At 71.8% G+C, this 113609-nt stretch carries 102 protein-coding genes, 2 tRNA genes and 1 riboswitch (1 of these 105 running past the window's edge); of the genes, 57 read left to right on the plus strand and 47 right to left on the minus strand.

The features are described from left to right. Positions 1-9: 9 nt before the first annotated feature. Together AAW13_RS03965 and AAW13_RS03970 are read left to right on the plus strand one after the other, a co-directional pair. On the plus strand, positions 10-1755 hold the full coding sequence (locus AAW13_RS03965) for an outer membrane protein assembly factor BamB family protein (RefSeq protein WP_071659417.1): 1746 nt from the start codon (positions 10-12) through the stop codon (positions 1753-1755). Positions 1756-1989: 234 nt separating this feature from the next. Beyond that, entirely contained in the window at positions 1990-2682 is a 693-nt protein-coding gene (locus AAW13_RS03970) for a helix-turn-helix transcriptional regulator (protein WP_071659418.1), read from the plus strand. 81 nt (positions 2683-2763) lie between these two features. Here AAW13_RS03970 and AAW13_RS03975 read toward each other — a convergent pair whose 3' ends face one another. Further along, positions 2764-3096, minus strand: coding sequence for a hypothetical protein (locus tag AAW13_RS03975; RefSeq protein WP_046731739.1), 333 nt, complete (start codon positions 3094-3096; stop codon positions 2764-2766). 27 nt (positions 3097-3123) lie between these two features. Then, positions 3124-4824 (minus strand): sodium:solute symporter family protein, encoded by a 1701-nt coding sequence (locus AAW13_RS03980; RefSeq protein ID WP_046731738.1) that lies wholly within the window; start codon positions 4822-4824, stop codon positions 3124-3126. 125 nt (positions 4825-4949) lie between these two features. On the opposite strand from AAW13_RS03980, the gene galT reads away from it, so the two are divergent. The 3 genes from galT to galK are packed head-to-tail and all read left to right on the plus strand — an operon-like array spanning position 4950 to position 8133. Further along, a complete protein-coding gene (gene galT, locus AAW13_RS03985) occupies positions 4950-6008 on the plus strand; it encodes a galactose-1-phosphate uridylyltransferase (protein ID WP_046731737.1) in 1059 nt (352 codons plus the stop codon). Beyond that, positions 6008-6979 (plus strand): UDP-glucose 4-epimerase GalE, encoded by a 972-nt coding sequence (gene galE, locus AAW13_RS03990; RefSeq protein ID WP_046731736.1) that lies wholly within the window; start codon positions 6008-6010, stop codon positions 6977-6979. Before galT ends, galE begins: the two co-directional genes overlap by 1 nt. Further along, complete coding sequence (galK, locus tag AAW13_RS03995; protein WP_046731735.1) at positions 6979-8133, plus strand: galactokinase; 1155 nt, start codon at positions 6979-6981, stop codon at positions 8131-8133. Before galE ends, galK begins: the two co-directional genes overlap by 1 nt. A 4-nt stretch (positions 8134-8137) precedes the next feature. Here the strand turns inward: galK and AAW13_RS04000 are convergent, their stop codons facing one another. Next, positions 8138-8596 (minus strand): GNAT family N-acetyltransferase, encoded by a 459-nt coding sequence (locus tag AAW13_RS04000; RefSeq protein WP_206306145.1) that lies wholly within the window; start codon positions 8594-8596, stop codon positions 8138-8140. Positions 8597-8856: 260 nt separating this feature from the next. On the opposite strand from AAW13_RS04000, the gene AAW13_RS04005 reads away from it, so the two are divergent. Then, entirely contained in the window at positions 8857-9630 is a 774-nt protein-coding gene (locus AAW13_RS04005; RefSeq protein WP_046731733.1) for a LuxR C-terminal-related transcriptional regulator, read from the plus strand. Between the two features lie 128 nt (positions 9631-9758). Here the strand turns inward: AAW13_RS04005 and tamR are convergent, their stop codons facing one another. Next, positions 9759-10256 (minus strand): MarR family transcriptional regulator TamR, encoded by a 498-nt coding sequence (gene tamR / locus AAW13_RS04010; RefSeq protein WP_046731732.1) that lies wholly within the window; start codon positions 10254-10256, stop codon positions 9759-9761. A gap of 89 nt (positions 10257-10345) precedes the next feature. Here tamR and AAW13_RS04015 point away from each other — a divergent pair, with 89 nt between their 5' ends. The 3 genes from AAW13_RS04015 (at position 10346) to AAW13_RS04025 (ending at position 11785) form a co-directional block, all read left to right on the plus strand. Then, entirely contained in the window at positions 10346-11170 is an 825-nt protein-coding gene (locus AAW13_RS04015) for a trans-aconitate 2-methyltransferase (protein WP_046731731.1), read from the plus strand. Continuing rightward, the gene (locus tag AAW13_RS04020) at positions 11170-11532 is read left to right on the plus strand and encodes a VOC family protein (RefSeq protein WP_046731730.1); all 363 of its coding nucleotides are present in this window, start codon (positions 11170-11172) and stop codon (positions 11530-11532) included. Before AAW13_RS04015 ends, AAW13_RS04020 begins: the two co-directional genes overlap by 1 nt. Before the next feature lie 79 nt (positions 11533-11611). Continuing rightward, positions 11612-11785 carry a CsbD family protein gene (locus AAW13_RS04025; protein ID WP_069751536.1) on the plus strand — a complete coding sequence of 58 codons (174 nt, stop codon included), beginning with the start codon at positions 11612-11614 and terminating at the stop codon, positions 11783-11785. Positions 11786-11878: 93 nt separating this feature from the next. Here AAW13_RS04025 and AAW13_RS04030 read toward each other — a convergent pair whose 3' ends face one another. Both AAW13_RS04030 and AAW13_RS04035 read right to left on the minus strand, forming a co-directional pair. Then, positions 11879-12556: a TetR/AcrR family transcriptional regulator gene (locus AAW13_RS04030; protein ID WP_046731729.1), complete on the minus strand. Its 678-nt coding sequence runs from the start codon at positions 12554-12556 to the stop codon at positions 11879-11881. Continuing rightward, positions 12553-13563, minus strand: coding sequence for an acyl-CoA desaturase (locus AAW13_RS04035; protein WP_046731728.1), 1011 nt, complete (start codon positions 13561-13563; stop codon positions 12553-12555). Before AAW13_RS04035 ends, AAW13_RS04030 begins: the two co-directional genes overlap by 4 nt. Before the next feature lie 303 nt (positions 13564-13866). Between AAW13_RS04035 and ppc the strand changes: the two genes are divergently transcribed. Then, a complete protein-coding gene (gene ppc / locus AAW13_RS04040; protein WP_046731727.1) occupies positions 13867-16608 on the plus strand; it encodes a phosphoenolpyruvate carboxylase in 2742 nt (913 codons plus the stop codon). A gap of 63 nt (positions 16609-16671) precedes the next feature. Here ppc and AAW13_RS04045 read toward each other — a convergent pair whose 3' ends face one another. From AAW13_RS04045 to AAW13_RS04075, 7 genes are all read right to left on the minus strand, one after another. Continuing rightward, positions 16672-17172 (minus strand): hypothetical protein, encoded by a 501-nt coding sequence (locus AAW13_RS04045; protein WP_046731726.1) that lies wholly within the window; start codon positions 17170-17172, stop codon positions 16672-16674. Positions 17173-17214: 42 nt separating this feature from the next. Next, on the minus strand, positions 17215-17817 hold the full coding sequence (gene pth / locus AAW13_RS04050) for an aminoacyl-tRNA hydrolase (RefSeq protein WP_046731725.1): 603 nt from the start codon (positions 17815-17817) through the stop codon (positions 17215-17217). A 74-nt stretch (positions 17818-17891) separates the two neighbouring features. Further along, positions 17892-18488, minus strand: a complete 597-nt coding sequence (locus tag AAW13_RS04055) for a 50S ribosomal protein L25/general stress protein Ctc (protein WP_046731724.1) — start codon at positions 18486-18488, stop codon at positions 17892-17894. 206 nt (positions 18489-18694) lie between these two features. Beyond that, a complete protein-coding gene (locus AAW13_RS04060; protein ID WP_046731723.1) occupies positions 18695-19675 on the minus strand; it encodes a ribose-phosphate diphosphokinase in 981 nt (326 codons plus the stop codon). 140 nt (positions 19676-19815) lie between these two features. Continuing rightward, on the minus strand, positions 19816-21264 hold the full coding sequence (gene glmU, locus AAW13_RS04065; protein ID WP_071659419.1) for a bifunctional UDP-N-acetylglucosamine diphosphorylase/glucosamine-1-phosphate N-acetyltransferase GlmU: 1449 nt from the start codon (positions 21262-21264) through the stop codon (positions 19816-19818). Positions 21265-21382: 118 nt separating this feature from the next. After that, positions 21383-21453, minus strand: a tRNA-Gln gene (locus tag AAW13_RS04070). An 11-nt stretch (positions 21454-21464) separates the two neighbouring features. Beyond that, positions 21465-22337 carry a hypothetical protein gene (locus tag AAW13_RS04075; RefSeq protein ID WP_046731721.1) on the minus strand — a complete coding sequence of 291 codons (873 nt, stop codon included), beginning with the start codon at positions 22335-22337 and terminating at the stop codon, positions 21465-21467. Positions 22338-22503: 166 nt separating this feature from the next. Between AAW13_RS04075 and AAW13_RS04080 the strand changes: the two genes are divergently transcribed. Further along, positions 22504-23880: a sensor histidine kinase gene (locus AAW13_RS04080; RefSeq protein WP_046731720.1), complete on the plus strand. Its 1377-nt coding sequence runs from the start codon at positions 22504-22506 to the stop codon at positions 23878-23880. A gap of 37 nt (positions 23881-23917) precedes the next feature. Here the strand turns inward: AAW13_RS04080 and AAW13_RS04085 are convergent, their stop codons facing one another. Together AAW13_RS04085 and AAW13_RS04090 are read right to left on the minus strand one after the other, a co-directional pair. Further along, positions 23918-24451, minus strand: coding sequence for an SUKH-3 domain-containing protein (locus AAW13_RS04085; protein WP_046731719.1), 534 nt, complete (start codon positions 24449-24451; stop codon positions 23918-23920). Positions 24452-24560: 109 nt separating this feature from the next. Further along, the gene (locus AAW13_RS04090) at positions 24561-25097 is read right to left on the minus strand and encodes a YwqJ-related putative deaminase (protein WP_046731718.1); all 537 of its coding nucleotides are present in this window, start codon (positions 25095-25097) and stop codon (positions 24561-24563) included. Positions 25098-25395: 298 nt separating this feature from the next. Between AAW13_RS04090 and AAW13_RS04095 the strand changes: the two genes are divergently transcribed. From AAW13_RS04095 to AAW13_RS04105, 3 genes are all read left to right on the plus strand, one after another. Further along, positions 25396-26382 (plus strand): SMI1/KNR4 family protein, encoded by a 987-nt coding sequence (locus tag AAW13_RS04095; protein WP_071659420.1) that lies wholly within the window; start codon positions 25396-25398, stop codon positions 26380-26382. Positions 26383-26390: 8 nt separating this feature from the next. Beyond that, positions 26391-29297, plus strand: a complete 2907-nt coding sequence (locus AAW13_RS04100; RefSeq protein ID WP_046731717.1) for an SUKH-4 family immunity protein — start codon at positions 26391-26393, stop codon at positions 29295-29297. A gap of 272 nt (positions 29298-29569) precedes the next feature. Beyond that, the gene (locus tag AAW13_RS04105; protein ID WP_420855431.1) at positions 29570-30457 is read left to right on the plus strand and encodes a coiled-coil domain-containing protein; all 888 of its coding nucleotides are present in this window, start codon (positions 29570-29572) and stop codon (positions 30455-30457) included. Between the two features lie 70 nt (positions 30458-30527). On the opposite strand, the gene AAW13_RS04110 is transcribed toward AAW13_RS04105, so the two are convergent. The 3 genes from AAW13_RS04110 to AAW13_RS04120 form a co-directional block, all read right to left on the minus strand. Beyond that, entirely contained in the window at positions 30528-32138 is a 1611-nt protein-coding gene (locus tag AAW13_RS04110) for a sodium/solute symporter (protein WP_240528529.1), read from the minus strand. After that, positions 32135-32545 (minus strand): DUF485 domain-containing protein, encoded by a 411-nt coding sequence (locus tag AAW13_RS04115; protein WP_046731715.1) that lies wholly within the window; start codon positions 32543-32545, stop codon positions 32135-32137. Before AAW13_RS04115 ends, AAW13_RS04110 begins: the two co-directional genes overlap by 4 nt. A 189-nt stretch (positions 32546-32734) precedes the next feature. Beyond that, positions 32735-34228, minus strand: coding sequence for an MFS transporter (locus AAW13_RS04120; protein ID WP_046731714.1), 1494 nt, complete (start codon positions 34226-34228; stop codon positions 32735-32737). A gap of 521 nt (positions 34229-34749) precedes the next feature. Here AAW13_RS04120 and AAW13_RS04125 point away from each other — a divergent pair. The 4 genes from AAW13_RS04125 (at position 34750) to AAW13_RS04140 (ending at position 43047) form a co-directional block, all read left to right on the plus strand. Beyond that, positions 34750-35538 (plus strand): ABC transporter ATP-binding protein, encoded by a 789-nt coding sequence (locus AAW13_RS04125; RefSeq protein ID WP_046731713.1) that lies wholly within the window; start codon positions 34750-34752, stop codon positions 35536-35538. Further along, complete coding sequence (locus AAW13_RS04130) at positions 35535-38114, plus strand: ABC transporter permease (RefSeq protein ID WP_046731712.1); 2580 nt, start codon at positions 35535-35537, stop codon at positions 38112-38114. The genes AAW13_RS04125 and AAW13_RS04130 overlap by 4 nt, the downstream gene beginning before the upstream one ends. 438 nt (positions 38115-38552) lie before the next feature. Continuing rightward, entirely contained in the window at positions 38553-42086 is a 3534-nt protein-coding gene (gene mfd / locus AAW13_RS04135) for a transcription-repair coupling factor (protein WP_046731711.1), read from the plus strand. Positions 42087-42318: 232 nt separating this feature from the next. Continuing rightward, complete coding sequence (locus tag AAW13_RS04140; RefSeq protein WP_046731749.1) at positions 42319-43047, plus strand: HNH endonuclease family protein; 729 nt, start codon at positions 42319-42321, stop codon at positions 43045-43047. A gap of 6 nt (positions 43048-43053) precedes the next feature. Here AAW13_RS04140 and AAW13_RS04145 read toward each other — a convergent pair whose 3' ends face one another. The 3 genes from AAW13_RS04145 to AAW13_RS04155 all read right to left on the minus strand — a co-directional run bounded on the left by AAW13_RS04145 (position 43054) and on the right by AAW13_RS04155 (position 46972). Continuing rightward, positions 43054-44172, minus strand: coding sequence for a hypothetical protein (locus AAW13_RS04145; RefSeq protein ID WP_052768653.1), 1119 nt, complete (start codon positions 44170-44172; stop codon positions 43054-43056). Positions 44173-44368: 196 nt separating this feature from the next. Then, positions 44369-46204 (minus strand): M48 family metallopeptidase, encoded by a 1836-nt coding sequence (locus AAW13_RS04150; protein WP_052768652.1) that lies wholly within the window; start codon positions 46202-46204, stop codon positions 44369-44371. Positions 46205-46255: 51 nt separating this feature from the next. Further along, positions 46256-46972, minus strand: a complete 717-nt coding sequence (locus AAW13_RS04155) for a hypothetical protein (protein ID WP_046731710.1) — start codon at positions 46970-46972, stop codon at positions 46256-46258. A 709-nt stretch (positions 46973-47681) separates the two neighbouring features. Between AAW13_RS04155 and AAW13_RS04160 the strand changes: the two genes are divergently transcribed. From AAW13_RS04160 to AAW13_RS04230, 15 genes are all read left to right on the plus strand, one after another. Further along, entirely contained in the window at positions 47682-49970 is a 2289-nt protein-coding gene (locus tag AAW13_RS04160) for an N-6 DNA methylase (protein WP_046731709.1), read from the plus strand. Positions 49971-50151: 181 nt separating this feature from the next. Continuing rightward, the gene (locus tag AAW13_RS04165; protein WP_046731708.1) at positions 50152-50775 is read left to right on the plus strand and encodes a hypothetical protein; all 624 of its coding nucleotides are present in this window, start codon (positions 50152-50154) and stop codon (positions 50773-50775) included. Between the two features lie 38 nt (positions 50776-50813). Then, positions 50814-52301 carry a serine/threonine-protein kinase gene (locus AAW13_RS04170; RefSeq protein ID WP_276207584.1) on the plus strand — a complete coding sequence of 496 codons (1488 nt, stop codon included), beginning with the start codon at positions 50814-50816 and terminating at the stop codon, positions 52299-52301. Positions 52302-52381: 80 nt separating this feature from the next. Further along, positions 52382-53206, plus strand: a complete 825-nt coding sequence (locus tag AAW13_RS04175; protein WP_046731706.1) for a glycoside hydrolase domain-containing protein — start codon at positions 52382-52384, stop codon at positions 53204-53206. A 170-nt stretch (positions 53207-53376) separates the two neighbouring features. Next, complete coding sequence (locus tag AAW13_RS04180; RefSeq protein WP_046731705.1) at positions 53377-54024, plus strand: SurA N-terminal domain-containing protein; 648 nt, start codon at positions 53377-53379, stop codon at positions 54022-54024. A 103-nt stretch (positions 54025-54127) separates the two neighbouring features. Then, on the plus strand, positions 54128-55123 hold the full coding sequence (locus tag AAW13_RS04185; RefSeq protein WP_046731704.1) for a nucleoside triphosphate pyrophosphohydrolase: 996 nt from the start codon (positions 54128-54130) through the stop codon (positions 55121-55123). Between the two features lie 3 nt (positions 55124-55126). Further along, on the plus strand, positions 55127-56407 hold the full coding sequence (locus AAW13_RS04190; RefSeq protein ID WP_046731703.1) for a cytochrome P450 family protein: 1281 nt from the start codon (positions 55127-55129) through the stop codon (positions 56405-56407). Between the two features lie 204 nt (positions 56408-56611). Then, the gene (locus AAW13_RS04195) at positions 56612-57616 is read left to right on the plus strand and encodes a LysM peptidoglycan-binding domain-containing protein (protein ID WP_046731702.1); all 1005 of its coding nucleotides are present in this window, start codon (positions 56612-56614) and stop codon (positions 57614-57616) included. Positions 57617-57797: 181 nt separating this feature from the next. Beyond that, positions 57798-58001: riboswitch (cyclic di-AMP (ydaO/yuaA leader) on the plus strand. Positions 58002-58004: 3 nt separating this feature from the next. Continuing rightward, the gene (locus tag AAW13_RS04200; RefSeq protein ID WP_046731701.1) at positions 58005-58715 is read left to right on the plus strand and encodes a LysM peptidoglycan-binding domain-containing protein; all 711 of its coding nucleotides are present in this window, start codon (positions 58005-58007) and stop codon (positions 58713-58715) included. A 366-nt stretch (positions 58716-59081) separates the two neighbouring features. Further along, entirely contained in the window at positions 59082-60368 is a 1287-nt protein-coding gene (gene eno / locus AAW13_RS04205; protein WP_046731700.1) for a phosphopyruvate hydratase, read from the plus strand. Between the two features lie 107 nt (positions 60369-60475). Next, positions 60476-60952, plus strand: coding sequence for an FtsB family cell division protein (locus tag AAW13_RS04210; protein WP_046731699.1), 477 nt, complete (start codon positions 60476-60478; stop codon positions 60950-60952). A 29-nt stretch (positions 60953-60981) separates the two neighbouring features. Then, on the plus strand, positions 60982-61536 hold the full coding sequence (locus tag AAW13_RS04215; RefSeq protein WP_046731698.1) for a DUF501 domain-containing protein: 555 nt from the start codon (positions 60982-60984) through the stop codon (positions 61534-61536). After that, positions 61533-62474: a Ppx/GppA phosphatase family protein gene (locus AAW13_RS04220; protein ID WP_046731697.1), complete on the plus strand. Its 942-nt coding sequence runs from the start codon at positions 61533-61535 to the stop codon at positions 62472-62474. The genes AAW13_RS04215 and AAW13_RS04220 overlap by 4 nt, the downstream gene beginning before the upstream one ends. A gap of 497 nt (positions 62475-62971) precedes the next feature. Further along, positions 62972-64351, plus strand: a complete 1380-nt coding sequence (locus AAW13_RS04225; protein ID WP_071659421.1) for an NAD(P)/FAD-dependent oxidoreductase — start codon at positions 62972-62974, stop codon at positions 64349-64351. Positions 64352-64555: 204 nt separating this feature from the next. Then, complete coding sequence (locus tag AAW13_RS04230) at positions 64556-65854, plus strand: SAM-dependent methyltransferase (RefSeq protein ID WP_046731695.1); 1299 nt, start codon at positions 64556-64558, stop codon at positions 65852-65854. A 69-nt stretch (positions 65855-65923) separates the two neighbouring features. Here the strand turns inward: AAW13_RS04230 and AAW13_RS04235 are convergent, their stop codons facing one another. Continuing rightward, on the minus strand, positions 65924-68452 hold the full coding sequence (locus AAW13_RS04235) for an ABC transporter permease (protein ID WP_046731694.1): 2529 nt from the start codon (positions 68450-68452) through the stop codon (positions 65924-65926). Then, positions 68452-69216 (minus strand): ABC transporter ATP-binding protein, encoded by a 765-nt coding sequence (locus tag AAW13_RS04240; protein WP_046731746.1) that lies wholly within the window; start codon positions 69214-69216, stop codon positions 68452-68454. The genes AAW13_RS04235 and AAW13_RS04240 overlap by 1 nt, the downstream gene beginning before the upstream one ends. Positions 69217-69667: 451 nt before the next feature. Here AAW13_RS04240 and AAW13_RS04245 point away from each other — a divergent pair. After that, positions 69668-69750 (plus strand) — tRNA-Leu (locus tag AAW13_RS04245). A gap of 28 nt (positions 69751-69778) precedes the next feature. Here AAW13_RS04245 and AAW13_RS04250 read toward each other — a convergent pair. Together AAW13_RS04250 and AAW13_RS04255 are read right to left on the minus strand one after the other, a co-directional pair. Further along, on the minus strand, positions 69779-70030 hold the full coding sequence (locus AAW13_RS04250; RefSeq protein ID WP_240528530.1) for a hypothetical protein: 252 nt from the start codon (positions 70028-70030) through the stop codon (positions 69779-69781). A 152-nt stretch (positions 70031-70182) separates the two neighbouring features. After that, positions 70183-70572 carry a helix-turn-helix domain-containing protein gene (locus AAW13_RS04255; protein ID WP_046731692.1) on the minus strand — a complete coding sequence of 130 codons (390 nt, stop codon included), beginning with the start codon at positions 70570-70572 and terminating at the stop codon, positions 70183-70185. Between the two features lie 231 nt (positions 70573-70803). Between AAW13_RS04255 and AAW13_RS04260 the strand changes: the two genes are divergently transcribed. The 6 genes from AAW13_RS04260 (at position 70804) to AAW13_RS04285 (ending at position 76532) form a co-directional block, all read left to right on the plus strand. Further along, complete coding sequence (locus AAW13_RS04260) at positions 70804-71019, plus strand: hypothetical protein (RefSeq protein ID WP_185149294.1); 216 nt, start codon at positions 70804-70806, stop codon at positions 71017-71019. Positions 71020-71097: 78 nt separating this feature from the next. Further along, positions 71098-71316, plus strand: coding sequence for a hypothetical protein (locus tag AAW13_RS04265; RefSeq protein WP_046731690.1), 219 nt, complete (start codon positions 71098-71100; stop codon positions 71314-71316). A gap of 89 nt (positions 71317-71405) precedes the next feature. Continuing rightward, complete coding sequence (locus AAW13_RS04270; RefSeq protein ID WP_052768651.1) at positions 71406-73313, plus strand: zinc metalloprotease; 1908 nt, start codon at positions 71406-71408, stop codon at positions 73311-73313. A 95-nt stretch (positions 73314-73408) separates the two neighbouring features. Further along, positions 73409-74086, plus strand: coding sequence for a hypothetical protein (locus AAW13_RS04275; protein ID WP_046731689.1), 678 nt, complete (start codon positions 73409-73411; stop codon positions 74084-74086). Between the two features lie 211 nt (positions 74087-74297). Then, entirely contained in the window at positions 74298-75476 is a 1179-nt protein-coding gene (locus AAW13_RS04280) for a 4-hydroxybenzoate 3-monooxygenase (protein WP_046731688.1), read from the plus strand. 195 nt (positions 75477-75671) lie between these two features. Further along, complete coding sequence (locus AAW13_RS04285) at positions 75672-76532, plus strand: Bax inhibitor-1/YccA family protein (RefSeq protein ID WP_046731687.1); 861 nt, start codon at positions 75672-75674, stop codon at positions 76530-76532. An 86-nt stretch (positions 76533-76618) separates the two neighbouring features. On the opposite strand, the gene AAW13_RS04290 is transcribed toward AAW13_RS04285, so the two are convergent. After that, the gene (locus AAW13_RS04290) at positions 76619-76849 is read right to left on the minus strand and encodes a DUF4287 domain-containing protein (RefSeq protein WP_046731686.1); all 231 of its coding nucleotides are present in this window, start codon (positions 76847-76849) and stop codon (positions 76619-76621) included. Between the two features lie 128 nt (positions 76850-76977). Here AAW13_RS04290 and AAW13_RS04295 point away from each other — a divergent pair, with 128 nt between their 5' ends. Further along, positions 76978-77289: a hypothetical protein gene (locus AAW13_RS04295; RefSeq protein ID WP_079178706.1), complete on the plus strand. Its 312-nt coding sequence runs from the start codon at positions 76978-76980 to the stop codon at positions 77287-77289. A gap of 287 nt (positions 77290-77576) precedes the next feature. Here AAW13_RS04295 and AAW13_RS04300 read toward each other — a convergent pair whose 3' ends face one another. The 3 genes from AAW13_RS04300 to AAW13_RS04310 form a co-directional block, all read right to left on the minus strand. Further along, the gene (locus AAW13_RS04300) at positions 77577-78350 is read right to left on the minus strand and encodes a hypothetical protein (protein WP_206306146.1); all 774 of its coding nucleotides are present in this window, start codon (positions 78348-78350) and stop codon (positions 77577-77579) included. Between the two features lie 280 nt (positions 78351-78630). After that, positions 78631-79851, minus strand: coding sequence for an acetyl-CoA C-acetyltransferase (locus AAW13_RS04305; RefSeq protein WP_046731684.1), 1221 nt, complete (start codon positions 79849-79851; stop codon positions 78631-78633). Positions 79852-80069: 218 nt separating this feature from the next. Further along, positions 80070-81137, minus strand: a complete 1068-nt coding sequence (locus AAW13_RS04310; protein WP_071659422.1) for an SGNH/GDSL hydrolase family protein — start codon at positions 81135-81137, stop codon at positions 80070-80072. 148 nt (positions 81138-81285) lie between these two features. Here AAW13_RS04310 and AAW13_RS04315 point away from each other — a divergent pair, with 148 nt between their 5' ends. Further along, the gene (locus tag AAW13_RS04315) at positions 81286-82677 is read left to right on the plus strand and encodes a cystathionine beta-synthase (RefSeq protein ID WP_046731682.1); all 1392 of its coding nucleotides are present in this window, start codon (positions 81286-81288) and stop codon (positions 82675-82677) included. 332 nt (positions 82678-83009) lie between these two features. Here AAW13_RS04315 and AAW13_RS04320 read toward each other — a convergent pair whose 3' ends face one another. Continuing rightward, the gene (locus tag AAW13_RS04320; RefSeq protein ID WP_046731681.1) at positions 83010-83837 is read right to left on the minus strand and encodes a helix-turn-helix transcriptional regulator; all 828 of its coding nucleotides are present in this window, start codon (positions 83835-83837) and stop codon (positions 83010-83012) included. 146 nt (positions 83838-83983) lie between these two features. Here AAW13_RS04320 and AAW13_RS04325 point away from each other — a divergent pair, with 146 nt between their 5' ends. Continuing rightward, the gene (locus AAW13_RS04325) at positions 83984-84745 is read left to right on the plus strand and encodes an SDR family oxidoreductase (RefSeq protein WP_046731680.1); all 762 of its coding nucleotides are present in this window, start codon (positions 83984-83986) and stop codon (positions 84743-84745) included. 14 nt (positions 84746-84759) lie between these two features. Here AAW13_RS04325 and AAW13_RS47365 read toward each other — a convergent pair whose 3' ends face one another. Both AAW13_RS47365 and AAW13_RS04330 read right to left on the minus strand, forming a co-directional pair. Continuing rightward, on the minus strand, positions 84760-84885 hold the full coding sequence (locus tag AAW13_RS47365) for a hypothetical protein (protein WP_276207583.1): 126 nt from the start codon (positions 84883-84885) through the stop codon (positions 84760-84762). 86 nt (positions 84886-84971) lie between these two features. After that, on the minus strand, positions 84972-85961 hold the full coding sequence (locus tag AAW13_RS04330) for a helix-turn-helix transcriptional regulator (RefSeq protein WP_046731679.1): 990 nt from the start codon (positions 85959-85961) through the stop codon (positions 84972-84974). A 93-nt stretch (positions 85962-86054) separates the two neighbouring features. Between AAW13_RS04330 and AAW13_RS04335 the strand changes: the two genes are divergently transcribed. Continuing rightward, positions 86055-86453, plus strand: coding sequence for a VOC family protein (locus tag AAW13_RS04335; RefSeq protein WP_046731678.1), 399 nt, complete (start codon positions 86055-86057; stop codon positions 86451-86453). 25 nt (positions 86454-86478) lie between these two features. On the opposite strand, the gene AAW13_RS04340 is transcribed toward AAW13_RS04335, so the two are convergent. The 6 genes from AAW13_RS04340 to AAW13_RS04365 form a co-directional block, all read right to left on the minus strand. After that, positions 86479-86892 (minus strand): hypothetical protein, encoded by a 414-nt coding sequence (locus tag AAW13_RS04340; RefSeq protein ID WP_046731743.1) that lies wholly within the window; start codon positions 86890-86892, stop codon positions 86479-86481. 72 nt (positions 86893-86964) lie between these two features. Then, positions 86965-87567 carry a carbonic anhydrase gene (locus tag AAW13_RS04345; protein WP_046731677.1) on the minus strand — a complete coding sequence of 201 codons (603 nt, stop codon included), beginning with the start codon at positions 87565-87567 and terminating at the stop codon, positions 86965-86967. Between the two features lie 130 nt (positions 87568-87697). Beyond that, positions 87698-88627 carry an ABC transporter substrate-binding protein gene (locus AAW13_RS04350; RefSeq protein WP_046731676.1) on the minus strand — a complete coding sequence of 310 codons (930 nt, stop codon included), beginning with the start codon at positions 88625-88627 and terminating at the stop codon, positions 87698-87700. Positions 88628-88638: 11 nt separating this feature from the next. Next, entirely contained in the window at positions 88639-89337 is a 699-nt protein-coding gene (locus AAW13_RS04355) for an ABC transporter permease (RefSeq protein ID WP_046731675.1), read from the minus strand. A gap of 1 nt (position 89338) precedes the next feature. Further along, the gene (locus tag AAW13_RS04360; RefSeq protein ID WP_046731674.1) at positions 89339-89980 is read right to left on the minus strand and encodes an ABC transporter permease; all 642 of its coding nucleotides are present in this window, start codon (positions 89978-89980) and stop codon (positions 89339-89341) included. Then, on the minus strand, positions 89977-91020 hold the full coding sequence (locus tag AAW13_RS04365; RefSeq protein WP_046731673.1) for an ABC transporter ATP-binding protein: 1044 nt from the start codon (positions 91018-91020) through the stop codon (positions 89977-89979). Before AAW13_RS04365 ends, AAW13_RS04360 begins: the two co-directional genes overlap by 4 nt. A gap of 141 nt (positions 91021-91161) precedes the next feature. Between AAW13_RS04365 and AAW13_RS04370 the strand changes: the two genes are divergently transcribed. The 3 genes from AAW13_RS04370 (at position 91162) to AAW13_RS04380 (ending at position 94206) form a co-directional block, all read left to right on the plus strand. Then, a complete protein-coding gene (locus AAW13_RS04370; protein ID WP_046731672.1) occupies positions 91162-92670 on the plus strand; it encodes an aromatic amino acid ammonia-lyase in 1509 nt (502 codons plus the stop codon). Further along, positions 92667-93509, plus strand: a complete 843-nt coding sequence (locus AAW13_RS04375) for a MurR/RpiR family transcriptional regulator (protein WP_046731671.1) — start codon at positions 92667-92669, stop codon at positions 93507-93509. The genes AAW13_RS04370 and AAW13_RS04375 overlap by 4 nt, the downstream gene beginning before the upstream one ends. 94 nt (positions 93510-93603) lie before the next feature. Further along, entirely contained in the window at positions 93604-94206 is a 603-nt protein-coding gene (locus tag AAW13_RS04380; protein ID WP_046731670.1) for a hypothetical protein, read from the plus strand. Between the two features lie 7 nt (positions 94207-94213). On the opposite strand, the gene AAW13_RS04385 is transcribed toward AAW13_RS04380, so the two are convergent. The 5 genes from AAW13_RS04385 to AAW13_RS04405 form a co-directional block, all read right to left on the minus strand. Then, positions 94214-94588, minus strand: coding sequence for a roadblock/LC7 domain-containing protein (locus AAW13_RS04385; protein WP_046731669.1), 375 nt, complete (start codon positions 94586-94588; stop codon positions 94214-94216). Between the two features lie 16 nt (positions 94589-94604). Beyond that, positions 94605-95105, minus strand: coding sequence for a roadblock/LC7 domain-containing protein (locus AAW13_RS04390; protein ID WP_046731668.1), 501 nt, complete (start codon positions 95103-95105; stop codon positions 94605-94607). A gap of 31 nt (positions 95106-95136) precedes the next feature. Then, positions 95137-95931: a hypothetical protein gene (locus AAW13_RS04395; protein ID WP_046731667.1), complete on the minus strand. Its 795-nt coding sequence runs from the start codon at positions 95929-95931 to the stop codon at positions 95137-95139. After that, the gene (locus AAW13_RS04400) at positions 95928-96317 is read right to left on the minus strand and encodes a hypothetical protein (RefSeq protein ID WP_046731666.1); all 390 of its coding nucleotides are present in this window, start codon (positions 96315-96317) and stop codon (positions 95928-95930) included. The genes AAW13_RS04395 and AAW13_RS04400 overlap by 4 nt, the downstream gene beginning before the upstream one ends. A gap of 171 nt (positions 96318-96488) precedes the next feature. Further along, complete coding sequence (locus AAW13_RS04405) at positions 96489-97940, minus strand: type III PLP-dependent enzyme domain-containing protein (protein WP_079178708.1); 1452 nt, start codon at positions 97938-97940, stop codon at positions 96489-96491. Between the two features lie 152 nt (positions 97941-98092). On the opposite strand from AAW13_RS04405, the gene hutU reads away from it, so the two are divergent. Beyond that, positions 98093-99757, plus strand: coding sequence for a urocanate hydratase (gene hutU, locus AAW13_RS04410; protein ID WP_046731665.1), 1665 nt, complete (start codon positions 98093-98095; stop codon positions 99755-99757). 236 nt (positions 99758-99993) lie between these two features. Here the strand turns inward: hutU and AAW13_RS45755 are convergent, their stop codons facing one another. Next, complete coding sequence (locus AAW13_RS45755) at positions 99994-100194, minus strand: hypothetical protein (protein ID WP_167391677.1); 201 nt, start codon at positions 100192-100194, stop codon at positions 99994-99996. 3 nt (positions 100195-100197) lie between these two features. Between AAW13_RS45755 and AAW13_RS04415 the strand changes: the two genes are divergently transcribed. From AAW13_RS04415 to hutI, 3 genes are read left to right on the plus strand one after another with little or no spacing between them, the layout of a single operon-like run. Further along, the gene (locus AAW13_RS04415; protein ID WP_206306147.1) at positions 100198-101400 is read left to right on the plus strand and encodes an allantoate amidohydrolase; all 1203 of its coding nucleotides are present in this window, start codon (positions 100198-100200) and stop codon (positions 101398-101400) included. After that, positions 101397-102752 (plus strand): formimidoylglutamate deiminase, encoded by a 1356-nt coding sequence (locus AAW13_RS04420; protein ID WP_046730324.1) that lies wholly within the window; start codon positions 101397-101399, stop codon positions 102750-102752. Before AAW13_RS04415 ends, AAW13_RS04420 begins: the two co-directional genes overlap by 4 nt. A 20-nt stretch (positions 102753-102772) precedes the next feature. Then, positions 102773-103951 (plus strand): imidazolonepropionase, encoded by a 1179-nt coding sequence (gene hutI / locus AAW13_RS04425; RefSeq protein ID WP_046730323.1) that lies wholly within the window; start codon positions 102773-102775, stop codon positions 103949-103951. A gap of 1 nt (position 103952) precedes the next feature. On the opposite strand, the gene AAW13_RS04430 is transcribed toward hutI, so the two are convergent. After that, a complete protein-coding gene (locus AAW13_RS04430) occupies positions 103953-105458 on the minus strand; it encodes an RICIN domain-containing protein (protein ID WP_046730322.1) in 1506 nt (501 codons plus the stop codon). 226 nt (positions 105459-105684) lie between these two features. Then, positions 105685-106572, minus strand: coding sequence for an RNA polymerase sigma factor SigF (locus tag AAW13_RS04435; RefSeq protein WP_046730321.1), 888 nt, complete (start codon positions 106570-106572; stop codon positions 105685-105687). Between the two features lie 303 nt (positions 106573-106875). On the opposite strand from AAW13_RS04435, the gene AAW13_RS04440 reads away from it, so the two are divergent. The 6 genes from AAW13_RS04440 (at position 106876) to AAW13_RS04465 (ending at position 112276) form a co-directional block, all read left to right on the plus strand. Then, a complete protein-coding gene (locus AAW13_RS04440; RefSeq protein ID WP_046730320.1) occupies positions 106876-107262 on the plus strand; it encodes an STAS domain-containing protein in 387 nt (128 codons plus the stop codon). Between the two features lie 181 nt (positions 107263-107443). Next, positions 107444-107962: an ATP-binding protein gene (locus AAW13_RS04445; RefSeq protein WP_046730319.1), complete on the plus strand. Its 519-nt coding sequence runs from the start codon at positions 107444-107446 to the stop codon at positions 107960-107962. A gap of 165 nt (positions 107963-108127) precedes the next feature. Then, positions 108128-108856 carry an LPXTG cell wall anchor domain-containing protein gene (locus tag AAW13_RS04450; protein ID WP_046730318.1) on the plus strand — a complete coding sequence of 243 codons (729 nt, stop codon included), beginning with the start codon at positions 108128-108130 and terminating at the stop codon, positions 108854-108856. Between the two features lie 29 nt (positions 108857-108885). Beyond that, positions 108886-109887 (plus strand): COG1470 family protein, encoded by a 1002-nt coding sequence (locus AAW13_RS04455; protein WP_240528531.1) that lies wholly within the window; start codon positions 108886-108888, stop codon positions 109885-109887. A 32-nt stretch (positions 109888-109919) separates the two neighbouring features. Beyond that, positions 109920-110954 carry a neocarzinostatin apoprotein domain-containing protein gene (locus AAW13_RS04460; protein WP_046730328.1) on the plus strand — a complete coding sequence of 345 codons (1035 nt, stop codon included), beginning with the start codon at positions 109920-109922 and terminating at the stop codon, positions 110952-110954. Positions 110955-110956: 2 nt separating this feature from the next. Beyond that, the gene (locus AAW13_RS04465) at positions 110957-112276 is read left to right on the plus strand and encodes a hypothetical protein (protein ID WP_046730317.1); all 1320 of its coding nucleotides are present in this window, start codon (positions 110957-110959) and stop codon (positions 112274-112276) included. A 70-nt stretch (positions 112277-112346) separates the two neighbouring features. Here the strand turns inward: AAW13_RS04465 and AAW13_RS04470 are convergent, their stop codons facing one another. Further along, positions 112347-113609, minus strand: the 3' portion of a protein-coding gene (locus tag AAW13_RS04470) for an oligopeptide:H+ symporter (protein ID WP_046730316.1). Its footprint extends 234 nt past the window's final position; only the last 1263 of its 1497 coding nucleotides appear in the window; its start codon lies beyond the right edge, outside the window; its stop codon occupies positions 112347-112349.

Below are 113609 nucleotides of genomic sequence, written 5' to 3' on the forward strand. Positions count from 1 at the left end.
AGCCCCGCCATGACGCAACCGCCCCCGCCGCCGCCCAACGAGCCCCCGCAGCAGCCCGGTTTCGGCGCGCCCGCGACCCCGCCGCAGCCGCCGCCCGGCCCACCGGCCCCACAACCGGGCTACGGCTACCCGCAGCAGCCGGCCGCCCCCCAGCCCGGCTACGGCTACCCCCAGCAGCCACCCCCGCCCACGCCCCCCGGCTACGGCTACCCCGCCCAGCCCCCCACGGCCGGCAACCCCTACGCCCAGCAGCCCGGTTACGGCTACCCCGGCGGTCCGAACCCCGGCGGTCCGAACCCCGGCGCCTCCGGCCCCGGCCGGAACAACGCCGTGCTGCTCATCGTCACCGCCGCGGTCGTCGCCATCGCGCTGATCGTCGGCGGCGGCATCTGGTACGCGAAGTCCTCCGGCGGCGACGGCAAGAAGGACGACACCGCGAGTTCCAGCGGCGGCACCGGCGGCCAGGGCAAGGACGGCGACAAGGGCGGCACGGGCACCGAGAAGGTCCCCGCCGACCCCACTTCCAAGGTCCTCTTCCAGGTCCCGCTGCCCGCCGCGAAGGACACCACGGTGACCGCCGGTTCCTGGCTCACCGACACGGTGTACGCGAAGAGCGGCGTCGCCCAGATCAACGGCTACGACCCCGACTCGGGCGCCAGGCTCTGGACGGTCCCGCTGCCCGGACCGGTCTGCTACGCCACCGGGCACGTCAGCGCGGACGGCAGGACGGCGGTCGTCTTCCAGCCGAAGATGCCCCCCAAGGGCTCGTCCACGGGGTGCAGCCAGGTCGCCGCGATCGATCTGAAAGCCGGTAAGAAGCTGTGGACGAAGTCCATCAAGTCCGGTGACGTGCCGATCAACTTCAATAACGTGACGGTCGCCCAGCAGACCGTCGCGGTCGGCGGCACCAGCGGCGGCGCCGCCTTCGACCTCGCCTCCGGCAAGGTCCGCTGGCAGCCGAAGTCGACCGACACCTGCTACGACGCCGGTTACGGCGGCGGCGCCAAGCTGGTCGCGGTCCGCCGGTGCGGCAGCGGCGACAGCGGCCAGCTGCACATCCAGACCATCGACCCGGTCTCCGGCAAGGTGATCTCCGAGTACGAGATGACCTCGGGCATCGAGTACGCCAGCGTCGTGTCGACCGACCCGCTCGTGGTGGCCGCCGACGTCAACGACAGCGCGGGCGACGGCAGCGGTTTCTCCGACGTCTTCTCCATCGACAACAGGACCGGGAAGCTGCGCACCCGGATCTCCACCCCGGGCAGCTCGTACGCGGTCCGCTGCGACGGGATCTACGAGGTGGAGAAGTGCAGGGGCGTGGTGGTCGGCAACGACCGGCTGTACCTGGCGACCGAGGAACACGACGGCAGCGGGGCCTACGCCAAGACCAACGAGATCGTCGCCTTCGACCTCGCCACCGGTGAGCAGACCGGCCAGCGTGCCGACGCCGGGAACAACTACACGATCACACCGCTGCGCATGGACGGCACCGACGTGATCGCGTACAAGAACGCGCCGTACAACAAGGGTGCTCAGGTCGTCAGTGTCGACGGCGGCTCGTTCAAGGAGACCAGGCTGCTGGAGAATCCGGTGAGCGCGGCCGTCAAGGCGGTGGAGACCAGCATGTCGCCGCAGTACTCCGAGGTCCTCTACTCCCAGGGCCACCTGTACCTGTCCGCCGTGTACGCGCGCTCCGCCGGTTCGTCGACGTCGGGCAAGGCGTACCTGGTGACCGCGTTCGGTGCGGGAGGCTGACGCCCGGTCAAGTGGGCGCTTACCGCACCACACCCGCTCTTCACCCGCGAATACCAGAAAAACCTGAGATTCCTCCGATCCGGGGCACTTCTCATCAGTAGGGGCAGCGCAACGTCGAACAAGCGTGTAGCTTCCGGGGGCATGAAAGGACGGGGTGCCGGGGGGCCCTCTGTCCATGCGGACCAGTGGGCATCCATAGTGGGGCATCCATTGGGGGGACTGGGGGGTTGCTCTATGGGAGTGCGGCTCATGGTGGTCGACGACCACCGGTTGCTCGCCGAGGCGCTGGCCTCTGCGCTGAAACTGCGGGGCCACCGGGTGCTCGCGGCGGCGGCGCCGGCGGCGGGCGCGGCCGAGCTGGTGATCACCCGGGCGCCCGAGGTGTGCCTGCTGGGCACGGCCGCACCGGCCGAGCCGGGGATCTTCGACCCGGTGGTGCGGATCAAGAAGGAGCGGCCGCAGGTGGCGGTGCTGGTGCTGGGTCCGGTGCCGTCCCCGCGGGGCATCGCGGCGGCCTTCGCCGCGGGCGCCTCCGGGTACGTACGGCACGACGAGCGGATAGAGGGCGTCGAGCGCGCCATCATGAAGGCCCGGTCCGGCGAGGCCGCCGTGGCGCCCGCCCTCCTCCAGGGCGCGTTCAGCGAACTCCTCAACCCCGCCGCCCAGCCCGACGACGAGGGCCAGCGCCTCCTCCAGATGCTCACCCCGAGGGAGGTCGAGGTCCTGGTGCGGGTGGCCGACGGCGAGGACACCCGCCTGATCGCCGCCGGCATGGGCATCGCCCCCAGCACGGCCCGCACCCACGTCCAGCGGGTCCTGATGAAACTGGGCGTGGGGTCAAGGCTGGAGGCGGCCGCGCTGGCGGCACGGACAGGCCTCCTTGACAGGGCGGGCCCTCTCAACAGCAGCACTGAAGGGCCCCGCTAGGGGCGCTGGGGGTACCCCCGGCCGAAGGCCGGGGGAGGAACTGCGCGAGCAGCCCCCACGCACCCGCACCCGAAACGCGACCTACTCGGCCTCCTCCGCCGGAGGCACCGGCGGAGGAGTCGGCCGCAACCACAGCCACACCAGGAAGAACACCCCGAGCAACAGCATCCCGATGCCCGTCCACAGGTTGATGTTGATCCCCTGTGCCTTGTCGATCTCGGCCTGCGAGTCCGTGATCCCGGTGATCGTCACGATGATCCCGTACACCACGAACAGCCCGCCGATGATCCGCCGCAGGTCGAAGATCCGCGCGGCGGTCGCGGAGCGTCCCTCCAGCTCGGTGACCTCGCGCTGGACGTCCTGCTCGGAGTAGTGGAACCCGGTGCGCTCCGGGCGCCCGAAGTCGTCGGTCATGGTCTCTCCATCCTCCCGCGACCGGGACTAGAACGAGAACGGGATGTAGCAGAGGGCGGCGAGGACCACCGCACCCCAGCCCAGCAGTGCCGGCCTGCGGTACCAGGCCTCGTCGCCGGGCGCGGGCGCCTCGGCCATGCCGGGCGAGCTCGTGCCGTAGACGAGCCCGGCCAGCTCCGCCTCCGGCTTCGGCGCGGTGAACAGGGACACGATCACCATCACCACCGCACCGGCGACGAAGCCGGCGATCGCGGAGACGAAGTTGGCGCCCTGGTCGGAGGGGATGGCGATGATGTCCTTCTTGTAGAGGACGAAGTAGTTGACCATCGCGGTGACGGTCCCCGCGAGCAGCCCCCAGAACCCGGATTTCGCCGAGGCGCGCTTCCAGAACATGCCGACGATGAAGACGACGAACATCGGCACGTTGAAGAAGGAGAACAGCGTCTGGAGGTAGCTCATGATGTTCGAGAACGACGACGCGAGGAACGCCGTCCCGACGGACGCGCAGACGCCGATCGCGGTGATGAGCCGTCCGAACCGCACGTAGTAGCCGTCCTCGCGGCCCTTCACCACGTACTTCGCCCAGATGTCGGTGGTGAACACCGTGTTGAAGGACGACACGTTGGCGGCCATGCCCGCCATGAAGGCCGCCAGCAGACCGGTCACCGCGATGCCGAGCACGCCGTTGGGCAGCAGCTGTGACATGAGGTAGGGGATCGCGTCGTTGTACTGGAGGCCGGACTTCGCGGTCCCGATGTTCGGCACCAGCGCGGCGGCGACCAGCCCCGGGATCATCACCAGGAAGACGATGAAGATCTTCGGGTACGCGGCGATCAGCGGGGTGCGCTGGGCGGCGGAGAGGTTCTTCGCCGACAGGGCGCGCTGCACCTCGGCGAAGTTCGTCGTCCAGTAGCCGAAGGAGAGGACGAACCCGAGGCCGAGGACGATGGTCAGCCAGTTCGCGCCGAGCGGGTTGGCGGAGCCGATGCCGGTGCCGCCCCAGGCGGTGGTGAAGTTGTGGCCGTGGGTTGCGGTGAGCTTGTCGACCAGGCCGTCCCAGCCGCCGACCTTCTTCAGGCCGAGCACGGACAGCGGGATGAGCGCGGCCAGGATCACGAAGAACTGGAGCACCTCGTTGTAGATGGCCGAGGAGAGGCCACCGAGCGTGATGTACGCCAGCACGAACGCGCCGGCGACCACGATCGCCACCCACTGGGGCCAGCCGAGCAGCGCCTCGACGACGATCGCGAGGGCGTACAGGTTGACGCCCGCGATGAGGATGGCCGCGAAGGCGAACAGGATCGAACTCAGCAGATGCGCGGCTCTGTCGAAGCGGAGCAGCAGCATCTCGGGGACCGAGCGGACCTTGCTGCCGTAGTAGAAGGGCATCATCACCAGGCCCAGGAAGACCATGGCCGGGATGGCGCCGATCCAGTACCAGTGCACGGTGTAGGCGCCGTACTGCGCGCTGTTGGCGGCCATGCCGAGGATCTCGGTCGCGGCCAGGTTCGCGGAGATGAACGCGAGACCGGTGATCCAGGCGGGCAGTGACCGGCCGGAGAGGAAGAAGTCGAGGCTGGTCTTCACCGACCGGCGGGCCGCGAAGCCGATGCCCAGGACGACGACGAAGTAGATCGCCAGGATCGTGTAGTCGAGGCCGTTGGTGGGGAGCCGCAGGCCCGCCGCGAGGTATGTGGGGGAGTATGGGGCGTTTGTGGGGTTCTGCACCCAGTAATTCAACACTTTCGTTGTCTCACCTTGATTGATTCCGATGTTGACTGGCGTGGTGAGTTGTGTTTTGGTGTGTTCGGTTCTGTTTGAAGGTTGGATGACTCGATCAACGGGAGTCCGCAGTGAAGAAGACCTCGACCCGGCTGGCCGACGGTCGCGAGCTCATCTACTACGACCTGCGTGACGACACCGTGCGGGACGCGGTGGACCGCCGGCCGCTGGAGCGGACGCACACCACCTCCGAGATCCGCCGGGACCCGCTGCTCGGCGACCAGGTCGCCATCGCCTCGCACCGGCAGGGCCGCACCTACCACCCGCCGGCCGACCAGTGCCCGCTGTGCCCGACACAGGGCGACCGGCTGAGCGAGATCCCGGACTCGTCGTACGACGTGGTGGTCTTCGAGAACCGTTTCCCCTCGCTGGCCGGCGACTCCGGGCGCTGCGAGGTGGTCTGCTTCACCTCGGACCACGACGCGTCCTTCGCGAGCCTCACCGAGGAGCAGGCGCGCCTCGTCCTCGACGCCTGGACCGACCGGACCTCCGAACTGTCGCATCTCCCCTCCGTCGAGCAGGTGTTCTGCTTCGAGAACCGCGGCGAGGAGATCGGCGTGACGCTCGGTCACCCGCACGGGCAGATCTACGCCTACCCCTTCACCACCCCGCGCACCGCACTGATGTTGCGGTCGCTCGCGGCGCACAAGGAGGCGACGGGCGGCGAGAACCTGTTCGACACCGTCCTGGAGCGTGAACTCGCCGGCGAGCGGGTCGTCCTTGAGGGTGAACACTGGGTCGCCTTCGTGCCGTACGCGGCGCACTGGCCCTACGAGGTCCACCTGTACCCGAAGCGCCGGGTCCCCGACCTGCTCGGTCTCGACGAGGCGGCGCGCTCAGAGTTCCCCAAGGTTTATCTGGAACTCTTGAGGCGCTTCGACCGTATCTTCGGTGAGGGTGAGCCTCCCACGCCCTACATCGCCGCCTGGCACCAGGCGCCGTTCGGGACGCTGGAGGAGTTCGACGGTGTCACGCGCGACGACTTCGCGCTCCACCTCGAGCTTTTCACCATCCGCCGAACGTCCGGCAAGCTGAAGTTTCTCGCGGGTTCCGAGTCCGGCATGAGCGTGTTCATCAACGACGTGCCGCCGGAGCGCGCGGCCGAGCGACTGCGAGAGGTAGCGAGTTGATGAAGTACCTGGTGACGGGCGGGGCGGGTTACGTCGGCAGCGTGGTCGCCCAGCACCTGCTGGAGGCGGGCCACGAGGTCACCGTCCTCGACAACCTCTCCACGGGCTTCCGCGAGGGCGTCCCCGCGGGCGCCGCCTTCGTCGAGGGCGACATCCGCGACGCCGCCAAGTGGCTGGACTCCTCCTACGAGGCGGTGCTGCACTTCGCCGCGTTCTCCCAGGTCGGCGAGTCGGTCGTGAAGCCCGAGAAGTACTGGGACAACAACGTCGGCGGCACCATGGCGCTGCTCGGCGCGATGCGCGAGGCCGGCGTGCGCAAGCTGGTCTTCTCCTCCACGGCGGCCACCTACGGCGAGCCGGAGCAGGTCCCGATCGTCGAGACCGCCCCGACGCAGCCGACGAACCCGTACGGCGCCACCAAGCTCGCCGTCGACCACATGATCACCGGTGAGGCCGCCGCCCACGGCCTGGGCGCGGTCTCCCTGCGCTACTTCAACGTGGCCGGCGCCTACGGCGCGCAGGGCGAGCGCCACGACCCCGAGTCGCACCTGATCCCCCTGGTCCTCCAGGTGGCCCAGGGCCGCCGCGAGGCCATCTCCGTCTTCGGCGACGACTACCCGACGCCCGACGGGACCTGCGTCCGCGACTACATCCACGTCGCCGACCTCGCCGACGCCCACCTGCTGGCCGTGGCGGCCGCGCGGCCCGGCGAGCACCTGATCTGCAACCTCGGCAACGGCGAGGGCTTCTCCGTCCGCCAGGTCATCGAGACGGTCCGGCAGGTCACCGGCCACCCGATCCCCGAGGTCGTGGCCCCGCGCCGGGGCGGCGACCCGGCGGTCCTGGTCGCCTCGGCGGCCGCCGCCCGCGAGCAGCTCGGCTGGAATCCGACCCGCGCGGACCTCGCGGGGATCGTCGCGGACGCCTGGGAGTTCGCCCAGACCATCGCAAGCGCAGCAAGGGAGCAGTAGTGGGGGCACAGCAGGTCCGCGAGGGCTTCACCGAGCTGTACGGCACCGAGCCGGACGGCGTCTGGTCGGCGCCCGGCCGGGTCAACCTGATCGGCGAGCACACCGACTACAACGACGGCTTCGTGATGCCGTTCGCGCTGCCGCACGTGACGACGGCCGCGGTCGCCCGCCGTACCGACGGCGTACTGCGCCTGCACTCCTCGGACATCGGGGGCGGTGTCGTCGAACTCGCCCTCGACACCCTGGAACCCGGCACCGACCAGGAGTGGACGGCGTACCCGGCGGGCGTGGTCTGGGCGCTGCGCGAGGCCGGCCACCCGGTCACCGGCGCCGACGTCCACCTCGCCTCCACCGTCCCGACCGGCGCGGGCCTGTCCTCCTCCGCGGCCCTGGAGGTGGTGATCGCCCTCGCGCTGAACGACCTGTACGAACTCGGCCTCCAGCGCTGGCAGCTGGCCCGCCTGTGCCAGCGCGCGGAGAACGTCTACGTCGGTGCGCCGACCGGCATCATGGACCAGACGGCGTCCGCCTGCTGCGAGGCCGGGCACGCCCTGTTCCTGGACACCCGCGACCTCTCGCAGCGGCAGATCCCCTTCGACCTCGCGGCCGAGGGCATGCGGCTGCTCGTCGTCGACACCCAGGTCAAGCACGCGCACAGCGGCGGCGAGTACGGCAAGCGCCGCGCGGGCTGTGAGAAGGGCGCCGCCCTGCTCGGCGTGGACGCCCTGCGGGACGTTCCCTACGGCGAACTGGACTCCGCGCTCGACCGCCTCGGCGACGAGGAGGAGGTACGGCGGCTGGTCCGTCACGTCGTCACCGAGGACCACCGCGTCGAGCGTGTCGTCGCCCTCCTGGAGGCCGGTGACACCCGCGCGATCGGCCCGGTCCTCACCGAGGGCCACGCCTCGCTGCGCGACGACTTCCAGGTCTCCTGCCCCGAGCTGGACCTGGTCGTGGAGGCGGCGAACGCCGCCGGCGCGCTGGGCGCCCGGATGACCGGCGGCGGCTTCGGAGGCTCGGCGATCGTCCTCGCCGAAACGGCCGACGTCGACACGATCACCAAGGCGGTCGAGGAGGCCTTCGCGGCGGCCGGGTTCAAGGCGCCGCGGACCTTCGAGGCGGTGCCGTCGGCGGGCGCCCGCAAGGCGGACTGAGCGCTCAGCCCAGCCGCTTGGTCAGCGTGTACTCCGTGATCCCCGGCGGATAGTCGGGGATCACGCACACCACGTCGTAGCCCTGCTTCCGGTAGAAGTCCGGGGCCTGGAAGTCCCAGGTCTCCAGGCGGACGGCGGTGCAGTCGCGGTCCTTGCGGGCGATGCGCTCCGCCGCGGCGAGCAGCCGGCCGCCCAGCCCGGCGCCGCGGCTGCGGGCGTCCACCCACAGGTAGGTGACGTGCAGCCAGGACGCCCAGGTGTGCCCGACCAGGCCGCCGCCCAGGGCGCCCGAACCCTCGTCCACCGCCCAGACGTGCAGGGGTACTTCGCGTCCGGCGGGGGTGCCGCGCAGCGCGGCCAGCACGGGAGAGGCCGCGGTGTTGGTGGCCAGCAGCCGCGCGCGGAGCAGATCACGTCGTTCCTTGTCGACTTCCGCCTCAATACGAAACATGCGGCACACCATAAACGCGTCCGCCGGGCAGTTCTGCAAATTGCCTTCCGCTTCCGGCGCCCGGCCGTACTCTGATGAGCGGTACCGGTGGGGGCCGGTGCTGATCAGGGGGCGAGACAAGTCGGATACGACGCTCGTGGTGGGGTAGCTGTTCAGGCACGGCGGCGGCCGTGCGGTTGCGTCCTCCCACGGGTGTCGTGTCCGTGTGGGTCGTCGTTCTCCGGACCTTGGGGTATCCCCTGCTCGTGAAGAGCATTGGGGAAGGGGGTTTCGTGGTTCGCATCCGAGTTCTGGTCGTCGACGACCACCGTATCTTCGCCGAGTCGCTGGCCGCCGCACTGGCCGCCGAGCCCGACGTCGACGTGTCCGCGGCCGGCAGTGGTCCGGCGGCGCTGCGCTGCCTGGAGCGCGCGGTCGCCGAGGGCCGTCGCTACGACGTGCTGCTCGTCGACGCCGACCTGGGCGGCCAGCTGCCCGGCGGGCGCGCGGCCGTGCCGGTGCAGGAGGCCAACGAGGAGGGGCTCGTCGACGGCATATCGCTGGTCGCCGGGGTCCGCTCGGCCCAGCCCGCCGTACGGATCGTCGTCCTCGCCGAGCGGGACGACCCGCGGCGCGCGGCGCTGGCGTTGCAGGCCGGTGCCTCGGGCTGGGTCGCCAAGGACTGCTCGCTGTCCAGACTGCTGAACGTCATCCGGGGCGTCCTGCGCGACGAGACCCATCTGCCGCCCGCCCTGCTGACCGGGGTGCTGCGCGAGCTGACGGCCGCCCGCAAGCACCGCACCGAGAGCGAGCGGCTGGTGGAGTCCCTCACGCCCAGGGAGCGGGAAGTGCTCCGGTGCATGGTGGCGGGACTGGGGCGCAAGGCCGTCGCCGAGCGCCTGTTCCTGTCCCCGCACACCGTCCGCACCCACATGCAGAACGTCCTGGGCAAACTGGGCGTCCACAGCACCCTGGCCGCGGTCGCGCTGGCGCGGAGGGCCGGGGTGGGGCCGGCCGAACTGGGTCCCGCCGGCCGGATCATGTCGGAGGAGAGCAGCAGCGCCTGACCGGCGTCCACCGGGGAACGCCCCGTCAGGGGCGCTGGGGGTGCCCCCGGCCGAAGGCTGGGGGAGGAACCGCGCGACCAGCCACGACGGCGCGGCAGTCGGCATAGGGCGGCACCCCGGCGGAGCGCCTAGCCGGGGATGTTGTCGAACGGGGCAGTCAACTGGCGGAGCAGTCCGGCGAGTTCGGATCGCTGGGCGGGGGAGAGTTCGCCGAGGATCGCTCGTTCCTGGGCGAGGAGGCCCGCCAGGGCCTGGTCCGCGCGGTCCTGGCCCTCGCCGGTCAGCCGGACCAGCACACCGCGCCGGTCGCTCGGGTCCGGCAACCGCTCCACCAGCCCCTTCTTGGCCAGCCGGTCGATCCGGTTGGTCATCGTCCCCGAGGTGACCAGGGTCTGCGTCAGCAACTGGCCCGGGGAGAGCTGATACGGGGTGCCCGCGCGCCTGAGCGCGGTCAGCACGTCGAACTCCCAGGGCTCCAGGCTGTGCTCGGCGAAGGCCAGCCGACGTGCCCGGTCCAGGTGCCGGGCCAGCCGGCTCACCCGGCTGAGCACCTCAAGCGGTTCCACGTCGAGGTCCGGGCGCTCCCGGCGCCACGCAGCCACCAGCCGATCGACCTCGTCCTCCATGGCGATCAGTGTAGTGGTTGTGTCGACATGAAGTCTCTTGATATCGAGTCTCTTGACATCGAGATATCTGGGTGGGGAAGGTGGAGCACATGACCACTCCCGCCTGGGACCCCGCCCAGTACCTCCGGCACGCCGGCCACCGCGGCCGCCCCTTCGCCGACCTCCTCGCCCGCGTCCCCGACCTGCCCGCCGCCACCGCGGGCCGCCCCCGCATCGCCGACCTCGGCTGCGGCCCCGGAAACATGACCGCGCTGCTGGCCGAGCGCTGGCCCACCGCGCACATCACCGGCTACGACAACTCGCCCGAGATGCTCGACAAGGCACTCGTGGAGTACGAGGGACCCACGGCCGGCGGCGGCCGCCTGGACTTCTCCCACGCCGACGTCCGCACCTGGGCGCCCGAGGGGACGTACGACCTGATCGTCTCCAACGCCACGCTCCAGTGGGTGCCCGGCCACCCCGAGCGCTTCGCCGGCTGGATCGCCGCCCTCGCCCCCGGCGCCACCTTCGCCTTCCAGGTCCCCGGCAACTTCGCCGCCCCCAGCCACCGGCTGATGCGCGACCTCGCCCGCTCCGCGCGCTGGAGCGGCCGGCTCGCCGAGACCCTCCGCCACGAGGACGCCGTACTGAGCCCCGAGGCCTACCTGGAGCGGCTGACCGCGCTCGGCTGCGCCGCGGACGTCTGGGAGACGACGTACCTCCACCTGCTCACCGGCGAGGACCCGGTCCTCGACTGGGTGAAGGGCACCGGTCTGCGCCCGGTCCTCACCGCCCTCGCCGACGACCCCGAGGCCCGGGAGGCCTTCCTCGCCGACTACCGCACCGCCCTGCGCGAGGCCTACCCGGCCGGCCCGCACGGCACCCCGTTCCCGTTCCGGCGGATCTTCGCCGTCGCCCGCAAGGAGGACGCCTGATGATCACCGCTCTCGACCACGTACAGCTGGCCGTGCCGCCCGGCTCCGAGGACCTGCTGCGCGCCTACTACGTCGGTCTCCTCGGCATGACCGAGATCCCCAAGCCGCCGGTGCTCGCGGCCCGCGGCGGCTGCTGGTTCCGGGCCGGGACCGTGCACCTGCACCTGGGCGTCGAGGCGGACTTCCGGCCCGCCCGGCAGGCCCACCCGGGCCTGCGGGTCACCGGCATCGACGCCTGTGCCGAACGGCTCGAAGCCGGCGGCGCCCCCGTCACCTGGGACGACGACCTTCCCGGACACCGCCGCTTCTACTCCCGGGACCCGGTCGGCAACCGCCTGGAGTTCCTGGAACCGGTGGGCTGAGCCGCCGTTTGCCCCGGCCCGGTCCTGGTTACCCGGGGCAATGACCCCACGCACGTATTCGCGTCAGGAGGGATCGACGGTGTCAGGACACCAGAAGGCCAAGGGCAAGAAGGAACAGATGAAGGGCAAGGCCAAGGAGGTCGGCGGGCGTGCGACGCGCGACGTGCCCCTGGAGGCCGAGGGCCGGCTCGAGCAGTCGAAGGGCGACGCGCGCCAGGCCAAGGAGAAGATGAAGGACGTCTTCAAGCACTGATCCGCCGGAGATCGGCCGGAGATCCGCCGGGGACCCGCCGGAGCTCCGCCGGGGTCCCGCCGGGGATCCGCTGATATCAGGGCACCGGGGCGTTCACGCCTTCCGGTGCCCTATCAGCCGTGGCTTCTGCTCCAGGCCGTCCAGGCCGTGCCAGGCAAGGTTGACCAGGTGTGCGGCGACCTCCGCCTTCTTCGGCCTGCGGACGTCCAGCCACCACTGGCCGGTCAGCGCGACCATCCCGACCAGCGCCTGCGCGTACAGCGGCGCCAGCTTGGGGTCGAAGCCGCGGGACTTGAACTCGCGGCCCAGGATGTCCTCCACCTGGGTCGCGATGTCCGAGATCAGCGACGCGAACGATCCCGTCGACTGCGGGATGGGGGAGTCCCGTACCAGGATCCGGAAACCGTCCGTGTACTCCTCGATGTAGTCGAGGAGCGCGAACGCGGCCTGCTCGCACAGCTCCCGCGGATGGCCGGCCGTCAGCGAGCCGGTCACCATGTCGAGCAGCCGCCGCATCTCCCGGTCGACCACCACGGCGTACAACCCCTCCTTGCCGCCGAAGTGCTCGTACACCACCGGCTTGGAGACCCCGGCCTTCGCCGCGATCTCCTCCACCGAGGTGCCCTCGAACCCCTTCGCCGCGAAGAGGGTGCGACCGATCTCCAACAGCTGCTGGCGGCGCTCCGCCCCGGTCATACGGGTGCGACGCGCCCGCCGCTGCTTGCTGTCGGGACTGGGGGTGCTGGAGTCGGTCGCCACGGCGTCAATCATGCCGCCTTCGCGGCCCGAGCCTCCTGCCGGGAGGCGCCATCCCCGGTGTCACGGCGCGAATCGATACGCGAGCGTGACGGCCAGCGCACGTCGTACGCCCAGCCCAGCTGCTCGCACCAGCGGATGATCCGCGCCGACGAGTCCAGCTGGCCGCGCTCCACACCGTGCCGCGCCGAGGTCGGGTCGGCGTGGTGCAGGTTGTGCCAGGACTCGCCGCAGGACAGCACCGCCAGCCACCACACGTTCCCCGACCGGTCACGGGACTTGAACGGCCGCTTGCCCACCGCGTGGCAGATCGAGTTGATCGACCACGTCACATGGTGGAGCAACGCCACCCGCACGAGTGAACCCCAGAAGAACGCGGTGAACGCGCCCCACCAGGACATCGTCACCAGACCGCCGACCAGCGGCGGCAGCGCCAGCGACAGCATCGTCCAGTAGATGAACTGCCGGGAGATCGTCCGGATGGCCGGGTCCTTGATCAGATCGGGTGCGTACTTCTCCTGGTTGGTCTGCTCCTCGTCGAACATCCAGGCGATGTGCGCCCACCACAGACCCTTGATCAACGCCGGCACGGTCTCCCCGTACCGCCACGGGGAGTGCGGGTCACCCTCCGCGTCGGAGAACTTGTGGTGCTTGCGGTGGTCGGCCACCCAGCGCACCAGGGGCCCCTCCACGGCCATCGAGCCCGCGACCGCCAGCGCGATCCGCAGCGGCCGTTTCGCCTTGAACGACCCGTGCGTGAAGTAGCGGTGGTAACCGATCGTCACGCCGTGACAGCCCAGGTAGTAGAAGAACACCAGCAGACCCAGGTCTAGCCAGCTCACGCCCCAGCCCCAGGCCAGCGGCACCGCCGCCAGCAGCGCCAGGAAGGGCACGACGATGAACAGCAACAGGGTGATCTGCTCGATCGAACCCTTCCGCTCACCGCCCAGGGTGGCGGACGAGGGCGAGGCACCGGCGGGCTTCTGGGCTTCTTCGATCACATCGGAACCAGACGAGGTCATGCGCGTCCCCTGTGGGGTCGAGGGTTGAGACAGGTGCCGATCCGCGGCCACCGCAGGGGACTTTAGAACGCATTCCCTACGGTTCCGTAACCTACGGCGACGTAAGTATGGCAGCGAGGCGTCTCGCAGCAAGAGCCCGACAGCCTGCGCGTCCTCATGGACACCTATCCTTGAGTCGGTCGGACAGCGCGGTCCGCTCTGTTTCCTTCCCGGATGTCCGGCCCGTATGCGGGCACGCGCCCGCCGCGGCCGACGGACGGGTTCCCCTCCAGACGAGCTTCAACACTGCAAGGAGCCGCACCTGTGAGCAGTGCCGACGACCTGACTACCAGCGCCACCACCAGCAGCAGTGAGCTGCGCGCCGACATCCGGCGCCTGGGCGACCTCCTCGGCGAGACCCTCGTCCGGCAGGAGGGCCCCGAGCTGCTGGAGCTCGTCGAAAGGGTCCGCCGCCTGACCCGCGAGGACGGCGAGGCCGCCGCCGACCTGCTGCGCGGCACGGAACTGGAGACCGCCGCCAAGCTGGTCCGCGCCTTCTCCACCTACTTCCACCTCGCCAACGTCACCGAGCAGGTGCACCGCGGCCGCGAGCTGCGGGCCCGCCGCGCCGCCGAGGGCGGACTGCTCGCCCGCACCGCCGACCGGCTCAAGGACGCCGACGCCGGCCACCTGCGCGAGACCGTCCAGAACCTCAACGTCCGCCCGGTCTTCACGGCCCACCCCACCGAGGCCGCCCGCCGGTCGGTCCTCAACAAGCTCCGGCGCATCGCCGCGCTCCTGGACACCCCGGTCATCGAGTCCGACCGCCGCCGGACCGACATCCGCCTCGCCGAGAACATCGACCTCGTCTGGCAGACCGACGAGCTGCGCGTGGTCCGGCCGGAACCGGCCGACGAGGCCCGCAACGCCATCTACTACCTGGACGAACTGCACGCCGACGCGGTCGGCGACGTCCTGGAGGACCTCACCGCCGAGCTGGAACGGGTCGGCGTCAAGCTCCCCGACGACACCCGCCCGCTCACCTTCGGCACCTGGATCGGCGGCGACCGCGACGGCAACCCCAACGTCACCCCCCAGGTCACCTGGGACGTCCTCATCCTCCAGCACGAGCACGGCATCAACGACGCCCTGGAGATGATCGACGAACTCCGCGGCTTCCTCTCCAACTCCATCCGCTACACCGGCGCCACCGAGGAACTCCTGGAGTCCCTCCGGGCGGACCTCGACCGGCTCCCCGAGATCAGCCCCCGCTACAAGCGGCTCAACGCCGAGGAGCCCTACCGGCTCAAGGCCACCTGCATCCGGCAGAAGCTGGAGAACACCAAGCGGCGCCTGGCCACCGGCACCCCGCACGAGCCCGGCCACGACTACCTCGGCACCGCCGAACTCCTCGCCGACCTGCGCCTCGTCCAGACCTCCCTGCGGGCCCACCGCGGCGGCCTGTTCGCCGACGGCCGCCTCGCCCGTACGATCCGCACCCTGGCCGCGTTCGGCCTCCAGCTCGCCACCATGGACGTCCGCGAGCACGCCGACGCCCACCACCACGCCCTCGGCCAGCTCTTCGACCGCCTCGGCGAGGAGTCCTGGCGCTACGCCGACATGCCCCGCGAGTACCGCGCCAAGCTCCTCGCCAAGGAACTGCGCTCCCGCCGGCCCCTCGCACCCACCCCGGCACCCGTGGACGCGGCGGGCGAGAAGACCCTCGGCGTCTTCCAGACCGTGAAGAAGGCCCTGGAGGTCTTCGGACCCGAGGTCGTCGAGTCGTACATCATCTCCATGTGCCAGGGCGCCGACGACGTCTTCGCGGCGGCCGTACTGGCCCGCGAGGCCGGACTCCTCGACCTGCACGCCGGCTGGGCGAAGATCGGCATCGTGCCGCTCCTGGAGACCACGGACGAGCTCAAGGCCGCCGACACCATCCTGGAGGACATGCTCTCCGACCCGTCGTACCGCCGCCTGGTGGCACTGCGCGGAGACGTCCAGGAGGTCATGCTCGGCTACTCCGACTCCTCCAAGTTCGGCGGCATCACCACCTCCCAGTGGGAGATCCACCGCGCCCAGCGCCGACTGCGCGACGTCGCCCACCGCTACGGGGTGCGGCTGCGCCTCTTCCACGGCCGCGGCGGCACCGTCGGCCGCGGCGGCGGCCCCTCGCACGACGCCATCCTCGCCCAGCCCTGGGGCACCCTGGAGGGCGAGATCAAGGTCACCGAGCAGGGCGAGGTCATCTCCGACAAGTACCTGATCCCCTCCCTCGCCAGGGAGAACCTGGAACTGACCGTCGCGGCCACCCTCCAGGCCTCCGCCCTGCACACGGCCCCCCGCCAGTCCGTGGAGGCCCTCGCCCGCTGGGACGCGGCGATGGACGTCGTCTCCGACGCCGCCCACGCCGCCTACCGCCGCCTGGTGGAGGACCCGGACCTGCCGACGTACTTCCTCGCGTCGACGCCGGTGGACCAGCTCGCCGACCTGCACCTGGGCTCCCGCCCCTCCCGCCGCCCCGGCTCCGGCGTCTCGCTCGACGGCCTGCGCGCCATCCCCTGGGTGTTCGGCTGGACCCAGTCCCGGCAGATCGTGCCCGGCTGGTTCGGCGTCGGCTCCGGCCTGAAGGCGCTGCGCGAGGCCGGCCTCGACACCGTCCTGGACGAGATGCACGAACAGTGGCACTTCTTCCGGAACTTCGTCTCCAACGTCGAGATGACCCTCGCCAAGACGGACCTGCGGATCGCCCAGCACTACGTCGACACCCTCGTCCCCGACGAGCTCAAGCACGTGTTCGACACCATCAAGGCCGAGCACGAGCTGACCGTCGCCGAGGTCCTGAAGATCACCGGTGAGTCCGAGCTGCTGGACGCCACCCCGGTCCTGAAGCAGACCTTCACCATCCGCGACGCCTACCTGGACCCGATCTCCTACCTCCAGGTCGCCCTGCTCAAGCGTCAGCGCGACGAGGCCGCCGCGGGCGCCGACCCCGACCCGCTGCTCGCACGCGCCCTGCTCCTCACGGTCAACGGCGTGGCGGCGGGCCTGCGCAACACCGGCTGACCGGCTCCGCCCGACACGGCTGTGCCCCCGGGGTCGTCCCCCCGGGGGCACAGCCGTGTCCGTCTACTGCACAGTGACGAAGGCCGCCGTGAGCAGCGCGAGCCCCGAGACCCCCAGCACCCATGCCACCCGGGTCAGCCGCAGCCCGCCGGCCACCACCACCGACGCCAGCAGCAGCGCACCGCCGAACGGCACCCAGGAGTACAGGAACCCGGCGGGACCGGACCGGACCACCTCGTCGGTACCCGGCTTCACGATCACGTCGTACGTCTGCCCCTTGCGCACCGCGACCGACCTGCCGATGACGACACCGGAGCGCGCCGAGGCGCCGGGCGAGACAGGGGTGAACGGTCCCGTGCAGGTGTCCGCACCGCACGAGGTCACCCTGACCGTGCCCTGCTCCTTGCCCTTCGTCAGCATCACGTGCTGGGCGGTGCCCCAGGACCCCCACACTCCGGCGACCAGGATCAGCACGGCGACCGCGCCCATCGACACGACACGCAGGGCGTCGACCGGAGCCGTACGGGAAGAGGCGGCTGAGGCAGCAGGCATGGCCGGGATCATTGGCCATATCCCTACGGCCGGTCAACTGCCGTAGGGGACAAGTCAGGAGTTGTACGCGCTTTGCGCCCGCTCCAGACCTTCGGTCACCAGCGCCTCCACCGCGTCGGCCGCGCGGTCCACGAAGTAGTCCAGCTCCTTGCGCTCGGCCGAGGAGAAGTCCTTCAGCACGAAGTCCGCCACCTGCATACGGCCCGGAGGACGCCCGATCCCGAACCGCAGCCGGTGGTAGTCCGCCCCCATCGCCTTCGTCATCGACTTCAGCCCGTTGTGGCCGTTGTCGCCACCGCCCAGCTTGAGGCGCAGGGTGCCGTAGTCGATGTCCAGTTCGTCGTGGACCGCCACGATGTTGGCGAGCGGCACCTTGTAGAAGTCGCGCAGGGCGTTCACCGGCCCGCCGGACAGGTTCATGAACGACATCGGCTTGGCCAGGATCACCCGCCGGTTCGCCGGCCCCGGCGCCCCGAGCCGCCCCTCCACGACCTGCGCCTGCGCCTTCCCGGCCCGCTTGAACTTCCCGCCGATCCGGTCGGCGACCAGGTCCACGACCATGAAACCGACGTTGTGCCGGTTGGCGGCGTACTCGGGCCCGGGATTACCGAGCCCGACGATCAGCCAGGGGGCGTTGGCGGGGGTGGTCACGTCCATGTCTCCTTGATACGCGCCAGCCGCCGCTCCCGAGAGGAAGCAGCGGCTGACGAACGATGAAACGAAGGTGAGGATCAGGCCTCGGCGGCCTCTTCGGCCTCGCCCTCGGCGCCCTCGGCCGCCTCCTCCGCCTGCGCGGCCAGCACCTGGAGGACGACCGCGTCCTCCTCGACGGCCAGGCTCACGCCGGACGGCAGCGTGATGTCCTTGGCGAGCACGGAGGCACCGGCCTCCAGGCCCTCGACGGAGACGGTGACGGCCTCGGGGATGTGGGTGGCCTCGGCCTCGACCGGCAGCGCGTTCAGGACGTGCTCCAGCAGGTTGCCGCCCGGGGCCAGCTCGCCCTCGGTGTGCACCGGGATCTCGACCGTGACCTTCTCGCCGCGCTTGACCAGCAGCAGGTCGACGTGCTCCAGGAAGCCCTTGATCGGGTCGCGCTGCACGGACTTCGGGATCGCCAGCTCGTTGCTCTTGCCGTCGATGTCCAGGGAGATCAGGACGTTCGGCGTGCGCAGCGCGAGCAGCAGGTCGTGGCCCGGGAGGGTCAGGTGGATCGGGTCCGAACCGTGGCCGTACAGGACACCGGGGACCTGGGCGTCACGGCGGATACGGCGCGCGGCACCCTTGCCGAACTCGGTACGGGTCTGGGCGGTGAGCTTCACTTCGGCCATGCGGATCACTCCTCGTGGATACAGGTACGGACGTGGTCACCCGGCCACGAACGGCCTGCTACGAAGAGCGCGTCGATAACGGAGGCGTGGCCTCCCTCGCCGAGCAACTGGGGAAGTCTACTCGGCACGGGAGGCCACAGAGAAATCGATCAGCGTCGACCGGCGCCCACCGGACGCCGACGATCATGCAGAAGCGTTTTTACAGCTCACTGCTCGTCGAACAGGCTCGTCACCGAACCGTCCTCGAACACCTCGCGCACCGCACTCGCGATCGTCGGCGCGATCGACAGCACCGTGATCTTGTCCAGATCCCGGCTCAGCTCACCCGGCGTCGGCAGCGTGTTCGTCAGCACGAACTCGCTCACCCGGGAGTTCTTCAGCCGGTCCGCCGCCGGACCCGACAGCACACCGTGCGTCGCCGTCACGATGACGTCCTCCGCACCATGCGCGAACAGCGCGTCCGCGGCCGCACAGATCGTGCCACCGGTGTCGATCATGTCGTCGACCAGAACGCACACCCGGCCCTCGACCTCACCGACGACCTCGTGCACGGTCACCTGGTTCGCCACGTCCTTGTCACGGCGCTTGTGCACGATCGCCAGCGGCGCACCCAGCCGGTCGCACCACCGGTCCGCCACCCGCACCCGGCCGGCGTCCGGCGACACCACCGTCAGCTTGTCCTTGTCCACCTTCCGGCCCACGTAGTCCGCGAGCAGCGGAAGCGCGAACAGGTGGTCCACCGGACCGTCGAAGAAGCCCTGGATCTGGTCCGTGTGCAGATCGACCGTCAGAATCCGGTCCGCACCCGCCGTCTTCATCAGATCCGCGATCAGCCGCGCCGAGATCGGCTCCCGGCCTCGGTGCTTCTTGTCCTGCCGCGCGTAACCGTAGAAGGGCACGATCACCGTGACGGAACGGGCCGACGCCCGCTTCAACGCGTCGATCATGATCAACTGCTCCATGATCCACTGGTTGATCGGAGCCGTGTGGCTCTGGATCACGAAGCAGTCGGCACCGCGCGCCGACTCCTGGTAGCGAACGTAGATCTCACCGTTCGCGAAGTCGAAGGCCTTAGTCGGGACGACCCCGACACCCAGCTGGTGGGCGACCTCCTCGGCAAGCTCGGGGTGGGCGCGGCCGGAGAAGAACATCATCTTCTTCTCGCCGGTCGTCTTGATCCCGGTCACAGCACTGTCTCCTCAGAGGTTCTCAGCCGTACAGCTGGAGGTCCGGCGGCCCCCGCGCCGGACGCGGAGGGCCGAATCAGCTGGTTAGGTGCGGGTGTGCACTTATCACGGTACGACGTCTTCGGCGCACCTGTTTCCGGTCAGTCCTCGCTCGCGCCCTGCCGGGAAGCCGCCTCGGCCGCCTTCGCCGCCGCGCTCCCCGGACGCTTCCGGGCCACCCAACCCTCGATATTCCGCTGCTGGCCGCGGGCCACGGCAAGCGAACCGGGCGGCACATCCTTCGTGATCACGGACCCGGCAGCGGTGTACGCGCCGTCCCCGACCGTGACAGGAGCCACAAACATGTTGTCCGACCCCGTCTTGCAGTGCGACCCGACGGTGGTGTGATGCTTGCTCTCCCCGTCGTAGTTGACGAACACACTCGCCGCACCGATGTTCGAGTACTCCCCGATCGTCGCGTCACCCACATAGGACAGGTGCGGGATCTTGGTCCCCTCGCCGATCGAGGCGTTCTTCGTCTCCACGTACGTACCGATCTTGCCCTTCGCCCCCAGCCGGGTCCCCGGCCGCAGATAGGCGTACGGACCCACCGACGCGTTCGCACCGATGTGCGCCGAGTCCGACACCGTGTTGTCGACGCGCGCCCCCGCGCCGACCCGGGTGTCCCGCAGCCGGCTGTTCGGCCCGACCTCCGCGCCCTCCGCCAGATGCGTACTGCCGTGCAACTGCGTCCCCGGATGCACGACGACGTCCTGCCCGAACGTCACCGTCACGTCCACCCACGTGGTGGCCGGATCGACGACCGTCACCCCGGCGAGCATCGCCCGCTCCAGCAACCGGTCGTTCAGGATCCGCCGCGCCTGGGCCAGCTGCACCCGGTTGTTGATCCCCGCGATCTCCCGGTGGTCCACCGCCACCGAAGCCCCCACCCGGTGCCCGGCCTCCCGCAGGATCCCCAGCACGTCGGTCAGGTACTCCTCACCCTGGCTGTTGTCCGTCCGCACCTTGCCCAGCGCGTCCGCCAGCAACTGCCCGTCGAACGCGAACACCCCGGAGTTGATCTCCCGGATCGCCCGCTGCGCCTCGTCGGCGTCCTTGTGCTCCACGATCGCCGTCACGGCGCCGGAACCGGCGTCCCGCACGATACGGCCGTAACCGGTCGCGTCCGGCACCTCCGCCGTCAGCACGGTCACCGCGTTGCCGTCGGCGTGGTGCGTCCCCGCGAGCGCCGTCAGCGTCTCCCCGGTGAGCAGCGGGGTGTCCCCGCAGACCACGACCACGGTCCCGTCGACGGCCCCGCCCAGCTCCTCCAGCGCCATCCGCACGGCGTGCCCGGTGCCGTTCTGCTGCTCCTGCACGGCGGTACGGACGGTCGCGTCGACCTCACCGAGATGCGCGGCGACCTGCTCGCGCGCGTGCCCGACGACGACGACCAGGTTCTCGGGGTCCAACTCGCGGGAGGCGGCGAGCACATGGCCCACCAGGGAACGGCCGCAGATCTGGTGCAGGACCTTGGGTGTGGCCGACTTCATACGGGTGCCCTCACCCGCTGCGAGAACGACGACGGCTGCCGGGCGAATGGCGCTCACGGATGTGCCCTTCGGCTTTTTGGACGGGTGGGGGTGACATCCGCAGGATACCGGGGCGTTTCATGGACGACATGAGAGCGGGCCCTGACGGTGCTGTCAGGGCCCGCTGCTTGTCATGCTCCCGGAGAAGGATTCGAACCCTCATTCAACGGACCAAAACCGTTTGTCCTGCCCTTAGACGATCCGGGATGGATCTGCCGCTATGTCCGATTCTGATGATCGGTTGCGGTGGCAGCCACTACTATGCCGTACCACCAGCCCTCGATGCGACGGTACAACTCGGTTCCGCGGGACACGCGGACAGTGAGGCAACCTCTGTAGGAGTCGCCGACGTTCTTGCGGACGGTCTTGGGGTTGTGCTTTTTGAGGTTGGTCTTGTAGAAGGCGGAGCGGTCGGCGCCGACAAGGTCGGCCCAGTACTGTTCGGCGCCGGTGATGTCTGCGGTCTCGTGGATCATTACGGTGAATCGAAGGCGCTCGCGCCCAACGCCGAGCAGATCCAGCCAGGCCAGGTAGACCTTGATGACATTGGGGTCGCTGTTCACGAAGATCACGTTCTCGCGGCGGGCGTAGGGCTTGTCCTTGGCCCCCTCGGCCCAGTACAGGGCGATGCCGGTCATGAACAGTTCCCGGTCCGTCAGTTCGCCGATCTCACGCGTCGCGGCTGCCTTCGTCTCCTGGCGTTCCGTGTCGCGGATCGCCGATTCGTGCTCCCACCTCTTCCGAGCCGCCAGTTTTCCCTGCTCACTCGGGTTCCGCCGTTCCGGCGTCGGCAGATCCCGTACCCATAGCGAGATCGAGCTCTTCGAGCAGCCCAGCTCCACTTGGATCCGGTCGTAAGTCCAGCCTTGGCGCCGTAGCTCTCGTGCCCTGTCGCGCAGGTCGTCCTTCGCGTTCGGGCGCTTCGTCCAGTCCGGGGGCGGTTCGCCCTCCAGGAGGCGGTTGAGGATGTCGTTGTTGTCGATGTGCAGGCGGTTGCGGATCTGGCGGCGGCTGAGTCCGGACCGCCGGAGCGCCACCGCCTGTTCCCGCAGGGCCTCGAAGTCCCGGTATTTGCTGGGTGGATGTGCCATATGCATACCGTCCGGGCGGAATGTGGGGTTCCGGGTTCGAACGGGGATGGTTCAGCAGTTCGAGGGTTTCCGGGGGGTTTCGGGGCTGTTCGGTTACGGAGTGTGGTGTAGGGCAGTAGACGAAACTCACCGGAAAAGCCCACCCTCGCGCCCGTAGGCTGGACGCATGACCACGACGGGGGCAGACCACGCGACGGCCTTGACCGGGCCGTGGTGGTGGTCGCGGTGGCGTAGTGCGGTTCTGGACGGGGCGCTCGCCCTGGTGTCGGCGCTGGAGTGCGGCGCGGAGGGCATCCCGTTCGCGCGGGACGCCGGGGTCCCGCTGTCGGCGGGGATCGTGTTCGGTTTGCTGGCCGGTTCGGTCCTGCTGCTCCGCAGGAAGTGGCCGATCGCCGTCGTCCTGGTCGCGATCGCGATCACGCCGGCCCAGATGGGCTTCCTGATGGGCATCGTCGGCCTGTACACGCTGGCCGCGGCGGAGCTGCCGCGCCGGATCATCGTCGCGCTGGCGGGGATGTCGCTGGTCGGCACGATGATCGTGACCTTCGTGCGGGTGAAGCAGGACATGGCGCGGGGGGATCTGACGCTGGGGGACTGGTTCGTCCCGTTCGCGGCGGTCACCACGTCCCTCGGGCTGACGGCGCCGCCGTTGCTGCTCGGGTTGTACGTGGGTGCGCGGCGTCGGCTGATGGAGAGCCTGCGGGAGCGGGCGGACAGCCTGGAGCGGGAGCTGCAACTGCTCGCGGAGCGCGCGGAGGAGCGTGCGGAGTGGGCGCGGGGTGAGGAGCGCACGCGGATCGCACGGGAGATGCACGACGTGGTCGCGCACCGGGTGTCGTTGATGGTGGTGCACGCGGCGGCGTTGCAGGCGGTGGCGCGGAAGGACCCGGAGAAGGCGGTCAGGAACGCGGCGCTGGTGGGGGACATGGGGCGCCAGGCGTTGACGGAGCTGCGGGAGATGCTGGGGGTGCTGCGCTCGGGGGAGTCGGCTCAGCGCCGTACGGCGTCGGCGTCCGCTTCGGCGTCCGCTTCGGTCTCGGTGTCCGTCGTGTCCGCGACGGCGACGGCGTCGGCGTCGGGTTCGGTGCCGTTGGCGGCGGTGGGGGTGGCGGCCGCGGCGGCGGCTTCGCGGGTGGCCGAGGAGGAGGGGCCGTGGCTGGCGGAGCTCGATGTGCTGATCGGGCAGTCGGCGGCGGCGGGGATGGTGGTGGACCTGTCGGTGGAGGGGGATGTCCGGTCGTACGCGGCGGAGATCGAGCAGACGGCGTTCCGGGTGGTGCAGGAGGCGCTGACCAACGTCCACAAGCACGCGGCGGGCGCGAAGACGCATGTGCGGCTGGCGCACCGGGTGGCGGAGATCGCGATGCAGGTGGAGAACGAGCCGCCGCCGGAGCCGGCGTCGGCGGCGTCGGCCGGGCTGCCGTCCGGGGGGAACGGTCTGGTGGGGATGCGGGAGCGGGTGCTCGGGCTGGGCGGGGTGTTCGTGTCGGGGCCGACGGACGCGGGGGGTTTCCGCGTGTCGGCGGTGATTCCGTCGGCCTGACCGGTGGCCGGGCGTCGTGTCGTCCGGGTGCGGGCGGTCAGTTGTGCGTGGTCAGGCGCTGTGGCTCGATGCCCGCGATGAGGGCGGCCAGGGCGTGGTCGATGTCGGGGCCGACGTACCAGTCGCCGGTGTGGTCGAGGGTGTAGACGCGTCCCTCGGTGTCGACGGCCAGCAGGGAGTGGGTGTCGGTCTCCTCGCCGAGCGGGCAGACCTCGGTGTCCAGGGCGCGGCCGAGGTCGCCGAGGGTGCGGGCGAGGTGCAGGCCGTGCAGGGGGTCGAGGTGCAGGGCGGCCGGGGCGACCTGGCGGCCCGCTCCGCCGGGGGTGATGCGCAGGCCGCCGAACTCGGCCCAGGCTTCGACGGCGGCGGGGAAGACGGCGTGCCGGTGTCCGGCGGGTGAGGTGTGTTCGCGCAGGGCGTCGGCCCAGATCTCGGCCTGTTTTATGTCCCAGCGTCCGGGTTGCCAGCCGGCGGCGCGCAGGGCGGCTTCGACGGGCGCGGGGAAGCGCGTGGTGGGTCCTCCGGGGCGGGCGAGGCCGAGGCTGGGGGACGTGGTGCGGTCGGCGTGCATCTGCCCTTCGTTCGTGTCTGTGCGGGTGCGGGTGCGGGTGCGGGTGCGGGTGTGGTGGGTCGGGTGGCGTGTGTCGGGTGGGGCGGGGGGTGCGGGGTGCGGGCGTGTGTCAGTCGTCGGTGGTGGGGTCGACGACGCGGACGCCGAAGTGGGCGGTGAGGGCGGTGCAGGCCCGGCAGGGCGTGGCGAAGCTGCCGTGCAGGGGGTCGCCGTCCTCGCGTATCCGGCGGGCGGTGAGCTTGGCCTGCTTGAGGGCTCTGCGGGCCTCGCCGTTGGTCATGGGTTTGCGCAGGGCGCGTTTGCTGCGGGCGGCGTCGGCGGTGGTGATGTGCCGTGAGATGAGGATGGCCTCGGCGCAGCGGCCGGTGAAGCGGTCGCGCTGTCCGCTGGGGAGGGTGTCGAGGAACTCCTGGACCAACGGGTGCAGCGGGGGCGGCTGGTCGCCGCGCGCGGCGGTGCCGGTGAGGGTGGCGCCGCGTACGGAGAGGGCGGCGGCGACGGTGGGCAGAATGCCGTCACGGCGGTGCTGGAGGGTGGGCACGGAAGGTGTTTCGCTGCTGCTCCAGCCGATGCGCGGGTCGCCGCCGAAGGCGCCGTGGGCCGTGCCGGGCACGGCGTTGTGAGGTCCCGTCTGCGTGGCGTTCATGATCGTCTTCCCCTCCCGGGCATCCCCCCGAAAGTCACAGACTGCCAAATCCCGTGGCGGGTGCGGTAGCTGGGGCGCTGCGACACGCCCGGGTTTGGGCAGGGTGTCACGGCGGGGTGACGGCTGGTCACGGAAGCGGAGGCCCGGTGACCGGGGTTCGCGTACCGCATAGGCTGTCGGCACCGCGATGGGTGCGGTCGACGCGTCTGGGACGTGGGAGAGACAGCCGGATACGGGCCGTGGCGCGCCGCAGGGGTGTGGTCCGGACTCGTACAGAGTGCCGCAGGGGGCAACCGTCATGACGACAGGTCGGCTCGGGCAGCAGGCCGCGCCGCCGAACGCGGCCTATGCCGGGCAGGTCGTGCATTTCCCGGATCCGGTCCGGGCGGCACGTCACCCGAGAGGGGTACGTGTTGACGAGCGTGGCTACCCCGATTTCTCGCCCTACGCGCGCGCGGTGGCGGAGATCGCCGATCCGCCGGAGGGCTTCGGTGTCGACGAACTGCGGCTGACGGACTTCGTGTCCGCGAACGCGGTGCTGGCGGCTTCCGGTCATGAGCTGTGGGACACGGTGCCGGCGGTGGCGACACCGCACGGCTGGACGTGGCATCACGTGGTGGGGTCGCGGCGCCTGGAGCTCGTGCCGGTCGAGGTGAAGGCGCTGCTGCGGCATCACGGCGGGGTGGCGACGGCGAAGGTGGACCAGGGGAAGCGGGGGACGCGGCCGTTGCAGGAGACGCGGCCGGCGCACTTCGGGCTGCCGAAGTCGGGTGTGGCCGTGTCGGAGTCGCAGGTGCAGGGGGTCGAGGAGGACCTGGGGTACCGGCTGCCGGGCGCCTACCGCTCCTTCCTGAAGGCGGCGGGCGGGTGCGCGCCGGTGGGCACGGCCCTGCTCGCCGACCTGGGCCTGCTGTTCGACCAGCCGTTCTTCACGGTGCGGGACGAGGCGGCGGTCAACGACCTCGTCTACGTGAACAAGTGCCTGCGCGACCACCTGACCAAGGACTACCTGGGCGTCTGCTTCGTGCAGGGCGGTCTGGTGGCGGTGAAGGTGAAGGGCGACCGGCTGGGCTCGGTGTGGTTCTGCGCGTACGACGACGTGCGCGACGTGGATCCCGCGTGGCCGCCGGCGGAGCGGGTGGAGCGGCTGTTGCTGCCGTGCGGTGAGGACTTCGACGTGTTCCTGTCGCGGCTGGCGGGGTCACCGCCGGAGCTGGAGACGGTGGCGAACCTGATGGTGGACGGCGGTTTCGCGCGTGCCGTCCCTGCTGACGCGGGGGAGTGAGTTTCGGCATGGTGACGTTCGCGCAGGCGCAGGAGCGCGCGGAGGAGTGGATCAACGGGGACGTGCCCGCGTACCAGCATCGTGAGGTGCGGGTGCGGGAGTTCGGCCTCGGGTTCGTGGTGTGGGGCGAGGACCGCGCGGAGGGCCCGCGTTCGGACGCGGGCGGGCAGCGGCTGGTCATCGCCCGGGACAGCGGGGAGGCCACGCTGTGGCCCGCGCTGCCGGTGGGCGAGGTGATCCGCCGGTACGAGGAGGAGTACGGCCGTGAGGCGGAGGTCGCCGACGCGGTGCCGGCGCCGGCCGCGCGGGTGGACCTGAACCAGACGTCGTTCCTGCTGAGTCCACCGGAGTGGCTCCAGGAGGCGGCCGACAAGCTGGGTATCCCGGATCGGCGGCCGGAGGGCGAGGACGCGTCGGCGGCTCCCCGCGCGGGATCCGACGCCGGGGCGGGTCCCATCGGGCTTGCCGAGACGCAGGCGGGGGTGCCGGCGTCCGGTGCCGGTGCCGGTGCTGGTCCTGGTCCTGGTCCTGGTGCAGGGGCGTCCGTCGGGGCGCGAGAGGCTTCGAGTGCGCCGGGCGTGCACAACGCGTCCGCCGGTGCGACCCCTTGGGCCGGCACCGACACCAACGCCGACGCGGGCGAGGACCGTTCCGTCCCGTTGCCGGCGACGGTGTTCGCGCCGCCGCTGAGCGACGCCGACGACGGCGCCCTGGGGGATGCCGAGACGGCGCTGATGGCCGGCGGCAGCCAACTGCCGCGTACGGCGGTCTCCCCGGCGCTCGACGACCCGAACGCGCCGGGCGCGCGGGCCGGTGCGCCGGGAGCGCCCGGAGTCGCGGGCGGCGCGGCAGGGGCACCTGGCACACCGCAGGGCAACACGCCCCCGCAGGGCCCCCCGTCGTACGGCTACCCGCAGCCTCCGGCCGCTCCGGGCACGCCCCCGCCGGGTGCGCCCGGTGGTCCGCAGGGGCCCGGGGGTTCCTCGTACGGGTATCCGCAGCCTCCGGCCGCTCCGGGCACGCCCCCGCCGGGTGCGCCCGGTGGTCCGCAGGCAGCGGCGGCCTCGTCGTACGGGTATCCGCAGGCGCCCGCCGGTGGTCCCGACGCGGCCTCGTCGCCGCACGCTCCCCAGCCTTCCGCCGGTCCGGCCACCCCGGAGCGGCGGCTCGCGCCGAACGCCGGTGACATAGCGGACGCAGCGACCAGCAGGGCCGCTCCGCCTCCGCGCAGGGGTCGTGGCGGAGCCGGTGCGCCGCCTCCGCCGCCGGGTGTCCCGGGTGCGCCGGGCGTGCGTCTCGGGGGTCCGTCCGAGCCGCCCGCGCCGGGCGGGTACGCGCCCACGCAGATGGTGTCGTCCACCGGTCCCGGCGGGCCCGAGGCTCCGGCCGGTCCGGGGACCCCGCCGGGCGCTCCCAACCCGCCCGGTGCGCCGGGCACTCCGGGCGGTACGCCGCCCGGAGACGTCCATCGGGCGGCCACGATGATGGCCGACCCGAGCGGGATGGGACCGGGCGCGCCGCAGCCGCCGGGCGCCCCTGGCATGCCTGGTGCGCCGGGCGCGCAGGGTGCGGCGGGCGTTCCTGGTGTGCCGAACCCGCCCGGCGCTCCCGGAGTGCCGGGCGCCCCTGGCGTGCCCCCCGCGCCGGGCGGCACCGGCGCACCCCAGCCCCCGCGCGCCCCCGGTGCCCCACAGCAGCCGCCGGGTGCCCCCGGCATGCCTCCCGCGCCCGGTCCGCACGGCTCGGCCGGTGGCGCGCAGGGGGCGGTCCACCATGCGGAGACCGTGCTGGCCGCGCCCCCGGTGGGCGCTCCGGGTGCCCCCGGCATCCCGCCGGGCGCCCCGCAGATGCCGCCGCCCATGCCGCCGGGCGCCATGCCGCCGTCCGGGCAGCCGGGGCCCGGCGGGCAGCCGCCGGCGTACGGCTACCCGCAGCAGGGACAGCCGACGGTCGGTCCGGGCTACCAGGCGGTGCTGCGCTACCGGGCGCAGGACGGCTCGGAGCAGCAGCTGATCCGGCGTTCCGCGCCGGGCACACCGCATCCGGAGTGGCAGATCTACCACGAGCTGCGGGCCATGAACGTGCCGCCGGACCAGGTGCTGGAGCTGCACACGGAGCTGGAGCCGTGCGAGCTGCCGGGGGCCTACTGCGCGCGGATGATCCGGGAGCAGTGGCCGCAGGCCCGGCTGGCGAGCATCGCGCCGTACGGGACGGATCACGCGAGCCGGCAGCAGGGGATGCGTCAGCTGCTGGCGCACCAGGGCGAGCTGCACCAGGTGGCCGCGGGTCCGGCGCGGCCCGCGCCGGTGCGGGCGCCGTTGCCGCAGGTGCAGGCGGCGCCGCCGATCCCGCCTGAGGCGATCGCGCAGGAGCTGGGCGCGGCGTTCGGTCCTGGCGTGTTCCGCTTCGAGCAGGCGGCGGTGGACCGGCAGGGCGTGCCGCCGATCGTGGCGCACATGCTGGTCGCGGCGGGCCTGCCGCTGGACATGGGGCCGTTCTTCTGGGCGCAGGCCCAGCCGGGCCGGCCGGTGCCGACGCTGGCGGAGCTGGCGCAGGAACGCGGCGTGCGGCCGGCGCCGGACGCGGGGTCGTACCTCGTCATGGGCACCGACTTCGGCAAGGCGGTGTGTGTGCAGTACGGCACCGCGAACATCGTGGCCGTTCCGGTGGAGGCCGGGCCGGGCGGTGCGTCCGTGCCCCCGCAGTTCGTCAACACCGGGCTGCCGGAGTTCGCGCGCTGCCTGGCGCTGCTGGGCCGGATGTGGCGTCTCAGGTTCGGCCTGAACCAGGAGCAGGCGGGCCGCTGGACCGTCGACTTCCAGGCCCAGCTGGCCTCCCTGGACCCGGCGGCGCTGGGTTCGCCGGAGAGCTGGTGGTCGGTGCTGCTGGAACAGATGTGGGACGGGCTGCTGTAGGGCGGCAGGAAGACCGGTGGGGCCGGTCCGGTCGGACGACCGGACCGGCCCCACGTGCGTGTGCGCGTCTGCGTGCCGGCCGCTGACCCGCTGCCGGAGGGCGCGCGGCTGTACCCGCGCGCCCCCTGGCGTGTTCGCGTGCCCGGTTCTGCCGTGGGGTGCTTCGGCCGTGACATCTCTGCGGAGTGTCGCGTTATGAACACTTACGTCCCATCCATCAAGATGTGCGCGAAATCATCATTTCGTGCGGTCCGGTGGAGAGGGGTACCAGGGTGAGCAGCGCATCGATGTCGCCGTACGACTTCGCGACCGTCCGGGGGCGTGGCTACCGCCCCGAGCAGGTCGAGTCGTTCCTGGCGGCGCTCTCCGAGGACCGGGACGCGGCGTGGGAGCGGGCCGCGCGGCTCACCGTGCTCGCCAAGGACATGGGCGCGGAGGCGGAGCGGCTGCGCACCGCTGTCGCGGAGCTGCCGCCCCAGTCCTACGAGGCGCTCGGGGACCGGGCCCAGCGGGTGTTCCGGCTGGTGCAGGACGAGGCGGCGGCGCTGCTGGGCAACGCCCGGCGGGAGCTGACGGACGGGGTGGCGCAGTCCGCGGAGCGGGCCGAGAACGCGCGCCGCACGGCTCAGGAGGAGGCCGACGCGCTCCGCGCGGACGCCGAGGAACACGCCCGCCGGCTGCTCCTCGCCGCGCGTGCCGAGGCGGACGACATCCGCATCGGGGCCCGTCTCGAGGTGAAGGAGCTGCGCGGCGAGGCGCTGGCGGCGTTGCGCGAGGTGCGGCAGCGCACCACGGCGATGCTGGCGGACCAGGTCAAGCAGCAGGCGGAGAGCTGGGCGGAGGCGGAGCGCGAGGAGGTCGCGAGCGCCGCCGCGGTCGACGCGCACAACGCCGAGCGCATCGCCCGCGCCGAGGCCGCCCTGGAGGAGGCGGAGCGGGCTCTGGAGGAGGCGAAGGAGTCGGCGCGGCGCTCCGAGGAGGAGGCCCACGTCCGTGCCGCCGAGATCCTCACGGAGGCGCGGCTGCGTGAGGAGCGCATCGCGCGCGAGACCGAACGGGTGCTGCGCGAGCACGGGGAGACCTGGGACGACGTCCAGGCGCACATGGACCACATGCGGGACAGCCTGATGACCCTGACGGGGCGCGCGGCGGCGGAATAGCGCCCCCCGCGGCACCCCGCCTTCGGGCAGCGGGTCCCGCCGCACGGCGCCCCTGCGGAGCGCGGCCCCGTCACGCCCTGCGGCGCCCGGCTCCAGCCAGGATCCAGCCCTCCACGGCCTCGTACTGCCGTCGCTGTTCCGCGGCCCCGCTGCGGCCGGAGGCGACCGTGCCCAGCCAGCCCAGCAGGAAGCCGGCCGGGATGGAGACGATGCCGGTGGTGGTGAACGGGAACCAGTTGAAGTCGGCGTGCGGGAAGGCGGCGCCCGGCGCGCCCGAGACCAGGTTCGTGCCGGGCATCAGGAGCAGCACGGTGAGGCTGCCGCCGAGGAGCGTGCAGAGCAGGCCGGTGCGGGTGTAGCGGCGCCAGAAGAGGCCGTAGACCAGGGCGGGGGCGAGGGCGGAGGCGCCGAGGCAGAAGGAGAGGGTGACCAGGGGTTGCAGGGTGTGGTGCTGCACCAGGACCGCCAGCAGGATCGTGGGGACTCCTATGGCCAGCGCGGAGACGCGGGCCAGGGTCATCTCGCGGCGGGCGGGCAGCTCCCGGCCCCGGGTGGCGAGTACGTCGTGGGCGAGGGAGTTGGCGCAGGCGAGGATCATGCCGGCGACGGAGGCCAGCAGGGTCAGGAAGACCGCCGTGGTGACGGTGGTGAGGAGCAGGGTCTCCGCCGTCGACACGCCGGATCCGAACGCCGCGCGCGAGCCCAGCAGGTAGGCGGTGTTGCCCTGCGGGTCGGCGGCGGTGACGGCGGCCCGGCCGAGCAGGGCGGTGGCGCCGAACCCGACGACGCTGACGATCAGCACGAACAGGGCCACGCACGACACGGCCCAGGACATCGAACGGCGTACCTGGCGGGCGCTGGAGGCGGTGTACATGCGCATGGTGATGTGCGGCAGGCAGGCGCCGCCGAGGACGATGGTCAGCTCCGAGCTGATCATGTCCAGCCGGGGTGCGGGACCGCCGGTGAACTGGAGGCCCGAGTGCAGGAAGGCGGCGCCGGCGCCGCTGCCCTCGGCCGCCGCGGTGAGCAGGGTGCCCGGGTCCCAGTCGAAGCGGTGCAGGACCAGTACGGCGACCACGGTGCCGGAGCCGAGCAGCATGACGATCTTCAGGATCTGGATGAGGGCGGTGCCCTTCATGCCGCCGATGGCCGCGTAACTGATCATCAGGGCGCCGAGGCCGACGACGCAGCCGGTCCCCACCGCCGCGTCGGAGAAGCCGAGGACGAAGGCCATCAGCTGCCCGGCGCCCGCGAGTTGGACCAGCATCAGCGGCAGCAGGGCGGCGATGGTCACCGCGCAGGCCGCGATCCGTACCGAACGGCCGGGCATCCGCCGGGCCAGCGCGTCGCCCATGGTGAACCGGCCCGCGTTGCGCAGCGGTTCGGCCAGCAGGAACATCAGCAGCAGCAGCGAGAGCGCGGTGCTGAGGGCGAGCACCACACCGTCGTAGCCGCACAGGGCGATCACGCCGCCGGTGCCGAGGACGGTGGCCGCGGAGATGTAGTCGCCGGCGATGGCGAGGCCGTTGCGCAGCGGGGAGAGGGAGTTGTAGCCGGTGTAGAACTCGTCGAGGTCGTCACGGTCGGGGCCGGTCATCACGCACAGCAGCAGGGTGAGCGTGGCGACGACGGTGAAGGCGACCAGCGACATGGACTGCGCGGAGTCGCTGAACCCGGTCACCGCACGGCTCCCCGCCTGGCGTCCAGTTCGGTGGTTCTGCGGATGCGGTCGGCGAGCGGGTCGACGTGGCGGCGGGCGGTGCGCTCGTACAGGACGATCGCCAGCCAGGTGACGGGCAGTTGCAGGACCGCCAGCAGCAGTCCCGCCGGTACGCCGTCGGCGACCGTGCTCGTCATCACGCCCGGCGCGAACGCCGACAGCATCAGGAACAGGGTGAAGTAGCCGAGCGCGGTGAGGGTCGCGGCGCGTCTCTGGAGGCGGTAGGCGCCGCGCAGCACGCGCAGGTCGCTGTGGTGGCCGACCGGCTCCCGGTGCGGCACGTGGCGCGGTCGCGACGGCTCGGGCGGCGGTGGTGCCCAGGGATAGGTCAGCCGGGGTGGGTCGGACGGGCAGGGGTCGTGGGACATCCCGGTGCTCCTTGCGTGGCTCGGGTCCGTGGCGGCGGACCGCAGGGAGAGGAGGGAGCGGGGCACGCACGTTACTCGCAGGTATCCGAGGTGCGCGCTGTTTTCCCCGAACTGGGCGGTCGGTATGCGCTTACTTCATCAGGACGTGTCTGACCTCGGGTGTTACCCGCGTTAACCCTGGGGCGGGAGTCAGTTCTCGAGGACGGGGAAGCGCCGGGGCGCCACGAACAGCAGCACCAGGAACGCCAGTGCGGCGGCGCACGCCGCGCCGAGGTACACCGCGTGGACCGCGTCCGCGATCGCGTGCCGGGTGGCCTCGGGGGCCGTTCCGTCGTCCAGCGCGCGCGTGACGGAGTCGAGGTCGCCCGAGCTGCCCAGCCGGGCCGCCAGCACCCCGTTGGCGACCGCGCCGAACAGCGAGGCGCCGAGCGTCTGCCCGGTCTGCCGGCAGAACAGCACGGACGCGGTCGTGGTGCCCCGCTCCGCCCAGCCGACCGTCGACTGCACCCCGACGATCAGCGGCAGCTGGAACAGGCCCAGCGCGGCGCCCAGCAGGCACATCAGCAGCGTCGGCTGCCAGGCCGACCCGGGGTAGGGCAGGAACGGGAACGCGAACAGGACCAGCGCGGCCGCGCCGATGCCGAGCAGCGCGGTGTCGCGGAAGCCGACGCGCCGGTACACGTGCTGGCTGAGGGCCGCCGAGAGCGGCCAGGTCAGCGTCCACACCGACAGGACGAACCCGGCGGCCACCGGAGCGAGGCCGAGCACCGACTGCGCGTACGTCGGCAGGAACACCGTCGGCGCCACCATCAGCAGCCCCAGCGCGCCCAGCGCCAGGTTGACGGCCGCGATCGTCCGGCGCCGCCACACCCACCCCGGGATGATCGGCTCGGCCGCCCGGCGCTCGATCCGCACCACGAGCGCCGCCAGCGCGAGCCCGGCGCCGAACAGCGCGCACGAGGGCGCGGACCACCAGGCCCACGCCACCCCGCCCTGCACGAGCGCCGTCAGCAGCACGCCCCCGCACGCGAAGACCGCCAACGCGCCCGCCCAGTCCACCCGCGGAGGCGTGCGCGGCGCACGCTCCGGCTCGTGGAGGTGACGCGCTATCAGCCAGAGCGCCGCCGCCCCGATCGGCAGGTTGATCAGGAAGATCCACCGCCAGTCCGCGTACGTGGCCAGCACCCCGCCGAGCCCGGGCCCGGCGACCGCCGACACCGCCCACACCGTGGACAGCTTCGACTGGATCTTCGGCCGGTCCTCCAGCGGGTACAGGTCGGCCGCGAGGGTCTGCACGGTGCCCTGCAACGCACCGCCGCCGAGCCCCTGCACGATCCGGAACGCGATCAGCGCGCCCATGTTCCAGGCGGCCGCGCACAGCACCGACCCCAGCAGGAACACCGCCGCGCCCGCCACCAGCACCGGCTTGCGGCCGAAGGTGTCGGAGAGCTTGCCGTACACCGGCAGCGTCACCGTCACGGCCAGCAGATAGCCGGAGAACAGCCAGGAGAAGACCGAGAACCCGCCGAGGTCCCCGACGATCTGCGGTACGGCGGTCGAGACGACGGTGGAGTCGAGCGCGGCCAGCGCCATGGCGAGCATCAGCGCGGCCACCACGGCCCTCCGCCGGCCCGCCCCGGCCTGCCGCCCGGCAGCACGTGTCGCGGGCGTCGTACTCCCCACGCCGGACCCCCTCCTCCTGCGTCCCCCACGCATCCGTGCCGGGTGCATGCATGTCGCGTGCATCCAGATCCCGTACGACAGCTTCCCATCCGCCTCCACCCGGCGGGAGTACGCGTCCGCCTGCCGGAAACGCATCTCCGCTTGCGTCTGACGCGACGGGAGGGTGGAGGCTGCTGCCGGCGGCGGGTGGAGCCGGACCCTGAGAACGTCTCCACCCGACGGTGGACGACCCCTAGGGGGTTCTCCGTACCAGGGCTCGGGGAGGGGTCGTACCGCCGGAGGACGAGAAGGCACCCCCGTCGTCCTTAACCTGGCTTTACGCCGCCGGGGGGCGGCTGACCGAACCTCGGGGGGTGGGGTTTTCCCCCGGGAAAGACGGGGCTTCGCACCAGCGCGGAGCGGCCCCGCCCACCGCGAGACTCGTCGTCGTACCGATCGCCGCACTGATCGTCGTACCAACCGCACTTCAGCAAGGCGCAGCACAGGGCTGTCCGTTCGCTGACCGACTTAGGAGACATACCGTGACATCGGCTGTGACCATTCCCAGGCACGGGGGTACTGGAGGGCGTACGGCCGTTGCCGCGCGGGCGCGGCAGGTCGTCAAGGCGTACGGGTCCGGTGAGACCCGCGTCGTCGCCCTCGACCATGTCGACGTGGACATCGCGCGGGGTCAGTTCACCGCGATCATGGGCCCCTCGGGGTCCGGCAAGTCCACCCTGATGCACTGCCTCGCCGGGCTCGACACCGTGACCAGCGGTCAGATCCACCTGGACGAGACCGAGATCACCGGCCTGAAGGACAAGAAGCTCACCAAGCTGCGCCGGGACCGGATCGGGTTCATCTTCCAGGCGTTCAACCTGCTGCCGACGCTGAACGCGCTGGAGAACATCACGCTCCCCATGGACATCGCCGGGCGCCGCCCCGACAAGGAGTGGCTGGACCGCGTGGTCACCACCGTGGGGCTCGCGGACCGGCTCAAGCACCGCCCCACGCAGCTCTCGGGCGGTCAGCAGCAGCGCGTCGCGGTGGCGCGCGCCCTCGCCGCCCGCCCCGAGATCATCTTCGGTGACGAGCCGACCGGGAACCTCGACTCCCGCGCGGGCGCGGAGGTCCTCGGCTTCCTGCGCCGCTCCGTGGACGAACTGGGCCAGACGATCGTCATGGTCACCCACGACCCGGTGGCCGCCTCCTACGCGGACCGCGTCCTCTACCTCGCCGACGGCCGGATAGTCGACGAGATGTTCAAGCCCACCGCGGACTCCGTCCTGGACCGCATGAAGGACTTCGACGCGCGGGGGCGTACGTCATGACCGTCCTGAGGACCTCGATGCGCAACTTCTTCGCGCACAAGGGGCGGATGGCCCTGTCGGCGGTCGCCGTGCTGCTGTCGGTGGCGTTCGTGTGCGGCACCCTCGTGTTCACCGACACCATGAACACGACGTTCGACAAGCTGTTCGCGGCGACCTCGTCCGATGTGACGGTCAGCGCCAGGAGCGCCTCGGACACGGGTGAGACGACCTCCGACAACGGCAGGCCGCCGGTCATGCCCGCCTCGGTGGTCACCCGGGTCCGGGCGGCGCAGGGCGTCAAGGCGGCGGAGGGGACGGTCTTCTCGACGACCGTGACCGTCGTCGACGCCGAGAAGGACAGCCTGTCGCCGTCCAGCGGCGCCCCGACCATCGTCGGCAGCTGGAACTCCAACGACGCCCGCACGATGAAGATCACCTCCGGTACGGCGCCGAGGAACGCCGGCCAGATCATGGTCGACGCCGACACCGCCGACAAGCACCACCTGACGCTCGGCGACGAGATCGGCGTGATCAGCGCGGTCGGCACACACACCGCGAAGATCTCCGGCATCGCCGACTTCACGGTCACCAACCCCGGTGCCGCGATCTTCTACCTGGACACCAGGACCGCGCAGCGGACGCTCGTCGGACGGACCGGCGTCTTCACCAACGTCAACGTGACCGCGGCGCCCGGCGTGACCGACCCGCAGCTGAAGAAGAACGTGACCGCCGAACTCGGCGCCGCCTACAAGGTGCAGACGGCCAAGGAGACCGCCGACGCCAACCAGAAGGACGTCGAGGGCTTCATGAACGTCATGAGGTACGCGATGCTCGGCTTCGCCGGGATCGCCTTCCTGGTCGGCATCTTCCTGATCATCAACACCTTCTCCATGCTGGTCGCCCAGCGCACCCGCGAGATCGGCCTGATGCGGGCCATCGGCTCCAGTCGCCGCCAGGTCAACCGGTCCGTGCTCGTCGAGGCCCTGCTGCTCGGCGTCGTCGGCTCGGTGCTCGGCGTCGGCGCGGGCGTCGGCATCGCGGTCGGTCTGATGAAACTCATGGGCCAGATGGGCATGCACCTGTCGACCGGTGACCTGACGGTCGCCTGGACCACCCCGGTGATCGGACTGGTCCTCGGCGTTGTCGTCACCGTCCTCGCCGCCTACCTGCCCGCGCGGCGCGCCGGCAAGGTCTCCCCGATGGCCGCGCTCCGCGACGCGGGCGCCCCCGCCGACGCCAGGGCGGGCCTCGTACGCGCCCTGATCGGCCTTCTCCTGACCGCCGGCGGCGGCTACGGCCTCTACCTCGCCTCGACCGCGGACAAGGCCAAGGAGGGCTCGCTCTGGCTGGGCCTCGGCATCGTGCTCTCACTGATCGGGTTCGTGGTCATCGGCCCGCTGCTCGCGGGCGGGGTCGTCCGCGTCCTCGGCGCCGTCCTGCTGCGGATGTTCGGCCCCGTCGGACGCATGGCCGAACGCAACGCGCTGCGCAACCCGCGCCGCACCGGCGCCACCGGCGCCGCCCTGATGATCGGCCTCGCCCTGGTCGCCTGCCTCTCGGTGGTCGGCTCCTCCATGGTCGCCTCCGCGTCGGACCAGCTCGACAAGACCGTCGGCACCGACTTCATCATCCAGTCCGACAGCGGCCAGCGGATCACCCCGCAGGCGGTGGCGGCGGTCAAGGACGTGCCGGGGCTCGCGCGGGTCACCGAGTACCGGGACACCACCGCCGACTACATCACGCCCGACGGGAAGACCCTCAAGGACACCGACATCACGGCGGCCGACCCGACGTACGCCACCGACCTGCGCACCAAGACGGTCGCCGGCGACCTCAAGGACGCCTACCGGCCCGACTCGATGTCCGTGCACGAGAAGTTCGCCAAGGCACACGGCATCCACCTCGGGTCGAAGATCACCGTCAGGTTCAGGGACGGCGGCACCGCCCACCTCACGGTCCGCGCGATCACCAGCAGTGACGTCGTCATCGACCAGGGCGCCAAGTACATCTCCATCGCCACGCTCGCCAAGTACGTGCCGGCCGACAAGATGCCACTGGACCAGCTGGTCTTCGCCACCGCCAAGGACGGGCAGCAGGACGCCGCGTACACGTCCCTCAAGTCCGCCCTGCACGACTACCCGCAGTACACGGTGCGCGACCAGACCGACTACAAGCAGGCGCTGAAGGACCAGATCGGCCAGCTCCTGAACCTGATCTACGGTCTGCTCGCCCTGGCGATCATCGTGGCGGTCCTCGGTGTCGTGAACACCCTGGCCCTGTCGGTCGTCGAGCGCACCCGGGAGATCGGCCTCATGCGGGCCATCGGTCTCTCCCGCCGGCAGCTGCGCCGCATGATCCGCATGGAGTCCGTGGTGATCGCCCTGTTCGGCGCCCTGCTCGGCCTCGGCCTGGGCATGGGCTGGGGCGCGACGGCCCAGAAACTGCTCGCCCTCCAGGGGCTGAAGGTCCTGGAGATCCCCTGGCCCACGATCATCGGTGTCTTCGTCGGCTCGGCCTTCGTGGGCCTGTTCGCCGCGCTGGTCCCGGCGTTCCGCGCGGGCCGCATGAACGTCCTGAACGCGATCGCGACGGACTGACGGGACGGACACGAAGACCACCGCATACGGGGGTTGCGGGGGTGACCCGGCGCCGGAGAGTCTTGGGGGACTCTCCGGCGCCGGGCTCTTCTTCGTCTCTTCGTCTCTTCGTCCTTCGCGTTCAGCTCTTCTTTCGTTCAGCTCTTCTTTCGGGTTCAGCTTTCAGCGAGGCGAGGCGAGGCGAGGTGAGGCGAGGTGTGGCGAGGCGAGGCGGGTGGTGGCGAGGCGAGGCGGGTGGTGGGCGGGCACGGGCCTCGGGGGTCCAGGGCGTGCAGCCCTCTGGTACGGCCGCCGTGGCGCAGGGCACCTCACAGGGCGACGGAGGTTGTCCACAGCCCCGGGCACCCGCGCCCGCGTAGTCGTAGGCTGGAGAGCCCCCCGGTCGCAGCCCGCGCCGGGCACTTCGCGTTGCCCACCCCCGGACGAAAGCCGCCCTGAATGAGCCTGCACGGTCTGCTCGACGCCGTCGTCAAGGACCCCGCCCTCGCGGAAGCGATCAAGGCGGCCGGGGACGGCAACCGCATGCACGTCGACCTGGTAGGCCCCCCGGCGGCCCGCCCCTTCGCGGTCGCCGCCCTGGCCCGCGAGGCCGGCCGCCCCGTGCTCGCGGTCACCGCCACCGGCCGCGAGGCCGAGGACCTGGCGGCCGCCCTGCGCACCCTGCTGCCCTCCGAGGGCGTCGTGGAGTACCCCTCCTGGGAGACGCTCCCGCACGAGCGGCTCAGCCCCCGCAGCGACACCGTGGGCCGCCGCCTCGCCGTCCTGCGCCGCCTCGCCCACCCCAGCTCCGACGACCCCGAGACGGGCCCCGTCTCCGTCGTCGTCGCGCCCGTGCGCTCCGTGCTCCAGCCACAGGTCAAGGGCCTCGGCGACCTGGAGCCCGTGGCCCTGCGCACCGGCCGCAGCGCCGACCTCAACGAGGTCGTGGAAGCCCTCGCGGCCGCCGCGTACGCGCGCGTGGAGCTCGTCGAGAAGCGCGGCGAGTTCGCCGTCCGCGGCGGCATCCTGGACGTCTTCCCGCCCACCGAGGAACACCCCCTGCGCGTCGAGTTCTGGGGCGACGACGTCGAGGAGATCCGCTACTTCAAGGTCGCCGACCAGCGCTCCCTGGAGGTCGCCGAACACGGCCTGTGGGCGCCGCCCTGCCGCGAACTGCTGCTCACCGAGGACGTCCGGGCCCGCGCGCGTGCCCTCGCCGAGGAACACCCCGAACTCGGCGAACTGCTGAACAAGATCGCCGAGGGGATCGCGGTCGAGGGCATGGAGTCCCTGGCGCCCGTCCTGGTCGACGACATGGAGCTGCTGCTCGACGTGCTGCCCAAGGGCGCGATGGCCGTCGTCTGCGACCCCGAGCGGGTCCGCACCCGCGCCGCCGACCTGGTGGCCACCAGCCTGGAGTTCCTCCAGGCGTCCTGGGCGGCCACCGCGGGCGGCGGCGAGGCACCCATCGACGTCGGCGCCGCCTCCCTGTGGTCGATCGCCGACGTCCGCGACCGCGCGCGCGAGCTCGACATGATGTGGTGGTCGGTGTCGCCGTTCGCCGCCGACGAGGAGCTGTCCGCCGACACCCTCAAGCTCGGCATGCACGCCCCGGAGACCTACCGCGGCGACACCGCGAAGGCCCTCGCCGACACCAAGGGCTGGCTGGCCGACGGCTGGCGCACGGTGTTCGTCACCGAGGGCCACGGCCCCGCCTCCCGCACCGTCGAGGTGCTCGGCGGCGAGGGCATCGCCGCCCGCCTCGACGTCGACCTGGGCGAGCTGAGCCCGTCCGTCGTGCACGTGTCGTGCGGCTCGATCGACTACGGCTTCGTCGACCCGGCGCTCAGACTCGCCGTCCTCACCGAGACCGACCTGTCCGGCCAGAAGGCGGCCGGCAAGGACGGCGCCCGGATGCCGGCCCGCCGCCGCAAGACCATCGACCCGCTCACCCTGGAACCGGGCGACTACATCGTCCACGAGCAGCACGGCGTCGGCCGCTACATCGAGATGGTGCAGCGCACCGTCCAGGGCGCCACCCGCGAGTACCTGGTCGTCGAGTACGCCCCCGCCAAGCGCGGCCAGCCCGGCGACCGGCTGTACATCCCGACCGACCAGCTGGAGCAGATCACCAAGTACGTCGGCGGCGAGGCCCCCACCCTGCACCGGCTCGGCGGCGCGGACTGGACGAAGACCAAGGCGCGCGCCAAGAAGGCCGTCAAGGAGATCGCCGCCGACCTCATCAAGCTGTACAGCGCGCGCATGGCCGCCCCCGGCCACGCGTTCGGCGGGGACACGCCGTGGCAGCGCGAACTGGAGGACGCGTTCCCCTACGCGGAGACCCCCGACCAGCTGACCACCATCGCCGAGGTCAAGGAGGACATGGAGAAGTCCGTCCCCATGGACCGCCTGATCTGCGGCGACGTCGGCTACGGCAAGACCGAGATCGCCGTCCGGGCCGCCTTCAAGGCCGTCCAGGACGGCAAGCAGGTCGCCGTCCTGGTGCCCACGACCCTGCTGGTGCAGCAGCACTTCGGGACCTTCTCCGAGCGGTACTCGCAGTTCCCGGTGAGCGTGAAGGCGCTCTCCCGCTTCCAGACCGACACCGAGGCGAAGGGGACCCTGGAGGGCCTGCGCGAGGGCGCCGTCGACGTCGTCATCGGCACCCACCGGCTGTTCTCCTCCGAGACCAAGTTCAAGGACCTCGGCCTGGTCATCGTCGACGAGGAGCAGCGCTTCGGCGTCGAGCACAAGGAGCAGCTGAAGAAGCTGCGCGCCAACGTCGACGTGCTCACCATGTCGGCCACCCCCATCCCGCGCACCCTGGAGATGGCGGTCACCGGCATCCGCGAGATGTCGACCATCACCACGCCCCCCGAGGAGCGCCACCCGGTGCTCACCTTCGTCGGGCCGTACGAGGAGAAGCAGATCGGCGCCGCCATCCGCCGTGAACTGCTGCGCGAGGGCCAGGTCTTCTACATCCACAACCGCGTCGAGTCCATCGACCGTGCGGCGGCCCGGCTGCGCGACATCGTCCCCGAGGCGCGCATCGCGACCGCGCACGGCCAGATGTCGGAGTCGGCCCTCGAACAGGTCGTGGTCGACTTCTGGGAGAAGAAGTTCGACGTCCTCGTGTCGACGACGATCGTCGAGTCCGGCATCGACATCTCCAACGCCAACACGCTCATCGTCGAACGCGGCGACACCTTCGGTCTGTCCCAGCTGCACCAGCTGCGCGGCCGGGTCGGCCGCGGCCGCGAGCGCGGGTACGCGTACTTCCTGTACCCGCCGGAGAAGCCGCTCACCGAGACCGCGCACGAACGGCTCGCCACCATCGCCCAGCACACCGAGATGGGCGCCGGCATGTACGTGGCGATGAAGGACCTGGAGATCCGCGGCGCCGGAAACCTGCTCGGCGGCGAGCAGTCCGGGCACATCGCGGGCGTCGGCTTCGACCTGTACGTGCGCATGGTCGGCGAGGCCGTCGCGGACTACCGGCGGCAGCTGGAGACCGGGGAGATCGAAGAGGAGCCGCCGCTCGAGGTCAAGATCGAGCTGCCCGTCGACGCGCACGTCCCGCACGACTACGCGCCCGGCGAGCGGCTGCGCCTCCAGGCCTACCGGGCCATCGCCTCCGCCAACTCGGAGGAGGACATCCGGGCGGTCCGCGAGGAACTCACCGACCGCTACGGCAAGCTGCCCGAGCCGGTGGAGAACCTGCTGCTCGTCGCCGGACTGCGGATGTTCGCGCGCGCCTGCGGGGTCGGCGAGATCGTCCTCCAGGGCACCAACATCCGGTTCGCGCCGGTGGAGTTGCGCGAGTCGCAGGAACTGCGTCTCAAGCGCCTCTACCCGGGGACGGTCATCAAACCGACGGTCCATCAGGTGCTGGTACCGCGCCCGAAGACCGCGAAGGTGGGCGGCAAGCCGCTGGTCGGCCGCGAACTGCTGTCCTGGGTGGGCGAGTTCCTCACCTCCGTCCTGGGCTCCTGACCGCGGCCGGGGGACGCCCGCCGACGAAAGGCGTGCGTCCCCCGAGAGCGTGAGCGGGCGCACGGCCGTGGCACCCGGGCTTCCTTCCCCGTGCCGGGACCCCGACTACCCGAAGGGGTTGCGGGCATCCGTCCTCTGAGGCCCCGCCGGGTCCGGATCATCCGGCGGTTACGGTGGGGCAGGCAGAGACCCGCCCATGCGGAGGCGGCAGAGGGAGAGTGTGGGGGCGGACGTGGCACGTCTGAGGGGCGGGGCGGCCATCGCCGTCGTCGTGATCTTCGCCGTGGCGGGATGCAAGGACCTCCAGGACAAGGGGACTTCCGGAGCCCCCGGTGCGGGTGCCGGGGGCGGGGGCGGGGGCGCGGCCATGACCGCCGCCGACTCGCTCACCGTCAAGGGCCGGGCGCCGAAGACCGGTTACACCCGGGCCAAGTTCGGCTCAGCCTGGGCGGACACCGACTCCAACTCCTGCGACACCAGGGACGACATCCTCAAGCGCGACCTGAAACACGTGAAGTTCACGGGCGGCGACTGCAAGGTCTCCTACGGCGTGCTCGACCCGGACCCGTACTCCGACAAGGACGTCACCTACCGGCGCGGCCGCAGCCTGGTCGACATCGACCACCTCGTCGCTCTCTCCGACGCCTGGCAGAAGGGCGCGAAGTACTGGGACGCCGGCAAGCGGATAGCCCTGGCCAACGACCCGCTGAACCTGCTGGCCGTCGACGCGAGCGCCAACCGCGGCAAGGGCGACGGCGACACGGCCACCTGGCTGCCGTCCAACAAGTCCTACCGCTGCACCTACGTCGCCGCGCAGGTGGCCGTGAAGAAGAAGTACGGACTGTGGGTCACCGCCGCCGAGAAGGCGGCCATGAAGAAGGTCCTCGCCACCTGCCCGGGCCAGAAACTTCCCACGGGCGGCAACCCGACCAAGGCGCCGTCGCGGTTCACGGCACGCTGACCCGGCTCACCGCGCCCCGCCACGCGGCCCGGGTGCGGGGCGGCCCGCCTTCTCCCAGGCGACGAAGGTGTTGGTGCGCGCGAAGACGAAGGCCTTGACCGGGTCGGCGGAGTACGACCACGGCGCGCTGCCGACGTATCCGCCGACCGCCCCGAACTGCTCGACGGCCTCCGCGTACCGCTTCGTCTGGAACAGCGCGTCAGCCAGCAGATGCCGTACCGCGGGCAGCCGGTGGTGCCCGGGCGGCACCCGGTCCACGGCGTCCAGGGTGGCGTCCACGGCCGCGTGCACGAACGGCTGCTCGTACACGGGTGCCTGCGGCTCGCGGAACGAGTGCTCCATCAGCGCCTCCAGACGCAGTACGGGCAGCAGGCTCCCCGCCGGTGCCGTGGCCGCGGCCTGTTCGGCGAACGCGTACATCAGCTCGTGCGACCCCTGCCACTTGGCGCACCAGTACTGAAGGGCACTGGCATGGGCACCGAAGTGGTACGGGTCGCGCGCGGTGACCTCGGCCCACAGCGCCCGGAAGTCGTCGTTCGACCAGCCCAGCCCGCGCGCGACGGTGAGCTGCGCGACCCACGGACTGGGGTCCTCGGGTGCCATCCAGGCGGCCTCCTGGCAGGCGGGCAGTGCCTCGGCCAGCAGCCGGTGGAAGCCCTCGAACTGCTCGGCGGTGGTGTGCTTGGCCGACTTCGCGCCACGTACCTTGCCGGCCAGCACGACGAGCGCGTCGGCGTGCACCAGCGCGGCCGACGGGTCGCCCGGGTACGCGGTCCGCCAGGCCTTGACCCAGGCGTCGTCCTCGGCGGCTGCGTGCACGAGGATGCCGAGCCGGTACCACCGCAGGTCCCAGTCGCGGCCCGCCCCGGCCAGGTAGCCGGCGGCGCGGCGCCAGTCACCGGCGAGGGCGGCCGCGGCGACCGCGTCCGCCTCGGGGTCGGGGCCCGCGAAGCGGCTGTCGAGCCGAGCGGCGGGCACCAGTCCGTACTTGGCGGGGTCGATGTTGACCGGCGCCTTGGCCTTCGCCTCCGCCCGCAGCACACGCGCCTTGCGGGCGTTGCGCGGGACGGTCACCGCGGCGTAGGCGAGGGCGCCGGCACCGGCTATGTCGATCAGGACGTTCATGACGGGTCTTTCGGGTTCGGGGATGTTCCGGGAGGCGGTCGAAGGTGGCGGTCGAAGGTGGCGGTCGAAGGTGGCGGTGCGGGGGAGAGGAGGTGACGGGAGGAGACGGGAGACGGGAGGCTCGTCAGGCCGTCAGGCCGTCAGGTCGTCAGGCCGTCAGGCTGTCAGGTCGTCAGGTCGTCAGGTCGGCCGTCCGTCAGTACGGGACGCTGGGTGGTGGCCAGGGCCGGGCGGCGGGTGGCGGTGCCGTGCCGTCGGACGGGTGGCGGCTCCCGCCGGGCAGCAGCAGGGCGCGCAGTGGTGCCGTGCCGGGCGGTGCGGCGACCGCGTGGTCCAGCGACTGCTCCAGCGCCTCGGCGAACCGTTCCGGCGTCACCGTTCGCACCGCCGGCCCCGACCAGCACAGTTCCCACCGGCACAGCCCCGAGTCCAGCGCGGCCAGCAGGGCCAGCCGGCGCAGGGCCGAGCGGAGGGCCGTCCGGGCGAACTCGCGCGCCGCCCGGCCACTGCTGAGGCCGGCCCGCTCCGACCGGGGGAGCCGGCCCGCGAGGTCGTACAGCAGACCGTGGTCGAGCAGGTCCAGGAGGTGGCCGAGCTGTACGGCCGAAGGTGCGGCCAGGACGCCCGGTCCCGTCACCTGGGCCATGGCCGCCAGCAGGGGTGCCGCCTCCCGTGCCCAGCTCTCGCGCCGGACCCGGGTGGGCAGTTCGGCCCAGGGCACCCGCCGCCAGGACAGTGTCTCCTCACCCAGCACGCGCTGTTCGAGCGCGGCGAGGAGCTGGTCCGGCGCCCGGAGCAGCGCGAGCGCCGGGCGTCGTACGGACGTGGCGCCGCGCCCGTCGTCGGGCAGTGCCCGCAGTGCCGCGATGCGGTCGGCCGTGGGCGGGTGGCTGTCGTAGGGGGACCGCTCCTCGGGGGTGTCCTCCGGGCGGGGTGTCCTGTCCCACGGTTCCAGGCGCTCACGGCGTTCGTGCTCCGCGAGGAGGTGTCCGAGCCCGCCGTGGAACTGCCCCCACGGCGGCAGCAGGCGTGCCTCCCGCCCCATCAGGGCGTAGTCGCGCAGATAGCGGTCGTCCATGGCGTCGAGCACGGGAACGCGGCGCAGTGCGGCGGTCATGGCGTCCCGTCCGGCGATGACGGCGGCGGTGCGGTCGGCCGCGTACTCCTGCCGGCGGCTGACGGCCTCGGTCAGGCGCAGGCACAGCGCGGCGTACGCCGAGAACACCAGGGCGAGGTAGTGGTCCGGGCCGCGCGCGGGCCCCCGTTCCGGTTTTGGCGGCCGGCCGGCCGCCCTGCGCCGTGCGGCCCGCGCGGCGGACGTCGCCCGCTCCTCGGCCTCCTCACGCGCGGCCCGCTGCCGCAACGTGCGCACCGTCCCGAGCACCCTGCGGTGCAGCGCCCAGACCAGAGCGCCCAGGCGGGTGTCGTGCCGCGCGTAATGGCCCAGTTCGTGGGCGAGCACGGCGTCCAGTTCGGGCTCCGGAAGACCGATCAGCAGGGCCACGCCGAGGAAGAGCCGCCGTTCGCCCGGGACCAGCCCGAGCCACCGGGCCTGCTCCTGCACCATGGCGCCCGCCCCCGGTGTCACCCGTATCTCCACGGGCGGCCTGGTACCCACGCGTTCGGCCAGCTCACCCACGCGCCGCCACAGTCCGGGCTGCTCCTCAGGCGTCACCGGCAGACCGGGGATCTCGTCAGGCCCGTCGCCGGGACCGAGGCTGAGCAGGACGACCCGTACCACGCACCAGGCGACGGCCAGCGAACCGAGCCACCCCTCGACGGTCATGACCGTGATGGCCGGGCCACGGGCCAGGAAGACGTCAAGCAGTGCCAGCACGACGAGGACGAACAGCGCCAGCGCGTAGAACCCGATCAGCAGGCCGAGGGCGAGCGCGGCGCGCAGGAAGGTTCCGGGTACGGCGGGCAGCCGCACGGCGGCCGGCGCGGCGGCCGGCGCGGAGGCCGACGCGGCGGCCGGTACAGCGGCTGGTACGGCGGTTGCCCGGCCGGCGGCGCGGGGCGACTGGCGCATCGGCGTCCTTCGAGGGAGACGGAACGGTCACCGGGCCGGGAAGCCCACCGGCTACTTCTTCAGCGCCGACAGGACCGTGGCCGTCACCTTCTTCGCGGACGCGGCGCCGTTGTCGCTGCCCGCCGTGGACAGCACGGTGACCACGGAGTTCCCGGAACGGGCCGCGATCAGCGTGGTGCCGTTCTCCCAGTAGCCGCTCGTCAGGGTCATCGTGTAGGCCTCTTCGGCGAGTCCGGACGTGGCGCTGCCGGAGAGCTTCACCTTGGCGTGCGCGTCGGTGTCCGTGTACGTGGCACACGCGGCCGCCACCGACCGCAGGGCCTTCATCACCTCGGTCGCGGTGGTGCCCTGGAAGGTGTCGATCTCCTGGTCCACCTCCTCCGTCTTGTTCGCGTAGCCGTTCTGCGCGAACGACACCCCGCCCTTGTAGCCGGAGACCTGGATCCAGGACGTGGTCTCCAGTCTGGTGCAGTCCGGCTTGCCGGTCTTCCGGGCGGCCGGGGAGAGGAACTGGCCACCGCTGTCCGCGGAACCGTCGGACTCCAGGGTGAGCCCGGAGGGGAAGGCCGAGGCGGGCGCGAGGGCCTTCTTCAGCTGTGTACCGGTGAACAGACCGGCGTCGGGGTCCTGCGCCTTGGCCGGCTTGGCACCGGCGCTGGTGCCGTTACCGGAGCCGGAGTCGGCGGACGAACCGGAGGAGCATGCGGACAGGGCCAACGGGAGTGCCGCGACGGTCATGAGCACGGCGGCACGGGACGAGAGACGCATCGGAGTCCTTCTCGGGTGGTTGGACGGTGGAATCGTGGAACGGCGGTGTGCGGAACCGGGGGACGACCGGGGCGCGTGAAGGCGGCGGCCGGGCCGCGCCGGGCGCGGTGGCGGTGGCCGTGGCGGTGGCCGTGGCGGTGGGGGTGGGGTGTCGGGGTGGTGCATGCCGGGCGCGGTGCCGGTGGTGCCGGTGGTGCCGGAGGTGCCGGAGGTGCTGGTAATGCCAGCGGTCCCGGTGGTGTCGGTGGTGTCGGTGGTGTCGGTGGTGCTGGATGAGGCTGGATCGGCTTTCAGCCCGGCGTGGGCTCGCTGTGGGTCGGGTCCGGCGAAGGCCGGCCGTGCGTCCGCGGGGTCTGCCCGGCGTCCGGTGTGCGGCCGGGGGAGACGGAGGTCCCGTGGGACGGGCCGCCTGAAGCACCGCTGGACGGGCTGCCCCCGGCACCGCCGCCTGCGTGCGCGGACACGCTGCCGATGATGACGAATCCCACTAGGGCGCTGAGTCCCATCCTGGTCTTCATGCCCATGGCTGATCCCCTCCCCCGTGGCGGTCGCCCCTCAGGCCGCCGTTGTTCGCGAGGTCAATAAGAGCAGAGCTTGTGAACCGAGTCAACACGATGCGTGCGACACGCCGTGTACACGGCCGTGAACCCGTAGATCCCGTGTGCGTCGGTATGCTCGGCGCATCACGGGACGAGGGGAGCGGGGGCGCGTGCAGAACAACGCCACAGAGGTGACCGCGGCCGGTATCGCACGGCTCGCCGGGGTGGGCCGGGCCGCCGTCAGCAACTGGCGCCGCCGGCATGCTGACTTCCCCAAACCGGTGGGCGGCACCGAGACCAGCCCCTCCTTCGCGTTGGCCGAGGTCGAGGCCTGGCTGCGCGGACAGGGCAAACTCGCCGAGGTCCCGCTGCGCGAACGGGTCTGGCAGCACCTCGCCGGACATCCCGACGGCCCGCTCACCGCGCTGGTGCACGCCGGCTGCGCCCTGCTGCTGATCCATGAACGCCCCACGGTCTGGCTCGATGTGAGCGCCGGCTCCGACGAACGCCTGGCAGCGATGCTGCCCGGCGCGCTGGAACAGGTACTGGCGGCCCGCTTCGGCACCGAGCCGGTCAACAGGACTGTGAACCCCGCACCATCGAACGGCCCTGTGAACCCCGCACCATCCACCCGTCCTGTGAACACCGGCTCAGCCAACGGCCCTGTGAACACCGGGTCGCCCGCCGCCTCTGTGAACACCGGATCACCGACCGGCCTTGTGAACACCGGATCACCGACCGGCTTTGTGAACGCCGGATCGCCGACCTCCTCTGTGAACGCCGGCCCCTTCAACGGCCCTGTGAATCCCGCACCGGCCGGCGGTCCCGTGAACACCGAGCCGCGCATTCCCACCGGCCCTCAGCTCCTGCCGTCCGTCCCCCTCCTGCGCGGTGCCGCCGAACTGGCGGCCGAGTCGGGGGCCCGGCAGAGTTTCGAGTTCCTGCTCGGCCGGCACCTCGACGCCAGCCCCCGCCAGAACACGCTCACCCCGCCCGACCTGGCCGGTCTCATGGCCGACCTCGCCGGACCCGCCCGTACGGTCCTGGACCCGGCCTGCGGCACCGGCGCCCTGCTGCGGGCCGTGCACACCGGCCCCGGGCAGCAGCTGTACGCCCAGGACAGCGCCCCCGGACTCGCCGCACTCACCGCGCTGCGCCTCGCCCTGCACTCCCGGGCCCGCGTGCACGGCGCCACCGGCGACACCCTGCGCGCCGACGCCCACCCGGAGCTGCGCGCCGACGCCGTGCTCTGCCATCCGCCGTTCAACGAACGCAACTGGGGCCACGACGAACTCGCCTACGACCCCCGCTGGGAGTACGGCTTCCCGGCGCGTACCGAGTCGGAGCTGGCCTGGGTGCAGCACGCCCTCGCCCGGCTCGCCGACGGCGGCACCGCGGTCCTGCTGATGCCGCCGGCCGCCGCGTCCCGCCGCTCCGGCCGCCGGATCCGCGCCGACCTGCTGCGCCGGGGCGCGCTGCGCGCGGTGGTGGCGCTGCCGGTCGGGGCGGCGCCGCCGTACAACATCCCGCTGCACCTGTGGGTGCTGCGGCGGCCCGACCGGACCCCGGCCACGCCCCAGGTGCTGCTCGTGGACACCGGGAGGTTCGCGGGGGAGGGGCGGGGCGGCCCCGACCGGGCGGCGGTACGGGACGCCGTACTGGACGCCTGGCGGGCCTTCGAGCGCGGCACGGACCCGGGAGGGCGGCCGGTGCCGGCCCGTGCGGTGCCGGTCATCGAACTCCTCGACGACGACGTGGATCTCGCCCCCGCCCGCCACCTGCCGCCGCCGGCCGCGGCGGACGGCGCCGAGCAGCTCACCGCGGTCCGTGAACGGCTCGGCGAGACCCTGCGGCTGACCGCCGACCTCACCCCGCCCCCGGCCGGCCAGGCCCCGCCCGCGCGCTGGCCGCTCACCACCGTCGGTGAACTCGCCCGCGGCGGCGCGCTGGTGCTGCGCACCGGTGGCCACGGCGGCCACACGCGCGTGCCCGTCCTCACCGACCAGGACGTCCTCGCCGGCGCGACGCCTTCGGGCACGCTTCCCGAGAGCGAGGAGGAGGCCGTGCTCACCGAGCCGGGCGACGTCGTCGTGCCGGTGCTCGGCGGGGGTTCGGTCGCGCGCGTGGTCGACGACGCCACGGCGGGCGCCGCCCTGGGCCGCAACCTCGTGCTGCTGCGCCCCGACCGCACGGCGCTCGACGCCTGGTTCCTCGCCGGCTTCCTGCGCGGCAGCGCCAACAACCGGCAGGCAAGCAGCTACGCCTCCACCGCGACCCGGCTGGACGTGCGCCGCCTGCAACTGCCCCGGCTTCCGCTGGAGGAACAACGGCGCTACGGCGCCCGTTTCCGCGCACTCGACGAGTTCGAGCGGGCGCTGCGCCGCACGAGCCGGCTCGGGGAGCAGCTCGTACGCGGGATGTACGACGGTCTCACCGTGGGCACGGTCGCGCCTGACTGAGCGGTCACCCGTACGGGGGCCGGCTCACCGGCCGGGCTGCGCACAACGGTTCGGTACAACCCCGACCGGATGTCCGCGCCGGGCCATATGCTCGGGACGACCACCGTACGACCGGTGCCGTCCGCGCGCGGGCCGCACCGGACGGGCACCCACGCCCTCTTCCGGGAACACAGGAGCGATCATGCAAGGCCAGGGCCATGCGCAGCCGGTGCAGCGGCCGCCGCACAACGCGGTACTGGTCCTGTTGCGCCTGGTGTTCGTGGCGACGGGCGTGCTCAGTCTCGGCTTCCTGGCCTGGGTGATGATGCTGCGGCTGGCCGTCGTGACCCGCCGATCCGCGGACTACGGCCTGCTGGTGGCGGTCGCGGCGGCCGACGTCCTCAGCCTCGTGCTGCTGGGCAGCGAACCCGGCGACGACGTGCACACCACCGGCGGCTACCTGGGCATCACCCTGCTGTTCGGCGCCCTGTTGGCCACGGTCGTCTACTACCTCGTGGCCGACGTACGGCACTTCCAGCGCCGGCGCGAGGCGTACGCGGCGCAGACGTACGGCTACCCGCCCCCCGTCTCGCCGTACACCACGGGGACGGCGCCCCTGGACACGCGGCCGCCGCACACCCAGCAGCCGCACACCCCGTCGCCGCACACCCCGCCGCCGATCCCCCGGCAGCCGGCCGCGCACCCCCCGATACCCGCCCCGCCCCAGCGCCCGGCGCCCGCCCGCATCGAGCAGGTGCGCGCCGAACTCGACGAACTCAGCGACTACCTGCGCAAGCACGACGGCCACCACGAGAGCGGCAGGTGACCGTGGCGACGGGACGGGTCGTGGCCGGCCGCTACGAACTGTCCACGATCATCGGCCAGGGCGGCATGGGCCAGGTGTGGACGGCGTACGACCAACGGCTCGACCGGCGCGTGGCGGTGAAGCTGCTGCGGCCCGACAAGGTCGCGGGCGCGGAGGCAGAGGAACTGCGCCGGCGGTTCCTGCGGGAGTGCCGGGTGACCGCACAGGTCGACCACCCGGGCCTGGTCACCGTGCACGACGCGGGCAGCGAGGGCGAGGACCTCTTCCTCGTGATGCAGTACGTGGACGGCGCCGACCTCTCCGACCACCTCGCGGAACACGACCCCTACCCGTGGCAGTGGGCGGTGGCCGTGGCCGCGCAGCTGTGCGCCGTGCTGAGCGCCGTGCACGCGGTGCCGATCGTCCACCGCGACCTCAAGCCGCGCAACGTGATGGTGAAGCAGGACGGCACGGTGACCGTCCTCGACCTGGGCGTCGCCTCCGTCATGGACACGGACACCACCCGGCTCACCCACACCGGCTCCCCGATCGGCTCGCCCGCCTACATGGCGCCCGAGCAGGCGATGGGCGGCGCGGTCGGCCCGTACACCGACCTGTACGCGCTCGGCGTACTGCTGCACGAACTGCTCAGCGGAGAGGTGCCGTTCGCGGGTTCCACCGCCCTCGGCGTGCTCCACCGCCACCTGTACGAACCGCCGGTGCCGGTACGCCGGATCCGCCCCGAGGTCCCGGAACCGCTCGAAAGCCTCGTGCTGCGCCTGCTGGCCAAGGACCCGCAGCACCGGCCGGCGTCCGCGCAGGAGGTCTACGAGGACCTGGCGTCGCTGCTGCCCGCGCGCGGGAAGCCCTCGGGGGCGCCGCTGGACCCCACCCGCCCCTTCCTGCGCCCGCACGCCCCGTGGCCGGACCGCGCGCGGACGCCCGCGCCGCAGCCCGCCGCCCCGGTGGCCGCCGTACCCGGCAGACCCGACGTCGCCACCGCCGTCGACGAGGTCAAACGGCTGCTCGGCGAAGGGCGGATCACCCAGGCCGTCGACATCCTGGGCGCGATCCTGCCGGTCGCCGCCGACCAGCACGGGGAGCGCTCCACGGTCGTACGGACCCTGCGCAAGCAGTACGCGGCCACCCTCATGGACGACGGGCAGTACCGGCGCGCGCTGCCCGAACTGCGCCGGCTCGCCGACGAACGCGCCGCCGAGGCCGGCCAGGCCGACCCGCAGTCCCTGCGCTTCCGCTACGACATCGCCCAGTGCCTGGAACAGCTCGGCGAACCGGCGGCGGCACTCGCCGAGTACCGCGCGCTGCTGCCGTACTACGAGAACCAGTACGTGGCCGGCGACCCCCAGCTCGCGCACGACGTGCGCCGCCGGATCGGGCACCTGCTGCTCGCCCTCGGCGACCGGCCGGCCGCCCACGACACCCTCACCCGGCTGCTGTTCGACGTGGAGCGCCTGCACGGACCCGGGCACCCCATGGCGGCGGAGGTCCGGCGGACGTTGCAGTGGCTGGGGCAGGTGCGCGGCTAGTCCCGCCGCGCCTGATAGGTTGCCGTCCGTTTTCCGCAGAACTTCCTTGCATAGTGCACACACAGGGGTGGGGATCCGGTATGTCCAGCCATCGGCAGTCGAAGAAGCGCAGATACATCACCTGGGGCGTCGCGGGCGCCGCCGTCGTCGCCGGAGCCGGGATCGCCGCGCAGACCTCCATGGCGGCCACCACCTGGCCCGCCCAGAAGACGTTCACCGGCCGCGCCTTCGACACCTGCGCCGCGCCCTCCCTCGCCGCGATGAAGGCCTGGAACACCGGCTTCTACGGCGCCGCCGCCGTCTACATCGGCGGCAAGAACCGCGGCTGCGCCCAGCCCAACCTCACCGCCTCCTGGGTCAAGTCCGTCTCCGCGGTGGGCTGGAAGCTCGTCCCGCTCTACGTGGGCTCCCAGCCGTCCTGCGGCTCCGGCGGCTCCGTCAAGATCAGCGCTTCGACCGCGGCCTCCGTCGGCAAGTCCGAGGCGGACGACGCCGTGGCCAAGGCCGCCGCCCTCGGCATGAAGGCGGGGAGCCCGATCTACCTCGACATGGAGGCGTACGACACGACGAACACGTCGTGCAACAACGCCGTGCTGACGTACGTCCGCGCCTTCGACAAGGAACTGCGCGCCAAGACGTACCGCGCGGGCCTCTACGGCTTCACCAGCTCCAGCGCCAAGGCGATCGCGAACGCCACGGACAAGACGGACCTGCCGGGCAACCTCTGGTACGCGCTGTGGGACAAGACGAACACCACGACCACGGACTGGCCGTTCGGCGCCACCCAGTTCACCGGCCACAGCCGGGCGCACCAGTACATGGTCAACAGCAAGGAGACCCGAGGCGGTTACACGATCACCGTGGACCGCGACGCGTGGGACGCCCCGGTGGCGATCACGGGCTGAGCCCGGAGCCGCGACGGGGTGACCCGCAAACCCTTCCGGGGGGTGGCGCGGCGGTGCCGGACGCGTGCGGGAATCGTTGGTCGAATGGGTTGGCCAGAGCTTGCCCACTGCCTACCATCGATCACCGCAAGACCTTGTGCACCGTCGCACAATCTCCTCGGGAGGCCTCCTTGCACCGCCGCCGTCGCACCGCGCTCGTCCTGTCCGCCGCGATCGCCGCCGCGGCCCCCCTCCTCACCGCCTGCGGAAGCGGCGCGCACCCGGGCGCGGCAGCCGTCGTCGGCGGGCAGCGGATCACCGTCTCGCAGCTGGAGAACCGCGTGAACGAGGTGCGGCAGGCACAGCGTGCCGCGGTGCCGGACCAGGCGCAGTACCAGCAGGTCCTCTCCGCCACCAGCAGCCTCACCCGGGACACCCTCTACAACATGGTCCTCGACCGGGTGCTGCACCGGGCCGCCCAGGACGCCGGCGTCAGCGTCTCCCGCAAGGAGGTCGACGAGATGCGCACCCGCCTGCAACAGCAGGCCGGCGGCGCCAAGGCACTAAGGACCGCCTGGCTCCAGAAGTACGGCATCGCCCCCGCGCGCCTGGACGACAACCTCCGCTTCCAGGTGGAGGCCGGGAAGCTCGCCCAGGCGCTCGGCACCGACACCTCGCAGCCGGCCTTCTGGAAGGCCCTCTCCCAGGCGTCCGAGGAACTCCACGTCGACCTCAACCCGCGCTACGGAGCCTGGGACGTCCAGAAGAGCAGCCGGGTGGACGCCAAGACGCCGTGGGTCCGGGAGGTCACGTCGGCCGGGACCCAGACGTCCGCATAGCGCGGCCGCACCAGGACGGAACAGCGGTCATACGATCGCTTGATCATCCCCGCCCTGTGGACAAACCACGAGGTCGGCGGCGGCCGTGCGTTACGTTCGGAGCGTGAACACCACCAGGCCCGAACCCACCACCCCGGAGCCCGGCACCGACGCCGGCCGCATCGTCCTCCTCACCACCAGCCACCGGGTCGCCCCCGGCCTGCTGTCCTGGCCCGCCTGGCAGGCCCTGCGCACCGCCGACCGCGTGCTGTGCGCGGACGGCGCGCATCCACAGCTGCCGTACCTGCGCGAGGCCGGCACGGCCGTGGACGAGGCCGCCCCCACCGCCGAGGAACTGGTCGACCACTGCGCCGGCGGCCGCACCGTGGTGGTCGTCGCGACGGGCGAGGGCGAGCCCGCGCTCACGGACGGCCTGGCCCGCCTGGCCGGCTCCGGCCGGGTCCGGATGCCCGAGCTGGAACTCCTCCCCGCCTCCTACGACCTGCCCGGCGCCCGCCTCCTCGACCTCGTCCAGGTCATGGACCGCATCCGCGAGGAGTGCCCCTGGTCGTCCCGGAAGACCCACGAGGGCCTGGCGAAGTACGCCATCGAGGAGGCGTACGAACTCGTCGAGGCGATCGAGGCCGGCGACCGCGACGAACTGCGCGAGGAACTGGGCGACGTCCTCCTCCAGGTCGTCTTCCACGCCCGGATAGCGGAGGAGGACCCGGAGGCCCCCTTCTCGGTCGACGACGTGGCCGCGGGGATCGTCGCCAAGCTCATCCACCGCCACCCGCACGTCTTCGGCGACGAGACCGCGTCCACGCCGGAGGAGGTCAAGGAGCACTGGCTGCGCAAGAAGGCGGTCGAGAAGCAGCGGAAGTCGGTGACCGACGGCGTACCCCTCGGCCAGCCCGGCCTCGCCCTCGCCGCCAAGCTCACCTCCCGCGTCCGCACCGCCGGCCTGGACGTCCCCGTCCCCACCGGCGAAGGCATCGGCTACGAACTCCTGGCCCTGGCCGCCCGCGCCGAAACAGAGGGCGTCGACCCGGAAGCGGCCCTGAGAGCAGCGGCCCGCACATACCGGGACGCGATCCGGCGTAGCGAAGGACAGGACTGAGGAGTGACCGACCAGCCACATCCGGCCGCCACCGCCCGGACCGCCCCCGAACTCTTCACCTGGGAGTTCGCGACCGACCCCTACCCTGCCTACGCCTGGCTCCGCGAGCACGCCCCCGTGCACCGCGCCACCCTCCCGAGCGGTGTGGAGGCCTGGCTGGTCACCCGGTACGCCGATGCCAGACAGACCCTCGCGGACCCGCGGCTCAGCAAGAACCCGGCGCATCACGACGAGCCCGCGCACGCCCGGGGGAAGACCGGGATCCCCGGCGAGCGCAAGGCCGAGTTGATGACACACCTGCTGAACATCGACCCGCCGGACCACACCCGGCTGCGGCGGCTGGTCAGCAAGGCGTTCACACCGCGTCGGGTGGCCGAGTTCACGCCCCGGGTGCAGGAGCTGACCGACGGGCTCATCGACGGGTTCGCGGACAAGGGGGAGGCGGACCTCATCCACGACTTCGCCTTTCCGCTCCCCATCTACGCCATCTGCGACCTGCTGGGCGTCCCGCGGGAGGACCAGGACGACTTCCGGGACTGGGCGGGGATGATGATCCGGCACGGGGGCGGGCCGAGGGGCGGCGTCGCGCGGTCCGTGAAGAAGATGCGCGGGTATCTGGCGGAGCTGATCCACCGCAAACGGGAGGCGCTGCCTGCCGAGCCGGACCCCGGGGAGGACCTGATCTCCGGGCTCATCAGAGCCTCGGACCACGGTGAGCACCTCACCGAGAACGAGGCCGCCGCCATGGCCTTCATCCTGCTGTTCGCAGGCTTCGAGACCACGGTCAACCTCATCGGCAACGGCGTGTACGCCCTGCTCACCCACCCCGAGCAGCGTGCCCGCCTGCGGGACTCCCTGGCCGCCGGGGAGCGCGGCCTCCTGGAGACCGGGGTGGAGGAACTCCTGCGCTACGACGGTCCGGTGGAGCTGGCCACCTGGCGGTTCGCCACCGAGCCGCTGGTCGTCGGCGGACAGCACATCGCGGCCGGCGACCCGGTCCTCGTCGTACTCGCGGCCGCCGACCGGGACCCGGAGCGGTTCGCCGACCCGGACACGCTCGACCTCTCCCGGCGGGACAACCAGCACCTCGGATACGGCCACGGCATCCACTACTGCCTGGGTGCCCCGCTCGCCCGGCTCGAAGGGCAGACGGCGCTCGCCACTCTGCTCACCCGCCTCCCCGACCTGCGACTCGCGGCGGACGAGGGGGAGTTGCGGTGGCGGGGTGGGCTCATCATGCGCGGACTGCGCGCGCTCCCCGTGGCGTTCACCCCCGAGGCGTGACGGCCCGGCGTCCGGCCCCCTCCACGGCCCTCCGTTCGGCCCCCACGTACCGAAGGTGACCAGCACTCAACTCTGTGATCTTCACGTGATCTGCGCGGCATTAACTTGTGACAAGTGATCGTCTGCCGATACGTTCACCCATCAGCGCGGCGCCCTCGCGGGACCCGCCGTGCCGTTCATCGCTGTCGCTCGAAAGGTTTCCGCATGCTCTCCGGGAACGGTCGTCACCGTCGCCCCCGTCAGGCTCCGGCGCTCCTCGTGGCGGCCGGCGTGACCGGCTCCGCGATCGCCATTCCGCTGCTCGGCGCCGCGAGCGCCAACGCGGCCGACGGCACGACCTGGGACAAGGTGGCCGAGTGCGAGAGCGCCGGTTCCTGGAGCATGGACAGCGGCAACGGCTACTACGGCGGCCTCCAGATGTCCCAGGACGACTGGGACAAGTACGGCGGCACGGACTACGCCGCGACGCCCGACCAGGCGAGCCGTTCGCAGCAGATCGCGGTCGCCGAGAAGATACTCGCGGACCAGGGCACCAAGCCCTGGCGGACCTGTGCCCTGCTGGCCGGGCTGTCGTCGGACGACGCCTCGGTGAACGTCGACACGGGCCTCGACGGATCGGGTGACGCGTCCGGCTCCGCGGACGACTCCTCCGACGCGTCCTCCGGGCTGTCCGACTCGTCCACCTCGACCGGCTCCGGCTCCTCGTCGACGGCGAAGGACTCCGGGACCGAGTCCGCGAGCCCGTCGCCGAGTTCCGGCGCGAGCGACGACGCCGAGAAGGACACGTCCCACAAGTCCGGCAAGACGGACAAGTCATCGTCTTCCGGCTCCGCCACCTCCAAGGCGAGCGAGAACCCCGTCATCGCGGACGATGACAGCGACTCGGACAATTCGTGGCAGAACGGCAGTTCTTGGAGTCTGGTCGACACGGGCGCCGTCAGTAGCGGCGGCAAGCACCGTGGTGACTCGGCGGACGAAAGCGTGACAAACGGTCAGAAGGTCGCATCCTCCGGTCGTCACGCCTCCACCGCGGCCGGTACGTACACCGTCCGCGACGGCGACACCCTCGCCTCGATCGCCGACTCCCTTGGCCTCGACGGCGGGTGGCGTGCGCTCTACGCCGCGAACAAGGCGGACATCGGCGCCGACCCGAACGACATCGCCCCCGGTCAGACCCTGAAACTCAGCGGCGAATCGGACCAGAAGTAGCGGGAGTTGACGTCCCGCTTCGGGATTAATGTCCGTTTTGGTGAAAGTGTGGGATGAGTCTCAGAAGCCCTGATCATCTTTGAAATTCACCTGATCGTCTGTTTACGGTCAAGGCCGCTCGTCACCACGAGCCCCGGCCGTCGCAACGCCGAGTCCTGCCAGCGGCCGCCCGGGAACAGTCGTCGCGCAAGCGCCGTAGGCAGGAGCGGGGGACCCAAGGTAAGCGCCGGGTCCGGCAGTTGAGTCTGCGAGGGCTCACGGCCGAAAGGCCGCCGGAACCGGCTAGGGGTGGAGCCGCGCGTCTCGCGAGAGCGGGCCGTGCGGCCGGGCAACTCAACCGGCCCGAACCCGACAGCTCACCTCGCAGGCGTCGGTGAGGGGATCCACCATGCTGTTTTCCGGCAAGGGCAAGCACCGCCGTCCGTCCAAGGCCGTCCGCGCCATCGCCGTCGCCGGTGTCACCGGCGCGGCCGTCGCCGCTCCGCTGATGGCGGCCGGCAGCGCCTCCGCCGCCACCGCCTCCGAATGGGACACGGTCGCCCAGTGCGAGTCCGGCGGCAACTGGTCCATCAACACCGGCAACGGCTACTACGGCGGTTTGCAGTTCTCCGCCTCCACCTGGGCCGCGTACGGCGGCACCGCCTACGCCCCGCAGGCCAACCAGGCCTCCAAGGCCCAGCAGATCCAGGTCGCCGAGAAGGTCCTCGCCGCCCAGGGCAAGGGTGCCTGGCCGGTCTGCGGCAAGGGCCTGTCCGGCGCCGCCTACACCGGCGGCAGCACCAGCTCCTCCAGCTCCAGCTCCTCCAGCTCCTCCGGCTCGTCGAGCAGCGGCTCCGGCAGCAGCAGCCGTACGACGGACACGCAGGCCGCCTCCCGGTCCGCCGAGCGTCCGGCCGCGTCCAAGACCGTCTCCACCCCGACCGGCAAGAAGGTCAAGAAGGGCGACGGCGAGTACAAGGTCGTCAAGGGTGACACCCTCAGCTCGATCGCCGAGAAGCACAAGGTCAAGGGTGGCTGGCAGGCGCTGTTCAAGCTGAACAAGGACATCGTCGAGGACGCCGACTTCATCTACCCCGGCCAGCAGCTGCACCTGAAGTAAGACCCAACTGAATCACAGCCCCCACACAACCGTGGTCCCCATAGTGGGGGCCATGTGAGGGCAGCCCCCGTCCCCCACGGGCCCCCGCTCCGGTGCGTCTCCCCCCGAACGCACCGGAGCGGGGTTTCTCTTTGTGGCCGCCGCTTGACCCGCTCCGCGGTCGCCGCTTGACCCGCTCTTCTTCCGTTCTTCATCGGGACCCCCTTTGTTCCGCGCGTGAACAATGAGTACCGTCAGTGTGTCCACGGGCCGGTCGGTCGACCGGCTGACGGCCCTGGGACGGTTAGGCTCTAGTCGCAAGGCTGAGCAAGGGCCGACAAGGTCCGCGTGCGCCCCGCACAACCAGCGTCACATCCCAAGAAGGAGATGCTCGTGCCGTCCATCGACGTCGTCGTAGCCCGGGAAATCCTGGACTCCCGAGGCAACCCCACGGTCGAGGTCGAGGTCGGCCTCGACGACGGCAGCACGGGTCGTGCCGCCGTCCCGTCCGGCGCCTCCACCGGTGCCTTCGAGGCCATCGAGCTCCGTGACGGCGACCCCAACCGCTACCTCGGCAAGGGTGTCGAGAAGGCCGTCCTCGCCGTGATCGAGCAGATCGGCCCGGAGCTGGTCGGCTACGACGCCACCGAGCAGCGCCTGATCGACCAGGCCATGTTCGACCTGGACGCCACCGACAACAAGGGCTCGCTCGGCGCCAACGCCATCCTCGGTGTCTCCCTCGCCGTCGCGCACGCCGCCTCCGAGGCGTCCGACCTGCCGCTGTTCCGCTACCTCGGCGGCCCGAACGCGCACCTGCTGCCGGTGCCGATGATGAACATCCTCAACGGCGGCTCGCACGCGGACTCCAACGTCGACATCCAGGAGTTCATGATCGCCCCGATCGGCGCGGAGTCCTTCTCCGAGGCGCTGCGCTGGGGTGCCGAGGTCTACCACACCCTGAAGAAGGTCCTGAAGACCAAGGGTCTGTCCACCGGCCTCGGTGACGAGGGCGGCTTCGCCCCGAACCTGGACTCCAACCGCGCCGCGCTCGACCTCATCCTGGAGGCGATCAAGCAGGCCGGTTACATCCCCGGCGAGCAGATCGCGCTCGCGCTCGACGTCGCCGCGTCCGAGTTCTACAAGGACGGCAAGTACGAGTTCGAGGGCAAGTCCCGCTCGGCCGCCGAGATGACCGAGTACTACGAGGAGCTCGTCGCCGCGTACCCGCTGGTCTCCATCGAGGACCCGCTGTTCGAGGACGACTGGGCGGGCTGGAAGGTCATCACCGACAAGCTCGGCGACAAGGTCCAGCTCGTCGGCGACGACCTGTTCGTCACCAACCCGGAGCGCCTTGCCCGCGGCATCGAGGAGGGCACCGCCAACGCCCTGCTCGTCAAGGTCAACCAGATCGGCTCGCTGACCGAGACCCTGGACGCCGTCGAGCTCGCCCAGCGCAACGGCTTCAAGTGCATGATGTCCCACCGCTCCGGCGAGACCGAGGACGTCACCATCGCCGACCTGGCCGTCGCCACCAACTGCGGCCAGATCAAGACCGGTGCCCCGGCCCGCTCCGAGCGTGTCGCCAAGTACAACCAGCTGCTGCGCATCGAGGAGATCCTCGACGACGCGGCGGTGTACGCCGGCCGCTCCGCGTTCCCCCGTTTCAAGGGCTGAGCCGGTACCGCCTCTAGTGGGTAAGGCTTAGCCAGTCGTACGTACGTCCCCGTACCCGGTCCCGTACCGTGTGCGGGGACGTACGCACGTATCAGGGAGGCGGGGACATGGCCGTGAAGGACCGGGACCGGTTCTCCACCGCGACCAGGCTCAAGCTGCTCGGCGAGCAGACGGCGGCCCGGGTCTACCGCTCCCAGACCAAACGGCAGGCCCGCCGCTCCCGGCTCACCGGCCGGGCGGCGCTGCTCGCGATCGTGCTGTGCACGATGATCGTCGCGCTCGCCTATCCGATGCGGCAGTACGTCTCCCAGCGCGCCGAGATCGCCGACCAGGAACGCCAGCAGCGGCAGGCCCGGCAGCGGGTCGAGCAGCTGCGCGACCTGAAGGCGCGGTGGCAGGACGACACGTACGCCGAGCAGCAGATCCGGCAGCGGCTGCACTACGTGATGCCGGGCGAGACCGGGTACGTCGTGATCGACCCCGGTGCCGCCAAGCAGGCGCGCGCGGACCTCGGGGCGGCCGACCGGCCCTGGTACGCGAACGTCTGGGACGGCGTCGACAAGTCCGACGCGTCCGACCAGTGAACCGACAGAAAGCCACGCAGAACACAGTCATGCAAACGCCTCCGCCCTCCACTCCGCGTACCGAGCCCACCGACGCCGACGTCGAGGCCTTCAAGCAGCAGCTCGGGCGGCCGCCGCGCGGGCTGCGGGCGATCGCGCACCGGTGCCCGTGCGGGCAGCCGGACGTCGTGGAGACCGCGCCGCGGCTGCCGGACGGGACGCCGTTCCCGACGCTGTACTACCTGACGTGCCCGAAGGCCGCGTCCGCGATCGGGACGCTCGAGGCCAACGGTGTCATGAAGGAGATGACGGCGCGGCTGGAGAGCGATCCGGAGCTGGCGGCGGCGTACCGGGCCGCGCACGAGGACTACGTCCGGCGCCGGGACGAGATCGAGGAGCTGACGGGCTTTCCGAGCGCGGGGGGTATGCCGGACCGGGTGAAGTGCCTGCACGTGCTCGTCGCGCACTCGCTGGCGGCGGGGCCGGGCGTGAACCCGCTCGGCGACGAGGCGATCGCGATGCTGCCGGAGTGGTGGGCCAAGGGGGCCTGTGTGACGCTCGCCGGTGACCACGCTTCGGCGCAGACCCCGGAGGGCGACAAGTGACCCGCGTCGCCGCCATCGACTGCGGTACCAACTCCATCCGGCTGCTCGTCGCCGACGTGACCCCTGAGACGGGTGAACTCGTCGACCTGGACCGCCGCATGACGATCGTCCGGCTCGGGCAGGGCGTCGACCGGACCGGGCGGCTGGCGCCGGAGGCGCTCGCGCGGACGTTCGCCGCCTGCCGGGAGTACGCGGCGGTCATCAAGGAGCACGGTGCCGAGCGGCTGCGGTTCGTCGCCACCTCCGCGTCCCGTGACGCCGAGAACCGGGACGAGTTCGTGCGGGGCGTGCTGGACATCCTCGGTGTCGAGCCCGAGGTCATCACCGGCGACCAGGAGGCCGAGTTCTCCTTCACCGGGGCCACCAGGGAGCTGGGTGGCCGGGAGGACCTCGCCAAGCCGTTCCTCGTCGTGGACATCGGCGGTGGTTCGACGGAGTTCGTGGTCGGGGACGCGCACGTGCGGGCCGCGCGCTCCGTGGACGTCGGCTGTGTGCGGATGACCGAGCGGCACCTGGTGCACGAGGGGCACGTCAGTGACCCGCCCACCGAGGCCGAGACCGCCTCCATGTGGGCCGACATCGAGCGGGCCCTCGACCTCGCGGAGGAGACCGTGCCGTTGCGCGAGGCGCGCACCCTGGTCGGTCTCGCCGGATCCGTCACCACGCTGTCCGCCATCCACCAGGACCTGCCGGAGTACGACTCCGCCGCCATCCACCACTCGCGTATCCCCTATGCGCGGGTCCGGGAGCTCACCGAGTGGCTGCTGCGGTCGACGCACGCCGAGCGGGCGGCGATCCCCTCCATGCACCCCGGCCGGGTCGACGTGATCGGCGCCGGCGCCCTCGTCCTCCAGTCGATCATGGAGCGGGTGGGTGCGGAGGAGGTCGTGGTGAGCGAGCACGACATCCTGGACGGCATCGCCTGGTCCGTCGCCTAGGCCTGTCCGGCCCCTCGGCTGTCCGGCCCCTCGGCTGATCGGCCTGTCCGGCCCTTCGGCTGAGCGGTCCGTGCGGCCCCTCGGCTGAGCAGGTGGGGTATGCGGATGAGCGGTTTTTCGGCTCGTGACACGCCGTGCCACGACACTCCGTCGGAAACCTTCGTGAAGTTCTTCACAAGGAATTCCGCGCAGGTGAGGGGTCCGGAGGGGCCTGTTGGGCCGTACGGGGTCACAACGGGCCGGTGCGGGTGCTCAGGAGAGCGTTCAGGGGGTGTTCCGGGAGGCCCTCGCGAGGGTGGCGTCGGGGGTCCTCACGGTGCCCCCGGAAGCCTGGAGAGGCAGCTCACGCGGCATTGACAACGGGTCGTATCGGAAGTGGGTTCCCGTCGGTGACCATGACCTGTGTCACGTGGGCCGCGGAGTGTAGCACGACCCCTGTGGAAGCTTGTGAAGGGGCGCACGAGCGGACCCCCCGGGGCGGGTGGATACTCGATGCCATGAGCACCACGGAGCGTCCCAGGATCCTCGTAGTAGGCGGTGGGTACGTAGGCCTGTACGCAGCTCGGCGCATCCTCAAGAAGATGCGCTACGGCGAGGCGACCGTCACGGTCGTCGACCCCCGGTCGTACATGACCTACCAGCCCTTCCTCCCCGAAGCCGCCGCCGGCAGCATCTCCCCTCGGCACGTCGTCGTCCCGCTGCGACGCGTGCTGCCGAAGGCGGAGGTCCTCACCGGCCGGGTCACCACCATCGACCAGGACCGCAAGGTCGCCACGATCGCCCCGCTGGTCGGCGAGGCGTACGAGCTGCCCTTCGACTACCTGGTCATCGCGCTCGGCGCGGTCTCCCGCACCTTCCCGATCCCCGGCCTCGCCGAGCAGGGCATCGGCATGAAGGGCATCGAGGAGTCCATCGGCCTGCGCAACCACGTCCTCGAGCAGCTGGACAAGGCCGACTCCACGACCGACGAGGAGATCCGCCGCAAGGCGCTCACCTTCGTCTTCGTCGGTGGTGGCTTCGCGGGCGCGGAGACCATCGGCGAGGTCGAGGACATGGCCCGTGACGCGGCGAAGTACTACAAGAACGTGTCCCGCGAGGACATGCGCTTCATCCTGGTCGACGCCGCCGACAAGATCCTCCCCGAGGTCGGCCCCAAGCTCGGCCTGTACGGCAAGGAGCACCTGGAGAGCCGCGGTGTGGAGATCTACCTCTCCACCTCGATGGACTCCTGCGTCGGCGGTCACGTGGTGCTGAAGAACGGCCTCGAGGTCGACTCGAACACGATCGTGTGGACGGCCGGCGTCAAGCCGAACCCGGCGCTCGCCCGCTACGGGCTGCCGCTGGGTCCGCGCGGTCACGTGGACACCGCCCCGACCCTCCAGGTGCAGGGCACCGACTACATCTGGGCCGCGGGCGACAACGCCCAGGTGCCGGACGTCGCCGCCCGCAAGGCCGGTGTGGAGAACGCCTGGTGCCCGCCGAACGCGCAGCACGCGCTGCGTCAGGCCAAGGTCCTCGGCGACAACGTGGTCTCCGGCATGCGGGGCTTCCCGCAGAAGGAGTACAGCCACGCCAACAAGGGCGCGGTCGCCGGTCTGGGTCTGCACAAGGGCGTCGCGATGATCGTCCTGGGCAAGACGAAGATCAAGGTCAAGGGCCGGCTGGCCTGGTACATGCACCGCGGCTACCACGGTCTGGCGATGCCGACCTGGAACCGCAAGATCCGCATCTTCGCCGACTGGACGCTCGGCATGTTCCTCAAGCGCGAGGTCGTGTCCCTGGGTGCCATGGAGAACCCCCGCGAGGAGTTCTACGAGGCCGCCAAGCCCGCGCCGGTCGCCGCCCCGAAGACCGAGGAGAAGGCCAAGGCCTCCTGACCTCGGCCCCGGCTCGCTGAACCACCCGAAGGACCTCCCGCCATCCGTGGTGCGGGAGGTCCTTCGGCGTTCCCGGGGCCCCGGCCAACTACATGGTCGCTACAACTGTTTTGCCCAGTCGTAACTCCTTTGCGGGACTGCGCTGCTGCCTCACGGTGTTTACGTGGTAACCGGCATCCGGGATCCATGTCTTGGAGGTGTGCCATGGCTGACGCCGCGTCGCGGCTGAGAAGTATCGCCGAGCAGGTGCTGGGAGTTCCGCTCCCGGTACGACTGCGGGCCTGGGACGGATCGCAGGCCGGGCCGCCGGACGCCCCGGCGCTCGTCATCCGCAACCGCCGCGCCCTGCGCCACATGCTGTTCAAGCCGGGCGAGCTGGGACTGGCCCGCGCCTGGGTCGCCGGTGACCTGGACATCGAGGGCGACCTGTACACCGCCCTGGCGGCGATGTCCGGGCTGATCTGGGAGCGCGGGGAGGACGCCCGCACCCTGGCCCAGGCCCTGCGCGACCCCCGGGTGCGGGCGGCGGTCCGGGACCTGCTCAGGCTCGCGGGGCCGCCGATCCCGCCCGCCCCGCCCCGTGAGGAGGTACGCAGACGCCGGCACCTGCACACCCGCCACAGCGACAGACGGGCCATCAGCCACCACTACGACGTGGGGAACGACTTCTACGAGATCGTCCTCGGTCCGTCGATGGTGTACTCGTGCGCCTACTGGGGGGCCGCCGAGGACGTGGACACCCTGGAGACGGCGCAGCGCGACAAACTCGAACTCGTCAGCCTCAAACTGGGCCTGACCCCCGGTCAGCGGCTTCTCGACGTCGGCTGCGGCTGGGGCTCCATGGCCATCCACGCGGCCCGCGAGCACGGGGTGAGCGTCGTCGGGGTGACCCTGTCCCAGGAGCAGGCCGCGTTCGCCCGTAAACGGGTCGCCGACGAGGGTCTGACGGACCGGGTGGAGATCAGGGTCCAGGACTACCGGGACGTCAGGGACGGGCCGTACGACGCGATCTCGTCGATCGGGATGGCCGAGCACGTGGGGGCCGAGCGGTACCTGGAGTACGCGGAGAACCTCTACGGGCTGCTGAAGCCCGGCGGACGGCTGCTCAACCACCAGATCGCGCGGCGCCCGCAGCGCGACGAGTCGGCCTACAACGTCGACGACTTCATCGACGCCTACGTCTTCCCGGACGGCGAACTCGCCCCGATCGGCACCACCGTCACCCAGCTGGAGCGGGCCGGGTTCGAGGTGCGGGACGTGGAGTCGATCCGCGAGCACTACGCCCGCACCCTGCGCCGCTGGGTGGTCAACCTGGAGGCCGACTGGAAGCGCGCGGCACGGCTGGCCGGACCCGGCCGGGCCCGCGTCTGGCGGCTGTACATGGCCGCCTCCGCCCTGGCCTTCGAACGCAACCGCATCGGCGTCAACCAGGTCCTGGCGATCAGGACACCGGACGGGGGCGCCTCCGGCCTGCCGCTGCGCACCCGCACCTGGAACCGGTAGTCCCCGAAGGACACGGAAAAAGGGGCCCCACCTCGCTCGTGTGGGGCCCCTTCGCCGTACCGGCCGCCGCTACTCGGCCTTGATCGCCGACAGCATGTTCAGGCGGGCCGCGCGCCGGGCCGGCCACAGGGCGGCCAGGACGCCGACCACACCGGCCAGCAGGAGGAAGACCGCCATCCTGGTCCACGGCAGGACCAGTTCGTACGTCGGCATCTTCGCGCCGACCAGCTGCCCGGCCGCCCAGCCGAAGAACACGCCCAGGCCGATGCCGAGCACCCCGCCGAAGAGCGAGATGACCAGCGACTCCAGGCGGACCATCCGCTTGACCGCCTTGCGGTCCAGGCCGATCGCGCGGAGCATGCCGATCTCCTGGGAGCGTTCGAACACCGACATGGCCAGCGTGTTGATGACACCGAGGACCGCGACGATCACCGCCATCGCGAGCAGGCCGTAGACCATGTTCAGGATCAGCGTGAAGGCCTGCGCGATGGAGTCGGACAGGTCCTGCTTGTCCTGGACCTTGATCGCCGGGTTGGAGCCGAGGGCCTTCTCCAGCTTGTCCTTCGTGGCGCCCGACGTGCCGTCCGCCGTCTTGACCATGACCCGCATGTCGGCCGGGTCGGTCTCGTGCGGGGCGAGCGTGGCGTTGTCGACCATGATCCCGTTGATCATCTGGTTGCCCTGGTAGACCCCGGCGACCGTCATCCGCCGCGCCTTGCCGTCCTCGAAGTGGACGGTGAAGACGGAACCCGCCTTCCAGCCGTGCGACTTCGCGCTGTCGTCGTCCACGACGACGTCCGAGCCGCCGACCTCGAAGGTGCCGCTGTCGACCTCGAGGTCGGTCAGCTTGCCGATCGCCGAGCCGTTGACGCCGGTCAGGAACTCGGTCTCGCCGTCGATCCGGGAGGCCGCGTTGCGCAGCGGACTGGAGGCGGTGACCCCGTCCGTGGCCGCGACCTTCTTCGCGACGTCGGGGGAGAGCGCGTTGCCGTTGGCCATCGAGACGACGTAGTCCGCGCGGATCGCCGAACTCGCCATCTTGTCGATGGACCTCTGGAGGCTGCCGGCCATCACCGTCATACCGGTGATCAACGTCAGGCCGATCATCAGCGCCGAGGCGGTGGCGGCGGTACGGCGCGGGTTGCGCACCGAGTTCTGGCGGGCCAGCTTCCCTGCGACACCGAACCCGCGCAGCAGCGGGGCCGCGGCCGCGATCAGCGGACGGGAGAGCAGCGGGGTGAGGACGAACACGCCGATGATGAGGAGGACCGCGCCGAGACCCATCGGGGCCTGGCCGTCGCTGCCGCTCATCGTCGTCGCCGCCAGGATGACCGCCACGCCCGCCGCCGAGAACAGGGCGCCGATCGTGTTGCGCAGCACCAGGGACTTGGTGGTCGGGGCCGCGTGCAGGGCGCTCATCGCGGCGACCGGCGGGATCCTCGCGGCACGGCGGCCGGGCAGCCAGGCGGCCAGCATGGTGATGACGACGCCGACGACGAGCGCGGCGGCCACCGTGCCCGGCGTGATCACCAGGGGGCCGTCCGGGACGGTCGCGCCGAACGAGCCGAGCAGCGAGCGCAGTCCGGCGCCGATACCGATACCGGCGACCAGACCGGTCACGCCGGCCACCGCGCCGACCACGAACGCCTCGATCAGCACCGAGCGGGTCACCTGGCGGCGGGAGGCGCCCACCGCCCGCAGCAGCGCCAGTTCCTTGGTGCGCTGGGCGACCAGCATGGTGAAGGTGTTGGCGATGATGAACGTGCCGACGAACAGCGCGATACCGGCGAAGACCAGCAGGCCCTGACGCAGCCCGCTCATGCTGCTGGAGATCTGCTCCGCCTGGTCGTCGGCGAGCCGCTGCCCGGTGGTGGTCTCCACCAGCTTCTTCGGAAGGGCCGCGTCCAGCTGGGACTTGAGGGCGGCCTGGCCGGTGCCGGACTTCGCGGTCACGTCGATCTCGTCGTACGCGCCCTTCTTGCCGAACAGCTGCTGCGCGGTCGCCGTGTCGAACAGGGCGAGGCTGCCGCCGGCCGCGACGTTGCCGTCGTCGGTGGTGAAGACGCCGGCGATCCGCGGGGTGAGGACCGGGCCGTTCACCGAGATGCGCACGGTGTCACCGACCTGGTAACCGGCCCGCTCGGCGGTCTTCGAGTCGATCAGCACCTCGTTCGCGCCGCTCGGCGCGTGGCCGCCGACGAGGGGGTAGCGGGCGTCCTTGGTGCCCCAGTAGTTGCCGCCCTCGGACTGCCAGCCGCCGCCGATCAGCTTGCCGTCCTTGTCGGCGATGGCGGTGAAGCCGGAGACGACCCCGGTCGCGGAGGCGGCCCCGGGGACCTTCCCGGCCTTGTCGAGGAGGGCCTGGGTGAGGTCGGGCGTCCTGCCGACCCTGTCGCCCTCGGAGTCCTGGTACTTGGCGGTGACGGCGACGTCGACGCCCTTGAAGCCCTTGGCCGAGCTGTTCTGGTAGGCGTCCGAGACGGTGTTGGTGAAGACCAGGGTGCCGGAGACGAACGCGACGCCGAGCATGACGGCGAGCACGGTCATCAGCAGCCGGGCCTTGTGCGCCAGGACGTTGCGCAGGGCGGTGCGGAACATCAGCTGGTACGGCCCTTCGCGTCGAACTGCTTCATGAAGTCGAGGACGCCCTCGGCCGTCGGCCGGTACATCTCGTCGACGATCCGGCCGTCGGCGAGGAAGACCACCCGGTCCGCGTAGGCGGCGGCGACCGGGTCGTGGGTCACCATGACCACCGTCTGGCCCAGTTCGCGCACCGAGTTGCGCAGGAAGCCCAGCACCTCGGCGCCGGAACGGGAGTCGAGGTTCCCGGTCGGTTCGTCACCGAAGATGATCTCCGGCCGGGAGGCGAGGGCGCGGGCGACGGCGACGCGCTGCTGCTGGCCGCCGGAGAGCTGCGAGGGGCGGTGGCCGAGCCGGTCCTTCAGGCCGACCATCCGGATCACGCTGTCCAGCCACTCCTGGTCGGGTTTGCGGCCCGCGATGTCCATCGGGAGGGTGATGTTCTCCAGGGCGGTCAGCGTCGGCAGCAGGTTGAAGGCCTGGAAGATGAACCCGATCTTGTCCCGGCGCAACCTGGTGAGCTGCTTGTCCTTCAGGGAGCCCAGCTCGGTGTCGCCGATCCGGACGGAACCGGAGGAGAAGGTGTCCAGACCGGCCACACAGTGCATCAGCGTGGACTTGCCGGAGCCGGACGGCCCCATGATCGCGGTGAACTCGGCCTGCCGGAACTCGACGGTGACCCGGTCCAGGGCGACCACCTGGGTCTCGCCCTGGCCGTAGATCTTCGAGAGGTCCGTGGCTCGTGCGGCCACCGAGGTGGTCCGCTGGTCGGCTGGGGGCACCCCCGGACGGAGTTTGGGGGAGGGTGTGCTGGACACGGAAGGGTGCTCCTGTCGGGACGACGGTGTTCGTTCACGGGGACCGCACCATCGTCTCGGCCGCACCGGCCCGTGTAGTCAGCCGCTGTTCCGGTTCCGGGGGCCGACCGAGGTCGGACCGGCGGCCCCGGTCTCATACCTGGGGATGACGGCGGACCCTGAGAGCAAGATTCGGAATCGGCCACCGCGAGACGTCGAGAACAGGTGGAGCCCCCTTGTTCGGACGGTGAAATTCCGTCATTCCGTGTACGCGCGCACCCACCGCGCGTAACGCTGTTGGCAAGTGCGGATGGCTCGTTCCGGGGGCTGATGCACCCTCAGACGTCAATAAAATAAGACAACATCGGGTCGCCCGTCCGCTGTTCGGGGGACGCGTCCCGATAGGGTCGGTGCCGCGTAGCGGAGCCCATGGCCTGCCCGGATGGTGGAATGCAGACACGGCGAGCTTAAACCTCGCTGCCCCTCGCGGGCGTACCGGTTCAAGTCCGGTTCCGGGCACTTCCCACCCCTTGTGGGCGGTGTCGGCTCACCCCTCGTAGACCGTCAGGACCGCCCCGTCGACCTCGATGCGGCGGCCCGCGCGCATGCCGTTGCGGCGCAGGGCCGCCAGGCACTCCTCGAAGAGGGCGAGTTCGACGGTGTCCAGAATGGCCGCCGCCAGGTCCAGGAGCTCGGTGACCGACGTGTCGGTGAGCACCTCGGGCAGTTCCCCGGACAGCAGGACGACGGACTCGCCGTCGGGACCCCGGACCACGGCCGTCGCGGGTCCGCCGTGCACGAACAACACATTTCCCCCTGAGAGCCCGTGGTCGTGCGGCTCTCGCCTGCCGGGCAGGACGAGAGACTAGTCCGGGAGACTGGCGGTTTCGTGCGGAGTCGGATTCTTTACCCGGGTTGACGGAAATACGCCCGGGAGTGTGACGGCGGCGGTCACTTCTCCCGCGGGGAGCGGTCCAGCAGGGACTCCACGAGGGCGGCGACATGGCGGCGGTCGTCGGACGACAGCTGCTGGACGCTCGCGATCAGCAGGGCGACCTCGGGGTCGGCTGCGGGAGTGTTCGGGTCCGCGTCCGGCGCGGTGTCGTACACGTGGATCCCGCAGGCCTCGGCGGCGGCCCGGCGCACCGTCTCCAGCGGGAGTTCCAGCCCCTTGGCCAGCCCTTCCAGGGTCGTCGCCTGCGGCATGCGGACCACCCGTTCCGCGGTGGCCAGGTGGTGCACGGTGGAGCGCGGGACGGAGCCGCGGCGCGCCACGTCACCGTAGGACCAGCCCTTGCGGTCGAGGTGCTCGCGGATCAACTGTTGCAGTGCGTTGGCCACTGACCGTCACTTCCTGCTCGCCGCCGGCGGGGTGCGCCCCCATGTCGCGCCGATTCTACGGTCGGGTACGCGATCGGCCGAGAGGGTGATTTCCCGAACGGGTTGCGCGACGGGTCCCCGAGCCCGTAGTGTCCAATCTCGTTGGACAGCACGTCCGACCAGATTGGACAGAGTCCGGGGGGAACCTGACTCGATCCGATCGGAAATGTCTATTCCCGAGGGGGAAAGATCATGATGGACGCCCATGAGCTCGAGGCCGAGTCCGCGGAGCTGCTGCCGGGTCGTGAGGCCCTGGGCAAGCTGAAGTTCGGCTTCGGCAAGACGGTCAACGTCACCAAGCACGTCGCGAACATCAGCGCCCACAACGAGTCCGCCGCGCTGAACGACCACTCCTCGTGGTCGGTGGCCGACTCCGGCGCCGCCCAGACCATCAGCGTCACCCAGTAGCACCGTCCCGGCGCACGGCGCCGGGACCCGCTGGACCCACATCGATCTCACCGCACACGCACCGAAAGGACATCCGTCATGAGCATGGACATGAACGAGCTGGAGAACGAGTCCGCCGAGCTGCTCCCCGGCCGTGAGGCCCTGGGCAAGCTGAAGTTCAGCTTCGGCAAGACCGTCAACGTCACCAAGCACGTCGCCAACATCGACGCGTCCAACCAGTCGGCCGCGCTGAACGACCACTCGGCCTGGTCGTCCGCCGAGTCGGCCGCCGCGCAGACGATCAGCGTCACCCAGTAGTCCCCGCGAGCGCCACCGCCGTCGCCCCGGCGGTGGCGCTCCTGGGTATCGGGGGGGAACTTCATGGGGGATCCGGGGGGAGACCACATATGACGGTGCTCGGAGACGGGACCGCCGCGCTGTACGACACGGGCCCGGTGCCCGGACCCGGCGGCTGGCCGGTGACCTACGAGCAGGTGGCGACGGGCAACCTGCCGGTGGTGGAGGCGCCGTCGCCGGTCCCGAGGCTGAGCGCGGGACTGCGGCTGCACGGCGAGTACCAGGGGTCGGGCTTCACCGAACCCAAATACATCGCCCGTCGGGGGGACGGGCAGGTCGTGCAGCTGTCCAGGCTGCTGTACCTGGTGGCGTCGTCGGTCGACGGCGTCCGCGATGCCGAGGCCATCGCGCACCGGGTCAGCGCCCGCTTCGGCCGCGAGGTGAGCGGGGAGAACATCCGCTTCCTCGTCGAGAAGAAACTGGAACCGCTGGGTGTGACGGTCCCGGAGGGCCAGGAGGACGACGAGGTCGACGCACCGCGCTCCGACCTGCTGCTCGCCCTCAAGGGCCACCGGGTCATCTTCAACGAGCGGCGCACGATGAAGATCGCGCGCTCGCTGGCCTGGCTGCACCGGCCGGCCGTGGTCGCGCTGGTACTGGGCTCGGCCATAGCCATGGACGTCTGGCTGTTCGGGTTCTTCGGGGCGATCGAGCCCGTCCTCCAGGTGCTCGACCAGCCGGTCCTCATCCTCGTCGTCTTCGTGCTCACCGTGGCCTCCCTCGTCTTCCACGAGTTCGGCCACGCCTCGGCGTGCAGATACGGCGGAGCCCGCCCCGGCTGCATCGGGTGCGGGCTCTTCCTCATCTGGCCCTCGATGTACACGGACGTCACCGACGTCTACCGGATCGGCCGGGCCGGCCGGCTCCGCACCGACCTGGGCGGCGTGTACTTCAACGTCGTCTTCATGCTGGCCATGACCGGCGCCTACTTCGCCACCGGGTCCCAGTTCTTCCTGGCCACGGTGTACCTCGGGCACTTCGAGATCATGGAGCAGCTGATGCCGGCCGTACGGCTGGACGGCTACTACATCCTCGGCGACCTGGCCGGCGTCCCGGACCTGTACGGCAAGATCAAGCCGATCCTGCTGGCCCTGGTACCGGGAGCGAGGGGGGACAAGGCCCGCGCGGAGGTCGCCGGGCTGAAGAAGTCGGCGCGCGCCGTCGTCGCCACCTGGGTGCTGACGATGGTCCCGCTGATCATCGGCGAACTCGGCTACGCGCTGTGGAACCTGCCCCGGATCCTCACCACGATGACCCGCTCGCTGACCGAGCAACTCATCGGCACCGGCTCGGCGTTCGTGGACGGAAAGATCGTCGAGGGGCTGGTCGGGACGATCGGCTGCGTGATGCTGCTCTGCCCGATGGCCGGTGTCGTCTACCTGTCCGTGAAGATCGGCGGCCGGATCTTCCGGGCCGCGAAGCGGTCCACGGCGGGCCGGCCCGGACTCCGGCTGGCCATCTGCGCCCTCGCCCTCGCCGGGCTCACCGGGCTCAGCTACGCCTGGATGTCCGGGGTGACCCCGAAGCCGCTGCCCAAGCAGCCGCCGATCGCGCCCATCCTCCAGCCGGGGGTGCCGACCACCGCGCCGCCGGCCCGGCAGGCCTCGACCCCGGACCAGCCGGCCGACGGCTCCGGCACGCCCACGGACACGGTGTCCGGGGCCCCGGCCGGCCCGGCCGGAGCGAGCGCCGCTCCCTCAGCGGAGCAGACGTCACGCGGCGCGTCCGCCTCGGCGTCGCCCTCCGCCTCGGTGCCGGGCCACCCGGGCACGGGCGCCACCGGTTCGCCGGCGCCGTCCGGCGGGGGCACGGTCACCGGACCCACGCCGTCCCCGTCGGAGAGCGTCGGAGTCTCGCCGACGCCCACCCCGTCGGAGAGCGTCCCGGTGTCACCGACGCCCAGCCCGTCCCCGCCACCGGCCAGCGACTCGCCGAGCCCGGCCCCGGCGACGTCCTGACGGCCGGCACCGGGCCGCCGTACCGCACGTGCCGGCATCGGGCCGCCGTCCCACTCACCGCTTACCGCAGCACCACTGGAGCACAGGAGCACGCCATGAGCAGTCACCGAAAACCACGCGCCACCGCGAGCCCGCTCACCCGACGGGCCGTGCGGATCGGCCTGTTCGCCGCCGGCCTCGCGGGCGCGGCCACCGCCGTGCCCGCCCAGGCGGCCACCGCCGCGACGCACGCCGCGTTCGCCTCCGACCACGTGTTCAGCCACGCCGACCGCGGTCACCACACCCAGGCCAGGGACTCGTTCACGGTCCGCCAGTTCGGCACGGTGAACGCCGCCGCCGTACGCAACCAGGCCAACGCCGTCTCGGCCGGCTGCTCGGCCGACGACCACTGCCGTTCGGTCGCGCTGTCCTTCCAGATCGTCACGATCGCCGGCGAGCGCACACACCTGAACGCCGTGAACCTCAGCGACGCGGCCAACAAGGAGTGCACGGGCTGTCAGACCCTCGCGGGCGCCTACCAGTTCGTGGTCTCCACGCCGACCGCGCTCCGCTTCGACAAGGCCACCCAGGACAAGCTCGCCGACATCCACCGCCGGCTCGACGCGCTGACCCGGTCCACGCTGCCCGCCGCCGACCTGCGCACGAAGGTCGACGGGCTGGCCGGCGAGGTCACCTCCGTCCTGCACGACGCGGTCGCGAACGCTCCGAAGGGCGACCCGAAGAACGACGTCACCCTCCACCGCCACCTGGACGGCTGGCCCGGCGGCCGCTGAGCCCCGCGCCGCCGTCGTACGGACCGGACACCGCACACCCCACCGAGGCCGCCGGGCCCGCGAGCGCCATTCGCGGGCCCGGCGGCCGGTCGTGTCCATTGACACGGGGTACGACCGGAAGGAGACTCAGGGCAACTCAGTGAAGTTAATTTCACCACGCGAACAAACCGGCCGCGGCCGTCGTGGGTGAACGGACGGAAGGGAACGACCGATGCGCACCACCGTCGGCATCATCGGAGCCGGACCCGCGGGGCTGCTCCTCGCGCGGCTGCTGCACAACGCGGGCATCGACTCGGTCGTCCTGGAGAGCCGCGACCGCTCCTACGTCGAGCACCGCCAGCGCGCCGGGATCCTGGAGCAGGGCACGGTGGACGTGCTGCGCGCGGCCGGCGCCGGAGAGCGCATGGACCGTGAGGGCCTGCGCCACGACGGCATCGAGCTGCGGTTCGACCGGCGGCGCCACCGTGTGGACTTCCCCGCCCTGACCGGCGGCCGGTCCGTGACGGTCTACGCGCAGACCGAGGTCTGCAAGGACCTGATCGCCCTCCAGCTCAAGGAGGGCGGTCCGCTGCTCTTCGAGGCGGAGGCGCTCGCGGTGGAGGGTGCCGAGAGCGAGCGGCCCCGGGTGCGGTTCCGGCACGAGGGCCGCGAGGACGTCCTGGAGTGCGCGTACGTCGTCGGCTGCGACGGCTTCTGGGGGGTGGCCCGCACCGCGTTCCCCGAGTCCCTCTCCAAGGTCTTCGAGCGGACGTACCCCCACGGCTGGCTGGGCATCCTCGCCGACGTCGCCCCCTCCCACGACGAGCTGGTCTACGCCCGCCACGAGCGCGGCTTCGCCCTCCTGTCGATGCGCTCCCCGTCCGTCTCCCGCCTCTACCTCCAGGTGCCGGCCGGCACGGACGCCGAGGACTGGACCGACGAGGCGATCTGGGACGAGCTGGAGCGCCGCTTCGAGACCGACGACGACTGGCGGCTGGAGCGCGGCCCGATCACCCAGAAGTCGGTCACGCCCATGCGGTCGTACGTCCACGAGCCGATGCGGCACGGCCGGCTCTTCCTCGCCGGGGACGCCGCCCACATCGTGCCGCCGACCGGCGCCAAGGGGCTGAACCTGGCCGTGGGCGACGTCGTGACCCTCGCGCGTGCCCTGGCGCACGAACGGGAGACGGGCTCGCCCGAGCTCCTCGACGCCTACTCGGCGACCTGTCTGCGCCGGGTCTGGCAGGCCGAGCGGTTCTCCTACGACATGACCACCCTGCTCCACCCCGGTCCCGGCGACACGCCGTTCGACGCCCGGCTCCAGCTGGCCCGGCTCGGCCGGATCGCCTCCTCCCGGGCGGCCGAGACCGACCTCGCGGAGGCGTACACCGGCTTCCCCTTCGACGCCTGAACGGTCTCTGGCCGGTTCCGGCCGGGTACCGGCTTCGTCATGGAATGAAGCCCTCCGTGGCCGGGAATCAGGGGTCCGCGTAGCGTGTTGCGCAGCATGCCGGGGGAAAGATCCTCCCCAGGTAGCATGGCAGACTTTTGCCAATCCATTACTCTTGACGCCAAGGCCCACGCACGGTGGCCATGGAGGAGTGAAATGAGGAGCAGCAACCCGGTCTTCTCGCGACGGGGGTTCAGCCGCGACAACGGCTACGCGGGCTTCAACACCGCGCCGCAGGCCGGGTACGCACAGGGCAACCCGTACGCGCAGAACCCGTACGCGAACAACCCCTACGCGCAGCAGGACGTCCAGCAGGGCGCCCCGCCGCAGGCCCCGGCCACCACCGGCCGCATGACGATGGACGACGTCGTCATGCGCTCGGCCATGACGCTCGGCACGGTCGCCGTCGGCGCGGTCCTCGCCTGGGCGCTGCTGCCCGTCTCCAGCACCAGCTTCGGCCTGGCCTTCGGCTCCGCGATCGTCGCGATGGTCCTGGCCCTGATCCAGAGCTTCAAGCGCACCCCGGTGCCCGCGCTGATCCTCGGCTACGCAGCCTTCGAGGGCGTCTTCCTCGGTGTCATCAGCGAGATGTACAACAGCCAGTGGAGCGGCGCGCCGTTCCAGGCGGTGCTCGGCACCATGGCGGTCTCGGCCGCCACCCTGCTGGTCTACCGGGCCGGCTGGATCCGCGTCACCGCCCGCTACGCCCGTATCGGCATGGCCATCGCCATCGCCTTCGTACTGGTCATGGCGGTCAACCTGCTGCTGGTCGCGTTCGGCGTCGCCGAGAACGGCGGACTGCGCAGCTTCGGCCCGCTCGGTGCGATCGTCGGCATCATCGCGATCCTGCTCGGCGCGTTCTTCCTGACCCTCGACTTCAAGCAGATCGAGGACGGCATTGCGTACGGCGCCCCGAAGAACGAGGCCTGGCTGGCCGCGTTCGGCCTCACCATGACCCTGGTGTGGATCTACGTCGAGATGCTCCGGCTGGTCGCGATCTTCAGCAGCAACGACTAGCGGGACGGCGGGCTCTCCCAAGTGAGCCGAGAAGGGCCCCGGGGTCACCGCCCCCGGGGCCCTTCGGCGTATGTCCTTGTGCGCGCCTAGAGAAGTTTGCGCGCCGCCCTCCTCAGGTCGTACTCGTGGATCAACGCCTTCGCGTGGCCGTACGCGAGGTTGTGTTCGTGGCGGAGCCAGCTGACCTTTTCCTCGAAGCGGAAGAGGGACGGGCCTTCCTCGACGGTGCGCAGCCAGTCGGACACTTCACGACCGGTGCAGTGGGGGATGCGGGCGAGCATGTTGCGATGGGTCTCCTCGGAGAAGACTTGGGACATCGGCGCCTCCGGTGCGCAAAGGGGGTTGTAGCCGGTCCTTCACGTCACCGTGCCTGAGTGTTGGCGCGTTGGCAACAGTCGGGACGCGTCCTGGCCGAAGAGCCGACGGGAGGCGTTACGCTCGCGGCGTGGTTGATACGACGCCTCTTACCCGTGCCGTGGAGCATTTCGCCGACAAGTTGCGGGCGGCGCCGCAGAGTCGGCTACAGAGAGGGGCGGCCGCGGAGGCGCTGGCGCTGGCCAGGCAGCTGGCCGGCTGGGCACAGACCGTCGAGGAGCCGGGCGGCACGGTCCGGGAGATGCCGGACGCGGGGATGTTCGCGGTGGCCGACCAAATCGCGGTGGCCGGCAACGACTTGGCGGTGGTGCTGGAGAGCGACGCCGAGGTCGGCGACGCGGTCCGCATGGTCGAGGAGGCCCAGAAGAGGGCGGGCGTCTGAGACCGAACGCCGTCACCTACGTCCACGGGTGCGGGTGCGTCCACGGGTGCCGGTGCGGGTGCCGGTGCTGGTGCGGGTGCGTGATCGGGTGCGGGTCCGTGGGGGTTGCTCGCGCAGTTCCCCGCGCCCCTGAAGGGGCGCTCACACCGACGCCCCTGAAAGGGGCGCGGGGAACTGCGCGACCAGCCACGACGGCGCCGCACCCGATTACGCACCCCAGGACCCCAGACCCCAGAACCCCGGAACCTCAGAACCCCGGAACCTCAGAACCCCGGAACCTCAGGGCCTCAGAGCGACGCTATGACCCGGTCCGCCAGGATGTACACGTTCTCTTCCCCGCACGCGAACGTCAGCGTGTACGCGCCCGAGATCCCCGACCCGCCCAGCAGGTACGGCGTCTCACCGGCGCCCAGGGCCGCGGCCAGCCGCTCGGCCGTCTCCCGGTGCCCCGGCGTCATGCACAGGGTCGTGCCGTCGGCGAAGACATAGACGTCCAGCGTGCCCAGCGGGCCGGGGCGGACGTCGGACAGCTCCACCTGCGACTCGGCCAGCTGCTCCAGCGTCGCGACCGTACGCTCGTGGTCGTTCACCATCGGCGACTGCACCGGCACGAAGTCCGGGTGCGACGGGTGCCGGCGCCGCGCCGCGGCCAGTTCCGGGGAGTCCCCGGTGAACTCGTCGGTCTCCGCCGTCGGCTCGGCGACCGGCTCGAGACCGGCGAAGTCGGCCTGCCGGGGCAGGAACAGCTCGTTGTCCGCCAGACCCAGCAGCGACGGCGTGTCGGACACGTCACGCGCCTCCTGCGCGGCCCAGAAGGCACGCGCCTCGGCCAGCTCCCGCTCCCGCTCCTCGGCCAGCGCCTCCGCCACCGCGGCGCGGATCTCCTCGGCGTCCGCGTGGCTGCGGGCGGCGGGCAGCAGGGCCCGCATCGCGGCGGCCTGGTTCTGGGCAAGCTGGGTGTGCAGCTCGGCGACCTGACGGCGCAGCTTCAGAACGGTGCGCAGGACAGCGACGCCCACGGCGCCCGTGGCGGCCGTGGTGAGCAGCAAGGCGATCGGCATGGCGCTCACTGACGTACTCCCGGTTCAAAGTCGACCCCCGACTTCCTACATCAGCTTGAAGGGTGGACTATCCAGCTGTCAGTGCGTAACGTCACGAAACGGGCAGGGAATTGACCCCCGGGTTTACCAGGACAACCGCGCTGACCTGCTGTGATGTCTCCGCAGAGGGAGATAGGTCACATCCTGGGGGAGATTGGATCACAAATCGGCCCGGTGTTCGGGGGTTTCTCGAACACCGGGCCGTCGCGTCACGGACGGTTCCGTGACGGTCACTCAGGGGTCAGCTCAGGCGCTCGATGACCATCGCCATGCCCTGGCCGCCGCCGACGCACATCGTCTCCAGGCCGAACTGCTTGTCGTGGAACTGGAGGGAGTTGATCAGCGTGCCGGTGATGCGGGCGCCGGTCATGCCGAAGGGGTGGCCGACGGCGATGGCGCCGCCGTTCACGTTCAGCTTCTCCAGCGGGATGCCCAGGTCGCGGTAGGAGGGGATCACCTGCGCGGCGAACGCCTCGTTGATCTCGACCAGGTCGATGTCGTCGATGGTGAGGCCGGCCCGCCGCAGCGCCTGCTTGCTCGCCTCCACCGGGCCGAGGCCCATGATCTCGGGGGAGAGACCGGTGACGCCGGTCGACACGATCCGGGCGAGCGGGGTGAGGCCCAGTTCGCGGGCCTTGGTGTCGCTCATGACGACGACCGCGGCGGCGCCGTCGTTCAGCGGGCAGCAGTTGCCCGCGGTGACCAGGCCGTCGGGGCGGAAGACCGGCTTCAGGCCGGCCACGCCCTCCAGGGTGACGCCGGCGCGCGGGCCGTCGTCCTTGCTGACCACCGTGCCGTCGGGGAGGGTGACCGGGGTGATCTCGCGCTCCCAGAAGCCGTTCTTGATGGCTTCCTCGGCGAGGTTCTGGGAGCGGACGCCGAACTCGTCCATGTCCTGGCGGGTGACGCCCTTGATCCGGGCCAGGTTCTCGGCGGTCTGGCCCATCGCGATGTACGGGTCGGGGAGCAGGCCGTCCTCGCGCGGGTCGTGCCAGGTGGAGCCCTCGGACGCGGCGGTGGCGGCGGTACGGGCCTGTGCCTCGGCGAAGAGCGGGTTCATGGTGTCCGGGAGGCCGTCCGAGCTGCCCTTGGCGTAGCGGGAGACCATCTCGACGCCGGCCGAGATGAAGACGTCGCCCTCGCCGGCCTTGATGGCGTGCAGGGCCATGCGGCTGGTCTGGAGGGACGAGGAACAGTAGCGGGTGATCGTGGTGCCGGGCAGGTGGTCCATGCCCATCTGCACGGCGACGATCCGGCCGAGGTTGTAGCCCTGCTCGCCGCCGGGCAGGCCGCAGCCGAGCATCAGGTCGTCGATGTCCCTCGGGTCCAGCTCGGGCACCTTGGCGAGGGCGGCCTGGATGATCGTCGCGGTGAGGTCGTCGGGGCGCAGGTCCTTCAGGGAGCCCTTGACGGCACGGCCGATCGGGGAACGGGCGGTCGAGACGATGACGGCTTCGGGCATCACGGCTCCAGTGACGGGGGTTGGCAGGGCCGCTTCGGAAGTTACCGGTACGTATGTCATCGGTCACGGGTGTCGGAGTGTGACACTGACCGCACTTTCTAAGCGCTTGCTTTTCTTGTTTGCCGGGTGCGTGGACCCGTGCGGGGGCGTGGGGGCTGGTCGCGCAGTTCCCCGCGCCCCTTGCGGGGCACTCACCCGACGTCGGCGAGCGGCGCGCCCTACTCGGTGGTGCGGGCCCTCGATCTCGCCTCTTCGGACGCGGGGTCGGGTGGGAAGGCGGGCGCGGGCGGCTCCACCTGCTGGCGGCGGCGGCGCTTCAGGAGGGCCCAGGGGCCGCGCGGACCCGTCGGCATGGCCGCCGTGACCTCGGTGCCGGCCTCGGCCGCCGCCTCCGCCGCGGCGCGGGCGACCGGGAGGAAGCCCTCGCGGCGCGTGACGTCGGGCCGCTCCTCGTCCGCCGGCCAGAGGCCGAGGGCCGCGCAGACCGTGGGAAGCACGGCCATCGCCGCCGTGGCGTAGCCCTCCGCCGAGGGGTGGTAGTTGTCGGGGCCGAAGAGCTCACGCGGGTTGGCCGCGAACTCCGGGCCCAGCAGGTCGCCGAGCGACACCGTGCGGCCGCCCTGCTCCACCGTGCCGATCGTCTGGGCCGCCGCCAGCTGCCGGGAGGCCCGCCGGGCCAGCCAGCGCAACGGCTGCCGTACCGGCTCGATCGTGCCCAGGTCGGGGCAGGTGCCGACCACCACCTCGGCGCCCGCCGTACGCAGCCGCCGGACCGCCGCGGAGAGATGACGGACCGACCGGGTGGGTGGCATGCGGCGCGTGACGTCGTTCGCGCCGATCATGATCACGCAGACGTCGGGGACGGCCGCGCCGGTGCCGAGGACCAGCGCCACCTGGCGGTCCAGGTCGTCGGACTGGGCGCCGGGAAGGGCCACGTTGGTGAGTTCGACCGGGCGTTCAGCGACGGCCGCCAGGCCCGACGCCAGCAGCGCGCCCGGGGTCTGGGCGGCCCGGTGCACGCCCTGCCCCGCCGCCGTGGAGTCGCCCAGCATCGTCAGGCGCAGCGGCGGCTCCCCCGCGCCGCCGTAGCCGTCGTCGCCGTAGCGGCCGTCCGCGGTCGGCACCCGGCCGCCGCCGCTGCCGTTGCCCACGGCCGTCCTGGCCATCCGCACCTCGGCCAGCACCACCCCGACCGCGGCCGCGCCGACCAGTCCGATCCCGCCTCCGCCGTACGCCGCACCGGCCGCGATCCGCCGGGCCACCCGTGCCCTCGACATACTCGTCATGCGTCGCCGCCACCTCCTCGTTGCCGTCCATCCACTCCTTGCCCCGTACGGACCGTCCGCCAATCTCAACGGGGAGTGAACCTCGGGCGTGCCCCGTAGTCTGGCGACACCACCAAGACCACTTTTTTGCAAGTAACCGGAGACAACGGTGCGATTCCACGACTCGATGATCAGTCTCGTCGGCAACACCCCGCTGGTGAGACTCAACAGCGTCACCCAGGGCATCCGGGCCACGGTCCTCGCCAAGGTCGAGTACTTCAACCCGGGCGGCTCCGTGAAGGACCGCATCGCGCTGCGGATGATCGAGGCCGCGGAGAAGAGCGGCGAGCTGCGCCCCGGTGGCACCATCGTCGAGCCGACCAGCGGAAACACCGGCGTGGGACTGGCGATCGTGGCCCAGCAGAAGGGGTACAAGTGCATCTTCGTGTGCCCCGACAAGGTGAGCACCGACAAGATCAACGTGCTGCGGGCGTACGGCGCCGAGGTCGTGGTCTGCCCGACCGCCGTCGACCCGGAGCACCCGGACTCGTACTACAACGTCTCCGACCGGCTGGTCCGTGAGACCCCCGGCGCCTGGAAGCCGGACCAGTACTCCAACCCCAACAACCCGCTTTCCCACTATCACTCGACCGGCCCCGAGCTGTGGGAGCAGACGGAGGGGAGGATCACCCACTTCGTGGCGGGCGTCGGCACCGGCGGGACCATCTCCGGCACCGGGCGCTACCTGAAGGACGCCAGTGACGGGCGCGTCCAGGTGATCGGTGCCGACCCGGAGGGTTCCGTGTACTCCGGCGGCTCCGGGCGGCCGTACCTCGTCGAGGGCGTCGGTGAGGACTTCTGGCCCACCGCGTACGACCGGACCGTGGCCGACGAGATCGTCGCCGTGTCCGACAAGGACTCCTTCCAGATGACCCGGCGCCTCGCCAAGGAGGAGGGGCTGCTGGTCGGCGGCTCCTGCGGGATGGCCGTCGTGGCCGCGCTGCGGGTGGCCGAGCGGCTCGGCCCGGACGACGTGGTCGTCGTCCTCCTCCCGGACAGCGGCCGCGGCTACCTCAGCAAGATCTTCAACGACGAGTGGATGGCCGACTACGGCTTCCTGGAGGACGAGGGCCCCAGCGCCCGCGTCGGCGACGTGCTCAGCGACAAGGCGGGCGGCGCCATCCCCTCCCTCGTCCACATGCACCCGGAGGAGACCGTCGGGCAGGCCATCGAGGTGCTGCGCGAGTACGGCGTCTCGCAGATGCCCGTGGTCAAGCCGGGCGCCGGGCACCCGGACGTGATGGCCGCCGAGGTCGTCGGCTCGGTCGTCGAACGGGAGCTGCTCGACGCGCTGTTCAGCAAGCGGGCCTCCCTGGAGGACCCGCTGGAGAAGCACATGTGCGCCCCGCTGCCGCAGGTCGGTTCCGGTGAGCCGGTCGCGGACCTGATGACGGTGCTGGGCACGGCGGACGCGGCGATCGTCCTCGTCGAGGGCAAGCCGACCGGCGTGGTCAGCCGGCAGGACCTGCTGGCGTTTCTCGCCAAGGGCGGCAAGCAGTAGCGGAACGTCCGGTGAACGGCCCGTGGCGCCGGGGAACTTGCTGTTTCCCGTCCGAGCGGTGGACTTCGCGGAAGTGGTACGAGCGTGTCACGTACACGCAGCACACGCTTAACACGGGTCCGGCACATTGGTGGGTGTCGGCAGGGCGGGAGCGGCTCCCCGCCCGGGCCGGCACCGAACGTCCAAGGACCTCCGGAGCGGCTCCCGGACCTCCATGGACGCCGGACGTGAGACCCGGCCCTGACCCGGTCAACGTCCCTCGCGGGGACCGCCGTCGTCCCGCCCCCCGGTAACGGGGGTGCGGCGGTCCCCGCGCACCATCCTCCCCGGCCTCAGCCGGCCGTCGCCCAACTGCCCAGCAGCGCCAGCCGCTCCGCCGTCTCCGAGCCCGGCTCGGGGGTGTACACGACGAGCGTCTGGTCCGGGTCCTCGGGCACCGTCAGCGTCTCGTAGGGCAGCGCGAGCAGGCCCGCCACCGGGTGCCGGACGCGCTTCACGCCGTACGCGCACGCCTTGACCTCGTGGTCCGCCCACAGCCTGCGGAAGTCCGCGCTCTTGACGGAGAGTTCGCCGACCAGACCGGTCAGGGCCGGGTCGTCCGGGTACCGGCCGGCGCTGATGCGCAGGTTGGCGACGGTCTGCGCGGCGATCGCCGCCCACTCGGGGTAGAAGTCGGCCGCCGCCGGGTCCAGGAAGACCAGCCGGGGCATGCTGCGGTCGGCCGGTTCCAGCGCGCCGAAGCCGAGCAGCGCGTCGGCGAGCGCGTTCCAGGCCAGCACCTCCATCCGGCGGCCCAGCACGAACGCCGGCGACCGCTCCAGGGCGTCCAGCAGCAGCTGCACCCCGGGGCGGACACGCGGTACCGCGGGGCGCCGTGCCCCCTTGGCCGCCCGCGGGCGGGCCACCGTACGCAGATAGGCGTGCTCGGTCTCGTCGAGCCGCAGGACCCGCGCGATGGAGTCGAGCACGGCATCGGAGGCGCTCAGACCCCGACCCTGCTCCAGCCGGATGTAGTAGTCGACGCTCACCCCCGCAAGCTGCGCCACCTCCTCGCGGCGCAGGCCCGGTACGCGGCGCCGCCCGTACGAGGGCAGCCCCACCTCCTCGGGCCGGATACGGGCGCGGCGCGAGCGCAGGAAGTCTCCGAGGTCCCCGTCCATGGGTTCGATCGTAGGGGAGCGGCCGCCGCCGAACCTGGTACTGGCAGACCCAGGAAAAGTCGGCCCCTGGGTGGGCCCGCCGGACCCGGCGAGGGTGGGGACACGCCACCGGGACCGACCCGGCGGCACCGACCAGGGAGTACCTCATGTCGTACGACAACCTGTCCGGCCGTACCGCCGTCGTGACCGGGGCCGCCAGCGGGATCGGGGAGGCCGTGGCCGTGCGGCTCGCCGCGGAGGGCGCCCGGGTGGCGCTGCTCGCCCGGCGCGCGGACCGGCTGGAGACGGTGGCGGCGAAGATCCGGGCGGCCGGCGGCGAAGCCCTCGCCGTGGTCGCCGACGTCACCGACGACGCGTCCGTGCAGGCGGCGGCGGACGCCGTGCACGGGGCCTTCGGCACCGTGGACCTGGTGGTCAACAACGCCGGCGTGATGCTGCCCCACCCGGTCGACGACGGCCGCCTCGACGAGTGGCAGCGCATGATCGACACCAATGTGACCGGCGTGCTGCGGGTGCTGCGGGCCTTCACCGGGGACCTGGTGGCGGCGGCCGCGCGGGGCGGTACCGCCGACCTCGTCAACGTCTCGTCCATCGGCGCGCACCTCGTCTTCCCCACCTACGCGGTGTACGGCGCCACCAAGGCCGCCGTCACCCAGCTCTCGCAGGCGCTGCGCGCCGAGTTCGGGCCGCGTGACGTGCGGGTCACCAACATCGAGCCGGGGCTCACGGAGACCGAACTGGCCGACCACATCGGGTCGGACGAGGGGCGGGCGCAGGTCGACGGCATGCTGGCGGCGATGGGCTCACTGTCCGCGGCCGACCTCGCCGACCTGGTGGGCTACGTGACCAGCCGGCCCCGGCACGTCAACCTGAGCCAGATCGTCGCCCTGCCCACCCGGCAGGCGTGACACGCCGACGGTGCTCACCGGACCCGCCCGGTCCCCGACCCCGCCTGTCCCAGCACCCGCCCGAGGAAGCCGCGCAGGTAACCCGCGACGACGTCCAGGTGGCTCTCCATCAGGAAGTGACCGCCGTCGATCAGGTGCACCTCCGCGTCCTCGGCGTCGCGGGCGCGACGAGGGGAGGGAACAAGACGGCCACGCTGTGCCCTCTCATGACGTTGGTTCCTCGCGGTCAGGCCCGGCGGGCGTGGGACGCGAGGCGGTCGGCGAGCGCGACGACGAGGTCGCGGAGTTCGTCGGGACGCTCGATGACGAACGGCCGGTCGAGTGCGGCGAGCACCGCAGGCAGCCAGTCGAGCCGCTCCGCCCGCAGCTCGACACGCAGCCAGCGCTCGGTCGTCCGGTCCTCGCCGGCCGCGGGCTCGTGCTCCTCCAGGCTCGCGACGCCGGCAGGAAGGCGGGCGCGGATCTGCTCGACTGTCCCGTGGATCCGCAAGGTCACCTCGTGCCGGTATTCGGCCGTGGCGAATCCCGACAGCACGCGCTCTGCCGGAGCGGGACCCACGGGCGCTTCGAACGAGCCGGGCAGGGTCCGCGCGTCCGCGATGCGGTCGAGCCGGAAGGTCCGGTCCTCACCGAGCCCGGCGTCCTTGCCCGTGACGTACCACCGGCCCGCGTGGGCGACGATCCCGTATGCGTGCAGTGTGCGTTCGCTGGGCCGTCCGGCACGGTCGGTGTAGCGGATCGAGACCGGCCGGCGGTGGCGCACCGCGTCGGCGACGGTGAGCAGCACCCCGGCGTCCGGGGTGTCGAACTCGCCGGGCCGGTCCGTGAAGGCGAGCGCTTCCCGGAGCGTGTCGAGCCGGCGGGCGATGTGCCGGGGCAGCACCCGCCGGATCTTCGCCGCCGCCGTCTCGTTCGCCGTGCGCTCCGTCGTCGTCAGCCCCGCCCGTCGGCCGGCGATCAGGCCGAGCAGCACGGCCAGCGCCTCGTCGTCGCTGAGCATGAGCGGCGGCAGGCGGTAGCCGGGGCCGAGCCGGTACCCGCCGTAGCGGCCGCGCACCGATTCCACGGGCACGTCGAGGTCGACCAGCTGGTCCACGTACCGGCGCACGGTGCGCCCCTCGACGCCGAGCCGGTCGGCGAGCTCGGCCACCGTCCGGGTGCCTCCCGATTGCAGCAGTTCCAGGAGGGTCAGCACGCGGCCGGTGGGTCGGGACATGTCCGCAGCCTAACTCCGATACAGGACCGATTCTGTCCTCTATTTCTCCTAGCCTGCGACGTGCACGCCTTCAGCACGACCAAGGAGATTCCCATGGACTTCGTCTCGATCCGCGTCATCACCGGCGACGTGGCACGCCTCGTCGACTTCTACGAGCGGGCCACGGGGGCTCAGGCGACGTGGGCCACCGAGGACTTCGCCGAGCTCAGGATCGGTGGCGCCACCCTCGCGATCGGCAGCACCCGCACGGTCCCGTTGTTCGCCCCGGGCTCCGCCCGTCCGGCGGCCAACCACAGCGTGATCACCGAGTTCCTCGTCGACGACGTGGACCGCGTCCACCGGAACCTGGCCGACGTCGTCACCGACTTCGTCACCGAGCCCACCACGATGCCCTGGGGCAACCGTTCGCTGCTGTTCCGCGACCCCGACGGCAACCTGGTCAACTTCTTCACCCCCGTCACCCCGGCGGCCATCGAGAAGTTCGCACGCTGACGCCACGGACAGCCGGGCCCGCTGCTCAGTCCTCGCGGTCGTGGTCGGGGCGGCGGAACAGGTCGGGGTTGAGGCGGACGGCCTGGGCGGCGTTGACACCGACGATGCCGATCCAGGTGGCGATCAGGCCCGTCATGCCCGCGAACGCCCCACCGATCGCCGACAGCGGGATCGCCAGCACCAGCGAGACGATCCCGAAACCGAACCGCTCGCCCCAGGAGTCGGTGCCCTTGGAGCGCCGCGCCCCGCGGGCCGCCTGCATCTGCTGCTCGGCCAGGCCCCGGCGCAGCCGGCGCTCCACGGCGCCGTCGATGCGGCTGTCGATCTTCTCCATGAAGGAGTCGACGAGTTCCGTCTCGTACTCCGGCCCCAGGTCCCTGCGCGCGTGCAGGGTGGCGGCCAGGTCCTTGTGCAGATCGGTGTCATGCGCGTCCGTCATGGAGGCCACGGTAGGCACCCGGGCCGCCCGGCGCACTGGGGCAAGCCCCCGCATCCCACCGGGGGTCCGCCCTCAGGGCAGCAGCGTCACCAGCCCGCTGTCCGGGTCGAGGCGCGCCGCGACCACCGCCGCTCCCGCGAACGCGGAGTCCGCCCTGATCGCGTCCCGCACCCACACCGCGTGGGCCCGCACGGTGTGGGCGGCCCAGTCCCCGGGCAGTGCCCCGGTCCGGCGGGCCGCCGGGGCGATCTCCTCGACGAGGAGCTCCAGGTGGCCGGGGACCGGTGCGCCGGTGCGAAGCCTGCCGAGGGTGGCGGCGACCGCCCCGCAGCCCTCGTGGCCGAGCACCACGACCAGCGGTACGCGCAGTTCTGCCACCCCGTACTGGATGGAGGCGAGCACCGCCTCGTCCAGCACCTGCCCGGCCGTCCTCATGCACAGCAGGGCGCCGAGGTCCTGGTCGAAGAGCAGCTCGGGCAGGACCCCGGAGTCGACGCAGTCCAGGACGACGGCGAACGGCCGCTGCGCGGGCACCCGGCCGCGGCGTGCGCGGCCGGTGGCGTAACGGCGGTTGCCCGCCAGGAGTTCGTCGAGGGCGGCGCTGGTCGAGGCGGGGGCGGCGGCCGGCGCGCCGACGGCGGTGGCCGTCGGAAAGGCCCTGGGGTTCGAGGCCATGACGCTTCCTCAGCTGCTGGGGCCGGTGGACCGTCATCACTGTACGGGGCGGAAACGTCACTCTCCGTGCCGATTTAACGATCCTTGGCCGGATCATCGCCCGCCCGATACCCGGTCCGACGCCTGCGGGTCAGGCCAGACCGTGCTGCTTCGCGTACGCGTCCGCCACGTCCTCCGGGTCCTTCTTGTCGTTGTCGACCTGGCTGTTGAGCTGGGTGAGCTGCTCGGTGGTGAGGATGTTGCCGAGCCGGGCGAGGGCCTTGCGGACCGTGTCGTCGGCCTTGCGGTCGGCGATCAGCGGGACGATGTGCTGGCTGGGGATCAGGTTCTTCGGGTCCGCCAGCACCACCCAGCCGTTGGCCGCGATGTCGGTGTCGGTGGTGAACAGGTTCGCCACGTCCACGTCGCCCTTCTTCAGCGCGCCCTTGACCAGCGGCCCGTCCGAGTCGAGCGACTTGAACTCCTTGAACTCGACGCCGTACACCTCCTGGAGCCCGACCGCCCCCACCCGGCGCTTCTTCACCTCGGGCGCGGCCCCGATGACCAGCCTGCCGTTCTGCTTGGCCAGGTCGGCGAGAGAGGTCAGGCCGTACTTCCGGGCGGTCGCCCGGGTGACCACGAAGCAGTCGGAGTCGGCGGCCTGGCCGTAGGGCAGCACCTGGAGCCCGGCCGGCAGCGCCAGGGTGAGCGCGTTCTGCATGGTGCCGGGCTCGGACGAGTCGTCCTTCGGGGCCAGGTAGTTGAGGAGGGCTCCCTGGTACTCGGGCAGCAGGTCGATGTCGCCGGCCTTGAGCGCGGGGATCACGATCTCCCGGGTGCCGAGGTTCGGGCGGACCTTCACCTGGACGCCGGCCTTCCTGAGCGCGGCCGCGTACAGGTAGCCGAGCACCTGGTTCTCGGTGAAATTGGCGGTGCCGATGGTGATCCCGCCCTTGCTGGAGCCGCCGCCGGCGGTCGAGCCGCTGCTCTCGTTCAGGGAGGTGATGCCGCTGGAGCAGGCGGAGAGGGTGGTGACGGATCCGGCGGCGAGCAGGCCACCGAGGAGGGTACGACGGTTCATCTCGGGGTTCCCTAGGCGGTGCGGGTGGGGGTCCCCCCGCTCGAGCGAAGTCGAGAGTGGGGGAGGAAGAGGAAGCGCTGGAGGGTGCTCAGGAGCAGGTCGAGGACGACGGCGACGAGGGCGACCAGCACCGCGCCGCCGAGCACCTGGACGAGGTCGCGCTGGGCGAGTCCGTCGAAGACGTAGCGGCCGAGGCCGCCGAAGGAGACGTACGCGGCGATGGTGGCCGTGGCGACGACCTGGATCAGCGCGAGCCGCAGGCCGGTCATGATCAGGGGGAGCGCCAGCGGCAGTTCGACCTGGAGGAGGACCTGGTGGCCGCGCATCCCCTGGCCGCGGGCGGCGTCGCGGACGTCCGGGTCGACGGCGGTCATCCCGGCGTAGGTGTTGGTGACGATCGCCGGGACCGCGAGGGCCACCAGCGCCACGTACACCGGCAGCATGGACAGGCCGCCCGCCAGGAAGACCAGGACCACCAGGCCGACGGTCGGCAGCGCGCGCCCGAAGGACGCCAGGTTGATGGCGAGGAACGCGCCCTTGCCGGTGTGCCCGATCAGCAGCCCGACCGGGAGGCCGATCGCGGCGGCGATCAGGGTGGCGAGCAGCGAGTACTGGAGGTGCTCGGTGAGGCGGTGGGCGATGCCGTCCTGGCCGGCCCACTGGGAGGCGCTGGTCAGCCAGGTGCCGAGGTTCTTGATGAGTTCGAACATCTCAGGCTCGCCTCCTGCGCCACGGGGTGAGGACGTACTGGAGGGCCACCAGCAGCGCGTCCGCGACCACGGCGAGCAGGATCGTGAGCACCACGCCCACGATCACCGGGGTCGGGAAGTCGCGCTGGAAGCCGTCGGTGAAGAGCTGGCCGAGGCCGCCGTCGCCGATGTAGGTGGCGACGGACACCAGGGAGATCGACATGACGGTGGCGATCCGGACGCCCGCGAAGATCACCGGCAGGGCGAGCGGGAACTCGACGGTGAGGAGGGTGCGCAGCGGGCGGGTGCCCATCGCCTTCGCCGCCTCCTTGGTCTTCGCCGGGACCGAGTCCAGGCCCTCGACCGTGTTCCGCAGCAGCACCACCAGGGTGTAGACGGTCAGGCCGATGACGGTGGTGGTCCGGGTCAGGCCGCTGACCGGCAGCAGCAGGACGAAGATCGCGATCGAGGGGATCGTGAAGAGCACGTTGGACAGGCCGAGCAGGAAGCCGCGCAGCGGACGGACCCGGTGGGCGAGCACCGCGAGCGGCAGCGAGATCACCAGGCCGAGGAAGACGGCGGTCATGGCGGCCTGGAGGTGGGAGAGGGTGAGGCTGGTCAGATCGTCGGTGTGGTCGCCTATCCACGACCAGTCCACGGTCATGCGGCCACCGCCCGGGCCTCGGTGTGGGCCTGGCCGGCGTGCACGTGGATGTCGTCGCGGGACGAGACGCCGGTGAGGACGCCCTCGGCGTCGACCCGGGCGACGAGCCCGGTCGGGGAGGCGATCGACTCATCGAGGGCCGAGAGCAGCGAGTCGGTGTCCTTGAGCGCCCGCACCGGGAGTTCGGCGTCCGTGGACTTCGACGCCCAGTGCAGCGGCCTGCGTCCGGCGTCGAGTACGAGGCTCCAGGCGCCGCCCTCGGGAGCCGGGCCCTGCGGGACGCCGGCCAGGGTCCTCAGCGAGAGCAGCTTCAGGCCGCGCTCGGCGCCGAGGAAGTCGGCCACGAAGTCGTCGGCCGGGCGGGCCAGGAGTTCGGCGGGCGGGGCGCACTGGACCAGGTGGCCGCCGGTGCGGAAGATCGCGATGCGGTCGCCGAGCCGGACGGCCTCGTCGACGTCGTGGGTGACGAAGACGATGGTCTTGTTCAACTCCTTCTGGAGCCGCAGCAGTTCGTCCTGGAGCTGGGTACGCACCACCGGGTCGACGGCGCCGAACGGCTCGTCCATCAGCAGTACCGGCGGGTCGGCGGCGAGTGCGCGGGCGACGCCGACGCGCTGCTGCTGGCCGCCGGAGAGCTGGTGCGGGTAGCGCTTGCCCGCGTCGGCGGCGAGGCCGACCGTCTCCAGGAGTTCGGCGGCGCGGGCGCGGGCCTTCTTCCGGTTCCAGCCGAGGAGCAGCGGGACGGTGGCGATGTTGTCGAGCACCGTGCGGTGCGGGAAGAGGCCGGCCTGCTGGATGACGTACCCGATGGAACGGCGGAGTTCGGCGGCGTCCTGCCGGGTGACGTCCTCGCCGTTGACCCTGATCGTGCCGGAGGTCGGCTCGATCATTCGGTTGATCATCCGCAGGGTGGTGGTCTTGCCGCATCCGGAGGAGCCGACGAGGACGGTCACCCCGCCCTCCGGCATCTCCAGGGAGAGATCATGTACTGCTGTCGTGCCGTTGGGGAAGCGCTTGTGGACCGCGTCGAACTGGATCATGAGATGTCCCTTGCCCGGCTGTATAACGTCATGCAGAGTTCTTGGTGTGTGAATAGCTTGTCAACGGTCTGGCGTTAATCCGCCGTAACAGATGACCGAGGGGCAAGATCCAATGTCCGGGTTGAGGGGAGTTTGGGCGTGATGTCGTCTCATATCGTGGACGCGATCGGAACTGCTCATTCCGGTCTGGTGGTCCTCGACGGCATCGGCATGGGGGTCGACGACGTCGTACGCCTCGCCGACGGCACCGCCCGGCCGGTCCCCGGCACGGACGCGATGCGCCGTGCCGAGGAGTCCTGGGACGCGGCCCGGCAGATCGCCGCGACCGGCCGCGTCTACGGCCGTTCCACCGGCGTCGGCGCCAACCGGAACGAGGACGTCCCCACCGAGGCGGCCGCCGGTCACGGCCTGCGGCTGCTGCGCAGCCACGCCGGCGCCATCGGCGACGAGCTGCCCGCCCGGCAGGTACGCGCGATGCTCGCGGTCCGCGCCAACCAGCTGCTGGCGGGCGGCGCCGGGCTGCGGCCCAGCGTCATCACCGCCCTGTGCGAGGCACTGGAGTCCGGCGCGCATCCGGTCGTCAACGAGTTCGGGTCGGTCGGCACCGGCGACATCGCGGCGCTCGCGCAGATGGGCCTCGCCCTGGCGGGGGAGCACCCCTGGCGGGGCGCGACGCCACCCGAGCCGCAGCCCCTCGACAACAACGACGCCCTCGCCCTGATCAGCAGCAACGCCCTCACCCTCGGCCAGTCCGCGCTCGCCCTGCGCGAACTGCGCGGCCTGATCGAGGCCACCCAGGTGGTGGCGGCCCTGTCCCTGCTCGCCGTCGACGGCTCCCACGAGGCGTACGCGGCCCCCGTGCACGCGGCCCGCCCGCACCGGGGCAGCGCCGAGGTCGCCCGCCGGATGCGGGAACTGATCGGCGCCGCCGACCGGCCCACCCCGCCGCTCGGCCGGATCCAGGACCCGTACGGCTTCCGCTGCCTGCCCCAGATCCACGGCCCCGCCCTCGACGCGGCCGACGCCCTGGAACAGGTGCTCGCGATCGAGATCAACGCCGCCGCCGAGAACCCCCTCATCTCGGTCGAGGACCTCGCCGCCTACCACCACGGCGGCTTCTACCAGGCCCAGCTCGCCCTCGCCCTGGACCACTTCCGGCTCGCCGTCACCCAGGTCGCCCGGCTGTCCACGTCCCGCCTGTCCACCCTCAACGAGCCCGCCTACACCCGGCTGCGCCCCTTCCTCGCCGACCAGGAGCCCGCCTCCTCCGGCGTGATGATCCTGGAGTACGCCGCCGGCGCCGCCCTCGGCGACCTGCGCGCCTTCTCCGCGCCCGCCTCCCTCGGGCACGCTGTACTCTCCCGAGGCGTCGAGGAGCAGGCCAGTTTCGCCTCGCTCGCCGCCCGTCAAACGCTGCGCGCCTGCCGTGCGTACCGTCTGGTGGTCGGCTGCGAACTCGTCGCCGCCGTACGGGCGCTGCGCCAGCGCGACCTGAGCCCCGAACCCGGGCTCGGGGCGGGTCTGGCGCTGGAGCTCGCCGAGGCGGCGCTGGAGGCGGACCCGGCCGACCGGCCGCTCACCGACGACGTCACCGCGGCGGCCGGGCTGCTCGACCGGTTCACGGACATCTGGAGGGGGAGCACGTCATGAGCGTGACCGACAGCCCTGCGACACGGTTGCAGGCGCTCTTCGAGGGGCACCGGCTCACGCCGACCCAGCGGCGCATCGCGCACAGCATGGTGCGGCGCGCCGCCGACGTGCCCTTCCTGTCCAGCGTGGAGCTGGCCGAACTGGCCGGGGTCAGCCAGCCCTCCGTGACCCGGTTCGCGGTCGCCCTGGGCTTCGACGGCTACCCGGCGCTGCGCAGGCACCTGCGCGAGGTGGTGCCCGCCGAGCAGACGGCCGGCAACGGTTCGTACAACGAGTACCAGGAAGCCGTCGAGGCCGAGATCGAGAACCTCCGGCACCTCGCCGAGGTGCTCGCCGACCCCCGTCCCGTGCAGCAGGCGGGGCGGCTGCTGGCCGCCTCCAGGCCGCTGCCGGTGCTCGGGCTGCGCGCCGCCGCCTCCCAGGCGTACGGCTTCGCCTACTTCGCCGCCAAGGTCCACCCGGACGTCCGGCTGCTCAACGAGGGCGGCACGATGATCCACGACCGCATCGACGCGGCCGTCCTCGCCGGTGCCTCCACCCTGCTCTGCTTCGCGCTGCCCCGGCACCCCCGCGAGGTCGTGGACACCCTCGGCTACGCCAAGGAGGCCGGGCTGACCGTCGTCACCGTCGCCGACTCCGCCTTCGCGCCCGTGGCCAAGGTCTCCGACCTGCTGCTGCCGGCCGCCGTCGGCACCGGGCTCGCCTTCGACACGGCCTGCGCGCCGATGCTGCTCGGCCGGGTGCTCCTGGAGGCCATGTGCGACGACCTGCCGGGCGCGCAGGCCCGCCTGGAGGAGTTCGACGCGCGGGCGGCGGTACGGGGCCTGTTCGTGGAGTGAACCGCCGTCGGACGGTTCTCTAAGGCTCGTCTCACGTTCGGTCGTTAGCGTCCCGCCCTACGGACGGAACGGCACCTGCGAGGAGGCAGCGGACATGGCGCGTGCGGGACGGGAAGGGCGCGGCGGACAGGGACTGGCGCGGGTGGCCGTGGTGGTACGGGCCGGGGCCGCGCCCCTGTGGTGGGCGGGGGTCTTCGCGGCGGGCGTCGGCGTGCTGCCCCCTGGCGTCACCGGGCGGCGGATCGGCGTGCTGGCCGGGGCCGCGCTGTTCCTCGTCGGCGCCGCCGTCGTGGCCTACGTCCGCCGCAGGCGGTACACCGTGCTGGTGCGCGGCGCCGCCCGGGCCGGCAAGCACGACGTCCTCCAGGACCGGGCCGTGACCGTGCGCAACTGGCGCCGGGGCCACCGCTGGTGGCTGCTGCTGGCTTTCGCCGTCGCCCTCGGCAGCTCCTTCGCGGTGCCCGCGGCGGGCGGCCTGCTGCTGGCCGGCGCCGGTACCGGGCTGCGCCTGAAGGCGGCCTGGCTGGGGCGCCGGGAGAGGGCCGCGGACCAGCTGATGTGGGTGCGGGTCGACTGGCTCGGCAAGCGCGGCGGCCGTCCGGCCGGCAAGGCCGTCAAGGCGTACCGCGGTACCGGCATCGCGGCGGGCGACGCGTCCCCGGGCGGGGCCCGCCGCCGCACCGCGGCGCTGGTCTGAGGCCCGGTCAGACCTCCAGGTCCTCCTCGATCCTCTTCAGCTGGTGCCGGGCCATCGCCAGGTTGGCGCGGGAGGCGTCGAGCACCAGGTAGAGGAAGAGACCGTTGCCGCCGCGGCCCTTGAGCAGGCGGATCAGGTGGTACGCGTTGGAGAGCGTGATCAGGATGTCCTCGATCTCGCCCTTGAGGCCGAGGTGCTCCATGGTGCGCATCTTGGCGCGGATCACGTCGGTGTTGCCGGCGGCGGCCACGTTCAGGTCGAAGGTCTTGCTGCCGCCCATCGTGCCGAGCGCCATCCCGCTGGTGTAGTCGACGAGCGCGACGCCGGTGGCGCCCTCGATGGAGGTCAGGCACTCTTTCAGCGCGGTTTCGGTGTTGGCCATGACTTTCTGGTTCCTTTCAACTGTCGGTTGCGGTGCGCGCGTCGGTGGTGGTGCTGGTCCGTGGCGTGCGCGTGGTTCTGGTCCGTGTGGTGGTGGCGCGGGCCGGTCGCAGGGCCTTGGCGGCGGCCTCGGCGGCGTCGACCAGTTCCCCGATCCGGGCGGCGGCGCGGCGGCCCTCCAGATGCAGCCGGCCCACGTTGACCCGGTCCTCGGCGAGCAGGGTGAGCACGGCGCTGCGGCCGGCGGCGTAGGTGGCGACATAGCCGTCCTCGCCGCGCACCAGCAGCTCCCTGAGCTCGCCCTTGCCGGTGGCGTCGGCGACCCGTACGGCGACCCCGAGCTCGGCCGCGGTCAGGGCGGCCAGGCCCTCCGGATCGACGCCGGGACAGTCGTGGGCGACGACGAGGCCGTCGACCCCGGCCGCCAGGGCGCCGGTGAACTGCGGCATCCGGGTGCGTAACCGGCGCAGTTCGTCGAGGACGGCCTCTCTGTCGGAGCTGCCGGATTCTGCCGCCATCAGCTGTCTCCTCTCGGCGGGGCGGTGCCGTTCAAAGGGCCTCCAGCGCATCCCTGAGCCTCTTCAGCAGCGCGATGTCGGGGTCGGTCACGGGCGGGAGCAGGGGCGGTGCGGGGGCCGTGGTGCGCCCCGGGACGATGAGCCCGGCCGCCGCCAGCCGGCGTACGTCGACCAGCGTGTGGAAGGCCGGCCGGCCCAGTTCCCGGGCGATCTCCGCGGCCGTGCGGACGCCGTCCGCCCGGTTCAGGACGGCCCGCTGGCGGGGTGTGACCGGCGGTGGCGCGACCGGGTCGGCCCGGATCAGCGGGGCGCCGTCGGTGGTGGGGTCGGGCCAGACGCGGTGCAGCAGCTCGCGGCGGCGCAGGGTCTCGCGTTCCAGGGCGGTGACCGGCACGGCCCGCAGCGGGCTCGCGGCGGCCGGGGTGCCGTACCGGAACCGGCCCGGGGTGCTGCTGGGGGCGAGCGCGAAGTACCCGGCGTCGTACAGCGCGCCGAGCCGGCACACCTCCAGGGCGCCCCTGGGCAGCAGCCCGGCGGTGAACAGCCGGTGGGTGGCGGCCGCCATGTCCTCGGTCCAGGGCCAGGCCGCCGCGTCGAGCGTGCCGTGGGCCGTGAGGAGCACGTCGAGGCCGGGGGCGAGAGGGCTCTCGGCGTGCACCACGCGGCCCTCGGCCAGGTGCAGGCTGCCGTGCTCGCGGACCAGGACACCGGTGGCCCGCTCCTCGGCGAGGCGTACCAGCATCGGTGAGAGCGCGCCGGCCGTCCGGTCGTGGGCGGCCGCCCGGTCCCGGACGGGCAGCGGCGGAGGTGTCTCGACCACGGTCATCCCAGCACCAGCCGCTCGGCCATCTCGCCGAGCCGGATCCGGGCGAGGGCCAGATTGCCGTCCTCGCGGGTCAGCCACAGATGCAGGAAGACCGTGGCGTCGAAGGACGTGACCACGAACCGCAGCAGGTGGTAGCTGTCCCGGTTGCTGACGATCAGGTCCTCCACCGGAGGGCTCACCTCGGTGTCGTCCTCCGTGCTGAACGCCCCGTGCTCGGCGGCCAGCCGGGCCAGTTCGGCCGCCTCCGCCGCGGTGGTCTCGTGGTCACCGCCGGGCGCCTCCCCGACCGTGCCCAGGGCCAGTCCGCTGGTCCAGTCGACCAACGCCGCACCCCGCGCACCGGGCAGACGCATCGCTTCCAGTAAGCACTCGTCGATTCCGGGCACCGTGGCTCCCCTCCCGCCGCCTGGGACTCCGGTTGAGTGACGCAGACACTACGCAACGTGTGCGGGAGGGGTGAGCCGTTTGGCATTTTCCAGTGGAACATGCGTCCGGCAGGCTAGTGTTGGTCAACTGAGCTGCTTTTCGCACCAGTTGATCCCTGTGTCCGAGGTGCCTCAACGGCTTCCGGTTGCACGCAGGGTGGTGAGCGCGTCGGCGTGCGCCCCTCCGGATTCGGCCACGATCTCCGCGACCGACTGCGGCTCCCGTGCGACGGCGAACGCCACGCCTCCGGCGCCGTCCGGCACGAAGCCGTAAATCCCGGGCCTGGCAAGGGAGTTGTAGGAGTAGTGACTGCCGAAGTAGTACGCCCCGGTGTCCAGGGCCGCCGCGAGGTCCCCCTGCTCCAGCGGGGGCAGCGCACGCCCCTCGGCGAGCAGGTCGCCGGAGAAACAGGCCGGCCCCGCCACGTCCTGCACCACCGGCGCCCCCTCCTTCGGCCGCCCCTTGCCGTCGTAGGCGGCGATCCTGAGCGGCCACGCGGCCGGCACGTACACCGTCCGCGGTGCCACCTGGACCCCCGCGTGCGTCACCGCGATCCGCCGTCCGCCGGAGCTCTTGGCGTACTCCACCCGGGCCAGTACGGTGCCGTGCCGGGCCAGCAGCGAGCGCCCGAACTCGGTCACCAGTCCGTACCGCCCGTCGAACAGCCCCGGCACCACCTCCGCGAGCAGCCGCGCGTACTGCGCGTACGTCGGCTCGGCGGCCTCCGAGGCGAAGGCGACCGACAGCCCGCCCCCGATGTCGAGGGTGTCGATCTGCCGCCGCCCGACGCGCGCGTTGATCTCCTCGGCCAGCCCGTACGTCTCCGCCACCCCTCGGGCCAGCAGCGACAACGGGATCCCCTGCGAGCCGATGTGCGCGTGCAGCCGCGTCAGCCACGGCCGCTCCGCGAACGCCCGTACGACCCACTCCCGGCCCCCCTCGTCCCGCAGCCCCACCCCGAACTTCGAGGTCGCGGTGGCGGTGGAGGTGGCCCCGATGGTCCCCGGGCCGATCTGCGGGTTGACCCGGATGCCGAGCGGCGAGCGGGTGACGCCACCGCCGGCCTCCCGCAGCGCGTCGATCCTGGCCAGCTCCTGCGGGCTGTCCGCGTTGACCGCGACGCCCAGTGCCAGCGCCTCGCGCAGCTCCGCCCGGGTCTTCGCGGGCGCGTCGAACACGGTCCGCTCCACCGGGACCCCGGCCGCCCGCGCCAGCGCCAGCTCGCCCGCGCTGGCCACCTCGGCGCCCAGGCCCTCCCCGGCCAGCAGCCGCACCACCGGCACCAGCGGGTTCGCCTTCACGGCGAAGGCGTGCAGCACCGGCGTGTCCGGCGCCGCCACCGCGGCGAACGCCCGGCGCAGCGCCGTCGCCGACGCCCGGATGCCCGTCACGTCCAGCAGACCCACGATCGGCGCGTCCGGCCCCAGCAGGCCCTGCTCGACCGCCGCCCGCACGGCGTCGTCCCGCCGCGCCACCCGCCCGCCGTCGCCCTCGCCACCGGACCCGCCGCCGTTCCCGTCCGCTTCCGCTTCCGTTTGCGTTTCCGTGTCCGTGTCCGTGTCCGCCACGACGTCCCCCGACATGTCGTTGTCCACACCCTTAAGGCCCATAAGTCCAGCCAAACATCCCCCGTAGGGCCGCGCTGGCGGACCGATGTATTGACTAGTTCTATTCAGGAAGTCAGGATGTGAATAACCGCAGGAACAACGAGGACTGATCCGCTGGGAGGCAGACCATGTCAGGACCCCGCCCCGTACGAGCGCCGCGCGGTACGGAACTGAGCGCCCTGGGATGGCAGCAGGAAGCCGCCCTGCGGATGCTCCAGAACAACCTCGACCCCGAGGTGGCCGAGCACCCCGACAAGCTCGTCGTCTACGGCGGCACCGGCAAGGCCGCCCGCGACTGGCGCTCCTTCGACGCGATGGTGCGTACGCTGCGGACCCTCAAGCAGGACGAGACCATGCTGGTCCAGTCCGGCCGCCCGGTCGGTGTCATGCAGACCCACGAGTGGGCCCCGCGCGTCCTCATCGCCAACTCCAACCTGGTCGGCGACTGGGCCAACTGGGAGGAGTTCCGCCGCCTGGAGGCCCTCGGCCTCACCATGTACGGCCAGATGACCGCCGGCTCCTGGATCTACATCGGCACCCAGGGCATCCTCCAGGGCACCTACGAGACCTTCGCCGCCGTCGCCGCGAAGAAGTTCAACGGCACCCTCGCCGGGACGATCACGCTGACGGCCGGCCTCGGCGGCATGGGCGGCGCCCAGCCCCTCGCGGTCACCATGAACGACGGCGTCGCCATCTGTATCGACTGCGACCCCCGCGCGATCGAACGCCGTATCGAGCACCGCTACCTCGACGTCAGGGCCGACAGCCTGGAGCACGCCCTCCAGCTGGCCACCGAGGCTCGGGACGCCCGCCGCCCGCTCTCCATCGGCCTGCTCGGCAACGCCGCCGAACTGCTGCCGCGGATGCTCGCCGAGGGCGCCCCCGTCGACATCGTCACCGACCAGACCTCCGCGCACGACCCGCTGTCGTACCTGCCGGTGGGCGTGGCCTTCGAGGACATGGCCGACGCCGCGGCCAAGGACCCGGCCGGCTTCACCACCCGTGCCCGTGAGTCCATGGCGAAGCACGTCGAGGCCATGGTCGGCTTCATGGACGCCGGCGCCGAGGTCTTCGACTACGGCAACTCGATCCGCGGCGAGGCGCAGCTCGCGGGCTACGAGCGGGCGTTCGCCTTCCCCGGCTTCGTCCCCGCCTACATCCGCCCGCTGTTCTGCGAGGGCAAGGGCCCCTTCCGCTGGGCGGCCCTGTCCGGCGACCCCGCCGACATCGCCAGGACCGACAAGGCGATCCTCGACCTCTTCCCGGAGAACGAGTCCCTCGCCCGCTGGATCAAGCTGGCCGGTGAGCGGGTCCACTTCCAGGGCCTGCCCGCGCGTATCTGCTGGCTCGGCTACGGCGAGCGGGACAAGGCCGGCGAGCGCTTCAACGACATGGTGGCGAGCGGTGAGCTGGCGGCACCGCTGGCGATCGGCCGCGACCACCTCGACTGCGGCTCCGTCGCCTCCCCCTACCGGGAGACCGAGGCGATGCTGGACGGCTCCGACGCGATCGCCGACTGGCCGCTGCTGAACGCGATGGTGAACGTGGCCTCGGGCGCGTCCTGGGTCTCCATCCACCACGGCGGCGGGGTCGGCATGGGCCGCTCCATCCACGCCGGGCAGGTGACGGTCGCCGACGGCACGAAGCTGGCCGGCGAGAAGATCCGCCGGGTGCTGACGAACGACCCGGGCATGGGCGTGATCAGGCACGTGGACGCCGGGTACGACATCGCGGAGTCGGTCGCGGACGAGCGGGGCGTGCGCGTGCCGATGCGTGAAGGTGAGTCGGCGTGACGGAGAGCGGCAACTCTTCGGCGGGGGCCGGGCTCTCGTCGCCGCCTGCGGCTTCGGCTGTGCCCACCCGTCCCGCCCAGCGGAACGACTGCCCACAGCCCGCACGGGCCGACGGCGAACAGCCTGTGCGGGGCGACGGCGAGCAGCCTGTGCGGGGCGACGGCGAGCAGCCTGTATCGGGCGACGGCTCACAGTCTGTGCGGGGTGACGGCGAGCAGCCTGTATCGGGCGACGGCTCACAGTCTGTGCGGGGCGACGGCCGCCAGCCTGCACGGGCCGACGGCGAACAGCCTGCACGGGCCGACGGCGAACAGCCTGTGCGGGGGGACGGCGAGCAGCCTGTATCGGGCGACGGCGAGCAGTCTGTGCGGGGCGACGGCCGCCAGCCCGTGCGTGGTGAGGGGGTGCGGGCTGTGCGGAGTGGGGGTTCCTTTCACGAGATGTGGCGGGAGTTGTCGCCCATCGGTCGGCATCCCGAGTCCCACGGCTACCGGCGGTTCGCCTGGAGCGGGGCCGATGGTGAGTGCCGGGCCTGGTTCCGGGAGCAGGCCGAGGGGCGCGGGCTGACGTACGAGGTCGACCGGAACGGGAACCAGTGGGCCTGGCTCGGGGACCCGGAGGCCGGTGACGCCGTCGTCACCGGGTCGCACCTGGACTCCGTACCGGACGGCGGCGCCTTCGACGGGCCCCTCGGTGTCGTGTCCTCCTTCGCCGCCCTGGACGAACTCCGCGGACGGGGGGTCGAGTTCAGTCGGCCCCTCGCCATCGTCAACTTCGGTGACGAGGAGGGCGCCCGGTTCGGGCTCGCCTGCGTCGGCTCCCGGCTCACGGCAGGGCAGCTGACCGTCGAGCAGGCGCACCGGCTGACCGACGGGGACGGGGTGAGCCTGCCCCGCGCCATGGAGGCGGCCGGATACGACCCCGACGCCATCGGCGCCGACCCCGAGCGGCTCGCGCGCATCGGTGCCTTCGTCGAACTGCACGTGGAGCAGGGCCGGGCGCTGGACCTGTCCGGTGACCGGGTCGGCATCGCCAGCGCGATCTGGCCGCACGGACGCTGGCGGTTCGACTTCCGGGGCGAGGCCAACCACGCCGGCACCACCCGGCTGGTGGACCGGCGCGATCCGATGCTGTCGTACGCCGAGACCGTGCTGGCCGCCCGCCGCGAGGCCGAACTCGCCGGTGCCGTCGCCACCTTCGGCAAGATCGCCGTCGAGCCGAACGGCGTCAACGCCATCCCCTCCCAGGTGCGCGGCTGGCTCGACTCCCGCGCCGCCGACCAGGCCACCCTCGACACCGTCGTGAGCGGCATCGAGCAGGCGGCCCGGGAGTACGCGCGGGCGCACGGCATCGACCTCGACGTCGTCCGGGAGTCCTTCACCCCGGTCGTCGAGTTCGACCACGCCCTGCGCGACGAACTCGGCCGCATCCTGGGCAAGGACACCGGTCTCACCGTGCCCGTCCTGGGTACGGGTGCGGGACACGACGCCGGGATCCTCTCGGGGAGCATCCCGACCGCCATGCTGTTCGTGCGCAACCCCACCGGCGTCTCGCACTCCCCGGCCGAGTTCGCGGCCGAGGACGACTGCGTGGCCGGGGTGAGCGCGCTCGCCGACGTACTGGAAGGGCTGGCCCGCGCGTGACGACACGGACGACGTACTGGTTGGAGTACGCCTGGCTGGACACGAACGTCGAGCCAGGTGTCACCGTGGAGGTCGCCGACGGCCGGATCACGGCGGTGCGGACGGAGACGCCCGCGCCGCCGCCCGGCGCCGAGGTGCTGCGCGGTCTCACCCTCCCGGGCCTGGCCAACGCCCACTCGCACGCCTTCCACCGCGCCCTGCGCGGCACGGTCCAGGTCGGCTCCGGGACGTTCTGGACCTGGCGCGAGCTCATGTACTCCTTCGCCGACCGGCTGACCCCGGACACCTACCACGCGCTCGCCCGCGCGGTGTACGCCGAGATGGCGCTGGCGGGCGTGTCCTGCGTCGGCGAGTTCCACTACGTCCACCACGCCCCCGGCGGCACCCGCTACGCCGACCCCAACGCCATGGGCGAGGCCCTGATCGCGGCCGCCGCCGACGCCGGGATCCGGATCACCCTCCTCGACACCGCCTACCTCTCCTCGGGTCTCTCGAAGCGGCCCGGCGGCGAGCCGCCCAACACCCACCAGCTGCGCTTCTCCGACGGCAGCGCGGAGGCCTGGGCAGAACGCTGTGCAGTTCTCAAGGAACGGGATCACGCACGGATCGGAGCGGCGATCCACTCCGTACGGGCCGTGCCCGCCGACCAGTTGGCGACGGTGGCCCGCTGGGCCGAGGAGCGGCGGGCCCCGCTCCACGTGCACCTGTCCGAGCAGACCGCGGAGAACGACGCCTGTCTGGCCGCCCACGGCGTCACCCCCACCCGGCTGCTCGCCGACCACGGCGTACTCGGCCCGCGCACCACCGGCGTCCACAACACGCACCTCACCGACGAGGACATCGCGCTGCTCGGCGGCAGCGGGACCGGCACCTGCATGTGCCCGACGACCGAACGGGACCTGGCCGACGGCATCGGACCCGCCGTCGCCCTCCAGCGCGCGGGTTCCCCGCTCTCCCTCGGCTCCGACAGCCACGCCGTCATCGACCTGCTCGAAGAGGCCCGCGCGATGGAGCTGAACGAGCGGCTGCGCACCCGCACCCGGGGCCACTGGACGGCCGCCGCCCTGCTGCGCGCCGCCTCCGCCGACGGGCATGCCGCCCTCGGCTGGGACGACGCCGGCGCCATCGAGACCGGCCTGCTCGCCGACCTGACGACGATCGCGCTGGACTCGGTCAGGACAGCGGGGCCGCTGCCCCGACTGGGCGCCGAGACGGCCGTATTCGCCGCGACCGCGGCGGACGTCCGGCACACGGTCGTCGCGGGCCGCCACGTCGTACGCGACGGCGCGCACACGCTCGTACCGGACGTGCCGGCAGCGCTCGCGGACGCCGTCGAAGCCCTCCGCGCCTGACGACCCCCCACGAGGACACCATGAGCAGCAGCACCGCCATCACCGACATCGCCACGCTGGTCACCAACGACCCCTCCCTCGGCGACAACTCCCCTCTCGGTCTGATCCATGACGCGGCCGTCGTCATCGACGGCGACCGTGTCGTGTGGACCGGTGAATCCAGCAAAGCACCCGCCACTGACAACCGGGTCGACGCGGGCGGCCGGGCCGTGCTGCCGGGCTTCGTGGACTCCCACTCGCACCTGGTCTTCGCGGGCGACCGCACCCAGGAGTTCAACGCCCGCATGTCCGGCCGCTCCTACACCGCGGGCGGCATCCGGACCACGGTCGCGGCCACCCGCGCCGCCACGGACGGGGAACTGGAACGCAACCTGACCCACTACCTCGCCGAGGCCCTCCGCCAGGGCACCACCACCTTCGAGACGAAGTCGGGCTACGGCCTGACGGTCGAGGACGAGGCGCGGGCCCTGCGCATCGCCGCCGCCCACACCGACGAGGTGACCTACCTCGGCGCCCACATCGTCCCCCCGGACCACGCCGACGACCCGGCCGCGTACGTCTCCCTGGTCACCGGCGAGATGCTGGACGCCTGTGCCCCGTACGCCCGCTGGATCGACGTCTTCTGCGAGAAGGGCGCCTTCGACGGCGACCAGGCCCGCGCGATCCTCACCGCGGGCAGGGCGAAGGGCCTCACCCCGCGCGTCCACGCCAACCAGCTCTCCTACGGTCCGGGTGTCCAGCTGGCCGTGGAGCTGGACGCGGCGAGCGCCGACCACTGCACCCACCTGACGGACGCCGACGTCGACGCGCTGGCGAGCGGCAACACGGTCGCCACCCTCCTGCCGGGCGCCGAGTTCTCCACCCGGGCCGAGTGGCCGGACGCCCGTCGTCTCCTCGACGCGGGCGTGACCGTCGCCCTCTCCACGGACTGCAACCCCGGTTCGTCGTTCACCTCCTCCGTGCCCTTCTGCGTCGCCCTGGCCGTCCGGGACATGCGCATGACCCCCGACGAGGCGGTCTGGTCGGCCACGGCGGGCGGCGCGGCGGCCCTGCGCCGGGACGACATCGGCCGCCTGAGCCCCGGCGCCTACGCCGACCTGACCCTCCTGGACGCCCCGAGCCACGTCCACCTGGCCTACCGCCCGGGCGTCCCGCTGGTCAGCGCGGTGTGGCGGCGGGGTGAGCGGGTGGCCGGCTGAGTCAGCGGGCCCCCGCCCGCCAGTGCTGGGCCGGGGCCTCGTCGTCCGGGGTCAGGGCGAGCGCGTCGTCGCCGGCCGGGGTGAGGGCCGTTCCGATGGCGATGGCCGGGCGGATCTCGCCGTCCGGGTCCACGGTGAAGCGGAGGTTGTCGCCGTGGTCGCCGTCCACCGAGGAGCACTGCCAGATGCCGACGCCCTTGTCGACCGACCCCCGGCTGTCGAGGCAGAAGCCGGGGTCCTCGGCGGATTGCAGGACCCCGCGGTCCGCGTCGACCCGCCAGCGCTGGGAGGCGGCGCCGGAGCAGGCGGCGGTGACGACGTCGGTGCCGTTGTCGAAGTCGGCGTCGAGGACGTCCAGGCAGCGCCCGGTCACCGCGTTCACGACCTGCGCGTAGGAGGCGCCTGGCGGCCTGGGAGCGGGTGAGGCTGACGGAGACGCCGAAGGTGACGGGGGCCGGGTCGGGGACGGGCTGCGGGACGGGGACGGACCGCGGGACGGGCGTCGTGCGGGGGTGGGGGAGACGGTCGCCGTCGCCGTCACGGTCACCTGTGGAGTCGCGGGCGGCGAGGGCGTCCCCGTACTCCGGGCGGGTGCGGCCGGGCGGTCCAGGAGAAGCAGCAGCAGCGGTACGAGGGCCACGCCCAGGGCGGCCGAGGTCAGCAGGAGCCGGCGGCGGGCCGGGGGCCGACGGCTCGTGCGCGGGCCCGGCAGGGGCTCGGCGGCCGGCGCCGGCGCGCCGCGCTGACGTACGTACGCCGTCCCGGCCCACGGCAGCAGCCCCTCCGCCAGCGCCTCGCGCGGGGTGTCCCGGAGCGCGCCGAGGTCCTCGAACGCCGCCGTGCAGTGTGCGCAGTGGGTCATGTGCGCGTGCAGGTCGGCGCTGTGGCGGGGGTTCTCCGGACGGACCGCCTCCTCGATCAGCCGGCGGAAGTCCGCGCAGCGCGGGTCGTCGCTGGCGGCCAGCCGGTCGCGGAGGCAGGCCTGGGCCAGGGAGTGCAGCGCGGGTGGCACGCCGTACCTGACGTCCTCGGGGGTCAGGCCGAGCAGGGCCGCGGTCCGGGCTTCCGGCTCCCCGTCCAGCACGCCGTACCAGAGCAGGCCCTGGGTGCGGGACGGAAGGGACCGGAACGCCGTGAGCAGCGGCGGGGCGGGCGGCTCGGTGCCGCCCGACGAGTTCAGGACCAGCAGGAAGGCGGGGTCCAGGGCGGCGGAGCGGTCGTCGCGCGCCCACCGGGCCGCCAGCCCCGCGGTCAGCAGGAGCAGGTGGTGGCGCAGGGGTACGACCGGCTCGGCGCCGTGCGCGATGTCGCGGGCGGCGCCGGTGAGGGTCTGGGCGGTGAGCCGCCGGGCCGCCGCGTCACCGGTCGTGCAGTGCAGGGCGTACGCGAGGACCGCGGGCTGGTGGCGGGCGCGGAGTTCCTGGAGAGCGGGGTACGCGGTGGCGCTGGGGGCGCGCAGCAGCTCGGTCAGGCGCGCGTCCGGGAGAACAGGGTCGCCTGGTGTCATGCTCCGCCCCTTCGCGCCGCGTCCCTTCCTGACGTACCGGCCAGTCTGGAGCGTGCGCGAGGAGCGTGGGGCACCTTTGCCGAAAGAGCCGAAAGAGCCGAAAGAGCCGAAAGAGCCGAAAGAGCAGAGAGAGCGAGAAGTGCCGGAAGCGCTGGGAGCGCCGATGGAGCCGGAGGTGCTGGGACCGGCGGCCGGTCTGCGGCAGCCGAACGGCCGGCCCCCGCTCCTACTCCTCCAGCGTCAGCGCCTTCCGCAGCTGGACCAGCGTCCGGGACAGCAGCCGGGACACGTGCATCTGGGAGATGCCGAGTTCCTCGCCGATCTCCGACTGGGTCAGGCCCGCCACGAAGCGCAGCGAGAGGATCCTGCGGTCCCTGGAGGGGAGTTCGGCGATCAGCGGCTTGAGGGACTCGATGTACTCGACGCCCTCCAGGCCGTGGTCCTCGTAACCGATCCGGTCCGCCAGCGCGCCCTCGGAGTCGTCCTCGTCGGGCTGTGCGTCCAGGGAGGAGGCGGTGTACGCGTTGGAGGCCGTCATGCCCTCGACCACCTCGTCCTTCGAGATGCCGAGGCGTTCCGCGAGTTCCGCGACCGTGGGGGAGCGGTCCAGCTTCTGCGCCAGCTCGTCACCCGCCTTGGCGAGGTCCAGCCGGAGTTCCTGGAGGCGGCGCGGGACCCGTACCGACCACGACGTGTCGCGGAAGAAACGCTTGATCTCGCCGATGATGGTAGGCATCGCGAAAGTGGGGAACTCGACGCCGCGAGAGAGTTCGAAGCGGTCGATCGCCTTGATCAGGCCGATCGTGCCGACCTGGATGATGTCCTCCATGGGTTCGCTGCGGGAGCGGAACCGGGAGGCGGCGAACTTGACCAGCGCGAGGTTCAGTTCGACGAGCGTGTTGCGTACGTACGAGTACTCGTGGGTGCCTTCCTCCAGCGACTCCAGCCGCTCGAAGAGGGTCTTGGACAGGGCTCGCGCGTCGACCGCGTCGACCTCGTCGTACGGGGGGATCTCGGGAAGTTCCGCGATCAGTCCCTCGATGGCATCCAGTTGTTCCGGTGGGGGTGTCGACGTCGCCGTCCGGGTATGCGATGCGTCGAGCCGGGGTGACATGGTGTCCTCCATCGTTCTCGGCATAAGGCTGCCGAAGCCGTGCGTGCACTGCGGTGTGCGGCGCCTCCAAAGCCGGCCGTGTCGGTTACGTGTCCGTACTAGGCCTACCCGCTCCGTCGAGCCGATCGCAAGTCCGTTCTATTACCATTTGTCCAGTTAGGAGAGGTTGTTCGGGTGTCGGAGTCCGTGGAGAAGGCGTAATGTTCGAGGGCGTCGCCGAGCCGTTCGGCGGACATCGGCGAGCATCGTCAGACATCGGTCAGACGGGGCAAAAGCGGTCACGACCTCGGGAGAGAGACGGCAATGGACCACGGGACGGTCGGCAGCGCACAGTCGGGCCGGCTTCTGGTGGAGGTACGGGAAGAGGGCTCCAGCGCCGTGGTGACTCCGGCGGGTGAGCTCGATCACCACACCGCCGATCTGTTGCGCGAGCCACTCGACGACCTCCTCGACAAAGGGTTCTCACGCCTTGTCGTCGACTGCTCACGCCTCGAGTTCTGCGACTCCACCGGGCTCAACGTGCTGCTCGGCACCAGGCTGCGCGCCGAGGCCGCCGGCGGCGGGGTGCACCTCGCCGCGATGCAGCCGGTCGTCGCCAGGGTGTTCGAGATCACCGGGGCCGAGGCGGTGTTCACCGTCCACGACTCCGTGGCGGCGGCTCTGGCCGGCGAGACCGACGACGAAAGCTGAGCTCCGACCCGCCGTCCGGAACAGGGGGGTGTTCCCTCGGATCGGTCGGGCAGGAGTGATTCTGGATCTGCCGATGCCCGACCCGGCCAGGTTTGAGCGGATCGGACAGGCGCAGACGTACGAGACTGCAACAACGCGAATTTCGAATCGTGAACCGGTGAAACGGTGAGGTGAAGCGCTGATGAGCACCACCCGGCCTTACCCGCCGGGCGACCGCGGCCCGGAGCCCAGCGGCGCTTCCGGGATGTCCGAGGCGGCGGCGTCCGACATGCCGCCCACCTCGTCGGGGGGTCGTCAGGTCCGCAGAGTGCGCCTGGAAGGTGAGAGCGGGGTGGTGCCGCTCGCCCGCGACTTCACCCGCCAGGCGCTGTACGCGTGGGGGTGGCTACCGGCCGCCACCGCCGACCGCAGGGCCGCCGCGGAGGACGTGCTGCTCGTGGTGTCCGAGCTGGTCACCAACGCGTGTCTGCATGCCGAGGGGCCCGACGAGCTCTTCCTGGCCTGCGACAACAAGGTGATCCGGGTGGAGGTGTCGGACCGGGGCAACGGCCAGCCGGCGCCACGGACCCCGCACCGGGCCGGACGGCCGGGCGGGCACGGGATGTTCATCGTGCAGCGGCTCTGTCTGGACTGGGGGGTCGTCCGGACGCCGGGAGCGGCCGGCAAGACCGTCTGGGCCGAACTCGGGGCGCCCGCGTAACAACTCGGGGCGCCCGCGCGACACGGCACGGCGGCGCCCGCGCGATACGGCACGGCGGCGCCCGCGCGATACGGCACGGGGCGCTCACACTTCCGCCACGCCCTTTCTCTTCCCTCCTCATGAGCCCCGGCGTACCTTGACGGCCCATCTGATACGCCGTCAGGAATGAGGTGGACCGTCGTGCCGTCCCCCAAACGAACCGCCGCGCTCGCGTCCGCCGTCGCGCTGGCCGGCTCGGCGGTACTGCTCGCCGCCCCGGCTGCGCACGCCACCGTCGTCGACGTCAACTACGCGTGCAAGACGCCGATCGGCGACAAGAGCGCCGTTTCCCCCATCGACATCAAGGGCGTCAAGAGCGGCAGCGGCTACAGGATCACGATGTCCTGGCAGAAGGGCGTCTCCTCCAGCCCCGTCGAACTCGGCAAGGGCGCGATGAGCCCGAGCGCCACCATCAAGCTGGGCGGTGCCGACAGCGGGACCATGAACGTGACCGGCTCTCCCAACCAGGCCGCGATCCCCGCCAACACGCCCATCAAGATCAATGACCTGAGCGGCACCTACACGCCGGAGAAGTCCGGCAAGGTGACCTTCACGCCGGGCACGCTCACCATCAAGGCGCTCGGTACGACGACGACGTGCAACCCCACCAACAGCCCCGGGCCCGCCCTGACCCTGGACGTGACGGCGTCGGGTGGCGGTTCGACCGGTTCGGGTTCGTCGGGTTCCGGCTCGTCGTCGTCCGGCGGTACCGGCACCGACTCCGGAGGGACCCTCCCGAAGACCGGACCCGAGGACTCCTTCGTCGCGCTCGGCACCCTCGGCGGCACCGTGCTGCTCGCGGGCGCGGCCGGCACCCTCTGGCTGACCCGGCGGAACCAGACCGCACGCCGCTGACCCGACGGGTCCGACCGCTGGAGCCGCCCATGCCGCCCGCGAAGTCAGCCGGCCCCGCCCGGCCGCCCCGGTCCACCGGTTCGCCCCGGTCCACCGGATCACCCCGGTCCACCGGATCGCCCCGGTCCACCGGGACGGCCCGGCTCGCGCCGCCCGTCAGGCCCTGGCCCCCGGTCCGGTCCGCGCCGCCCGTCCGGTCCGCCGTCCGGGGGCTCGGGCTCGCCGCCCTCGTCCTGGTCGCCGCCGCCCCGCACGCGCTGGCCGCCGAGGGCTGGTCGGTGGTGCCCTCGGGCGGTGGCCGGCCGGCCTTCTACGCCGAGGGCGCCCCGGGAACCGTCCTCCAGGACACCGTGTCGGTGACCAACCCCGGCGGACGCCCCGTGACGGTACGGCTGACGGGCACCGGCCTCCCCGTCACCCTCGCCGAGCCGAGCGTCCGCGTGCCCGCCCGCACGCGCGCCGACGTCCCCTTCACGGTGACCGTCCCGGTGGGCGCCGCCCCGGGCGACCGCACCGGCACCCTCGTCGCGAGGGACGCCGACGGCCGCACCGGCACCGTCCGCATCCGGCTGCGCGTCGGAGGACCCGCCCTGACCGCCCTGACCGTCGAACACCTCGCCGTCCACGGCGACCGCATCACCTACGAACTGGTCAACCGCGGTACGACCGTGCTCGTACCGAAGGTCGCGGTGCACGCCGACGGAGTCCTCGGCCGGGTTCTCGTGGACCGTGCGCCGCGCACCCTCCCGGTCCGCCTCGCCCCCGGCACCCGCACCGGGCTGAGCGAGCCCTGGCCCGGCCGGCCCGCCCTGGACGCCGTCGACGTCCGGCTGACGGCGACCGCGGCGGGCGGTGCGCACGCCACGGCGAACACCCGGGCCCGCTTCGTGCCCTGGGGCGCGGTGGCGGGCACCGCGGGCGCGCTGACGGCGGCGGCCGCCTTGACCGTCGTACGACGGCGCGGGCGCCGCGTCGGCCCGGCGGCCGAACCCCTGCCCATGACGGACGAGTTGACGGGAGCGGCGAGGTGAGGGCGCGAGCGTTCCTGGTACTGGCGGCGGTGATGGTGCTGCTCGGGACCCCGTCGGCGGCGACCGCGGCCGGCGGGCCGGCCGTCACGGTCTCCAAGTCCGAGGCCGGGACCGGTGGTTCGATCACCGTGAGCGGCACCGGCTGGCGGCCGCACACCCTGCTGATGCTGCTGATCTGCGGCCGGGCCACTCCCGCCCGGGGCGTGCTCGGCGGCACCAACTCCTGCGCCAACGCCGACGGACGGGCCGTCACCACCGACGCGGACGGCCGGTTCAGCAAGCGGCTCCCGGTCGCCGAACCGCCGGTGCCCTGCCCCTGCGTCGTCCACGCGGCCACCGTGACCGGCGCCGGCGCCGACGCGGACGCCGTCTTCCAGGTCGCCGGGCACGCCGTCCAGCCACTGCCCGCCGCGACCACCGGCGGCCGCCTCTCGATGCTCACCGACACCCGTCTCGACGGCTCCTCCGGACTGCTGACCTGGTTCGGCGCACCCCCGTCCCGCACCCTCGTCTTCACCATCGGCAACGCCGGCACGACCACGCTCAAGGACCCCGTCTTCCAAGTGGGCACCGCACACGGCGTGTTCGCCCCCCAGTGGGACGAGCAGCAGTGGCGCGGCAGCCTCGCGCCCGGCGGGAAGGCGAAGATCGAACTGCCCGTCGAACTCTCCGCCGGGGCGCACGGCGACTACACCGTCTCCCTGAAATACGACGGCAAGGTCCTCGCCGAACAGCCCTGGGGCGTCGGCCGCCCCTGGGGGGTGACCCTGTTCTGGCTGCTGCTCTGCGTGGTCGTACCCGCGGCCGTCTTCCGCGTCGGCATGGCCGTGGTGGACCGGGTGCGGCCGGCCCGCGGCCACCGGGGCACGCGCCGGCCGGCCCTCCGCGTCCCCCGTCTCCGCGCGCCCGCCTCCGGGCCCGCGCCCGCCACGACCTCGACCTCGACCTCGACCCTGCCGTGGTTCACCCCGGACGACGATCCGGGCACCGCGGCCGGCCGGCTCTCCGCACCGCACGACGACAGCCCGACGAGTCCCACGACTCCCACCACGAAAGGACCCACGTGATCATGCGAAGGAGAGTGACACCGGTCAGAGCGGGTGCGGCGGCGGCCGCGCTGGTCCTCGGCGGGGCGGGCGTCCTGCTCGGCGCGGCCGCCGGCACCGCCCAGGCCGCCGAGGTGTCGTACGCCACCCACTGCGTACCGCCCGCCGGGGTCGCCGACCCGATCGACGGGACCACCAAGGTCGACATCACCGCGCCCGCCACCGCGAAGGTCGGCGACACGGTCGACATCACCTGGAAGTTCGTGCAGGCCGCGTCCAAGAACCCGGACATCATCGACCTGCCCGCCGACTCGGTCCAGCCGTCCGGCACCCTCAAGGCGGCCGGTGCCCAGAGCGCCGACGTCGCGATGCAGGGGCCGCGCAAGAACCCGGCGATCCCCAAGGGCGGCGACATGGTGCTGTCCGACATGACAGGCACCCTGAAACTGACGTCACCCGGCGAGGTGACGCTCACCCCGGACACGTACACGGTCAACGCGTACGGCACGAACACCGTGTGCACACCGACGGGGACGGTGGCGAAGGCGGCGACGATCGAGGTGAGCGGGACCGGTTCGACGGGTTCGGCGAGCCCCACGGACACCACGTCCGCGTCCGCCTCGCCCTCCGGCTCGGCGAGCCCCTCCGACTCGGCGTCCGCGTCCGCGTCGGCGTCGTCATCGGCCTCCGCGTCCCCCTCCGACGGCACGGGCAGCGGCCAGACCGACTTCACGGGCAAGGAGGTCGAGATCCCCTACGCCTGCAAGACGCCCATCGGCGACAAGAACGCGACCTCGCCGGTGCAGATCAACGCCAAGAAGAACGGCGGCGGTTTCGACCTCACCGTGCAGTTCAACGGGTCCGTGATGGACAGCCCGGCCGACATCCCCGCGGACTCGGTGAAGCCGTCGATGGAGGTGGTCCTGGGCGGCGCCGACAAGGGCACGGTCCATGTGGAGGGCCCCACCAACTCCTCCGCGATCAAGTCCGGCGACCCCATCGACATCCCGGACCTGACGGGCACGTACAAGCCGGGGGCGAGCGGGACGTCGACGCTGTCGCCGGGCGTCCTGACGGTCAAGGCCCTCGGTACGACGACCACGTGCACCCCGACGAAGACCGAGGTCTCGCTGACCCTGGACACCACGGAGCAGGCGAGCGGGGCGTCGGGCAGCACGACGACGTCGGGCGGCTCGTCGAGCGGTTCGAGCGGCAGCGGCGGCCTGGCGGAGACCGGCGACACCACCAACGGCGCACTGAAGGCGCTCGGCCTGGTGGCAGGAACGGCCATCCTGCTGGGCGGCGCCGTGTTCACCTTCATGCCTCGGAAGAGGACGAGGTGACGAACCGTCAGTCGATACACAGGAGGGCCACCCCATCCAGAAGATGCGGTGGCCCTCTGCGAGAAGACGATCAGTGAACGTCGCCCATGAGCTCGCGGACCTTCTTCCGGTACATCCACACGGCCGCACCGGCGACCACGGCGAGCACCGCCTGAAGCGCCACGATCCCCGTCTTGTTCAGGTCGACACCGGCGATGGACAGCAGCCCGGTGGTCGCGTCACCCGCGGTCACCGCGAGGAACCACACACCCATCATCTGGGACGCGTACTTCGCCGGAGCCATCTTCGTCGTCACGGACAGACCCACCGGCGACAGCATCAGCTCACCCACGGTCTGCACGAAGTAGATGCCCACCAGCCACATCGCCGCGGCCTTGTGACCACCGTCGGCGATCGACAGCGGCGCCAGGAACAGGAAGAACGACGCACCGATCAGCACCAGACCACCGGCGAACTTCACGGCCGTGCTCGGCTCCTTGCCGCGCCGCGCCATCGCCAGCCACGCCCAGGCGAAGACCGGCGCGAACGCCATGATCATGACCGGGTTGACGGACTGGTACCAGGAGACCGGGAAGTTCCAGCCGAAGATCGTGTTCTTCGCGGAGGCGTCGGCGAACAGCGAGACGGTCGAGCCGCCCTGGTCGTAGATCATCCAGAAGACGGCCGCGGCCACGAAGAACCAGATGTACGCGCTCATCTTGGACTGCTCGGCGCGGTCCAGGTCCTTGTCCCGCTTGATGCGGGCGATGACGACGACCGGGATCAGCAGACCGGCGATCGTGATCGGCACCAGCAGCCAGTTCAGCGTGTAGACGCCGGAGACACCCACGACGACGTAGAAGACCGCGGCGACGGCGGCCCAGAAACCGGCCTTCGTCAGCGTCGCCTTCTTCTCCGCCGCGGACAGCGGGGTCGGGACGATGTCCGAACGCGAGCTCAGGTGGCGGGTGCCGAGCAGGAACTGGGCGAGACCCAGCGCCATGCCGACCGCGGCCAGCGCGAAGCCGAGGTGCCAGTTGTAGTTCTCGCCGACGGTGCCGATGATCAGCGGCGCGGCGAACGCACCCAGGTTGATGCCGATGTAGAAGAGCGTGAAGCCACCGTCACGGCGCGGGTCGTCCGGGCCCTCGTACAGGTGGCCGACCATCGTGGAGATGTTGGCCTTCAGCAGACCGGAGCCGATCGCCACCAGGCCGAGGCCCGCGAAGAACGTGCCGGAGCTGGGCAGCGCCAGCGTCAGGTGGCCGATCATGATGACCGTGCCCGCGACGGCGACCGTCTTGCGGGGACCGAGGACACGGTCGGCGAACCAGCCGCCCGGCAGGGCGAGCAG

This window comes from Streptomyces humi (assembly GCF_001005085.2).
GTDB classification, from domain to species: Bacteria; Actinomycetota; Actinomycetes; order Streptomycetales; family Streptomycetaceae; genus Streptomyces; species Streptomyces humi.

Bases quoted from the DNA above. Each gene is read 5' to 3' on its own strand.
- AAW13_RS04155 (WP_046731710.1), bottom strand. From the start codon at position 46,972: ATGCGTCTCTCGTCCCGTGCCGCCGTGCTCATGACCGTCGCGGCACTC.
- AAW13_RS04175 (WP_046731706.1), top strand. From the start codon at position 52,382: ATGTCCAGCCATCGGCAGTCGAAGAAGCGCAGATACATCACCTGGGGC.
- hutU (WP_046731665.1), top strand. From the start codon at position 98,093: ATGTCAGGACCCCGCCCCGTACGAGCGCCGCGCGGTACGGAACTGAGC.
- AAW13_RS04355 (WP_046731675.1), bottom strand. From the start codon at position 89,337: ATGTTCGAACTCATCAAGAACCTCGGCACCTGGCTGACCAGCGCCTCC.
- AAW13_RS04360 (WP_046731674.1), bottom strand. From the start codon at position 89,980: ATGACCGTGGACTGGTCGTGGATAGGCGACCACACCGACGATCTGACC.
- AAW13_RS04335 (WP_046731678.1), top strand. From the start codon at position 86,055: ATGGACTTCGTCTCGATCCGCGTCATCACCGGCGACGTGGCACGCCTC.
- AAW13_RS04200 (WP_046731701.1), top strand. From the start codon at position 58,005: ATGCTGTTTTCCGGCAAGGGCAAGCACCGCCGTCCGTCCAAGGCCGTC.
- AAW13_RS04235 (WP_046731694.1), bottom strand. From the start codon at position 68,452: ATGTTCCGCACCGCCCTGCGCAACGTCCTGGCGCACAAGGCCCGGCTG.
- AAW13_RS04330 (WP_046731679.1), bottom strand. From the start codon at position 85,961: ATGTCCCGACCCACCGGCCGCGTGCTGACCCTCCTGGAACTGCTGCAA.
- AAW13_RS04100 (WP_046731717.1), top strand. From the start codon at position 26,391: ATGGTGACGTTCGCGCAGGCGCAGGAGCGCGCGGAGGAGTGGATCAAC.
- AAW13_RS04020 (WP_046731730.1), top strand. From the start codon at position 11,170: ATGATCACCGCTCTCGACCACGTACAGCTGGCCGTGCCGCCCGGCTCC.
- AAW13_RS04210 (WP_046731699.1), top strand. From the start codon at position 60,476: ATGGCCGTGAAGGACCGGGACCGGTTCTCCACCGCGACCAGGCTCAAG.
- pth (WP_046731725.1), bottom strand. From the start codon at position 17,817: ATGGACGTGACCACCCCCGCCAACGCCCCCTGGCTGATCGTCGGGCTC.
- AAW13_RS04290 (WP_046731686.1), bottom strand. From the start codon at position 76,849: ATGTCCCAAGTCTTCTCCGAGGAGACCCATCGCAACATGCTCGCCCGC.
- AAW13_RS04350 (WP_046731676.1), bottom strand. From the start codon at position 88,627: ATGAACCGTCGTACCCTCCTCGGTGGCCTGCTCGCCGCCGGATCCGTC.
- AAW13_RS04030 (WP_046731729.1), bottom strand. From the start codon at position 12,556: ATGATTGACGCCGTGGCGACCGACTCCAGCACCCCCAGTCCCGACAGC.
- AAW13_RS04225 (WP_071659421.1), top strand. From the start codon at position 62,972: ATGAGCACCACGGAGCGTCCCAGGATCCTCGTAGTAGGCGGTGGGTAC.
- AAW13_RS04195 (WP_046731702.1), top strand. From the start codon at position 56,612: ATGCTCTCCGGGAACGGTCGTCACCGTCGCCCCCGTCAGGCTCCGGCG.
- AAW13_RS04380 (WP_046731670.1), top strand. From the start codon at position 93,604: ATGGCGCGTGCGGGACGGGAAGGGCGCGGCGGACAGGGACTGGCGCGG.
- AAW13_RS04090 (WP_046731718.1), bottom strand. From the start codon at position 25,097: ATGAACGCCACGCAGACGGGACCTCACAACGCCGTGCCCGGCACGGCC.
- AAW13_RS04230 (WP_046731695.1), top strand. From the start codon at position 64,556: ATGGCTGACGCCGCGTCGCGGCTGAGAAGTATCGCCGAGCAGGTGCTG.
- hutI (WP_046730323.1), top strand. From the start codon at position 102,773: ATGAGCAGCAGCACCGCCATCACCGACATCGCCACGCTGGTCACCAAC.
- AAW13_RS03965 (WP_071659417.1), top strand. From the start codon at position 10: ATGACGCAACCGCCCCCGCCGCCGCCCAACGAGCCCCCGCAGCAGCCC.
- AAW13_RS04085 (WP_046731719.1), bottom strand. From the start codon at position 24,451: ATGCACGCCGACCGCACCACGTCCCCCAGCCTCGGCCTCGCCCGCCCC.
- AAW13_RS04270 (WP_052768651.1), top strand. From the start codon at position 71,406: ATGACGGTGCTCGGAGACGGGACCGCCGCGCTGTACGACACGGGCCCG.
- AAW13_RS04275 (WP_046731689.1), top strand. From the start codon at position 73,409: ATGAGCAGTCACCGAAAACCACGCGCCACCGCGAGCCCGCTCACCCGA.
- AAW13_RS03970 (WP_071659418.1), top strand. From the start codon at position 1,990: ATGGGAGTGCGGCTCATGGTGGTCGACGACCACCGGTTGCTCGCCGAG.
- eno (WP_046731700.1), top strand. From the start codon at position 59,082: ATGCTCGTGCCGTCCATCGACGTCGTCGTAGCCCGGGAAATCCTGGAC.
- AAW13_RS04305 (WP_046731684.1), bottom strand. From the start codon at position 79,851: ATGCCCGAAGCCGTCATCGTCTCGACCGCCCGTTCCCCGATCGGCCGT.
- AAW13_RS03975 (WP_046731739.1), bottom strand. From the start codon at position 3,096: ATGACCGACGACTTCGGGCGCCCGGAGCGCACCGGGTTCCACTACTCC.
- AAW13_RS04075 (WP_046731721.1), bottom strand. From the start codon at position 22,337: ATGGCACATCCACCCAGCAAATACCGGGACTTCGAGGCCCTGCGGGAA.
- AAW13_RS04055 (WP_046731724.1), bottom strand. From the start codon at position 18,488: ATGGCCGAAGTGAAGCTCACCGCCCAGACCCGTACCGAGTTCGGCAAG.
- AAW13_RS04465 (WP_046730317.1), top strand. From the start codon at position 110,957: ATGCGAAGGAGAGTGACACCGGTCAGAGCGGGTGCGGCGGCGGCCGCG.
- AAW13_RS04015 (WP_046731731.1), top strand. From the start codon at position 10,346: ATGACCACTCCCGCCTGGGACCCCGCCCAGTACCTCCGGCACGCCGGC.
- AAW13_RS04460 (WP_046730328.1), top strand. From the start codon at position 109,920: ATGGTGCTGCTCGGGACCCCGTCGGCGGCGACCGCGGCCGGCGGGCCG.
- AAW13_RS04285 (WP_046731687.1), top strand. From the start codon at position 75,672: ATGAGGAGCAGCAACCCGGTCTTCTCGCGACGGGGGTTCAGCCGCGAC.
- AAW13_RS04115 (WP_046731715.1), bottom strand. From the start codon at position 32,545: ATGTCCCACGACCCCTGCCCGTCCGACCCACCCCGGCTGACCTATCCC.
- AAW13_RS04345 (WP_046731677.1), bottom strand. From the start codon at position 87,567: ATGGCCTCGAACCCCAGGGCCTTTCCGACGGCCACCGCCGTCGGCGCG.
- AAW13_RS04145 (WP_052768653.1), bottom strand. From the start codon at position 44,172: ATGAACGTCCTGATCGACATAGCCGGTGCCGGCGCCCTCGCCTACGCC.
- galE (WP_046731736.1), top strand. From the start codon at position 6,008: ATGAAGTACCTGGTGACGGGCGGGGCGGGTTACGTCGGCAGCGTGGTC.
- AAW13_RS04045 (WP_046731726.1), bottom strand. From the start codon at position 17,172: ATGATCCCGGCCATGCCTGCTGCCTCAGCCGCCTCTTCCCGTACGGCT.
- AAW13_RS04095 (WP_071659420.1), top strand. From the start codon at position 25,396: ATGACGACAGGTCGGCTCGGGCAGCAGGCCGCGCCGCCGAACGCGGCC.
- tamR (WP_046731732.1), bottom strand. From the start codon at position 10,256: ATGGAGGACGAGGTCGATCGGCTGGTGGCTGCGTGGCGCCGGGAGCGC.
- AAW13_RS04365 (WP_046731673.1), bottom strand. From the start codon at position 91,020: ATGATCCAGTTCGACGCGGTCCACAAGCGCTTCCCCAACGGCACGACA.
- AAW13_RS04215 (WP_046731698.1), top strand. From the start codon at position 60,982: ATGCAAACGCCTCCGCCCTCCACTCCGCGTACCGAGCCCACCGACGCC.
- AAW13_RS04375 (WP_046731671.1), top strand. From the start codon at position 92,667: ATGAGCGTGACCGACAGCCCTGCGACACGGTTGCAGGCGCTCTTCGAG.
- AAW13_RS04300 (WP_206306146.1), bottom strand. From the start codon at position 78,350: ATGCCGATCGCCTTGCTGCTCACCACGGCCGCCACGGGCGCCGTGGGC.
- AAW13_RS04260 (WP_185149294.1), top strand. From the start codon at position 70,804: ATGATGGACGCCCATGAGCTCGAGGCCGAGTCCGCGGAGCTGCTGCCG.
- AAW13_RS04080 (WP_046731720.1), top strand. From the start codon at position 22,504: ATGACCACGACGGGGGCAGACCACGCGACGGCCTTGACCGGGCCGTGG.
- AAW13_RS04265 (WP_046731690.1), top strand. From the start codon at position 71,098: ATGAGCATGGACATGAACGAGCTGGAGAACGAGTCCGCCGAGCTGCTC.
- AAW13_RS04450 (WP_046730318.1), top strand. From the start codon at position 108,128: ATGAGGTGGACCGTCGTGCCGTCCCCCAAACGAACCGCCGCGCTCGCG.
- AAW13_RS04310 (WP_071659422.1), bottom strand. From the start codon at position 81,137: ATGACGAGTATGTCGAGGGCACGGGTGGCCCGGCGGATCGCGGCCGGT.
- AAW13_RS04325 (WP_046731680.1), top strand. From the start codon at position 83,984: ATGTCGTACGACAACCTGTCCGGCCGTACCGCCGTCGTGACCGGGGCC.
- AAW13_RS04150 (WP_052768652.1), bottom strand. From the start codon at position 46,204: ATGCGCCAGTCGCCCCGCGCCGCCGGCCGGGCAACCGCCGTACCAGCC.
- AAW13_RS04370 (WP_046731672.1), top strand. From the start codon at position 91,162: ATGTCGTCTCATATCGTGGACGCGATCGGAACTGCTCATTCCGGTCTG.
- AAW13_RS04165 (WP_046731708.1), top strand. From the start codon at position 50,152: ATGCAAGGCCAGGGCCATGCGCAGCCGGTGCAGCGGCCGCCGCACAAC.
- AAW13_RS04280 (WP_046731688.1), top strand. From the start codon at position 74,298: ATGCGCACCACCGTCGGCATCATCGGAGCCGGACCCGCGGGGCTGCTC.
- AAW13_RS04405 (WP_079178708.1), bottom strand. From the start codon at position 97,940: ATGTCGGGGGACGTCGTGGCGGACACGGACACGGACACGGAAACGCAA.
- mfd (WP_046731711.1), top strand. From the start codon at position 38,553: ATGAGCCTGCACGGTCTGCTCGACGCCGTCGTCAAGGACCCCGCCCTC.
- AAW13_RS04385 (WP_046731669.1), bottom strand. From the start codon at position 94,588: ATGGCCAACACCGAAACCGCGCTGAAAGAGTGCCTGACCTCCATCGAG.
- AAW13_RS04340 (WP_046731743.1), bottom strand. From the start codon at position 86,892: ATGACGGACGCGCATGACACCGATCTGCACAAGGACCTGGCCGCCACC.
- AAW13_RS04455 (WP_240528531.1), top strand. From the start codon at position 108,886: ATGCCGCCCGCGAAGTCAGCCGGCCCCGCCCGGCCGCCCCGGTCCACC.
- AAW13_RS04415 (WP_206306147.1), top strand. From the start codon at position 100,198: ATGTGGCGGGAGTTGTCGCCCATCGGTCGGCATCCCGAGTCCCACGGC.
- AAW13_RS04130 (WP_046731712.1), top strand. From the start codon at position 35,535: ATGACCGTCCTGAGGACCTCGATGCGCAACTTCTTCGCGCACAAGGGG.
- AAW13_RS04395 (WP_046731667.1), bottom strand. From the start codon at position 95,931: ATGACCGTGGTCGAGACACCTCCGCCGCTGCCCGTCCGGGACCGGGCG.
- AAW13_RS04000 (WP_206306145.1), bottom strand. From the start codon at position 8,596: ATGGTGTGCCGCATGTTTCGTATTGAGGCGGAAGTCGACAAGGAACGA.
- AAW13_RS04435 (WP_046730321.1), bottom strand. From the start codon at position 106,572: ATGTCACCCCGGCTCGACGCATCGCATACCCGGACGGCGACGTCGACA.
- AAW13_RS04320 (WP_046731681.1), bottom strand. From the start codon at position 83,837: ATGGACGGGGACCTCGGAGACTTCCTGCGCTCGCGCCGCGCCCGTATC.
- AAW13_RS04035 (WP_046731728.1), bottom strand. From the start codon at position 13,563: ATGACCTCGTCTGGTTCCGATGTGATCGAAGAAGCCCAGAAGCCCGCC.
- AAW13_RS04430 (WP_046730322.1), bottom strand. From the start codon at position 105,458: ATGACACCAGGCGACCCTGTTCTCCCGGACGCGCGCCTGACCGAGCTG.
- AAW13_RS04440 (WP_046730320.1), top strand. From the start codon at position 106,876: ATGGACCACGGGACGGTCGGCAGCGCACAGTCGGGCCGGCTTCTGGTG.
- AAW13_RS04390 (WP_046731668.1), bottom strand. From the start codon at position 95,105: ATGGCGGCAGAATCCGGCAGCTCCGACAGAGAGGCCGTCCTCGACGAA.
- AAW13_RS04445 (WP_046730319.1), top strand. From the start codon at position 107,444: ATGAGCACCACCCGGCCTTACCCGCCGGGCGACCGCGGCCCGGAGCCC.